Below are 112908 nucleotides of genomic sequence, written 5' to 3' on the forward strand. Positions count from 1 at the left end.
GTGCGCCGTGGGGGTGCTGCCCGGGTTTTTTCCACCCGACCGCCGGGTGTTCCGGGGTCATTCGGCGGGGGGGGCCCGGGGGGGGGGCGCCCGCGCGGGCGGGGCCGGGGCCCCCCCCCCCCGCGCCCGGGCCCGGCCGGGCATGCGTCGGCCCGCCCCCGGCACACGGCCGGGGGCGGGCTCTTCGGGACGCGGGGTCAGCGCTCCCAGCGGTAGAACTCCCGCGCCATCGCGTCCTTGGGCTCCCGCCAGGTGGCCGGGTCGTACGCCTGGACGTAGGCGGTCAGGCGGTCGCTGACGGTCCGGAACTCCGGGTGCCCGACGACCTTGGCGACGGCCGGGCCCGGCGGGCGGTCGGCCTCGATCAGGTGCAGGTAGACGTCGCCGAACTGGAAGAGGCTGCGGCCGGTGACGCCGATCAGGTGGGGCAGTTCGCCCCGGTCGGACTCGGCGAACACCTCGGCGATGTCCGGCGCGGCCTCGGGCTTCATCCGGGCGACGATCAGCGCCCGGTGCGCGCCGGTCACAGCTCCGCCGCCCGCTTCTCGACCTTCTCCCGGATCAGCTGCATCTGGATCTTCGAGTTGCGGTTGATGTGGCCGGTCATGCCCTCGTCGTCGACCGGGGCGGTCGGCTTCATCGCGAAGTCCTGGATCCAGCGCATCTTCGTGCCGGCCGGCACCTCCGCGTACTCCCAGCGGATCTCCATGAACTCGAACGGGCCGGGCTCCACCCGGCGGGCGCGCACCGTGAGCGCGTCCCGGTCGGTCTCCCGCTCGGAGACCCAGCTCCACACCTGGCCGTCGTCGTCCGGGTGCATGGTGAGCCGGAACCGGACGAGGTCGCCCTGCCGGTCCAGCACCTCCACCGAGGCGTACTCGCTGAACAGCTGCGGCCAGTTCTCCAGGTCGTTGGTCATCTCCCAGACCAGGTCGAGCGGAGCGGCGATGACGATCTCGTTGTCGGTGTGTCCGGGCATCTCAGGCACCAGCCTTCGTGGCGAGGGAGGAGTTGACCAGTTCCAGGAACTCGGCGGGGGTCTTGGCCGACTCGGCGCCCGAGGTGACCTTGAGGCTGTGCCGGTTCTCCAGCTCGCCGACCACGCCGAGCAGGCCGAGCGAGTCGATGCCGAACGCGTCGAACTCCGCTCCCGGCCGTGCCAGGTCGCCCGGGTCGACGGTGACCCCGGCCCGGGCCTGGAGCAGCTCGGCGAGTTCCGGATAGCTGAGGGTGTTGCTCACGGGGTGTGTCCCTTCGATGGTGTGACGGAGTGGTTCAGGGCCGCGCGCGCCGGACCACCAGCGCGGAGTTGGAGCCCATCAGTCCGCGGCTGACCACCAGCGCGGTGTTCAGCTCGGCCGGGCGGGCGCGGTCGGTCACCAGGGCGAGGTCGTGGCAGACCTCGGTGACGTTCGGGGTGGGCGGCAGCACGCCGTCCTCCATGGCGAGTACGGCCGCGGTCACGTCGAGCATCGGGGCGCCGCAGTAGGCCCGCCCCGTACCGGACTTGGGCGCGGTGACCGGGACCCGCTCGGCGTACGGGCCGAGCGCGTCGGCCAGCGCCAGGGCCTCCGCCCGGTCGGCGGCCGGCACCCCCAGGGCGTCCGCGAAGACCACGTCGATCTCCTCGGGCGCGATGCGGGCCTCGTCCAGCGCGATCCGGATCGCGGCCGCCATCCCCTCCCGGGACTCCGCCCAGCGGGAGGCTCCGGTGAAGGTGGCGCCGTGGCCGGCCAGCCGCGCCCGGACGCGGGCGCCGCGCAGGCGGGCCGCCTGCTCGTCCTCCAGCAGCAGCATCGCGCCGCCCTCGGCGGGCGAGAAGCCGCAGGCCTGCGCGGTGAACGGCAGGTACGCCCGCTCGGCCTGCGCGGCCAGGCTGAGCTCGGGGTAGCCGAGCTGGCAGACCATCGAGTACGGCGCCAGCGGGGCCTCGGCGGCGCCGACCACCACCGCGTCGGTGCCGCGCTCGATCGTGCGGGCGGCGTGCGCGAGGGCGTCCAGCCCGCCGGCCTCGTCGCTGGCGACCACCCCGCAGGGGCCCTTGTAGCCGCCGCGGATCGAGATCTGGCCGGTGCTGGCCGCGTAGAACCAGGCGATGGACTGGTACGGGCCGACGAACCGCGGCCCCTGGCCCCAGAGTTGCTGGAGTTCGCGCTGGCCGAACTCGCCGCCGCCGGAGCCGGCCGCGGTCACCACGCCGACCGAGTAGGGCTGGTCCGGGTCGGGCTGGAACCCGGCGTCCGCCACCGCCAGGTCGGCGGCGGCCATCGCGTAGTGCGTGAAGCGGTCGGTCTGCACCAGGAAGCGGTTGTCGATCGCCGACTGCGGTTCGAACCCGTTCACCTGGCCCGCGATCCGGAGCGGCAGCCCGGTGCAGCCCTCGCGGGAGATCCGGTCGAGGACGCTCACGCCCTGCCTGGTGGCCTTCCAGAAGGCGTCGGCCCCGACCCCGTTCGGCGCCACCACGCCGAGGCCGGTGACCACCGCCCGGCGGCCCTGCTGACGTGACGTCATGGAACTCACCCCGTTCTGTTGAGCACGACGGCGGACTGGAATCCGCCGAATCCGCTGCCGACCGAGAGGATGTGGCTCAGCGGCAGCTCACGCGCGGTGCGCGGCACGTAGTCGAGGTCGCACTCCGGGTCCGGAGTCTCGTAGTTGGCGGTCGGCGGCACGACGCCGTGGGCGAGTGCCAGGGTGCAGGCGACGACCTCGATGGCGCCGATCGCGCCGAGCGAGTGCCCGACCATCGACTTGATCGAGCTCATCGGCGTCCTGAAGGCGTGCTCGCCCAGCGAGCGCTTGACCGCGGCGGTCTCGTGCCGGTCGTTCTGCTTGGTGCCGGAGCCGTGCGCGTTGACGTAGTCCACCTCGGTGCGGTCCACCCGGGCGTGGTCGAGCGCGTGGTCGATCGCCCGGGACATCTCCAGCCCCTCCTTGGTGAGGCCGGTCATGTGGTAGGCGTTGCCGAAGGTGGCGAAGCCGCCGATCTCGCCGTAGATCCGGGCGCCGCGGCGGCGGGCGTGCTCCAGCTCCTCCAGCACCAGGACGGCGCCGCCCTCGCCGAGCACGAAGCCGTCCCGGTCGGCGTCGAAGGGGCGGGAGGCGTGCGCGGGGTCGTCGTTGCGCTCGCTGGTGGCCTTGATGGCGTCGAAGCAGGCGACGGTGATGGGCGAGATCGGGGAGTCGGAGGCGCCGGCGACGCAGATGTCGGCGCGTCCGTCCTCGACCGCCTGGAAGCCGTAGCCGATCGCGTCCAGGCCGGAGGTGCAGCCGGTGGAGACGGTCTGCACCGGGCCGTGGGCGCCGGTCCGCTCGGCCACCGCGGAGGCCAGCGTGCTGGGCGCGAAGGCCCGGTGCAGCTGCGGCTCCGCCTGCTGGTGGTCCACGTCCCAGCGGGCTCCGCCGGCGCTCACCAGGGCGTAGTCGTGCTCCAGGCGGGTGGTGCCGCCGACGGCGGTGCCGAGCGAGACGGCGATCCGCCACGGGTCCTCGGCGGCCAGGTCCAGCCCGGCGTCGGCGATCGCCTCGTCGGCCGCGACCATCGCGAACTGCACGTAGCGGTCCGCCCGTTGGACGTCCTCCGGGCCCAGCCCGTGGGCCGCCGGGTCGAAGTCGACCTCGGCGGCGATCCGGGAGCGGAACCCGGTGGGGTCGAAGAGCGTGATGCCCCGGGTCGCGGTGCGGCCGGCCGTCAGCAGGTCCCAGAACGCCGGGACGCCGACCCCGCCGGGTGCGACCACACCGATCCCGGTGACGGCGACGCGCCGGGTCACGAGCCCACCTTGGCGTGTTCCGGCGGCCCGGACGCCGCGGTCCCCTCGGTGCTCACGTGCCCGAGGTCGGGGCGCGGGGCGAGCGGGCCGAGGTGGAAGACCATCCGGGCCTCGGTGTCGCCGACGTTGCGGAAGCGGTGGCGCATGTTGATCGGGATCATCAGGCCCTGGTCCGGCTTGAGCGGATGGGGCTTCCCGTCCAGGTCCACCTCCAGGTCGCCGCAGACGACGAACACGAACTCCTCGGAGTACGGGTGGTAGTGCTCGCCGATCCGCTCGCCTGGCTTGACGATCGCCAGGCCCATGAAGCCGCTGGTCGCGCCGCAGCTGGTCGGGGTGAGCATGGTGCGCAGCTCGGCGCCGTGGCGGCGGTTCTCCGGTGCCTCGTGGACGCTGACGATCCGTGGGGACTGCGTGGTCATGGAGATCCTCCCGTGTGGGTGACGGAACGTCAGTTGTTGATCGGGTCGGCGGAGGTGCGGTCGGTGACCGGGTTCATGGCGCGGGCGGCGAGGAAGGCGCCGAGCCCGGCGACGGTGCGCAGGTCGCCCTGCGGGCCGAGGTCGAGCAGCCCGGCGAGCACGGCGGCCTGCCCGTCGTCGGCCACGCCGAGGGCGGCCGCCGGGTCGGCCTCGGCCGGCACCCGCAGGTCCACCAGGCGCACCACCACGTCCTCGCGGTGGAAGACGGTGGCCGCCGCGACCGGCCCGGTCGGGTCGGCGGTGGCCAGGTCGTCGTGCTCGGCCAGCAGTTCGGCCACGGCCTGGCCCCGGCCCGGACGGACCGGGTAGAGCACGGCGTGCCGGTGCAGCCGGGCGGAGGCGGGGGAGCTGGCGACCGCCTGGTGCCGGGCCGGCAGCGCGGCCCTGGCGAAGAACGCCCGGGCGGCCTGCGGGTCGCCCAGCTGGCGGGCCTCCTCCAGGTGGGGGTTGAGCGCCTCCTCGACGGCCCGCACCTCGGGCTGCATCGCCACGTGGCGCAGCGCGTCGCCGAGGTCGCCGATCACCTCGACGGCGCGGACCACCCGGTTGCCGAGCATGAACAGCGAGGTGCGGCGCAGCCTGGTGTGGTCGTCCACCTCGGCCCGGGGGGAGGCGTAGCCGGAGAGGATCCGGGCCACCTCGGGCTCGCTGCCGGGCTTGACGGTGAAGGTCAGCGCGTGGCGGACGACGCCGTCCGGCCCCGGCTCGGCCTTGGGCGGGCCGACGTGCCCGGCGGGCGCGGTGCGCGGCAGTCCGGGCGGCACCTCCATCGGGGCCCGGGTGCCGGTCGAGCCGGCCGCGGAGGTCTCGCGCAGCACGGCGTAGCGCAGCGAGCGGAAGTTGTCGCTGACGCAGCCGTGCATCGGCTTGACCATCTCCCGGTGGGCCGGGCTGTCCACCCACTTGAGGAAGGTCTCCTGGTCCTTCCACTCGCTGGTGATCAGCCACTGGCGCGGGTCGTTGATCGACTGGCACAGCTGGTCGCTGACGTGGCCGGGCACGGAGGCCACCTGGTGGCGCAGCTGCTCGTACACGTCGAGGAAGCGCTGCTGGGCGCCGTCCTGGATCTCCAGCATCAGCACCACCCGCAGCCGGGTGTCGGCCTCGTCGTGCTGCTTCGGCTGGGGTTCGGACAGAGTTGTCATGGTCCACTTTCTGCTCTGGGCCGCACGCTGCGGGCCGTGTCGGCCGTGCCCGGCGGGTGCTCCCCGGCCTGGGAGGGCGGTGCGACGGCGGTTCGGCCGGGCGAGTCGGCGCCAGGCCTGAGGTCGATCGTGGGCGGCGCGGCGGGCGCGGCGCGAGATTTGCGGGCCATCCGGGCGAAGGGGCGGCACGGACGCCCTCCGGCGGGGGATGGAAGAGCGGGGCCCCCGGATGAGCGGGGCCGTCGGGCGGCGCCGGGCCCAGTCGCCGGGCCGCGCAATCCCCTGACAGGGTGGAGCGATTGATGAATCCGAAGGTTGACGACCGGGTGCCGGTCCTGATCGTGGGCGGTTCGCTGGTGGGGCTGTCCGCCTCACTCTTCCTCGGCCGGCTCGGGGTCGGACACCTGCTGGTCGAGAAGCACGCCGACACCTCGCACCATCCGCGAGGCCGCGGCAACAACGTCCGCACGATGGAGCTGTACCGGGTGGCCGGGATCGAGCCGGCGATCCGTGAGGCGGCCTCGATCCTGGCCCCCAACCACGGCATCCTCCAGGCGCCCTCGCTCACCGGCGCCGAGCAGGAGTGGCTGTTCCGGGACATCGACCCGGGCGGCCGGCTGGCCCGGTTCAGCCCCAGCTCCTGGTGCCTGTGCAGCCAGAACGACCTGGAACCGGTGCTGGTGCGGGCGGCCCGCGAGCTGGGCGGCGAGCTGCGGTTCAGCACCGAGCTGGTCTCCTTCGAGCAGGACGCGAACGGCGTCACCTCGGTGCTGCGCAGCCGGGAGAGCGGCGAGGAGCGGGTGGTGCGCTCGGAGTTCCTGATCGCCGCGGACGGCCCGCGCAGCCCGGTCCGGGAGGCGCTGGGCATCGGCCAGACCGGCAAGGGCGAGCTGTTCCACAACGTCAGCATCACCTTCCGGGCCAAGCGGCTGGCCGAGGTGGTCGGCGACCGGCACTTCATCGCCTGCTACCTGACGAACCCGGAGGCGGACGGCGCGCTGCTGCCGGTGGACAACCAGGAGGAGTGGGTTTTCCACGCGCCCTGGCACCCGGAGCACGGCGAGCCGCTGGAGGCCTTCACCGACGAGCGCTGCGAGCGGCACATCCGCACCGCCGTCGGCCTGCCGGACCTGGACGTCGAGATCACCGGCCGGGCGCCGTGGCACGCCGCCGAGCGGGTGGCCGAGCGGTACGGCGCGGGGCGGGTCTTCCTCGCCGGGGACTCCGCCCACGAGATGTCCCCGACCGGCGCGTTCGGTTCCAACACCGGCATCCAGGACGCCCACAACCTGGCCTGGAAGATCGCCGCGGTGCTCTGCGGCTGGGCCGGGCCGCGGCTGCTGGAGACGTACGGGCAGGAGCGCCGTCCGGTCGCCCGGGTGACCGGCGAGCGGGCCTCGGCCCGCTCCGCCGAGCACAGCCACCCCGGGTACGCGGTGGTGCCGGGTGTCGGCCGGCAGGCCGGTGTGCTGGCGGTGGCGCTCGGCTACCGCTACCCGGTCGGCGCCGTGGTCGGCGCGGACCGCGACGGCCCGGTGGTCCCCGAGCAGTTCGAGTCGGCGGGCGAGCCGGGCAGCCGGGCGCCGCACCAGTGGCTGCTGCGGGCGGGGGTGCGGCTGTCCACGCTGGACCTGTACGAGCAGGCGATGGTGCTGCTCGCCGGTCCCGAGGGCGGTGCCTGGCAGGCCGGGGCCCGGCGCGCGGCCGACCGGCTGGCCGTCCCGCTGGACGGCTTCCGGATCGGCGACGGCGCCGAGGACGACCTGGCCCCGGAGCCCGGCGCGGACTTCGCCGCACTGCACGGCATCGGCCCGCAGGGCGCCGTGCTGGTCCGCCCGGACGGCTTCGTCGCCTGGCGCTCGCCCGGCCCGGCGCAGGACGCGGAGGCCGAGATGCTCACGGCGCTGCGGACGGTGCTGAGTCTGTGAGCGCGCGGAAGGGCCCGCCGGTCGCACGGCCGGCGGGCCCTTCCGGGTGTGCGGGGCCGGTCAGTGGCCGCCCGCGTCGACCACCTCGATGTCGGCGACCTCGTGCTCGATCGCCTCGGCGGGCAGCGCGACCCGGATCGCCCAGAAGTAGATGACCAGCGCGAACACCGCCACCAGGGCCATGTCCCACCACATCGGGATCCAGCCGGTGCCGTCACCGAAGCCGCCCTGCCAGGAGATCAGGCCCAGGCCCACCAGGTAGACCGGCAGCCACTGGGCGGACTTCCAGCTCAGCCGCGGCGCGTTCGGCAGGCCCTTGCGGATCGCGTACGCGGCGTAGCTGCCGAGCAGGACGTAGCCGAGCACGATCGCGATGCCCAGGCGGGACAGGGTGTGCCAGCCGGCCCAGTAGATGATCAGGCTGGAGACCACGAACGCGGCCGGGGAGATCACGCCGCCCAGCGGCAGCCGGTAGGAGCGCTCGCGGTCGGGCAGCCGGCGGCGCAGGGCGCCGAAGGCCAGCGGGGCGCCGGCGTACATCAGCACGCTGGCCGAGGTGATGAAGCCGACCAGCTCCTGCCAGCTCGGGAAGGGCAGGAAGCAGACCACGCCGGTGACGAACGACATGGCCAGGCCGAACCACGGCACGCCGTTCTTGTCCAGCTGCTCGAACTTCTGCGGCGCGTAGCCGTTCTTGCTCAGGCCGTAGGAGATGCGCGAGGTGGAGGTGGTGTAGATGAGGCCGGTGCCGCCGGGGGAGACGATGGCGTCGAAGTACAGCACCCAGGCGAGCCAGCCCAGGCCGACCACGGTGGCGAGGCCGGCGAAGGGGCCCTCGATGCCGGGGAAGTCGAGCTTGTCCCAGCCGTTGACGAAGGAGCTGACCGGCAGCGCGCCGATGAAGGCGACCTGCAGCAGGACGTAGATCAGGGTGCCGATGGCGACCGAGCCGAGCACGGCGCGGGGGATGTCGCGCTTGGGGTTGCGGCTCTCACCGGAGATCTGGATGGCCTGCTCGAAGCCGAGCAGCGCGAAGATGATGCCGCTGGAGCTGATCGCGGCGAGCACGCCGTGGGCGCCGAACGGGGCGAAGCCGTGCGAGGTGAAGTTCGAGCCGTGGAAGTTGTTGATCGACAGCGCCAGGATCGTGAGCAGCGGGACGCCGATCTTGAGCCAGGTCGCGACCGAGTTGGTGGCCGCCAGGACCCGGACACCGAGGAAGTTGACCGCGACGAACACGCCCATCAGGAGCACCGCGACGATGAATCCGCTGGTGGTGAGGGTGCCGTTGTCGTTGAGGAAGCTCTTGGCGAACTCCCAGTGGCCCGCGTAGCCGATCATCGCCTCGACCTCGATCGGGGCGACGGTGGCGGCCTGGAGCCAGGAGAACCAGCCGAACGACATGCCGGCCAGGCCGCCGAAGGCGTAGTGCGGGTAGCGCGCGGTGCCGCCGGCGACCGGGAACATCCCGCCGAGCTCGGCGTGCACGAGTGCCAGCAGCACGATCGCCACGGCGCCGATGCCCCAGGAGACGAGGGCGGCCGGTCCGGCGACGACGACGGCGTTCTTCGCGCCGAACAGCCAGCCGGAGCCGATGATCGAGCCGACCGAGGCCCACATGAGGCCGATGAGGCCCACGTGGCGCTTGAGCGACCGGTTGGTCGTCCCGGATTCCGAGCCGGTGCTCTGTCCGGGCGGCGAGATCTGGTTGAGGGATGCCATGAACGATCTCTCTGTGGGTGGGGGCTCCGGGGTGGGCGGAGCGCGGAGAGTTGCCACACAGTAGGGCTATTCAGAGAGGTATGCACAGATCTCATTACTGAATGTTTACCTTCTTTGCCGGATATCCGTGCTGGTAGGAGGCTATCTGTTCAGTTGTCTGTTACGTTACCGGCCGGTAGGTCCAGCATTTGAGCGTGCATTGAGCTTTGCCATTCCGTTCGGCAATATTGTCGGCCGGTGGGGACATAGGAATAGCGGGTCGTGCATGGCCATACCGGACGGCCCGGGTGGGCCGGCCGGATCGCGGTCTGACGCGCCGTCAGTTCGCCAGGTCGGACGGGTCGGTGTTGGCGCCGCAGAGCAGCACGGCCACCCGCTCGCCCTCGGCCTGCCCGAGCGCGGCGAGGGCGGTGGAGGCCGCGTACTCGACGGCGATCCGGCGGTCCTCCCAGAGCTGCCGCCGGGCGCGCACGATGGCCTCGTCGTCGACCAGCACCGAGCGGACGCCCGGGTGCGCGGCGGCGTCCACGGCGAGGGCGGTGGCGCGGCGGGCCCCCAGCGCGTCCTGGGCGACGGAGTCGACCGGGACGTCCACCGGGCGGCCCGCCGCCAGGGCGGCGTTCAGCGCGCGGCTGCCCGTCGGCTCCACGGCCAGCACCCGGATGCCGTGCTCGCGGGCCGCCACCGCCACCCCGGCGAACAGCCCGCCGCCGCCGACCGACACCACCACGGTGTCCAGTCCGGGCACCCCGGCCCGCATCTCCGCCAGGACCGTCCCGGCGCCGGCCGCGATCAGCGGGTGGTCGTACGCGTGCGACGCCAGCGCCCCGCTCCCGGCCGCGAACTCCTCGCAGGCGGCCAGCGCCTCCGCGTACTCCCGGCCGGTCAGCCGTACCTCCGCGCCGTACGAACGCAGCCGCGCCAGCTTCACCGGGGAGGCCGTCTCGGGCAGGAACACCGTTGCCCGGACGCCGAGTTCACGAGCCGCCCAGGCGCAGGCCAGCCCGGCGTTGCCGCCCGAGGCGATGGTCACCCCGGTGTCCGGGAGGGTGCCCGCCTCGGCGTGGGCGAGTAGGAAGTTCTGCGCGCCGCGGGCCTTGAAGCTACCGGTGTGCTGGAGGAACTCCAGCGCCAGCCAGGTCCGTCCGCCGTCGTCCCCCGGTGCCACCGCCACCGGGCGCACCCGCCCGGCGATCCGCTTCCCGGCGGCCTCGACCTCGTCGTACGTCAGCTGATCCATCGTCTTCCGCTCCTTCGTCGAGGGGTGCGTTCCACCGGGAGTCCCGGCCAGGGCGACGGTACGTCCCGGGCGCGGACGGGGGGAAGATCGCGATCACCGGCGCCGGGCGGGGCGTAGGCTGGCCCCGTGCGTCTTGTGATCCTCCCTCCGCCGGCCCGCTAGCGGGCGGCCCACTCCACCCACTCCGGCCCGACGGGACCTGCCCGCAGCCGGGGCGATGACTGCCGCCCGCGTTCCCCGCGGACCTGACCGGCAACTCATCGTGGAGTACCGACGCATGACCTCGTACGCCGCCGTGCCCTTCCGGCGCGGCCTCCTGTCCATCTCCGCCGCCGCCGTCGCCTGGGGCGTGGGCGGCGCGGTGTCCGCGCTGCTGATGCGCACCGGCGGGCTCGGCCCGGCGGGCGTCTCCTGCTGGCGCTTCGGTGTCGCCGCGCTCTGCCTGGCCCTGCTGCCGAGCCGCGAGCCGCGCGCCGAGCGGGGCGCCGCCCGGTGGCGCTCCGCCGTGCTGACCGGGCTCGGACTCGCGGTCAGCCAGTGCGCCTACTTCGGCTCGGTGCGGTACGCGGGCCTCGGCCTGGGCACCCTGATCACCATCGGCGCCGGCCCGGTGTTCACCAGCCTCGGCGCCCACCTGCTGCTCGGCGAGCGGCTGACCCGCCGCGCGGCGGCCGCGGTGGTCCTGGCCCTGGGCGGCCTCGCCCTGCTGGTGGCCGCCCCCGCGGCGGGCCCGCGCCCCGCCCTCGGCGTCGCACTGGCCGTCCTCGCGGGCGCCGGCCAGAGCGGCCTCACCCTCTGGGCCCGGGGCGGCGGCTCGGCCCGGGCCGGCACCGGCGCCTTCACCACCGGCCTGCTCTGCCTGTTCCCGCTCGCCGCCGTCCAGGGCGTCCACGGCCTGCTGCCGACGGGCGGGGACCCGGTGGCGACCGCGGTGGCGCTGCTCTTCCTCGGCACGGTGCCCACGCTCTTCGCCTACCGCTGGTACTTCACCGGCCTGACCACCGTGCCCAGCACGACGGCCGCGGTGCTGGTCCTGCTGGAGCCCGCGACCGCGGCGGTGATCGGCGTGCTGTTCCTCGGCGAACCGCTGACGGCGGGCCTGCTGGCGGGCTCGGCGCTGCTGCTCGCGGCCATCGCGGCGCTGGCGCGCGAATAGCCGGGGGCGGCGGACTCCGGCGGCCACCCGGGCGGGCGTCCTGTGGTCGCCGGGGGTCCGCCGGCATGCTGTGGTGGTCCGCATGAACAGCTCACTCCCGGCCCGGGTGGCCGCCGCGACCGCCTCCCTCCTCCTGCTCACCACCGTCGCCGGGGCCGTGGTCGCCGCCGCCGGACCGGCCGGGGCGACCGGGCGCCGGGACGTCACCGCGGAGCAGTGCCGGGGCGCGGGCGGCCACGTCGAGGGCAGCGGCTACTGCGTCGACGCGGCAGGCGACGACGCCTGGGGCCAGCCCATCGACGGCCAGGCGATCAACCCGGATCCGCGGCCCGGGGAGGAGTGAGCGCGGTACGGGCCCCGCGCCCCGGCCCCGGGTGGGGCGCGGGGCGCGGGGCCCGTGGCGGTTCGGGTCAGGGCACCGGGCGCAGGGTGACCGGGGCCGGGGTGAGGGCGCGCAGGACGAGGTCGATGCGCACCCTGGCGGCGCCCGCGCGGTGCAGGGCGGTGGCGATCGTCCGCAACTCCTCGGGGCCGGTGCAGGCGAGGCGCAGTTCGAGGTCGGCCTCACCGGCCAGGGCCAGGCCGCTCTGGACGGCCGGGAACTCGGCCGCGAGGCGGTCGAAGTCGAGCGGGACCGGGCCGTGGCTGATCCGGGCGATCGCGTGCAGCGCCCGGGCGGGCTGGGCCCGTCCGACCGGAGCGGGACCGGCCGGGACGAGCTGAAGCGGTGCGGTCACCGGTGCTGGAACTGGACGGTCGGGGTCGGGGCGCCGGGCGACGCGGCGGGGGCGGCGCCGGGCGGTGAGGCCGGGGACGGGGTGGCGACGGAGGGAGTGGTGACGGAGGGAGTGGTGACGGACGGGGCGGTGACGGAGGGAGCGGTGGCGGGCGGTGCGGTGGTGGGGGCGGCGGTGACGGACGGGGCGACCAGCCTCGGGTCCACCACCAGGGCGTCGATCCCGAGCGGGGCGAGGAGGGCGCGGAGGGCGGGCTCGCCGAGTTCGGTGTGGGCCTGGTCGGGCCCGAGGAGGGCGGTGAGGGCTTCGAGACTGGAGAATCCGACCGCGCAGCGGCGGCCGTCGCGCAGGCGGAACAGGCGAAGTGCGGTGGTGCTCCCGGTGCCGGAGGCGGTGACCGGAACGTGCCAGACGAGGCGGGCCATGCGGATGCTCCCGAGTGGGGTGGTGGTGCCTGCCGGAACTACTTCCTCGAAGCTAGGGCGACCCGGCCCGGGGGTCGCCGGTCCTGACGCACCGTTGACCGAATGGGGTCGTGCGTTGACGCACTCCTGACGTCCGGCTCACCCGGGTGGAGCAAACCACCGGTCGGGCGTTCCGCTTGCCACCCGTCCCGACCCGGACGACCGTGGAGTTCGCGCCCGCTCACACCTCGTCCCGTCCGGCTGCCACGGCCGCCGGAACGCCCCCGCCACGGGGGCCGCCGCACCCGCCGGCCGGACCGGTACGCGTTCGGAGGCGGGGGGAGGTGGAGCCGGAGGCCCGTGACGAGATATCTTGACGTCAAGACGTTGGAGACGTGAAGCGGAGTACCGATGACTGACTCGACCATCATCTATACGCACACCGACGAGGCTCCGGCCCTGGCGACCTACTCGTTCCTGCCGGTGGTCCAGGCCTACGCCTCGACGGCGGGTGTGCGGGTGGAGACCCGCGACATCTCCCTGGCCGGGCGGATCATCGCGAGCTTCCCGGAGCGTCTGACCGAGGCGCAGCGGATCGGCGACGCCCTGGCCGAGCTGGGTGAGCTGGCCAAGACCCCGGCCGCCAACATCATCAAGCTGCCGAACATCTCGGCCTCGGTGCCGCAGCTCAAGGCCGCCATCGCGGAGCTGCAGGCCCAGGGCTACGCCCTGCCGGACTACCCGGACGACCCGCAGACCGACGAGGACAAGGACGTCCGCGCCCGTTACGACAAGGTCAAGGGCAGCGCCGTCAACCCGGTCCTGCGCGAGGGCAACTCGGACCGCCGGGCCCCGCAGTCGGTCAAGAACTACGCCAAGACCCACCCGCACCGCATGGGCGCCTGGTCGGCCGACTCGAAGACCAACGTCGCCACCATGGGCGAGAACGACTTCCGGTCCACCGAGAAGTCCACCGTAATCGCCGCCGACGGCGCCCTGCGCATCGAGCTGCTCGGCGAGGACGGCACCACCACCGTGCTGCGCGAGAAGGTGCCGGTGCTGGCGGGCGAGGTCGTCGACGCCTCGGTGCTGCGCGCCGCCGCCCTGAACGAGTTCCTGGCCGCGCAGGTCGCCCGGGCCAAGGCCGAGGGCGTGCTGTTCTCGGTGCACCTCAAGGCCACCATGATGAAGGTCTCCGACCCGATCATCTTCGGCCACGTGGTCCGCGCCTTCTTCCCGAAGACCTTCGCCAAGTACGGCGAGGTGCTGGTCGCCGCCGGTCTGAACCCGAACAACGGCCTCGGCGGCATCCTGGCCGGCCTCGACAACGTGCCGCACCTGGGTGCCGAGATCAAGGCCTCCTTCGAGGCCGAGCTGGCCGAGGGCCCGGCCCTGGCCATGGTCGACTCCGACAAGGGCATCACCAACCTGCACGTGCCGAGCGACGTCATCGTCGACGCCTCGATGCCGGCCATGATCCGCACCTCCGGCCACATGTGGGGCCCGGACGGCAAGGAGGCCGACACCCTCGCCGTGCTGCCGGACAGCAGCTACTCCGGCGTGTACCAGGCCGTCATCGACGACTGCCGCGCCCACGGCGCCCTGGACCCGGCGACCATCGGCTCGGTGCCGAACGTCGGCCTGATGGCCCAGAAGGCCGAGGAGTACGGCTCGCACGACAAGACCTTCGAGATCGCCGCCGCGGGCACCGTCCGCCTGGTCGACACCGAGGGCAACGTGGTGCTGGAGCAGGCCGTCCAGCCGGGCGACATCTTCCGCGCCTGCCAGACCAAGGACCTGCCGATCCAGGACTGGGTCAAGCTGGCCGTCACCCGCGCCCGCGCCACCGGCGTCCCGGCGGTGTTCTGGCTGGACGAGGACCGCGCCCACGACGCGGTGCTGATCGGCAAGGTCAAGCAGTACCTGCCGGAGCACGACACCGAGGGCCTGCAGATCGAGATCAAGTCGCCGGTCGAGGCCACCAAGTTCTCGCTGGAGCGCATCCGCCGCGGCGAGGACACCATCTCGGTGACCGGCAACGTGCTGCGCGACTACCTGACCGACCTCTTCCCGATCCTGGAGCTGGGCACCAGCGCCAAGATGCTGTCGGTCGTCCCGCTGATGGCGGGCGGCGGCCTGTTCGAGACCGGCGCCGGCGGCTCCGCCCCGAAGCACGTCCAGCAGCTGGTCAAGGAGAACTACCTGCGCTGGGACAGCCTGGGCGAGTTCTTCGCGCTGGCCGCCAGCTTCGAGCACCTGGCCAGCACCACCGGCAACGCCCGCGCCCAGGTGCTGGCCGACACCCTGGACCGCGCCACCGGCACCTTCCTCAACGAGGACAAGTCGCCGAGCCGCCGCCTCGGTGGCATCGACAACCGCGGCAGCCACTTCTACCTGGCCATGTACTGGGCCCAGGAGCTGGCCGAGCAGACCGCCGACGCCGAGCTGGCCCAGGCCTTCGCCGGCCTGGCCGCGACGCTGACCGAGCAGGAGTCGGCCATCGTCGAGGAGCTGATCGCCGTCCAGGGCGCGCCGGTCGACCTCGGCGGCTACTACCAGCCGGACGCGGCCAAGGCCGCCGCGGTGATGCGCCCGTCCAAGACCTTCAACGAGGCGCTCGCCAACCTGGGCTGAACCAGGCCGGGTCGAAGCTGACGAAGGCCCCGGGTCCGATGCGGACCCGGGGCCTTCCGGCTGCTCTGGCAGCGGCGGGGGCGGGGCTTTTCGGCTGCTCTGGCGCCGGCCCACGGCTCCGCGCGGGCCGTCCGGCCGCCGCCCGGCCCCGGACTTCCGGGTCAGGCGCGGCCGAGCAGGGCGAGGGCGGTGCCGACGGCCTCGCGCAGCAGCAGGTACGGGCCGTGCGCCAGCGGGCCGTCCGCGCCGAGCACGGCGGCGGGGACGCCGGCCCGGCGGGCGGCCAGGGCGGAGCGGACGGTGTGGAAGCCGTTGGTGACCACCGTGCAGCGGTAGCCGGGGCGCTCGGCGGCCATCAGGGCGGCGCTGAAGCGCAGGTTCTCGGCGGTGTTCACGGCCCGCTCCTCGCGCCGGATCCGCTCGGCCGGGACGCCGCGGGCGACCAGGTAGCGGGCCATCGCGGCGGCCTCGGTGCACTCCTCGTGCGGGCCCTTCCCACCGGTCACCAGGACCAGCGGGGCGTACCCGGCCTTCTCCTCGGCGGCGAAGCGTTCCAGCGCGGCGTCCAGCCGGGCCGCCAGCGGGCGCGCGGGCTCGCAGCCCTCCAGCGCGGCGCCCAGCACCACCAGGTAGTCGGAGCCGGCCGACGCGGGCCGACGGCGGTGGTGCAGCGCCAGGCCGAGGAAGCCGAGCAGCCAGAGCAGGACGGACCCGCAGAGCAGGACGGCGACGATCAGCAGGACGTGCATGTCCGTTCGAACGCGTACGGCGGAACGACCGTTCCGGCCTCCGGCGCCACCGTCGTTTCCGGGGCGGGCCGGGGAACGGCGGAACCCCCGTTCCGCGGGTGGAACGGGGGTTCCCGGGAACGGGGGTTCCGCGGCGGGTGTGGGCGGGCTCAGCCGGCCTCGGCCGCCGGGGCGGCGCCGGTGACCGGGGCGACCGGAGCGGCGGGGGCGGCGGGAGTCGCACCGCCTGCGCGCCGGTCGCGCTTGTGCAGCGAGGCCAGGTAGGCGTTGTACGCCTCCAGCTCGGCGTCGCCGGTGCGCTCCTCGGAACGGTCGCGGCGGCGGGCCTGCCGCTGCTCGGACCCCATCCACTGGTAGACCAGCGCGATCAGCACGATCGCGGTCGGGATCTCGCCGAACGCCCAGGTGATCCCGCCGGCCAGTTTCTGGTCCTCCAGCAGGTTCGTCCCCGGTGGTGCGCCCTCCACGGTGAAGGTGGTGACCAGCGGGTGCCCGGCCATCATCACCGCCACGCCGAAGAAGGCGTGGAACGGCATCCCCATGAACAGCTCGATGATCCGCATCACGTGGCCGGGGCGGTGCGGGCCCGGGTCCACGCCCATGATCGGCCAGAAGAAGGCCAGCCCGGTGAACAGGAAGTGCACCATCATGAAGATGTGCCCGAGGCGGTACTGCATCAGGAAGTCGAACAGCGGGGTGAAGTAGACCCCGTACAGGCTCGCGATGAACATCGGGATGGTGAACGCCGGGTGCGAGATGATCCGGACGTACCGGCTGTGCAGCAGCGCCACCAGCAGCTCGCGCGGCCCGCGCGGACGACCCTTGCCGGTCGGGCGCAGCGCGCGCAGCGCCAGCGTGATCGGGGCGCCCAGCAGCAGCAGGATCGGCGTCAGCATGGAGAGCACCATGTGCTGGATCATGTGCGCGCTGAACAGCACCATGCCGTAGTCGTTCAGGCCGGTGCAGGTGACCAGCAGCATGCTGGCGACACCCGCCGCCCAGCCGACCATCCGGCCGACCGGCCAGCGGTCGCCGCGCCGGTACAGCCGCACCACGCCCGCCGCGTACAGTCCCAGGACGACCAGGCCGCCGAGCAGGAACACCCAGTCGGGGGACCAGGTCCAGGCGTTCGACAAGCTGAACGGGCCTAGTCGGGTCATCCCGCCGTGGTGGTGCATTCCTGACATTCCGTCGCCCATCGGCGGGTCCTGCTTTCCGTCCTCGTGGTCCCTGGTGAGGGTCCGGTTCGCCCGTTTTGCTTGACCTACAGCCTAGGTGGGCCTTACCTCGGGCCACCCGCCGCCCCCTCCGTACGGGTGTCCCCGCCGGGCCGCCCGCTGGCTAGACTGACCGGCCGGTCGGCAGGAAGGTTCGGAGATGGCGACGGAGGACGGACCCGCGGCGCACCCCACGGTCGCGCTGACCGGGGCCACCGGTTTCATCGGATCCGCCGTGCTGGCGGCCCTCGCGGCGCGCGGCGTCCGGGTGCGGGCGCTGGCCCGCAGACCGCCGCAGGAGGCCGCGCCCGGCACCGCCTGGGTGCCGGGCGACCTCGCCGACCCGGCGGCGCTCACGGAGCTCTGCACGGGCGCCGGGGCGCTGGTGCACCTCGCCTCCCGGGTCGACGGCGGCACCGAGGAGTGCGAGGCGGTGAACGACCGGGGCACCGCCGCCCTGATGGCGGCCGCCACCCGCGCCGGGGTGCGGCGGATCGTCCACCTCTCCACGGCGGCGGTCTACGGCGAGGGCCCGCACGCGGGCGTCGACGTGGACGAGGTGCCGCCCGCGCCGGTCTCCGAGGCCAGCCGCACCCGGCTGCTCGGCGAGCGCCACGCGCTGGCGGCCGGCGGGCACGTGCTGCGCCCCGGGCTGGTGACCGGGACCGGCGACCGCTGGGTGGTGCCCGCCCTGGCCGAGCTGGTCCGCCGGGTGCCGGTCCGCTGGGAGGGCGGCAGCAGCCGGCTCTCGATGGTGGACCGCGCCGACCTGGCCCGGCTGATCACCGTGCTCGCCCTGGACGGGCACGCCGCCCCGCCGGGCGTCCACCACGCCTCGCACCCCGAGCCGGTCCGCGGCGGCGACCTCCTCGCCGCCCTGGCCGCCCTCGGCCTGCTGCCCGCCCCGGACGGCCCGGCCGTGCCCTGGGAGGAGTGCCGCCGGCTGCTGGCCGCCGCGCCCGGCCGGGTCTCGGAGCGCCAGTTCGGCCTGATCGCCCGCGACCACTGGTACCGCAGCGAGCGGATCTGGCGCCTCGCCTCCTGCCCGCCCGGCCCCGGCCCGCTGGCCCGCCTCCCGCAGGCCGCCGCCTGGTACCGCGAGGTGCTCGGCGGGGGGACGGCCCGGCCGGCGGGGGTGTCCTGACCGGCCGAGCGGCCCGCCGGTCGCCGTGCCGGGCACGGGCGTGGGCGGCGCGCCGGCGTCCGGGGCCCGCTCAGCTCCTCGGGACGAGGGTGTTCTCGTTGGTGCGGCCGGCGGCGAAGTCGTCGATGTTGCGGGCGGTGGCGTCGATGATCTGGCCGACGGCGGTGCCGGTGAAGTAGGCCTGGTGGCTGGTGACCAGGACCTGGGGGAAGGTGACGAGGCGGGCGAGGACGTCGTCGGTGATGCCGTGGATGGAGCGGTCGGTGAAGAAGACGCCGGTCTCCTCCTCGTAGACGTCGAGGCCGACGCCGGAGAGGCGTCCGGCGCGCAGGGTCTCGACCAGGGCGGCGCTGTCGACGAGGCCGCCGCGGCTGGAGTTGATGAGGATGGCGTCGTCCTTCATGCGGGCGAGGGCGGCGGCGTCGATGAGGTGGTGGGTGGCCGGGAGGAGGGGGACGTGGAGGCTCACCAGGTCGGCGCGGCCGAGGAGTTCGGGCAGCTCGGTGTAGGCCATGCCGAGGTCGAGGCAGGCCGGGTTCCGGGCGATGTCCCAGCCGAGGAGGGTGGTGCCGAAGCCGGCGGCGATGCGGGCGAAGCACTCGCCGATCTTGCCGGTTCCGATGACGCCGACGGTCATGCCGTGGATGTCGCGGCCGAGGAGGCCGTCGAGGCGGAAGTCGAACTCGCGGGTGCGGTTGGCGGCGCGGGTGAGCCGGCGGTTGACCGCCAGCGCGAGCGTCCAGGCGTGTTCGGCGACCGAGTACGGGCTGTACTGGGAGACCCGGGCGACGGTGAGGCCGAGTTCGGCGGCGGCGTCGAGGTCGATGTTGTTGAAGCCGGTGGAGCGCTGGGCGACCAGCTCGGTGCCGCCCGCGGCCAGGACGGCGAGGGTCTCGGCGTCGAGGACGGCGTTCACGCTGCTGCTGACGGCCGGGTAGCCGGCGGCGAGCGGGGCGGTGTCGCGGTTGAGGAACACGTCCAGGCAGCGCAGTGCGTGGCGGCCCGCGAACGCCTGCTCCAGCAGCGGCCGTTCGTCGGCCTGCACCCCGTACGCGAGGATCTCCATGCCCGGTCCCTCCAGTCGGCTCCTGCGGTCACGCTAGCGGCCCGGGTCGGGCGCCGCCCGCCGGGTGCGGGGAGCACGAGGCCCCCGGCCACCGCGCGGTGCGGGGGCCGGGGGCCGGTGGAAGGGCGGTGGGCGGTCAGATGACCGTCTCGGCCTCCAGGTAGCGGTCCTGCGGCACTGTCTTCAGCTCGGCGACCGCCTCGGCCAGCGGCACCAGGTTGATGTTGGTGCCCTGCAGCGCGGTGATGTGCCCGAAGGCGCCCTTGTGGACGGCCTCGACGGCGTGCCAGCCGAAGCGGGTGGCGAGCACCCGGTCGTAGGCGGTCGGGGTGCCGCCGCGCTGGGTGTGGCCGAGGATCACCGGGCGGGCCTCCTTGCCGAGGCGGTGCTCCAGCTCGCGGGAGAGCTGGGTGGCGATGCCGGTGAACCGCTCGTGGCCGTAGATGTCCTTGGTGCCCTCCTCCCAGTGCATGGTGCCGGGCTCGGGCTTGGCGCCCTCGGCGCAGACCACGATGGCGAACTTCTTCTGGCGGTCGAAGCGCTCGCGGACCACGTCGGTGAGCTTGTCGATGTGGAACGGGCGCTCCGGCACGACGATGGCGTGCGCGCCGGCCGCCATGCCCGCGTTCAGCGCGATCCAGCCGGTGTGCCGGCCCATGACCTCGACGACCATGACCCGCTGGTGGGACTCGGCGGTGGTCTTCAGCCGGTCCAGCGCCTCGGTGGCCACCGAGACGGCGGTGTCGAAGCCGAAGGTCACGTCCGTGGCGGCGATGTCGTTGTCGATGGTCTTCGGCACGCCGACGATCGGCAGGCCCGCGTCGCTCATCAGCTTGGCGGCCTTCAGGGTGCCCTCGCCGCCGATCGGGATGACCGCGTCCAGACCGAGGTCGGAGCAGTACTTCCTGGCCCGCTCGACGCCGTCCCGCAGGTGGCTCGGCTGGACCCGGGAGGAACCGAGGATGGTGCCGCCCTGGGCCAGGATGCCGCTCACCGAGTCCAGGGTCAGGGGGCGGTGGTGGCCCTCCAGGAATCCGCGCCACCCGTCCTCGAACCCGATGATCTCGTCGCCGTGGTCGACCACCCCCCGGTGGACCACGGAACGGATCACCGCGTTCAGGCCGGGGCAGTCACCGCCGCTGGTCAGCACTCCGATACGCATTAGCTTTGCAACTCCCGAGCAGAACCGAGGAACGGCCGGACTACAGGCTGGGACGACGAGCCGTCACCGTGACGGGGCGCTCCCGCGCCGTGGTGGCGGGGAGGTGGCCGTGGGGTGAAGGACCGGCCGATCCGGACGAAACGCCCGAAAACGGCCGCGAAGTCGAGCATACGGCCCCTGGTCCGGCCGGGCAGGAGCCGACGCGGGAGCGGCGCCGTCGGCGCCCCCGCGCGGAATTGCAGCCTGCTGCCGAGGAGGGTGTGCAGTAGGCAGCCCCATTGTGGTACGTCCGGGGCCGCCCGCGGACCGGGTGACCGCATGGCGGGCACCCGGCCGGGGCGTACGGATGTACTACTGGGGGCGCGTCGCGGCCGCGATGCGCTCGGCGCGCAGCGCGTCGTACCAGGTGGTGTCGGCCGGCGGCAGGGCGCTGACGTCCAGCGCCAGCTTCAGCAGCATGTCGGCCACGGCGGGGTTGCGGGCCAGCACCGGGCCGTGCAGGTAGGTGCCGAACACGGTGTCCCGCCAGGCGCCCTCGGTGCCGTCACCGGTGCCGTTGCCCCGGCCGACGCTGACGGTGGCGAAGGGCTGCACGCCCTGGCCGAGGTGGGTGACGCCCTGGTGGTTCTCGAAGCCCGTCAGCTGCGGCAGGCCGAGCCGGGGGTCGACGTCGGCGAGCACGTCGCCGACGCAGCGGGCGCCCTCGCCGCGGGTGGTCCAGACGTCGAGCAGGCCCAGGCCCGGCTCGCGCTCGCCGAGGTCGTTGATGAACTCGTGGCCCATGATCTGGAAGCCGGCGCAGACGCCGAAGATGATCGCGCCGTTCTCGGCGGCCCGCACCAGGCCGCTGTCGGCGCGCAGCCGCTCGGCGGCCAGGCGCTGCGGGCGGTCCTCGCCGCCGCCGATCAGGTAGATGTCGCCACTGGTGGGGATCGCCTGGTCGGAGCGGACGTCGATCCGGGTCACGTTGAGGTGGCGCTGGCGGGCCCGGCGCTCCACGACCAGGGCGTTGCCCCGGTCGCCGTAGGTGCTGAGCAGGTCCGGGTAGACCCAGACCACGCGCAGGCTGCTCTCACTCATCCTCGAAGGCCTTCCGTCACGTAAAGACTGGTGTGCGGGCGCGGCATCAGCCGGCCACGACCTTCCGCAGCTGCTGGAAGGCGGTGTAGTTGGCGATGGCCTCGATCCGGCCGGGCGGGGCCATCCGGACGGCCTGCTCCAGGGTGTCCACCACGTGGAACTGGAGCCCGGCGACCTCCAGGCGGACGGCCAGGTCCAGCTTGCGCTGGCCCATCACGAAGACCGGGTGCCCGGCGAGGCGCTCGTAGTCGACGTCCCACAGCCAGGAGGTGTCGGTGCCGTCGGCGTCGAGGGCGTTGACGGAGAGGATCACCGGGGCGGGCGGGCCGTCGATCAGCGAGAAGGTCTCCAGCCAGCCGGCCGGGTTCTTGGCGAGCAGCAGGCGGATGTCCCGGCCCTGGTACTGGACCACGTCGTAGCGGCCGGCCACGGCGGCCACCGAGCGCATCCGCTCCAGGGCGACCTGCGGGGCGACGCCGAACACGGCGGCGACGGCGGCCGAGCTGGTGGCGTTGGCCAGGTTGGCCCGGCCGGGCAGCTGGAGCTGGATCGGCCAGGCGCCGCGCTGCGGGTCGATCACGTGGGTGCCCTGGAGCGCCCAGTGCGGGTTGGGCCGGCGGAAGCCGCAGTCCTGGCAGAACCAGTCCTCGCCGGGGCGCTGCATCACGCCGCCGCAGGCGGGGCAGGACCAGGCGTCCTCCTTCCAGGCCTGGCCGGCGGCCACCCAGACCACCTTCTTGCAGGAGGAGGCGGCCCAGGTCACCAGCGGGTCGTCGGCGTTGGCGATGACCACGGCCTCGGTGTTCTGGAGGCCCTCGCGCCACTTCTCGGCCATCATCCGGGTCTCGGCGGCGCGGTCGAGCTGGTCGCGGGAGAGGTTGAGCAGGGCGATCGCCTTGGGACGGGTGTCGCGGGCGACCATCGCCAGGTACTTCTCGTCGACCTCGATCACGCCGAAGCGGGCGTCCGTGCCGCCGGCCAGGGCGGAGGTGATGCCGGCGGGCATGTTGGCGCCCAGGGCGTTGGAGACCACCGGTCCGGCGGCGCGCAGCGCCTCGGCGATCAGGCGGGTGGTCGTGGTCTTGCCGTTGGTCGCGCTGACCAGGACGACGTCGAGGTGGTCGGCGAGGGTGGCGAGCAGGTCGGGGTCGAGCTTGAGGGCGACCTTGCCGCCGATCACCGAGCCGCTTCCGCGCCCGGCCTTGCGCGACACGGCGGCGGCGACCCGGCCGGCGGTGACCGCGATCTTGGCGCGTGCCGGCAGCGAGGCGTCGCGTGCGCCTGTGGGCTCCGATTCGGTGCCTGCCATGCTCAGTGGTTCCTCCTTGCTGCGGCACCACCCGTGGCCGGATAACGGGCCGTCGGGCGGCGGGGACGGGGGTCAGCCTACCGACTCCGTCGCCCGACCGGACGAACCGGACCCCACGCCGCCTGCTGCGACGCGCTCGCGGGTACTGCTGAGGGCCCGTCAAGGAGGGCGGTGTACGGAGCGACCCCTTACGGCTTGACGACGCTCCGCGGGCACCGCCGGGTTCCCGGGGCGCCCGGGTAAGGATCTGGTGAAGAAATGATCAGCGGCCCGGACGGTGGACGCGACCGGCCGGATCCCCGGCGGCCGGCGTGGCGGTGATCACCAGGGTGCCGTCCTCGGACTGGAAGTCCAGTGGCGTGCCCAGCCGTCGCATCGCGGCGATCAGGCCGGTGTTGCCGCCCTGGGTCACCGCGTACACCGTCCGGACGCCGGCCGCCCGGGCCGCCGCCGACAGCCGCCGCAGCAGCGCCAGGCCGAGCCCGCGCCGCTGCCAGGCGTCCTCGACCAGGACGGCCAGCTCGGCCTCGTCGTCGTCCCACATCAGGTGCCCGAGCGCGACGACCCGCCCGTCCGGGGCGGTCACCGCGTAGCTGCGGCCGTGCCGGGGGTCCAGCAGGTGGTCCAGGTAGCGGCCGGCGTCGCGGACCGGCCCGTGGTAGCGCTGGCGCAGCGCGGCGGGCGAGCAGCGGTCGTGCATCGCCAGCGCCGCCGCCCGGTCGGCCGGCCCGGCCGGGCGCAGCAGCAGCTCCGTCCCGTCCGGCCCGGACAGCCGGGACGGGGCCTCCGGCGCCCGGCCGGCGGGACGGGCCGCGGGTGGGTGCGGCTGCGGCTGCGGCCGGACGGTCCGGTACGGGCCGCCGGTGAGCGCGGGCAGCCGGGTGGCCTGGCCCTCGGGCGCCGCGCACCTGCGGTCGGACCTGCGGAAGGGCCGGTGCCAGAGCCGTTCGGGGCGAGTGCGTGATGCCGTCATGCCGCCGACGCTACCGACGGTGCGCTTCCGCTCGGTTACGTGATCGTGAACGTCCGAATGCCCCCGCGGCCCGACCGGGCGGTGGGACCCCGGGCCGGGCGGCGGCGGGACCGGCCGGGACGGCGTCGGCGCAGGTCCCGACCGGTGCCTCATGCGGCCGGGACGGCGGGCGGCCGACGGTGGATGACGTTCCCGGCGCCCCGGCGCTCCTGGTGAGCGGGAGGCCGGGCCCCGTACGTCCACGCACCGAAGGCCGTTTCCATGCGCGACACCCCGTCCGTCCGCACCACCGACACCTCCACCCGCACCGGCATCTCCGCCGGCACCTCCACCCGCACCGAGAGCGGTACCGAAACCGCCACCCCCGCCGTCCCGCACGCCCGCCGCGCTCCGGTCGGCACCGCGCTCACCGGGCTGCTCGACCGGCAGGCGCGCACCCGGCCCGGCTCGCCGGCCGTCCTCGGCGAGGGCGGCGGCCTCACCTTCCGGGAGCTGTCCGCGACCGCCCGTCGGCTGGCCGAGCGGCTGCGCCACCTGGGCGCCGGCCCGGACGGCCGCGTCGGCCTGTACGTCGAGCCGTCCGTCGAGCTGGTCGCCGGGGCCTGGGGCGTGCTGTACTCCGGCGCCGGCTACCTGCCGCTGGCGCCCGAGTACCCCGAGGAGCGGCTCCGCTACATGATCGAGGACAGCGGCACCCGGATCGTGCTGACCCAGGCGCACCTGCGCGAGCGGCTGGCCGCGCTGGTCCCGGCCGGGACGGCGGTGGTCACCTTCGAGGACGCGCCGCCGGTGCCGGACGCCCCGCCGGTGCGAAACGCTGCGCCGGTGCCGGACACGGCTCCGCTGCCGGACACGGCGCAGGAGGAGGCCGTCGAACCGGAGTCGCTGGCCTACGTGATCTACACCTCGGGCAGCACCGGCCGGCCCAAGGGCGTGATGATCGAGCACCGCTCGGTGGTCTCCCAGCTGCGCTGGATGCACTCCGCCGGGTACCTCGGCCCCGAGGTCACCGTGCTGCAGAAGACCCCGATGAGCTTCGACGCGGCGCAGTGGGAGATCCTCGCCCCGGCCGTCGGCGCCCGGGTGGTGGCCGGCACGCCCGGCCTCCACCGGGACCCGGAGGCGCTGGTCGCCGCCGTCCGGCGGCACCGGGTGACCGCGCTGCAGTGCGTGCCCACCCTGCTCCGGGCGCTGCTGGACACCGAGGGCTTCACCGGCTGCACCGGCCTGACCCGGCTGTTCTCCGGCGGCGAGGCGCTCTCCCGGCGGCTCGCCCGCGAGCTGGGGCAGGCCCTGCCCCAGGCCGCCCTGGTCAACCTGTACGGCCCGACCGAGTGCACCATCAACGCCACCTCGCACCTGGTCGACCCGGCCGATCCGGCCGACGGCGCCGGCTCGGTGCCGATCGGCCGTCCGGTGGCCGACACCCGCTGCTACGTGCTCGACGAGGAGCTGGTGCCGGTGGCCGCCGACGGCGTCGGCGAGCTGTACATCGGCGGCGTCCAGGTGGCCCGCGGCTACCTGAACCGCCCGGAGCTGACCGCGGAGCGGTTCGTCCGCTCCCCGTTCGCCGCCGACGAGCGGCTGTACCGCACGGGCGACCTCGTGCGGTGGAACCCGGACGGCACCCTGCAGTTCGCCGGCCGGGTGGACAACCAGGTCAAGCTGCGCGGCTACCGGGTCGAGCTGGACGAGATCGCCCGCGCGATCGAGGAGCACACCTGGGTGCGCCGCTCGGCCGCGGTCGTCACCGGGAACGACCGCACCGGCCACCCGAACCTGGTCGCCTGCGTGGAGCTCAATCCGCGCGAGGCGGCCCTGATGGACCAGGGCAGCCACGGCGGCCACCACCAGTCCAAGGCCAGCAAGCTCCAGGTCAGGGCCCAGCTGTCGGACCCGGGCCTGCGCGAGCCGGGCCGGCTGGCGGGCCGCGAGCGGGTCGCACTGCCCGGCCGGAAGGAGACCGAGGCGCAGCGCCGCGAGACCTTCGCCCGCAAGACCTACCGCTTCTACGACGGCGGCGCGGTCACCCGGGACGACCTCACCGCCCTGCTCGCCCCGCGCCCGGCCGGCGCCTTCGGCCGCGACCTGGCACTGCTGAGCCTGCCCGAACTCGGCCGCGTCCTGCGGTGGTTCGGCCAGTTCCACAGCGAGGAGCGGCTGCTGCCGAAGTACGCCTACGCCTCGCCCGGCGCGCTGTACGCGACCCAGCTGTACCTGGAGACCGGCGGCCTGGACGGGCTCGCGGCCGGGCTGTACTACTACCACCCGGTCGAGCACGTCCTGGTCCGGATCGGCCCCGCCGAGCCCCGGGCCGAGGCGTACCTGACGCTGCACTTCTCCGGGAAGCACGGCGCCATCGAGCCGGTCTACCGGAACAACATCAGGGAGGTGCTGGAGTTCGAGACCGGCCACATGCTGGGCGTCCTGGAGGAGGTGCTGCCCGAGTACGGGCTGGACGTGCGCCCGCTCGGCCTCGACCCGGCGGTCCGGGACCGGCTGGACGTCGCCGAGGAGGACCACTACCTGGGCGGCTTCGCGGTCGTCCGGGCCGACGGCGCGGTGCGGGCCGAGGGCGCCACCGAGCTGTACGTCCAGGCCCACGAGGGCCGGGTGGACGGCCTGCCGGGCGGTCTCTACCGGTACGCCGACGGCGAGTTGACGCACGTCTCGGACGCGGTGGTGGAGTCCCGGCACGTGATCGCGATCAACCAGGCCGTGTACGCCCGGGCCGCGTTCGGCATCACCGCCGTCAGCCGCGCCGAGGAGGAGTGGCTGGAGTACATCGCGCTCGGCTCGGTGCTGCACCGCCTCCAGCGCAACGGCCTGCGCCTGGGCTTCATGTCCTCCGGATACAGCTCCAGGTCCGGCCACCCGCTGCCCGCCTCGCGCCGCATCGACGAGATCCTGGCCGGCCGCGGCATCACCCCCGGGCCGTCGTACTTCTTCCTCGGCGGAAAGGTGAGCGAGGAGCAGATTCGCAGTGAGGGCATGCACGAGGACACCGTCCACATGAAGGGCCCGGCCGAGATCATCAAGGACGAACTGGCCAACCTGCTGCCCGACTACATGCTGCCCAACCGGGTGCTGGTGATGGACGCCCTGCCGCTCACCGCGAACGGCAAGGTGGACCTCAGGGCGCTGGCCGCCTCCGAGGCCGTCCGCACGGCCGACGTCCGCGGCGAGTACGTCGCCCCGGCCACCGACCACGAGCGGTGGCTGGCCGAGGCCTGGGGCAGGGCGCTGAAGTACGAGGACGTGTCGGTGACGGACGAGTTCTTCGCCGTCGGCGGGAACTCGCTGATCGCCGTCGCCCTGGTCAACCGGATCAACCGCGAGTTCGGCGTCACGCTGCCGCTCCAGGTGCTGTTCGAGTGTCCTCGGCTGGGCGACCTGGCCGCGCGCATCGAGCGGGCCCGCGGCGCGGCCGGGCCCGAGGCGACCGGTTCCCGGCTGATCCCGCTGCACCCGGGGAAGGCCGGCCGGCCGGTGTTCTGCTGGCCCGGGCTGGGCGGCTACCCCATGAACCTGCGGCTGCTCGGCCGGGAGGCCGGTGCGGGCCGGGCGTTCTACGGGATCCAGGCGCACGGCATCAACCCGGGCGAGACGCCGTACCCCACCATCCGGGAGACGGCCGCCGCCGACGTCGCCGAGCTGCGCCGGGTGCAGCCGGAGGGCCCGTACACGCTGTGGGGCTTCTCCTTCGGCGCCCGGGTCGCCTTCGAGGCGGCCTGGCAGCTGGAGCAGGCCGGGCAGCGGGTCGAGCGACTGCTGCTGATCTGCCCCGGCAACCCGAAGGTGCGCCAGCACGGCGGCCGGCAGTGGGGCCGCGAGGCCTCGTACGCCAACCCGGCGTACCTGACCATCCTGTTCGGGGTGTTCACCGGCCGGATCAGCGGTCCGGAGCTGGAGCGCTGCCTGGCCGGCACGGCCGACGAGCCGGCCTTCGTCGCGGCCGTGCACCGGATGCTGCCGGAGCTGGACGAGGAGCTGATCCGGCGGATCACCGGGATCGTCGGGGAGACCTACGAGTTCGAGTACAGCTTCCGCGAGCTCGCCGAGCGGCGGCTGGACGCGCCGGTGACCGTCTTCAAGGCCGCGGGCGACGACTACTCCTTCATCGAGGGCAGCACCGGCTACTCGGCCGCCCCGCCCACCGTGGTCGACCTGGCCGCCGACCACTACGGGGTGCTGCGGGAGCACGGGGTGGCCGAGCTGGCCGCCGCGATCAGGGAGGTGGAGCGGACGGTGCCCGGCGATCTCCCGGGCCGCTGATCGGATGATCAGGACACGCTCACGGATGGCCCATGATCCGTGAGCGGGGGCGCCCCTTCGGATAGGGATGGCTCGGCTTTCCGCCGATCCCGTCCCGATCCGAAGGGGTTCCTGTGTTCCAGAAGTCCGTACGGGCCGTCGCCTGTTGCGTGTTGCTCCTCGTCGCCCCGGTCGCGCTCGCCCAGCCCGCCGCCGCCGTCCCCTCCTCCACCGTCACCTCGTCCTCCGACGGCAACGGCCCCAGGACCCCGGAGGAGGCCGCCGCCTGCAAGGCCGTCACCAGCGCCCTGCTCGGCGGCTTCGGCTCGATGCTGGGCAACGCGGTGTGCGTCGTGAAGCCGGCCGACGAGGGCTGAGCCGCGCACGACCCGTCAGCGCACGGACTTCCCCGGAGAGGGGGCGTCCGTGCGCTGACGTGGCATCCGGCGCCCGGTCCGCCGCACCGACCGTCGCGCAGCTCGCCGCCGCCGGTCAGGCGACCCGGGTGGGGGCGTCCTGGACGGTGTGGCCGGTGGTGGTGAGGAGGGCGGCGAGGTCCGCCGGGGTGACGGAGTGGGGGGTGCGGAGGAAGAGCTCCTCGGGGTGGAGGGAGAGCAGGGTGATCCGGTGGTCGGCGAGGGCCGCGGGGGTGTGGGCGAGCGCCGTGGTGCGGACCCGCCACACGGTCGTCGGTGGCGGCGCGTGGGGTGACCACCAGACGTGGAACAGGGCGGTGGCGAGCAGGGCGAGGGCGGAGGCGACCAGGACGAACGGGCCGTCCGGGCCGTCCACGACGAGCTTGGCGACGAGGTCGGCGGCGGTGACGGAGAGGAAGACGGCGGCGAGTTCGACCGTGTCGCGGCGCCAGTGGTGGGCGCGGCGCACGGCGGGCTTCGAGGGTTCCATGGCCACCACCCTGCCCGATCGGTGTTTCCCGGCCACGAACCGGCCGTGACCTGGCGGTTACGGTCCGCGCCGGCCCGTTACGGGGGGCGTTGCGGGAGGAGGCCGGGCCGGTCAGGCGAGCAGGTCGCGGGCCGCGGACCTCACCTCGGCGAGCAGCAGGCGGAGGTCCTCCTCCGTCGTCGTGGCGTTGAGGAGGCAGGCGCGGAGCATCTCGTGCCCGCCGAGCCGGGCGCCGGTGACGAAGACCCGGCCGCGCCGCTGGACGGCGACGGGGAGGTCGCGGTTGAGGGCGTCGCGGGCGGCCGCGTCCAGGCCCGGGGCGCGGTGGCGGAACGCCACGATCGAGGTCTGCACCTCGGCGAGCAGCTCCAGCTCCTCGTCCGCCTCGACGAGTTCACCGAGCCGGCGGGCCAGCGCGGTGCACCGGGCGACGTCCCGGGCGAGGCCGGTGCGGCCCTTGTGGGCGATGGTGGCCCAGACCTTGAGGGCCCGGAACGGGCGGGTCTGCTCGGTGCCGTACTCGGAGAACCAGCCGAGCGAGCCGGCCGCCTCGTCGCGCAGGTAGGACGGGACGAGGCTGAAGGTGCCGCGCAGCTCCTCGGTGTCGCGGACCAGCGCGCAGCCGCAGTCGACCGGGACGCCGAGCCACTTGTGCGGGTCGAGGGCCAGCGAGTCGGCGCGCTCCAGGCCGGCGTAGCGGTGGGCGATGGCCGGGTCGAGCCGGCCGAAGGCGCCGTACGCGCCGTCCACGTGCAGCCAGAGGCCCTGCTCCTGGCAGAGGTCGGCGATCGGGCCGAACGCGTCCACCGCGCCGGCGCCGACGGTGCCGGCCGAGGCGACCACCAGGAAGGGCAGCAGGCCGGCCGCGCGGTCGCGCTCGACGGCCGAGCGCAGGTCGGCGAGGTCCAGCCGGCCGTCGGGACCGGTGGCCACGGTGCGCAGGTGCCTGCTGCCGAGGCCGAGGAGCTCGGCGGCCTTGCGGACGCAGGAGTGGGTCTCGCCGGTGACGTAGCCGACCAGCGGCGGCAGGCCGGCCAGGCCCTCCTCGCGGACGTCCCGGCCGGCCCGCCGGGCGGCGCGGTTGCGGGCGGCGGCGAGGCAGACGATGGTCGCCATCGAGGTGCCGGAGGTGAGCAGGCCGCCGCCGGCCGGGTGCGGGAAGCCGACCAGCTCGGCGATCCAGCGGACCACGGCGCGCTCCAGGTGCACGTCGGCGTGGTCGCCGCCGGCCGAGCTGGGGTTCATCGCGGAGGCGGCGAGGGTGGCGAGCACCCCGGCGGGGGCAGGGGCGGAGTTGACCCAGCCGAAGAAGCGGGGGTTGCCGTTGCCCATCGGGTGGGGCAGGACGTCCCGGCCGATGGCGGCGATCAGCTCGTCGAGCGGGCGGCCCTCGGCGGGCAGCGGGGCGTCGAGCAGGGCCCGGCGGGCGGTCTCGTCCATGGGCTGCCAGACCGGGCGCCCGGGCAGCTCGGCGAGGTAGTCGGAGACCAGGTCGGCGGTGGCGTGGGCGGCCCGGCGGAAGTCGGTGCCGGGGACCTGGGCGCCGGGGACGTCGGCGCCGGGAAGGTCGGTGCCGGGGGAGCCGGTGCGGGGGACGTCGGTGCCGGGGAAGTCCTCGGTGGTCATGGCGTGCTCCAGGGAGGCCGGGGGACGGGCGGGGCGAGGCGCGGCGTCCTTGGCGCACCCTGATCAGGCGATGATCGGGCGATCCTACGCAAACGGGCCCGCGCCGTGCGGCGCGGGCCCTCATGGTGAGACCGGAACGTCGGTCCGGGCACTGGGGAGCGGGTGGTCCCCGGCGGGGTCAGTCCAGCGAGCTGGACAGGCCGCTCGCCGAGCGGCAGTAGCCCTGCATCTCCTTGTTGGTGATCTTGGCGCAGAGCCGGCCGGCCGCGCCCCCGTCGGTGTAGTTGACCGTGTAGTAGCTGACCAGGCCCTCGGCGCAGGCCTTGCGCTGCCAGCCGTCGGCGGCGGTGGCGCACTGCTCGGCCGCCCAGTCCTCGCGGTCCAGGTTGTACTTCATGGTGCGCGAGCCGACGCCGCGGCTGCAGTCCACCGCCCCGCCGCTGGCCTTGCCGTTGAGGCACCACTTGAGGGCCTCGGCGTAGACCTCGGGGTGGTTCGGGTAGTCGTGCGAGGAGAGGAAGAAGGTCGGGGCGTAGAAGAAGCAGGCGGACTGGAACAGCGCCGGCTGGTCCTTGCACGGGTAGAGCGGGTCCTGGGCGAGCTTGTCGGCGGGCAGGTTGGCCTTGGCCTGCTCGTCCTCCTCGTCCGGGCCGAAGAGTTGCATGAACAGGCCCTCGGAGCAGCGGATCCTGTTCTGGTCGGAGGGGAACTTGTTGCACAGGTCGCGCGCCTTGGCGACGTCCTGCTTGACCACGAACATGGTGCCGTGGCCGACGCCGTGGATGCAGGGCCCGGAGTTCTTGGGCGCGCAGAGCTTGAGCAGGTCCGTCTCGGGCTGGGGGGAGGCGTTGAGCATCTCCTCGACCGCGCCGTGCAGGTAGCCGGCCGCGCAGGTCTCGTGCGGGAAGGAGATGACCTTCTGGAAGTCGGCGTTGAAGCGCTTGACCGCCGCGTGGCCGAGCTCGTGCGCGATCGGGTGGCAGAAGCGCACGGTGTACGGCTTCTCCTTGCTGATCTTGTCGAGGTCGGCCAGGGCGACGCCGGGGTCGGTGGCGTCCATCTCGGCCATCAGCTTGTTGCGCAGGGTGGAGCGGGTCCACACCGCCGGGTCGCCGGTCGGGGTGGCGCTCGCGGGGCCGGCCGCGGCCGGCTGGGCGCCGGTGGCGGAGGCCCCGGGGGCGGCGGCGGGCCGGCTCGCGGTGGCCGCCGCGGGCGACCAGTCGGTGACGGCCACCGACCCCAGGCCCAGGACGCCCAGGAGCAGGGCGGTGAGAATCGCGAAGACTCGCGGCTGCATGACGGGATCCCCCGGCGGATCGAGGTGAACGTTTCGCTCCCATACTGACGGCACGTGAGCGGGTGGTCCGCGAATTCGTCCGCCGTTCGGGAGGTGTCGGCGACGCTACCGCACCGTAGGACCGCCGGGACCGGCGGGATGGTTCCGCACAATCACCCGGACGGAGTATGGGGGCGCGGGAGCCGCCGACTGCGCCGTCCGAGTGGCGGCGGCCGCCCTGAGCTCACCAGGCCGGTGGTCACAGCTCCAGCGTCACCCGGTAGTCCGTCAGCCAGGCGTCGAAGTCCAGGGCGAGGTCGACGGCGAGCCGGACGGACTGCGGGTCGGTGTCCGGGGCGAGCGCGTCGGCCAGGCGCCGCCGGTCGAGCAGGTCCAGGGCCGGGGAGGTGCCCTCGGCGGCGAGCCGGGCGAGTTCGGCGCGCAGCTTCGCCGGGTAGTGCGGGTCGGTGGTGACCGGGTACGGGCTCTTCGGCCGCTCGGCGACGGCGGCCGGCAGCACGTCCCGGACGGCCGCGCGCAGCAGGCTCTTCTCCCGTCCGTCGAAGGACTTCATCGCCCACGGGGCGTTGAAGACGTACTGCACCAGTCGGTGGTCGCAGAACGGCACCCGGACCTCCAGGCCGTTGGCCATGCTCATCCGGTCCTTGCGGTCCAGCAGGATGCAGACGAAGCGGGTCAGGTTGAGGTACGAGATCTCGCGCATCCGCCGTTCCAGCGGATCGGCCGCCGGCAGGTGCGGGACCTCGGCGATCGCCTCGCGGTAGCGCGCCCTGCGGTAGCCGTCCAGGTCGAGCTTGCGGAGCAGTTCGGCGTCCAGGAGGTGTTCGCGCGGGGTGGCTCCGCCGCCGGCGATGTCGGTCAGGCCGAGGGCCCACGGGAAGTCCTCGACGGCGACGGTCCGCGGGTCGTGGAACCAGCGGTAGCCGCCGAACAGCTCGTCAGCGGACTCGCCGGACAGCGCGACGGTGGAGTGCCGGCGCACGCCGCGGAAGAGCAGCAGCAGCGAGGTGTCCATGTCGCCGACGCCGTTCGGCAGGTCGCGGGCGCGCAGCACGACGGAGCGCCGGGACGGGTCGGTCAGGTCGGCCGCGTCCAGTTCGACGACGCTGTGGTCGGCGCCGACGTGGTCGGCGAGCAGCCGGGCGAACGGGCCGTCCTGGGTCTGCCGGACGTCGCTGGCGTGGAAGGTCTCGCTCTGCCCGGCGAAGCCGACGGAGAAGGAGCGGACCGGGCCGGCCCCGGCGGCGCCCAGCGTCCGGGCGGCGAGGGCGGTGACGGCGCTGGAGTCCAGGCCGCCGGAGAGCAGCGAGCAGAGCGGGACGTCCGCCTCCAGCTGGCGGTGCACGATGTCGTCCAGCAGGGCGCGGACGGTGGCGACGGTGGCCTCCAGGCCGTCGCGGTGCTCGCGGGCCTCCAGCGCCCAGTAGCGGCGGACCGACAGGCCCTCGCGGCGCACCCGTACGACGTGCCCGGGCCGGACCTCGTGGATGTCCCGGTACGGGGTGAGGCCGGGGGTGCGGGTGTAGCCGAGCAGTTCGCGCAGCCCGTCCAGGTCCACCACCGGGCGGACGGCGGGGTGGGCGAGCAGGGCCTTGACCTCGGAGCCGAAGACCACGCCGTCCGGGGTGCGGTGGTAGTACAGCGGTTTGACGCCCATCCGGTCGCGGACCAGCAGCAGCTCCTCCTGCCGGAGGTCCCAGACCGCGAAGGCGAACATGCCGTTGAGCCGCTCGGCCAGGTGCTCGCCCCACTCCAGGTAGGCGCGCAGCACGACCTCGGTGTCGCTGCGGGTGCGGAAGCGGTGCCCGGCCGCCTCCAGTTCCGCGCGCAGTTCGCGGTGGTTGTAGACCTCGCCGCTGTAGGTGAGCACGGCCAGCGTCCGGCCGTCGTGCTCCACCGTCATCGGCTGGACGCCGCCCGCGATGTCGATCACCGCGAGCCGCCGGTGGCCGAGCGCGGCGTGCCGTTCCAGGTGCACGCCGCCGGCGTCCGGGCCGCGCCGGAGCTGGGTGGCCGTCATGGCGTCGAGGACACCCCGCTCGGCGGTGAGGTCGCGCTCGAACGCGACCCATCCGGTGATCCCGCACATCCGCAAGCCTCCGGTCTTCCGCTTCGTGTTCAGGGGGTCACGCTACGTGCGGAGTTGGCGCCGCTTCAAGGGGCTTTCGGGAACGGGGGCGAACGGGTGGTCGTTCGACGGTCGAATGTGAAGGAATCGTGGACGTGGACTGAAAGTCGTAATGTCTGCCCGATTTCGGGCAGGAACTTTGGCTTCGGCGGGCCGCCCGACCTAGGCTCCTCACTCGTGCCGAGCTCACCCCACCCTCACGAAGACCTCCTCGTCCACCTCACCCGGACCAGTCCGCTCGGGCCCCGGGAGGCGGCGCGGGTCGTGGCGGAGGTGCTGGCGTACTTCTCCGAGAGCACCGAGGAGTACGTGCGCCGCCGCCACACCGAGCTCCAGGCACGCGGTCTGACCAACGAGCGGATCTTCGCCCGGCTCGCCGAGGAGCTGCCGCAGCGCCGGGTCTCGGCGCCGGAGCTCTCGGCCCGCCAGCTGCGGCGGATCGTCTACGGCTGAGCCGCCGCCCCCGACCTTCCGAAGACTTCGAAGAGGAGACCACGCATGTGCGGAATCGTGGCCTACATCGGCCCCAAGGACGCGACCCCCTTCCTGCTGGAGGGGCTGGCGCGGCTGGAGTACCGCGGCTACGACTCGGCCGGCGTCGCCGTCACCGGACGCAGCGGCGGGATCAAGCTGCGCAAGGTGAAGGGCCGGGTCGCGGACCTGGCCGCCGCCGTGCCGGCCCGGTTCAAGGGCACCACCGGCATCGGCCACACCCGCTGGGCCACCCACGGCGTGCCCAGCGACGCCAACGCGCACCCGCACCTGGACAACGCCGAGCGGATCGCCGTCGTCCACAACGGCATCATCGAGAACGCCGACGAGCTGCGCGCCAAGCTCGCGGCCGACGGCGCGGTGTTCCGCTCCGAGACCGACACCGAGGTGCTCGCGCACCTGATCGCCGCGAACGTCGCCGAGGGCGTCGAGCTGGAGGACGCCGTGCGCGCCGCGCTCGGCCGGGTGGTCGGCACCTACGGCATCGCGGTGCTCGACGCCGAGCAGCCGGACCGGATCGTCGTGGCCCGCAACGGCAGCCCGATCGTGCTGGGGATCGGCGAGAAGGAGATGTTCGCCGCCTCGGACGTCTCCGCGCTGGTCCGGTACACCCGCCAGGTCGTCCACCTGGAGGACGGCGAGCTGGCCACCGTCCGGGCCGACGGCTTCCGGACCTTCACCGAGGACGCCCGCACCACCCACCGTCAGCCGTCCACCGTGGACTGGGAGGTCGACTCCTACGACACCGCCGGCTTCGAGCACTTCCTGCTCAAGGAGATCCACGAGCAGCCCGGCTCGGTCGAGCGCACCCTGAGCGGCCGGCTGGACGAGCGCTTCGCCACCGCGCACCTCGGCGGCCTCAACCTGGACGCCCGGGAGCTGCGCGAGATCCGCCGGGTGAAGATCCTCGGCTGCGGATCGGCCTACTACGCGGGCGAGATGGGCGCGCAGCTGATCGAGGAGCTGGCCCGCATCCCCGCCCACAGCGAGCCCGCCTCGGAGTTCCGCTACCGCAACCCGGTGATCGAGGCGGACACCCTGTACGTCGCGGTCAGCCAGTCCGGCGAGACCTACGACACGCTGGCCGCCGTCCAGGAGGTCAAGCGCAAGGGCGGCCGGGTGCTCGGCGTCGTCAACACGGTGGGCAGCGCTATCGCCCGAGAGTGTGATGGCGGCATCTACCTGCACGCCGGTCCGGAGGTCTCCGTCGCCTCCACCAAGGCGTTCACCTCCACCGTGGTCGCCTTCGCGCTGCTCGCCCTGCACTTCGGGCGCATCCACGACCTGTCGCCCGCCGACGGGCGCCGGATCGTCTCGGCGCTCCAGGCGCTGCCGGACCAGATCCGCGAGGTGCTGGAGCAGAGCGAGGCCATCGCCGCGCTCGCCGCCGAGTACGCCGACTCCACGGGCATGATGTTCATCGGCCGGGTGCGCGGGTACCCGGTCGCCCGCGAGGGCGCGCAGAAGCTCAAGGAGATCTCCTACGTGCACGCCGAGGCCTACCCGGCGAGCGAGCTCAAGCACGGCCCGCTGGCGCTGATCAGCCCCGAACTGCCCACGGTGGCACTGGTTCCGGACGACGAGCTGCTGGACAAGAACCTGACCACGCTGGGCGAGATCAAGGCCCGCTCCGGGCGGGTCATCGCCGTCGCCCACCGGCGGCCGGAGGAGAAGCTCGCGGACCACTGCATCCTGGTGCCCAAGAGCGAGCCCGAGCTGGACCCGCTGCTGCTCAACATCCCGCTCCAGCTGCTGGCCTACCACGCCGCCGTCGCCCTCGGCCGCGACGTGGACAAGCCGCGCAACCTGGCGAAGAGCGTGACGGTGGAGTAGGCCCTCGGGGCGGGCGCCCGCGGGGTCGTCTCGCGGAGTCGGTGCCCGCAATGGACCCGCGGGTCCCGGTCGTTGTGCGGACGGCCGGGGCCTGCGGGTCCGTCGCGGGCTTTACGGGTTTCGTGGGCTCTGCGGGTTCTGTGGCAGCGCCGGGCGGTGCCGCGGCGGAACGGCTCGCGGCCCTCAGAACACCGAGCACCCGGAGAGGGTGGTCAGGGTGTCCAGGGCGGCGACCGCGGCGACGGAGTTGCCGGCCTGGTCCAGGCGCGGGCCCCAGGCGCAGACGGCGGCGCGGCCCGGGAGTATGGCGAGGATGCCGCCGCCGACGCCGCTCTTGCCCGGCAGGCCCACGCGGAAGGCGAACTCGCCGGCGGCGTCGTAGGTGCCGCAGGTGAGCAGGACGGCGTTGATCCGCTTGGTCTCGCTGCGGGACATCAGCCGGGTGCCGTCGGCGCGCACCCCGTAGCGGGCGAGGAAGGAGCCGGCCAGCACCAGGTCGCGGCAGCTGGTGGCGATGGCGCAGTGGGCGTAGTAGTGCTCCAGGACGGTCTCGACCGGGTTCTCCAGGTTGCCGTGGCTGGCGATGAAGTGGGCCAGCGCGGCGTTGCGGTGGCCGTGTTCGGCCTCCGAGGCGGCGACCACCGGGTCGGTGTCGAGCAGCGGGTTGCCGGACTCGCGGCGCAGGAACTCCCGTACCGCGCCCGAGGCGTCGCCGGTCATCGTCTGGAGGCGGTCGGTGACCACCAGGGCACCCGCGTTGATGAACGGGTTGCGTGGGATGCCGTGCTCGGTCTCCAACTGCACCAGGGAGTTGAACGGGTTGCCGGACGGCTCGCGGCCGACGCCCTGCCAGAGGGCGTCGCCGCCGTAGGCCACCGCGAGGGCGAGCGAGAACAGCTTGGAGACGCTCTGGACGGAGAACGGCCGCTCCCAGTCCCCGACCCCGTGCAGTTCCCCGTCGACGGTGGCGACGGCCATGCCGAAGGCCTCCGGGTCGGCGGTGGCGAGGGCCGGGATGTAGTCGGCGACCCGGCCCCGGCCCGTGGTCGCCCGGGCGGCCGCCTCGGCGGCCTCCAGCAGGACCGGCCAGTCCAGGATCTCCCCACCGGGCACACCGTTCAACGCTTCTCCTCCACCGGCACCGACTGGGGACACGACCGGGACCGGACGCGCGGTGCGGGTGCGTCCGGTCCGACCAGGATTATCCGTGTTTCGGGCGGCGGCCTCGGAAGGGGGTGGGTGGTCGGGCTCGTCCGGTGTCGTGCGGCGTCGTGTCGCGTCGCGTCGGTGGCGTCGCGTCGGCGGTGTCGCTCCGCCGGTGTCGGCGGTGCGGCGGCCGGTGCCGGGCGGGCGTTCTACGGCGCGTTGGTGGGGGCCTGGACGGGCGGGCCGGTGAGCAGGGTGCCGGAGTCGGAGTACGGCCAGCCGTTGGGGACGCAGCCGTGCAGCCCCTTGATCTGCTGCATCATCACCGGCGCCGGGGCGCCCGGGGCGGGGCAGTCGACGTGGCCGTTGCCGAGGATGTGGCCGACCTCGTGGTTGACGGCGAGCGCGTGGTACAGCTCGGGCCGCCCCTGGTAGAACTCGGACAGCTCGGTCCAGCGCTTGAGGTTGACGACCACCTGGTGGGTGACGCCGCAGTTCACCCAGCCGCCGGTGTCCAGCCCGTACTGGCCGCAGATCCGGTCGGTGGACTTCGGAGTGGCCAGGTAGACGGTGAAGTCCACCGGGTCGGCGGGCATCCGCTGGAACGCGACCGTACCGCCGGCCGCCCAGCCGTGGGTGACGTTGCCCAGGATCGCGTCCACCTCGGCGGCGAACTGCGCCGGGCTCTCCGCGATCCCGTCCTCCACCCGGACCTTGTAGCGGTACAGGTGCTCGCCGGTGCCGAAGCGGGCGGAGCCGCCGGGGGCGGTGGTGAACGCCAGCCGGTCCCCGTCCCCGCCGCTCCACGGCTGCCACCAGAGCAGGCCGGCAGTCAGCGCCGCGACCAGTGCGAGGGCGAACCCGCCGTGCCAGGGCTTCCAGCGGCGCAGCCGCGCCAGGGCCCTCAACGGCCCGCTCCCGTCGCGTCCAGATGGCCGTACGACCGCACGACCCCGGCGGCCCGGGACCGCACGGCGGGCGGGACGCGCCACCTCCTGGCCTCGTCGAAGCGCTCCCAGGCGGACAGCGGCAGGAGGGTGCGGATCGGGTCCAGGCAGAGCTCCTCCTGCGCGTCCAGGTACCCGCGGACGGCTTCGGCCAACTGCGCCAGGGGCCGGGCCAGCCGCTCCAGGGGGCCGGTGAGGCCGACCCGGACGCGGGCGGCCGGCACCGCCAGGCCCGCGCGCTGCGCCGCCAGCGCGGCGAGCCCGGGCCGGAGGTGGGGCGCGGCCCCGGAGAGCATGGGCAGCAGCACGTCCTCCTCGGCCTCCTGGTGGTGGTACAGGAGGTCCAGCATCAGCGCGACATGGGCGGCGATCCCGGCCCGCAGCGCCTCCGCGCCGGGGGCGCGGCAGGCCTCGGAGAGGCGGGCGAACTCGCCGCGCAGGGCGGCGTGGGCCATCAGCAGGCCGGTGGTGTCCGGTCGGGCATGGGCCGGGGCCAGGGTGGACATGGTGGAAGTGCTCCAGGACGGGATCGGCGGCGGGGCGGCCGATCGTCGGCCGGGCGGTCGCCCGGTCGTTCGAAACAGTGGTACCTGGAGGAACGGTACGGGGTGCGGCGATGGTTCAGGACGTGGCGTGCGCCACGGCGCCTGCGGCCGTCGGACGGGAGGCCCGGACGGTTCCCGGAACCGCTCGATGGTGTCATCCGGGCGGCGTGTCCCTGGGCGGCGCCGTCGGATTCGGGTGTCGTAGGGCTGGTCGATCCCCGTCCGGGTCGACCTGTCCCATCCGGCCAGTCATCGGAGGCGCCGTCATGTCCACCACCGCTGTATTCACCGTCGACGGCATGAGCTGCGGCCACTGCGAGAGGACGGTCAGCGCCGGACTCGCCGAGCTGCCGGGCGTCACCGACGTGAGCGCCGACGCGCCGAGCGGCCGGGTCACCGTGGCCTCCGCGCAGCCGCTGGACGACGCCCTGGTCCGCGGTGTGGTCGACGGGGCCGGGTTCACCTTCGTCGGGAGGGCCTGAGTACGGCCGGGGCCCGTCCGGTCGTCGGACGGGCCCTGCGGTCGGGCTGCGCGAGTGGGCTGCGCCGTCGGGCTACGCGAGCGGGCCGTGGGTTCGGGTCAGCCCATGCTCTTCGCGCCGTCCAGGGACTCGCGGATGATGTCGGCGTGACCGGCGTGCTGGGCGGTCTCGTTGGCGATGTGCAGCAGCACCCGGCGGGCCGACCACTCGGTGCCCGCCTCGAACCAGGGGGCCTTCGGCAGCGGCTGGGTGGCGTCCAGATCGGGGAGGGTCGCCACCAGCTCGTCGGTGTGCCGGGCCACCTCGGCGTAGTCCGCGAGGACGCCGGCCAGCGTCTCGCCGGGCAGCATGCGGAACTCGTCCGCGCGGCGGGCGAGGTCCTCCTCGGTCCAGGTGGTGAAGTCGGGCATCGCGGACGGGCCCTTCACGATGAACTCCGCCCAGAGCCGCTCGACGTTGGTCACGTGCTTGATCAGGCCGCCCAGGCACAGCTCGCTCGCACAGGTCCGCAGGCCGGCCTGCTCGTCGGTGAGGTCACGGGTGGTGAAGCGCAGGAAGTGCCGCTGCTTCTCCAGGGACACCAGGAGGTCGGCGCGCTCGCCGGTGAGGTTCTGGGGGGTGGTGGTCGGGGTCATCGTCATGGCCTTTCGGTCGGTTCCTGCTCCCTCGGACAAGAACAACGTTACGGACCATTGCGGTCACTTCCTGTCCTGAATCGCGGGGAGAATCGACGGCATGGCGAACACCAGCACCCGCACGCTGCGACTGCTCTCCCTGCTCCAGACCCACCGGTACTGGCCGGGCGAGGAACTGGCCGACCGGCTCGGCGTCTCCGTCCGCACCCTGCGCCGCGACGTCGACCGGCTGCGCGAACTCGGCTACCCCGTCGAGGCACAGCGCGGCGTCGACGGCGGCTACCAGCTGGCCGCGGGCGCCGCGCTGCCGCCGCTGGTGATCGACGACGAGGAGGCGGTGGCCCTCGCGGTGGGCCTGCAGGCGGCGGCCGAGAGCCCGGTGGAGGGCGTCGCCGAGGCCTCGGTGCGGGTGCTGGCGAAGGTCGTCCAGGTGATGCCGGCCCGGCTGCGCCGACGGGTCGAGGCGCTGCGCGCGATGACCGTCCCGGTGGACTGGGGCGCCCAGGCGGGCGCCGGCGTCGACCCGGACGTCCTGACGGTGGTGGCGCTCGCCTGCCGGGACGGCGAACGGGCGCGGTTCTCGTACACGGCCGCCGACGGGCGCGGGACGGAGCGGCACGTCGAACCGCACCGGCTGGTCTGCCTGAACCGCCGCTGGTACCTGGTCGCGTACGACCTCGACCGGGCGGACTGGCGCAGCTTCCGCCTCGACCGCCTCACCGCCCCGTCCGGCAGTGGCGCCCGCTTCGCGCCGCGCACCCTCCCGGCCGCCGACGCGGCGGAGTTCGTCCGCGCGGGCCTCCACGGCGTCCCCCGGCCGCACCAGGTGGAGGCCCTCATCGAGGCCCCGGCGGACCACGTCCGGGCCCGCGTCGGCCGCTGGGCCACCGTGGAACCCGTCACCCCGCACCGCTGCCGCCTGCGGATGACCGCCGACTCGCTGGACTGGCCCGCGATGGCCCTGGGCTCGATCGGCGCCGAGTTCCGCGTAGTCGCCCCGGACGCCCTCCGGACCCTGCTCACGGACTGGAGCGCCCGCTTCGGTCGGGCCGCGGGGGAGTAGGAAGTCGGGCCGGCCGACTTCTGGTGTTGCGCCCCCTATTCGCTTCGCGTGCGCTCGGTGTGGCCGGATGGGGTGGTGGAGTGGGAGGCCGGCCCGGTGGGAGAAGGCCGGGGGTGCGTGGCGGTCTTGGTTGGGGGCGCGCCGGAAGTCGGGTCCGCTGACTTTTGGCGCGGGGTTTGGTGGGTGTGGTCCGGGGCGGGTGGGTTGTCGGCAGGGTGGGCCGGGTGTTGGTGGTTGTGCCGCCGTGGAGGAGGAGGTGTCGGTGGGGGCCGGGGGCGGGGGATTCCGCGTCGGAAGTCGAGCGTGCCGACTTCCGGCGCGGGGTGGGGTGGGTCAGGGGGCGATGGCTTCGAGGGTGGTGCGGAGGTGGGTGAGGACGGTGGGGAGGGTGGGGAGTGGGGGTGCGGCGAGGGCGAGGCGGAGGGCGTTGGGGTGGTGGGGGGTGGTGGCGAAGGCGTCGGCGGTGGAGATCAGGATGCCCTCGGCGGCCAGGGCGGCGGCCGCGTGGTCGGGGCGTTGGTGGGGTTCGAGGGTGAGCCAGAGGACGTAGGAGGTGGGGTGGGCGGTGGTGGTCAGGCCCGCCAGGGCGGTGCGGGCGATCGACTGGCGGGCGGCGGCGTCCGTGCGGCGTTCCTGTTCCAGGCGGGCGACCGTGCCGTCGGTGAGCCAGCCGGTGGCGAGGGCCGTGACCAGGCCGGGGGCGCCCCAGGCGGCGGTGCGCAGGCTGGTGGTGGCGGCCCGGAGCAGGTGGTCGGGCAGGACGGCGAAGCCGAACCGCAGGCCCGGTGCGACGCTCTTGGACAGGCCGGCCAGGTAGCAGGTGCGCTCGGGGGCGAGGGTCCGTAGGGGCGGGGGAGGTGCGGCCTCCAGGAAGGCGTAGGTGCCGTCCTCGATCAGGGTGAAGCCGTGGTCGGCGGCGAGCTGGACCAGGCGCTCGCGCCGTGCCGTGGAGAGCACCCAGCCGAGCGGGTTGTGGACGGTCGGCTGGGTGTACACCGCCCGCACCGGCCGGGTGCGGCAGAGCCGGTCGAGCGCGTCGAGGTCCGGGCCCGCGGCGGTGACCGGGACGGGGGCCAGGTCCAGCCCGTGGGCGGTGGCCAGCAGCTTGATGCCCGGGTAGCCGAGCGCGTCCACGGCGAGGACGTCCCCGGGGCGGGTGAGCGTGCGCAGGACGCAGTCCAGGGCCTGCTGCGCCCCGCTGGTGAGCAGGACGTTCTCGGGCGCGGTGTCGATTCCGCGGTCCAGCAGGTGGGTGGCCACCGCGGCGCGGTCGTGCCGGTGGCCGCCCGGCGGGTGCTGGCGCAGCAGGGCCTCGGCGTCGCCGGAGGAGGCGAGCGCGCGCAGTGCCCGTCGCAGCTGGTCGCCCTGCCCGGGGGAGAGCGGCTGGTTGAAGGAGAGATCGGCGACCCGGGGCACCGGGAGGGCGCGGGACGGTTCGAGGCCGTCATAGCCGGTGCGCAGCCGGACGAAGGTGCCGCGGCCCTGCTCGCCCACCACCAGTCCGGCGGCGGCCAGTTCGGCGTAGACCCGGGTGGCGGTGGCGAGGGCGATCCGCCGTTCGCGGGCGAGGGCGCGGTGGGTCGGCAGGCGGGTGCCGGCCGGGAGCGCGCCGGAGCGGATGGCGGCCGCGTACTCGTCGACGACGGCTTTGTAGGCGGGCGGTCGCACGGGCACCTGCCGTTCCTTGGACGTGGGGCCGCGCTCCGGGGTGCGCGGGGTGTACGGACGGTGTACCGGAGTGTATCCAGGACAATAAGTGGATTGTCCTGGAAGGGAGTTCCTAGCCTCGTCACATCCAGCAGCGAGGCCAGGAACGGAGCACGCCCCCATGACCATCCGCAGCGAGCGGGACCGGCACGTCGTCACCCTCACCATCGACCGGGAGGAGAAGCTCAACGCCCTCGACTACCCGACGATCGACGCGCTGCTCGCCGAACTCGACCGGATCGACGCCGACGACACCGTCCGCGCCGTGATCCTCACCGGCGCCGGCGGACGGGCGTTCAGCGCGGGCGCCGACATCCCGTCGCTGGCGGCCAGCCTCGCGGGCGGGCCCGAGCGGGCGCTGCGCGAGTTCGTCCGGCGCGGGCACACCCTCACCCGGCGGATCGAGGAGTTCCCCAAGCCGGTGATCGCGGCCGTCAACGGGCTCGCGTACGGCGGCGGTTGCGAGATCGCCGAGGCCGCCCCGCTGGCCGTCGCGGCCGAGCACGCGACCTTCGCCAAGCCCGAGATCTCGCTCGGCTTCCCGCCGCCCTTCGGCGGCTCGCAGCGGTTGCCGCGGCACGTCGGGCGCAAGCGAGGCCTGGAGCTGATCCTCACCGGCGACCCGGTCCCGGCCGCCCGCGCCGCCGAGATCGGCCTGGTCAACTCGGTCGTGCCGGCGGCCGAACTGCCGGACGCGGCCCGGAGCTTGGCGGAGCGGATCATCCGGCACGCGCCGACCGCGGTGGCCGCCTGCCTGCGGGCGGTGACCCGGGGCGTCAACCTGCCGATCGGCGAGGCGCTCGCGGTGGAGGCGGCGGCCTTCGCGGTGACCGTGCCGACCGACGGGGTGCGAGACGGGATCCGGCGGTTCCTGGACCGCCCGTCCGCCGGTTCGACGCCGGGCTCGTCCTCTTGAAGCGCTGAAACCCTGAGGCCGCTGAGGCTGCTGAGGCCGCTCGATTCGCCGGGGCCGTACGGGAAAAGCCGTTGCCCGCGGGGGTCGGGGGAGTGACGATGGCGGAATGTCGGATCTGCTTGCGCGCGTGACCGCCTTCCGCGCCGCCTTCGCCCGCCGCCAGGCGGCCGAGCTCATCGAACAGCCCGAGTTCCCCGGGGTGTTCGCCGTCCGGGACGCCGAGTTCGCCCTATCCGAGGAGCACAACCAGCTGATCGTGGACGGTCCGGGCACCGACCCGGCGGCGCTGCCCGAGCTGGCCGCCCGGTGGCTGGGGCGTCGCCGCCGGTACTCCGTCACCGTGCTGGACCCGGAGGTCGGCGAGCGCGTCACCCCGGTGCTGGCGGCGGCCGGGTGGGAGCGGGAGGGAATCGTGATCCTGGCCCGGCCGACGGACGGCTGCCAGCGGCCCGAACCGGCCGCACTCCCGGTGGAGTTGGCCGGGATGCGGGAGGCGGTGCTGCGCCAGCAGCGGGAGTGGAGCGAGGACGAGGAGGTCGCCCGGCAGCTCACCGACCGCCGCACCGCCCGGCTGCGCGGTGCCGAGCGGGTGCGCTTCCTGGCGGCGCGGACCCCGACCGGCGAGGTCGCGGCCTGGAGCGACCTCTACCTCGAACCGGCCGTCGGACTCGCCCAGATGGAGGACGGGGTGACCGGTTCGCAGCATCGCGGCGCGGGGCACGGTGACACCCTGCTGGCGACGGGGCTGGCGCTGGCGGCCGAGGCCGGCATCCCGCAGCTGTTCCTGCTCGCGGACGCGGCGGACTGGCCGCGCGAGTGGTACGGCCGACGGGGCTTCGTGGAGATCGGGCGCAACCCGTCCTTCAGGAGCCGGTGACGGCCGGCGGCAGCCGGTGACGGCCGGGGCGGACGGCGTCGGCCCGGCCCGGTCAGGCCCGGGAGGCGACGGGGCGTGGCGCCCGGGCCGAGCGAGCTCAGACGGCCTCCGGGCCGACGGCCGGCGGGGCCTCACGGCCGCAGTGGGCGGCGACGGTGTCGGCGAAGGCGCGGGCGAGCGGGCCCAGGTTCTCCCAGTCCCGGACGGCCCAGCCGGCGGTGAGAGCGGGCAGATCGGGCAGCGGGAGCAGCCGCAGGCCGGGGTGGCCGGGGCCCTGCCACTGGGGGAGCGCGGGGACGACGGCGTGGCCGAGGCCGAGTTCGGCGAGCAGGATCGCGGTGTCCCAGTCCGCGACGCTGGTCTCGAAGACCGGCCGGACGCCCGACTTCCCGAGCCAGGCCTCGACCTGGGAACGGGAGACGGAGTTCTGCGGCAGCCCGATCAGCCGGGCGTCCTGGAGGTCGGCGGGCGAGATCCGGGCCCGGGTGGCGAGCGGGTCGCCCGCCGCGACCGCGAGTACCCAGGGCAGGTCGACCACCGGCCGCTGGTCGATGCCCCGGGCCGGGACGCCGAGGGTGATCCAGGCGAGGTCGACCCGGCCGGCGTTGAGCGACTCCAGACAGCTGCGGCTGGAGACCTCGGTCTGGAACTCCAGGCTGACCCGGGGGAATCGCCGCCGGAAGTCCACCACGGCCGCGGACATGAAGTGCCGGATGCTGGTGGCCCCGGTGGTGATCCGGACGGACCCGCCCTCGCCACGGGTGAGTTCGGCGATCCGGTGCAGCGCGTGGTCGATCCCGCCGAGGCCGGCGGCGATCGCCGTGCGCAGCAGGCTCCCCGCCCTGGTGGGGACGACGCCGCGCGGGTGGCGCTCGATCAGGGCGAGCCCGACCTCCCGTTCGAGCCGCTTCACGTGCTGGCTGACGGCGGACTGGCTGCAGTTCAGGTCCCGGGCGACGGCGCTGAGCGAGCCGGCCCGGCAGACCGCGGCGAAGACGCGGAGGTCGTCAAGGGTCACGGCGACCCAAGGTATCGCTTGGGGGTGCCCCAGTAAATCGGCGGATTGACTTGGGTGTTCCGGGGGATCGATCATCGATCCAGGGCCCAGGGCGGCAACCCGCCCGCTGCCCTCGTCGGCGTTCCGGACGCTGTGGCGGGGGTGCGGGCGGGTGTCGACCCGCATCGATGCGCGAGCGCGACGAGCGCGCGCGACGAGCAAGAACGATGACGTGCGGAAGAGGGGGAACGGGCATGCGGTACGCCGATGGTCCGGGTACGCAGTGCGAGGTGTTCGTCGGGGCGCCGGTGGAACGGGTGTGGGAGCTGGTGACGGACATCGGTCTGCCCACCCGGCTCAGCCCGGAGCTCCAGCGGGTCGCCTGGTTGGACGGCGCGGACGGCCCCGCGGTGGGCGCCCGCTTCGAGGGGCACAACAGCCGCGCGGACATGCCCGACTGGCGGACGGTCTCCGAGATCATCGAGCTGACCGGGACGGTGGGACAGGCCGGATCGGACGCCCCGGCCGGGCGGAGGGTCTTCGCCTGGGGCGTGATGGACGCCGACGGCCGCTACGGCGAGCCGGTGTCCGACCTCGCCGGGGCACTGGCCCGGTGGCGCTTCGAGCTGACCCCGGAGGACGGCGGCACCCGGCTGCGCCAGTCGGTGGTGATCGGCCCGGGCCGCAGTGGCGCCAGCCTGGTCATCGACGCCAAGCCGGAGCTGGAGGAGAAGATCGTCGACTTCCGGCTGAACGAGCTGCGCACCGGTATGACGGCCACCCTCGAAGGCATCAAGTCGCTGGCGGAGCAGGCCTCCTGACGCGTCCGAGCCCGGTCGGGTTCCTTTCCCTTCCGTGCGCGGCGTACACCTCGTACGCGGTGCGCGGGTCGTACGGCGAGGAGCCCGACCGGGTGGCCCCGGTCAGCCGGTCAGCCGGTCAGCCGGTCGGCCGGTCGGCCGGTCGGCCGGCCGGCCGGGCGCCGGGGCGGCGCAGCGCCGAGCGGGCCGGCAGCACGCCGGCCGGCAGGGCCAGTAGCAGGCAGACGCCGACGGTCAGCGCCGTGGTCGACCAGGGCAGGGCGAGGTCGACTCGGCGGCGACCATCCGCAGCACCTGGCGGCGGGTCGCGCCGGACAGCCGCAGCACGGCGAAGTCCGCGGTCCGCTGGGCGGTGGCCATCAGCGGGGTGTCGGCGACGGCCAGGCAGGTGTAGCCGAGCGACATGCCGATCAGGATGACCAGGAAGATCCGGACCAGGGCGTCGTCCTCCGAGTCGGTGCGGGCGGCGTACTGGGCGCTGCTCAACTCCTGGGCACCGAGCGGGGCGAGGGCGGCCGGCGGGACGGAGCCGGTGGTGTGGACGACCGAGGTGAGCGCCGAGGGGTCGTGGGCCCGGACGGTGCGGGTGGCCAGCAGCACGCTCGCCGTCGCGGATCCGTCGGTGATCTCGGCGACGACGGTGACGTCCACGGTGTCGCCGTCCTCGAAGGTGAGCGGCACGCGGCGGCCGGTGGTCCAGCCCAGCCAGGCGGCCGTACCGGCCTTGACCACCATGGTGTTCTCGCCGGCCAAGCCGTCCAGGGAGCCGGAGGTGGCGGTCATCCGGGCGCGGGCCCTGCGGAACGCGTCCTCGCTCATCCCCACCGCGCCGACGTGGTCTTCACCAAGCTCGACCTGCCGCCGGCCCCGGACGACCACCGCCGGGTGCTGGCGGTGCTGACCTACCTGGGGTCCTGAGGCCGCGCCCGGGCCGGGTGGGCGGGCGGTCCCCGCCGGGCTGGTCGGGTCGGATCAGCGGCCTCCGCCGGTGGCGGGGTTGCGGGCCTCCGCCGCGCGCAGCGCCTCGGCGATGGTGTGGAAGCCGCGGCGCTCGGCGTGGGCGCGGGCGGTGACGCCGTCGGCGTCGGCGAGGTGCGGGTCGGCTCCGTGGGCGAGCAGGACGTCGACGATCTCGCGGTGGGCAGGGCCGCCGTCGCCGAGCAGGACGGCCTCGAGCAGGGCCGTCCAGCCGAGGTCGTTGACGTGGTCGACGTCGATGGCGGTCTCGGTGAGGACCGCGCGGACGTAGGCGACGTGGCCGCGCTCGGCGGCGGGGATGACCGACACCCCGCCGTAGCGGTTGCGGCGGGTGAGGTCCGGGCCGCCGGGGAGCAGGGCGCGCAGCATCGGGACGCTGCCGGTGATGCCGGTGACCAGCCAGGGGCTGTTCAGCCGCGCGTCCTGGGCGTTGACGTCCGCACCGGCCTCGACCAGCAGCCGGGCGACGGCGACCCGGTCGGCGAAGGCGGCCCGCAGCAGCGGGGTACGGCCCTCGGCGTCGCGGGCCTCGACGGTCGCGCCCGCCGTCAGGGCCGCGCGGGCGGCGTCGAGGTCGCCGCGGTCGGCGGCGTCCAGCAGGGCGTGGTCGGCGGGGGAGAGCGGGCGGGCGGCCATGGCGGGGACTCCTCGGCGGGGGTGTGGTCGGACGGCGCGGTTCCTCGGCGGGCGGTCGGCCGCGTGATGGTCCCAGCCTGCCGTCGGGGCCGGCAGGACGGTGTCGGCGGGGCGGTCGTCCTTGTCCCGCGCAACGGACGACGGCCAGGTCATCCGATCGGATGACCCGGCCGTGGGCGTTCGGCGGGAGAGTGGAGAGCCCGGTGACCAGGGCGTTCCCGGCGGCCGGCCACGGTGCGGTCGGCCGCTGCGGCGCGGCTGGTCGTTACGGCGCGGCTGGTCGTTACGGCGCGGCTGGTCGCTGCGGCGCGGCCGTCACCAGGACACCGGGTAGCGGACCGGGTGCCCGCCGATCCGGCCGGGCAGCAGGCCGATGACGACCAGCAAACCGGTGGCCAGGGCGAGCAGCGGGAGGAAGGGAACGGGGTGCGGCCCCTCCAGGACGACGATCACGGCGGTGGCCGCGGCCGGGGAGTGCGAGAGGTGGGTGAGCATCATCGCGCCCAGCGCGAGCCCGGCGGCGACGGCCGCGCCCCAGGTGGTGCTGCCGGTGACGGCCAGGGTGGCGTAGCCGATCAGGGCCGACATCAGCTGACCGCCGACCAGGTTGCGCGGCTGCGAGATCGGCAGGCCGGGCGCGCCGTGCACCAGGGCGGCGCTGGCGGCCAGCGGCGGGATCAGCAGCGGTTGGTCGAGCAGGACGCCCACCCCGACCAGCAGGAGCAGGGTGCCTATGGCGAAGACGGTGGCCCGCAGGGCGTGCAGCGGGCGCGGGCCGGGCGTGGCGGTGGGCGGTGGTGTGGACATGCGTGAGCGGCTCCGGGCGGGGGACGGGGACCCGGAGATGATAAACAGACTGTTGAATGAAAGGTAGGATGTTTTGCCTGTCGGACAAATTCCGTCCACGGAACCGGAGCACCCCATGACCACGCCTTTCGGCACCACGGGCCCGGCTGCCACGGGTGCCGCCGCCACGGGCCCGGCTGCCGCGGCTGCCGTCACCCCGCCGTCCGTCACGGTCTTCCGGGACGTCCGGCCGTACGGCACCGACCGGGCCGTCGACCTGATCGCCGTGGACGGTCTGCTGGCCGAGCGGGTGCCGGACGGGGTGGTGCCGGAGGTGGTCGAGGGCGGCGGCCGGATCGCGCTGCCCACCCTGGTCGACGCCCACATCCACCCCGACAAGACCGCATGGGGCGAACCCTGGTACAGCCGCCGCCCGGCCGGCTCGCTGCCGGAGTACGTCCAGGGCGACGTCGACCTCCACCGGCACCAGCGTACCTCGGTCGCCGACCGCGCCCACCGGCTGCTGAGCCACGCCGTGACGCGCGGCACCCGGGCCGTGCGGGCCCACGTGGACGTGGCGCCCGCGTTCGGACTGGCCGGGGTGACCGGGCTCGCCGAGGTGCGGGAGCGGCTGGCCGGCGTGCTGGACGTCCAACTGGTGGCCTTCCCGCAGCACGGGGTCCGGCGGATGCCCGGCGCGGGCGCGCTGCTCGCGCGGGCGGCGGCGAGCGGGCTGGTCGACGCCATCGGCGGCATCGACCCGGCGGGCTTCGACGGCGTCCCGGCCGAGGGTACGGACGGCGAGGGGCCCGCCCAGCTGGAGCTGCTGTTCGGCCTGGCCGAACAGCACGGGCTGCGCCTCGACATCCACCTGCACGACAGGGGTGAGCGCGGACTCGGCCCGCTGCGCGACATCGCCGCGCGGACCAGGGCGGCCGGACTGGCCGGGCGGGTGGTCGTCAGCCACGCCTTCTGCGTCCCGGAACTGACCGGCGCCCCGCTCGCCGACCTCGCCGCCGAGCTGGCCGAGTCCGGCGTCGGCCTCACCACCGTGGCGCCCTCGGCCCACCAGGTGCTGCCGTTCCGCACGCTGCGGGCGCACGGGGTGCGGGTCGGGCTCGGCTCGGACGGCGTGCGCGACTCGTGGAGCCCGTACGGCAACGCCGACCTGCTGCACCGTGCCCACCTGCTCGGCTGGACCACCGACGCCCGCACCGACGAGCAGCTCGCCGACTGCTTCGCCCTGGCGGCCGACGGCGGCGCCGAACTGCTGGACCTGCCGGCCGCCACCCTGGAGCCGGGCTCGCCGGCCGACTTCATGCTGGTGACGGGCGAGTGCCTGCCGCAGGTGGTGGTCGACCTGCCGACGCGCGAACTGGTGGTCCGCGCAGGCCGGGTGGTGGCGCGGGACGGCCGGTTCACGGGCTGACGGGCGCGGCCGGGAGACTGCCCGGGCCCGCGTGCTGCCCCTGCCGACGTGCGGAAGGGGACCTCGACGTTTTTGAGGGGGCAGTTCAGTTGCGGCGGCCGAGGGCGCCCTCGGCCGCCGGCACCGACAGGGCTCAGAGCACGCGGGCCTCGGTGGTCCGGTGGAGGTGGACCAGGACGTCGTAGGCCGGGCCGATGGCCAGAGTGGGTAGCGGGTCCCGCTGGAACGCCGATCCGGCGTCGTAGGTCGGGCGGGCGCTGGCGAGCCAGGCGCGGGTGGCCGGCGGGGCGGCGCGCAGGTCCAGGAAGTAGTCGCGGTGGCGGACCCGGTCGAGGGTGTGCTCGTTCATGTCGGGGGTGGCCGGGGGAACGGTGACCTTCTTCCAGGCGGGGGAGAACGGGTCGTCCTTGGTGAGGAAGGACCCGCGGTCGAAGGTGAAGCCGACGGCGACGTAGTCCGCGCCGAGGGCGTCGCGCAGGTAGGTGCCCTGGGTCCTGGGGTAGAGCTCGGGGTGGGTGGTCCCGTACCCGACGTGGCCGTTGTGCGCGGAGAGCAGCACCTTCCCGCCGGTGCGGCGCTGCCACCAGAGGACGTTGTCGGCCATCGCCCGGTCGCGGAGGTTCTGCATCGCGGCGACGTCGGCGGCGTCCTCGAGGTCCATACCGGCGAAGGTGAAGGTCCGGGCGATGCTCCGGGCGTTCTGCACCGCCCACTCGTACGCCTCGCCGCCGCCGGGCCGGCCGTCCTCGCCCGTGGCCGCGGTGACCAGCTGCAGCGCCTGCTCGGCCGCGGCGGCGTTCTGCCGCCGTTCGGCGAGCGGGCGCGTGGTCATGTAGCCGATCACGTCGTCGACCCGGCGCAGTCCGGCGTACAGCCGCTCCAGGTGCGGCAGCGACCCGGGGGCGGCCTCGCGCAGGTAGGAGGCCACTCCGTCGAAGAGCCGACCGTCGACGGCGGGGAAGTCCAGGTCGTCGCCGAGGAAGTGGACCGGGCGCTGCGGGTGTTCGCGGTTGTGGTCGCGCATCCAGCCGATCAGGTCGGCGAACTCCCGGCGCTCCCAAGGGGTCCCGCCCAGCACCTCCTTGACCAGCTGCCGGGCGTCGCCGCCGGTGCGGCCCTGGACGTAGTCGTCGATCCGCAGACCGGCGGACCAACCCGTCTCCAGGGCAATGGTGGTGAAGCCCTTCTCCTCGACCAGGTGGCGCAGGACCCGGTGCTTCATGGCGAAGAACTCGTGGGCGCCGTGCGAGGCCTCGCCGAGCCCCACCACCGTCGCGTCGCCCACCATCGCGCCCAGCGGCCGCAGGTCGGTGGTCCGGCCCTCGGGCTCGGTGGACCGCAACGGGTGGGCCAGGGCGTTCAGTTCGCGGACCACGGTGGACGTCGGGCGGTCGGTCGCCGCCGCCGAGTCGTCGGGCTGGTCCGCGCGGGCGGCCGGGGCGAGCAGGGCGGTGGTCGCGACGGCCGCCGTGGCGGCCAGCAGGGCACGTCGGCCGATGGGCTTGCCGTGCTCCTCGCTGCGTACGGTCATTCCGGGGGTGCTCCTCAGGTTGTCACTTCGTCGAGCCGTCAAGGGGCTCGGCCGCCGGGACGGTTCGGGCGGCCTGCGGCGGTGCGGGCGGCCGGATCGTCCGACGGTACGAACGGTTCGCCGGCGAACGCCGGTCCACGAATCGTCGATCACCGGGGAGCGTCGACGCACTGAGGGCCGCCGCCGGAACGGCCGGGGGGATAACCCCCGGGCGGCCCCGCGTCCCGGGCTGGGCGGGTGGAGGTGAGGTCGGCCGGGCGGGTCGGGCCGGGATGCGGGACCGTCGTACGGAATCGGCGGGTGCGCGGGACCAGGCGACGGCTGCGTCCCCGTTCAGGAGTAGCCAGGCGGGCCCGCCGGGCGTCCAGGCGATCCGGCCGGGACAGGAGGTGGTTCCGGGCGAGGCGGCGCGGTGGGTGGGGCGGCGGTTGGCGGGCGCCTGCCGTGACCCCCGGGGGCGGGTGGGGGCCGATCGGCCAGTCCGAGTCGAGGACGCCGGTGTGCGCTCGCGTCCCGGAGCCCCCGGCGGGCGGGGGTGCGCCGGGCGTCGGCCGGGCCGGATTACTACGGTCCGGCCGGTTCGGGGGAGCGGGTGGGACCGGATGGCCAATGAAAGGGGCAAGAGGAACGAATCCTCCTGCCACTATCAAGCTATAGCGTGACCCGGGGCTTGCGGCAAGCCCCCCGTCATGCCGCAGAATCCCGGCCGTAAGGCCATGACCTGCGGAAACGGGAGACGTGAAATGCGCGTGTTGATGACGTCGTGGGGATCGCGCGGGGATGTCGAGCCGCTGGCGGGGCTGGCGGCGGCACTGCGGGGGCTCGGTGCGGACGTGCGGGTGTGTGCGCCGCCGGACGAGGAGTTCGTGGCGCTGCTGGCGCGGGTCGGGGTGCCGCTGGTGCCGCTCGGGCCGTCGGTGCAGTCGGTGGTCGCCGGTCCGAAGCCGCCGACGATGGAGGACGCCTTCCGGCTCGCCCGCGAACTGGTCGCCGCGCGGTTCGAGGCGCTGACCGCGGCGGCCGAGGGCTGCGACGTGCTGCTCGCGACCGGTCTGATGCCGGCCGGGGCGCGGGATGTCGCCGAGAAGTTCGGCCTCCACTACGTGTTGGCCTGCTTCCACATCTTCGGACTGCCCTCGCGGCACCACCGGCCCGGACGGCGGCCGGGCACGCCGTCCCCGGAGGACGAGACCGACTACGAGAAGCTCTGGGAGCAGGACGCCCAGCGCGTGAACGGCCTCTACGGGGAGGCGCTCAACAGCCACCGGGCGGCGATCGGCCTGCCGCCGGTGGAGAACGTCCGCGACCACGTCTTCACCGAGCGGCCATGGCTGGCGGCGGACCCGACGCTGTGCCCGTCCGAGGGCATGACGGAGCTCGACGTGGTGCCGACCGGGGCGTGGATCCTGCCCGACGACCGCCCGCTCCCGGCCGACCTGGAAGCGTTCCTGGACGCCGGTGAACCGCCCGTGTACGTCGGCTTCGGCAGCATGGCCGCGTACGCCCCGGAGGACATCGCGCGGGTGGCCGTCGAAGCGGGCCGTGCGGTCGGCCGCCGGGTGCTCCTGGCCCGCGGCTGGGCCGGGCTCGCCCCGATCGACGACCGCGAGGACTGCCACGTCGTCGGTGAGGTGAACCAGCAGGCCCTGTTCCGCCGGGTGGCCGCCGTCGTCCACCACGGCGGCGCGGGCACCACCACGACCGCGGCCGTGGCGGGCGTGCCCCAGGTGGTCGTCCCCCGGATCGCGGACCAGCCGTACTGGGCCGGCCGGGTGGCCGAGTTGGGCATCGGCGTGGCCCACCTCGACCTCACGCCGACCGTCGAGTCGCTCTCCGCGGCGTTCACCACGGCCCTGGCGCCCGAGACCCGGGCCCGGGCGGAGGCCGTGGCGGGCGGCATCCGCACCGACGGGGCGACGGTGGCCGCGAAGCTGCTGTTCGAAGCCGTGGGCCAGGAGGTGCCGGCGGTGGTCGGGTGAGGGTCCGGGTGAGTGCCCGGTGAGTCGTGCGGCGCCGGTGCCGGTGCTGGCGCTGGCGGCGGCGGTTCCGGTGCCGGTGGCGGTTCCGGGTGAACAGCGGCGTGGGCCGGGTGAGTTCGGCTTCGGATAGGCCTCCTTCCGATCGGTCAGGGGTGGTTGTCGGCCCGCGCGCGCCCGGTTCCGGCACCGATCAGGTGACCGGCAGTCGGGTGTCTGCCGGGTCGGTTAGGGTGCCCACCGGCGCGCCGGTCACCGCAGGCCAGGCGCGAGGGGAGGGCGGCATGACCGACGGCACGCACGGGGGATCGGGACAGGACGGCGACGGCATCCAGTGGTTCGCGGAGATCGGCCGGCCGGGTGCCGGTCGATCGCCAAGGGGCGGCCCCGACCCGGACGGTGAGCCCGGCGGCGTCGTCTTCGCCCGGGGGATCACGCCCGAGGAACTCGCCCGCCGGATGGGCGCCGACCCGGCCACCGCGACCGAACCGATCAGCGACGCCGAGATCCGGGGCCTGGACATCGAGGTCTACCGCCCCGGCGACGACGGCGACGGCGTGATCCGGGTCGGCACGTGCGCCGGCTGGTCGTTCGCGATCGAGTACGGGGACTCCACCGGCGGTGAACTGCTCACCGAGATAGCGCGCGACGGAGCCGAGGTGGTGCACTTCCGCCCGATGCCGGAGCAGCGGCCGGCGCTGCTCGACTACGCCCGCGACGGCGCTGTGCTGTGCGGCTTCGGCCTCGGTGAGGAGCGCTGGCGCTGGGGCCAGGAGCCGGACCTGCTGGTGCCGGACCTCGTTGCCGCCGGAGTCCTGGAGGCCGACGGCGTGACCTCCTGCGCCTCCGGCCGGGAGGCTGACGGCGCCGCTCGACGCCGCTCCCTCGGCGCCGTCGAGCGGCGCTTCGGGCTGAGCCTGCCCCGGGCCGCCCTCGGCGGGGGGCTGCGCCTGCCGGCGTACGCGGTGCGGGGAACCCCGGGCATGGTGCTGCGCTGAGGGGGCGCGCCGGCGGTCCGTGACGAACAGGCAGAGGACCGACAGGGACAGGAACGGCAGGCGCAGGAACGACAGGGACAGGAACGACCGGCAAGGGGTGGTCACGGCATCTCCTTCCGGGCCCCATCGGCGGGGCCCTGATGGCTGTCATCCTTGCGTCCTGCCAGCCCGTCGCACATGTGCCGATCGGGAGGTTCCCGCGGCGCGATCCCGGTTTCCACCCTGCTGATCGGCAGGGTGGAAACCGGGCGAGGGCGGGAGAGAGACCGAGGTCGGGCCGCGCGGATCGGCCCGCACCCGTTCGGCCGGTGGCAGCCGGTTCGGCGCACGCCCCCCGTCCGGAGGTCTCCGTACGGCACCGGAGGGCTCCGGCCCCTAGGGTCTGAGGGCGTCGGCGAACCGAGCGCCGGGCGCAGGCGCAGCCCCTGTCGCACGCCTGGGGTGCCCGGCCGACCGAGAGGTGGACCCACCCCATGCACACCGTCGTCCGCGGCGCCGGAGCGCTCGGCCTGACCGTCCTGCTGCTCACCGCCGCCACCGGCTGCCAGGGCGACGGCTCCTCCGCCGCCGAGCCCGCGCCGACCTCCCCGGCCACCGGCACCGGCACAGGGGCCGGCACCGCAGCCACCGGACTGGCCGCCCAACAACTGGACTGGCACGCCTGCGCCGCCCCCATCAGCGCCCAGGGCAACGGCACCGCGCCCGCCGCCGACTGGCAGTGCGCCACCCTCAAGGCCCCGCTGGACCACGGCAAGCCGGACGGCACGACGATCGACCTCGCGCTGATCCGCAGCCGGGCCAAGGACGAACAGCACCGGATCGGCTCGCTGCTGTTCAACTTCGGCGGCCCCGGCGCCTCCGGCGTGGCCACCCTGCCCGCCTTCGCCGCGACCTACGCGTCCCTCAACTCCCGCTACGACCTGGTGGGTTTCGACCCGCGCGGGGTCGGTGCCAGCGCCGGGGTGAGATGCCTGGACGACCGGGCGATGGACGCCGCCACCGCCGCCGAGAGCACCCCCGAGACCCCCGACGAGGTGAAGGCGCTGGACGACGGCAACGCCCGCTTCGCCGCCGCCTGCGAGCGCAACTCCGGTGCGGTGCTGCCGTACGTGGACACCGAGAGCGCCGCGCGCGACCTGGACCTGATGCGGCAGGTGCTGGGCGACCGGAAGCTGGCCTACTTCGGCATCAGCTACGGCACCCAGCTCGGCGGCGTCTACGCGCACCTGTTCCCGCAGCAGGTCGGCCGGGTGGTGCTGGACTCGGTGGTCGACCCGACGAAGGACCCGCAGCAGTCCGCGCTCGGCCAGGCCCAGGGGTTCCAACTCGCCCTCGGCGACTTCATGAAAGCCTGCGCCGCCCAGGCCGGGACCGCCTGCCCGACCGGCGCGGGCGGCGACGCGGGCACCGCGAAGGTCGCGGAACTGGTGCAGAAGCTGGAGCGGTCGCCGCTGCCCACCAAGCAGGGACGGCAGCTCACCGAGAGCCTGGCGGTCACCGGCATCGCGGGCGCCCTGTACAGCCAGGAGACCTGGCCCGCGCTGGCCGCCGGGCTCAGCGAGGCGATGGAGCAGGGAACCGGCGACACGCTGCTCCGGCTCGCCGACGGGCTGAACGGGCGCGACCCGCAGGGGCACTACACCAACCTGAACGCCGCGAACCGGGCGATCAGCTGCGTGGACGCCCAGCAGCGCTACTCCGACCAGGACGTGCAGCAGCAGTTGCCGCGGTTCCGCGCCGCCTCCCCGGTGTTCGGGGCCCTCACCGCCTGGGGCCTGACCGGCTGCACCGGCTGGCCCGTTCCCGGCAAGGCCGCCCACCCGGAGGTGGCCGCGCCGGGCGCCGCCCCGATCCTGGTGGTCGGCACCACCGGTGACCCGGCGACCCCGGTCGAGGGCGCCCGCACGATGGCGCAGCAGCTCGGCGCGGGCGTCGGCGTGACCGTCACCCTGCAGGGCGAGGGGCACGGCGGCTACAACACCGGCAACCCGTGCCTGAAGCAGACCGTGGACGCCTACCTGCTGGACGGCACGGTGCCGGCGGACGGGACGACCTGCGGCTGAGCGGCCGACCAGTGGACGCGGTGGATCCGGTGGGCCCGGTGGGCCGCGGGGCAGCTCGGGCGGACAGCCGACAGCCGGACAGCCGGGCAGCCGGACAACCGGGAAGACAGCCGAGCCGGATGGAGAAGTGGCCCACTGGGTCAGCCATCGATTGGCACTGGAGAGTGGGCCACTCGCCCACTAGCCTCTCCGGTGTGACGAACGAAGCGACGAACAGCGCGCCCACCCAGCACCTCGACCGGCACCCCGCCCAGCTCCGCGACGGCGGCCACGAGCCCGCCACCGACACCGTCAAGGTCGACTTCTACTTCGACCCCGTCTGCCCGTTCGCCTGGATAACCTCCCGGTGGATCCTGGAGGTCGAGCGCCACCGCGAACTCGACCTGAACTTCCGGGTGATGAGCCTGTCCGTCCTCAACGAGGGCCGCACCGACCTGCCCGAGCGCTACCAGCGCCTGATGACCACCGGCTGGGGCCCGGTGCGGGTCTGCATCGCCGCCGCCGAGCAGTACGGCCCGCAGGTGCTGCGCGGGCTGTACACCGAGCTCGGCACCCGGCTGCACGACCAGGACCGGGCCGCCGACGACACCGTCATCCGGGAGGCGTTGGTGGCGGCGGGCCTGCCGGAGGAGCTGGCCGAGGCGGCGAACAGCACCGAGTACGACGAGGCCCTGCGCAAGAGCCACCACGAGGGCATGGACCCGGTCGGCGAGGAGGTCGGCACGCCGACCATCCACGTGGACGGCGTCGCGTTCTTCGGCCCGGTACTCAGCGCCATTCCGCGCGGTGAGGACGCCGTACGGGTCTTCGACGGTGTGCGGCTGCTGGCCGGGTACCCGAACTTCTTCGAGCTCAAGCGGACCCGGACGGGCGGGCTCGACTTCTCCTGACCGCCCTCCACGGGACCTCGACCCGCCCGCCGACCCGCCCCGCCGGTCCGTGCCGCCGGTCCGTGCCGCCGACCGGCGCCGAGCGGGCGATTCTCGCCCGGGTGGACCGTTCCCACCCTCCTCGGACTCCCGTCCGGGCGCGGAGCGTCCGACCATGGAGAGGCGGAGGCTGTCCGGCCCCCCGAGAGGCGGTGAGCGTGGATGATCGTACGAATCCGGCTGCGCGCTTCCGATCACCCCGCGACCCCGCCCGGTCCCGGCTCCAGCTCCAGCCCCGGTTCCAGCTCCAGCCCCGGTTCCGGCCCTGGCCCCAGGCCGGGCTGGGGCCAGCCGCGGGGCCCGGGCCGGGGCCGCAACCAGGGCCCGGGACCAGGCCCCGGCGGCCCGGGCAAGCCCCCGCCGCCCTCCTGGCGCCGCTGGCTGCTGCCCGTCGCCGTGCTGGTCACGCTGCTCCTGCTGGTGCTCTTCTCCAACCCCGGCAAGCCCGGCAACCGCTACGGCTACACCGACTTCCTGAACCGGGTCAACGCCGGCCAGGTGCAGACCGTGGACGTCAGCGACACCGGCGGGGTGAGCGGCACGCTCAAGGACGGCACCCACTTCACCAGCCAGATCCCGACCGCCCTGGACACCTCACAGCTCAGCAGCGCGCTCTCCGACCACCACGTGACCGTCACCGGCAGCCGGACCAGCGGCGGCGGCTCGATCTGGTCCACCCTGCTGCTGTTCCTGCCGCTGCTGATCTTCGGCGCGCTCTTCCTCTGGTCCGGCCGGATGGCCGCCCGCTCGCTGGGCGGCGGCCTGAGCGCCATCGGACGGTCCCGGGCCAAGATCATCGAGGCCGAGCGGCCGAACACCGGGTTCGCCGACGTGGCCGGGTACGAGGGGGTGAAGCAGGAGGTCAGCGAGGTGGTCGACTTCCTGCGCAGCCCGGAGCGGTACGCCGCCGCGGGGGCCAAGGGGCCACGCGGGGTGATCATGGTCGGGCCGCCCGGCACCGGAAAGACCCTGCTCGCCCGGGCGGTCGCGGGCGAGGCCTCGGTGCCGTTCCTCTCGGTGACCGGCTCCGGCTTCGTCGAGATGTTCGTCGGCGTCGGCGCCTCCCGGGTCCGCGACCTCTTCGAGGACGCCCGCAAACGCGCGCCGTCGATCATCTTCATCGACGAGATCGACGCCGTCGGCGGCCGCCGCGCGGGCGGCACCCGGATCGGCGGCAACGACGAGCGCGAGCAGACCCTCAACCAGCTGCTCAGCGAGATGGACGGCTTCGACCAGAGCACCGGCATCGTCGTCATCGCCGCCACCAACCGCCCGGACGCCCTCGATCCGGCCCTGCTGCGCCCCGGCCGCTTCGACCGGCAGGTCACCGTCCCGCTGCCCAACCAGGCCGAGCGGGCCGCCATCCTCGCCGTGCACGCCCGCGGCAAGACCCTGGGCCCGGACGTCGACCTCGGACGGCTCGCCCGCGGCACCCCCGGATTCTCCGGCGCCGACCTCGCCAACCTGGTCAACGAGGCCGCCATCAACGCCGTGCGCGCCGACCGGGCCACCCTCACCGCCGACGACCTCGACGCCGCCCGCGACCGGGTGCTGCTCGGCCGCCGGGAGTCCTCCAACGCGCTGCTCCCCGAGGAGCGGCACGCCGTGGCGGTGCACGAGTCCGGACACGCGCTGATGGCCGCGCTGTGCGAGCACGCCGACCCGGTCGCCAAGGTGACGATCCTCCCGGCCGGCGTCGCCCTCGGCGCCACCGAGCAGCTGCCCGAGGCCGAACGGCACCTGTACAGCGAGGGCTACCTGACCGACCTGCTCACCGTCCAGCTCGGCGGCCGGGCGGCGGAGCTGGTGGTCTTCGGCGAGGGCTCCACGGGCGCCGCCAACGACCTCGCCAACGCCACCTCGGTCGCCACCCGGATGGTCCGCGAGTTCGGCCTCTCCCCGGAACTCGGCCCGGTCGGCTACTCCAGCGGCACCCCGCACTACCTCGGCGACAACCCCGAGGACCTGCTGCGCCGCCCGTACTCCGAGCAGACCCAGCGCGCCGTGGACGAGGCGGTCGCCCGGCTGCTGCGCCGGGCCGAACGGCGGGCCCTCGACCTGCTCACCGAGCACCGGCACCACCTGGACGAGCTGGCGGCGCTGCTGGTCGCCCAGGAGACGGTGGACGGCCGGGTGGTGCTCGACATCCTGACGCACCTGGCGCCGGGGCCGCAGCCGCCGGTCTCGCTGCGCAAACCGGACGGGCCGGGAGAGCCGGACAGGACGGGAGAGCCGGACGCGGCGGGGGAACCGGACGAGCCGGCGAAACCCGGATAGCTCGCGAAAGCCGCGGCCCCGGCGGCCCCGGCGGCCCCCGCGGAGCCCCGCGAGGCCCCCGCCCGTGACGGCCGCGTCGGCGGTGGTCGTATCCTCGTGACCGCGTCACGTACCCACCGTCCCGAGGAGTCGGAATGACCGAGCCCCTGCCCGCCGACGTCCAGCGGGAGATCGCCCGTGCCCTCGGCGTCGCCCCCGTGCCGGACCCCGCGGCGGAGGCCGAGCGCCGGGTGGAGTTCCTGGCCGAGCAGGTCCGGACCACCGGCGCGCGCAGCCTGGTGCTGGGCATCAGCGGCGGTGTCGACTCCACCACCACCGGGCGGCTCTGCCAGCTCGCCGTCGAGCGGCTGCGGGCCGAGGGCCGCCAGGTGACCTTCACCGCGATGCGGCTGCCGTACGGCGTCCAGGCGGACGAGGCGGACGCCCAGCTCGCGCTCCGCTTCATCCGCGCCGACGAGGTGCTGACCGTCGACGTCAAGCCCGCCACCGACGGCGCGCTCGCCGCCCTGAAGGCCGCCGGCCTGACCTACGACGACCACGGCCACGAGGACTTCGTCGGCGGCAACGTCAAGGCCCGCCAGCGGATGGTCGTCCAGTACGCGGCGGCGGGCGCCAAGGGCGGGCTGGTCGTCGGCACCGACCACGCCGCCGAGGCCGCCGTCGGCTTCTTCACCAAGTTCGGCGACGGCGCGGCCGACGTGATGCCGCTGTCCGGCCTGACCAAGCGCCAGGTGCGGGCGATCGCCGAGGCGCTGGGCGCGCCGGCCGAGCTGGTCAAGAAGACCCCGACCGCCGACCTGGAGAACCTCGCCCCCGGCCGCCCCGACGAGGACGCCCTCGGCGTCAGCTACGACGAGCTGGACGACTTCCTGGAGGGACTGCCGGTCACCGAGGACGTCTTCCGCACCGTCCTCGGCCACTACCGCCGCACCGAGCACAAGCGCAACCTCCCGGTCACCCCGCCCGTGGCATGACCGGCCCGGACGAGCGCGCCGCCGGGGCCGTCCTCGGAGCCGCCGTGGGCGACGCCCTCGGCGCCCCCTACGAGTTCGGCCCGGCCGGCGCCTTCTCCGCCCGCTTCCCGGACACCCCCGGTGACCTGGTGGCGGGCGGCGGCTGGGCCCTCGGCGAGGCCACCGACGACACCCAGATGGCCGTCCTGGTCGCCGAGTCGCTGGTCGAGCGGGGCGGTCTGGACCTCCCCGACATCTTCGACCGGTTCCTCCGGTGGGCCGCCGCCGAGCCGCACGACATCGGCGTCCAGACCGAAGCCGTCCTCACCAGCGGCCTGCCCTGGGACCTCGCCGCCGCCATCCACTTCAACACCACGCTGCGCGCCGCCGGCAACGGCGCCCTGATGCGCGCCTCGACCTCCGCCGTCGCCTTCGCCCGCGCCGGCCGGCAGGCCACCATGGACGCCGGCCGGCGCATCGCGGCACTGACCCACGGCGACCGGGCCGCCTGGGAGGGCACGGCGATCTTCCACGAGCTCGTCCGGCTCGCCCTCGACGGCGCCGACCCGCTGGCCGAACTCCCCGCCGTCCTGACCCACGTCGACCCGGGCCACCGGGAGCGCTACGCCACCGTCCTCGCCCCCGACTGGCACCCGGAGCGCGCCACCGAGGCCAACGGCGCGGTCTGGCCGTGCCTGGGCTCGGCGGTGTGGGCGCTGCGCACCACCGACGGCTTCGAGCAGGCGCTGCGTGCGGCGATCGACCTCGGTGGGGACACCGACACCGTGGCCGCCGTCACCGGCGGCCTGGCCGGGGCCCGGTACGGGGCGGCGGCGATCCCGGAGCGCTGGACCGAGCCGCTGCACGTCGCGCTGCCGGGCTTCGGCGGGCGGGTGCTGCGGGCGGCCGAACTACTCGACCTCACAGCCAGGCTGACGATCGGTCGGAAATGAGGGTGGCGGCGGGGCCGGCCGACCGCCCGCGACGGTCGACGGCCCGGCGGCTCTGGTGCGGCCTACCAGAGGAGGGCGGCGAGGATCCCCGGCGGGTCGACCAGGAGGCGGGCGATCAGGGCTCCCAGCGCCGCCAGATGGGCGAGGAGTGCGCCGAGCGTCGCCCAGCGCCAGCGGCGGTGCGGGGTCGACCTCCGGCCGGCGACGGCCGCGCCCAGCAGGGCCGTGAGGACGCTGAAACCGAGCAGGGCCGCCGTGACCTGCGGCAGATCGTGCCGGGGCGGGGCGGGGCGTCCTGCCAGAGGTGCATCAGCAGCCACCCGTCGGTCACCGCCGTCAGGCCGCCGGTCACCACGGCGAACACCGTGTCGGGGACCTCCTCGCCTGTGCCCCTGACGCCCCTGACTCCTTTGACGCGCTTGACGCTCCTGGTACCCGTCCGTGCCACTGTGCCCGTCCCCCGGTGCCGGCCCGCCCACGTGGCTGGCTACGGTAGCGGGGAGAAGGGCCGGACCCGTAGGGGTGGGCGGCGCACGCGGCCGGAGGCGTGACGGAGCGGTGGCGCCGAGGGCGGGCCAAGGTGGCCGGTGTGCGGCCGGCTGACGGACGAGGGGGCGGAGTGATGACGGTGGATCGGCTCGCGGTGGTGTCGGGGGGCGGTACGGGCATCGGCCGGGCGATCGCGGCGCGGCTGGCCGGGGACGGGCACCGGGTGGTGATCCTGGGCCGCAGGGCGGCCGTGCTGGAGGAGGCCCGGGAGGAGATCGAGCGGGCTGCCGGGCCGGGGCGGGTCGTGCCGGTGGCGGCCGATCTGACCGATCCGGCGGCGGTCGGGGCGGCGGCGGCCCGGATCACCGGACTCGGGCCGGTGGACGTGCTGGTGAACAACGCGGGTGCGATCGTCACACCGCCCGCCGACGGCAGTCTGGCCGCGCTGGCGGCGTCCTGGCGGCGGGACCTGGACGGCAACCTGCTCACCGCCGTGCTGCTGACCACCGCGCTCCAGGACGGGCTGCGCCGCCCCGGCGGCCGACTGGTGGTGATCAGCTCGGCGGCGGCCCAGCGCGGCGGTGCCGGCCCGCACTCGGCGGGCTCGTACGCCGCCGCCAAGGCCGCGCTGCACGGCTGGGCGTTCGGCCTGGCACGGCAGTTGGGCCCCGACGGGATCACGGTGAACGTGCTGGCGCCCGGCTACATCGAGGAGACCGAGATCTTCGGGGCGGGCTGGAGCGAGGAGTTCCACGCCCGGAAGGTCGCGGACACCCTGGTCGGCCGGGCGGGCACCCCGGCCGACGTGGCCGAGGCGGTCGGCTACCTGGCCTCGCCGGCTGCCGGGTACCTGACCGGTCAGGTGATCGGTCTCAACGGCGGTGCGGTGCTGGGCCGTTGAGCCGTGCCACCGGGGCCAGCCGGCGCGGCCCGTCACTCCCCGCCGGCCCGGTCGGTCACTCCCCGCCGGCCCGGTCGGTCACTCCCCGCCGGCGTCGGCGTCGGCGTCTGTTTCCGGGCTCTGGGCGGCGCCGGAGCCGGTGCGGACGGCGAGCCTCGCCTCGGCGGTCGTCCAGTCGGTGGCGATCGCCTGCTGGGCGGCGGCCAGGGTGACCTGGCCCTTGCAGATCGCGGTGTGCAGGTGGGTCTCCACCGTGTCCTTGGGGTTGTTCGGGCCCCTGCCGGGGACGTGGCCGGGGGAGGGCGGCTGGACCCACAGGTTGCGCGGGTCGTTGGGGTCGCCGCCGAGCTGGAGGCTGATCAGGTGGTCGTACTCGGCGTCGCCCATCGGGCCGGTGTAGCCGTAGGACTTGGCGTTCTCGGCCTTCTCCCGGCCGGTGATGTTCGACGGCGGGCGGATGGTCGAGGTGTAGCCGCCCTGCTTGCAGATGGTGTCCTTGAGGTTGTCCTGGGTGACCGCCGGACTGATCGCGCCCGGCGTGCAGCCGAGGTCGGGCAGCGGCTGCTTCTCCGCGGTGTAGCGGTAGTGGCAGCTGCCCGGCGCGGGCTGCGGCTGGACGTCGTAACTGCTCTGCGGGCCGGGGCCGGTGGCGATCGCGGCGGCCGCGGGCGGGGCGGCCGCCGCGGCGTCGCCCGCGGCGGCCGGGGCGGAGCCGACACCCTCGGCGGCGTGGTCGCCTCCGGACGAGCAGCCCGCGGCCGCGGCGGCGAGCAGGACGGCCGCGGCCATGGCCAGGGCGCGGCGGACGGGAGCCGGCACGGTTCCTCCATCGGGGTGTGCGGGAGCGGCGGTCGCCGGGTGTGCCCCGGCCCCGCCGGCGGACACTACCGTGCCCCCACGGCCCGTGGGTGACGCCATGTCCGGGCGCGGGAAGCCTTCACCGGGCGCGCGGAACCGTTTCCGCAACGGCACGGGCCCGGGTCGCGCCGCCCGCGCCCCCGACGGCCCCTCGCGCGTCAGACGCCTAGCTAGTGCTCCAGGATCCAGTCCGTCACCAGCTCCTCCAGCACCGCCAGCGGCAGGCTGCCGTGCCCGATCAGCTGGTGGTGGAACTCCCGGACGTCGAACCGGGCGCCGAGCACGGCCTGGGCCCGCTCGCGGTGCCGCACGATCTCCCGGCGGCCGATCAGGTAGGCGGTGGCCTGGCCCGGCCAGGCGATGTAACGGTCGATCTCGTTGCGGACGTTGGCCTCGGTGGTGGCGGTGTTGGCCCGCAGGTAGGCCTTCGCCCGCTCCCGGGACCAGCCGTAGTGGTGCATCCCGGTGTCCACCACCAGCCGGACCGCCCGCAGCGCGTCCAGCGACAGCATGCCGAACCGGGACAGCTCGGAGCCGTACAGCCCCATCTCGTCCGCGAGCCGCTCGGTGTACAGGCCCCAGCCCTCGACGTGGGCGGTCAGCTGGCCGCTCGGGTTCCGCCGGAACCGCGGCAGGTGGTGCAGGGTCTGGGCGACGGCGAGCTGGAGGTGGTGGCCGGGCACGCTCTCGTGGAAGGCGATCGCCTCGTACTCGTAGCTGAACCGGGTCTCCGGGCGCAGCGTGTTGATCCAGTGGGTGCCGGGCAGCCCGCCCGGGCCCGGCGGCTGGTAGTAGGCCAGCGGCGCGGTCTCCGCCTCGATCGGGTCGATCTCCCTGGTCACGCAGTCGGCGATGGGGTACGGGCGGAACCAGTCGGCGGAGGCCCGGCGGGCCCGCTCCAGCGCGCCGTCCACCAGGGCGACGATCTCGGCCGCGCTCCCGAAGCGCAGCGCCGGGTCCTCGCGCAGGGCGGTCAGGACGGCCGCGGGGTCGGTGACGCCCAGCACCTTGCCGCCGAGTTCGGCGAACTCCTCGCGCAGCGCCTCCACGGCCTCCAGACCGGTCCGGTGCACCTCCTCGGGGGTGAGGCCGGGCCGGGTGAAGCGGGCGACGGCGTCCGCGTAGCCCTCGGTGCCGCCGGGCACGTGGCAGACCCCGGCCTTGTCGTCCGGCCGGGCGCCCGGCGCCAGCCGCTCGGCCAGCCCGGCCCGGAAGCGGGCCACCGCCGGGCGGACGGCGTCCCGCACCAGGGCGTGGGCGCGCTCGAACTCCGGGCGGCCGGCCAGCGGCCGCAGCAGCTTGTCCTCGGCCGGGGCGGTGGCCAGGTGGGCGTCCAGCTGGGCGACGGCGGCGTCCACCCCGCTGCGCAGCGGGTGGCGGCCCTCGGCGGCGGCGTCCAGGGTGCGGCGCAGGACGGCGTCGAAGTAGCCGGGCAGGGCGGCGAGCCGTTCCACGAAGGCGTCGGCGCCCTCCTGGTCGACGGAGGTCATGGTGAGCGCGGTGAAGGCCTCGTTCTGCGGGGCGACGATGGTCGCCGAGACGCCGAACTCGGCCAGCCCGTGGGTGATCCCGCCGATGCCGTTGTCGATCAGCCGGGCGAGCACCCGGTGGGTGATCCGGTCCTCTCCGGCCAGCGCGTCCAGGGGGATCGCGGCCAGCCGGCCGGCGAAGCCCCGCAGCGCCTCGCGGTGCCGGTGCGCGGCCGCGCGGGACGGGTCGGGCACCAGGTGGCCGTAGCCCTCGACCCCGCTGAGGGTCGCCTCGAACGGGTTGTGGGTGTTCTCGGCGGCGAAGAACTCGTCCGCGAGTGCGGCGAGTCCGGCGTGCTGAGGCTGCTCGATCACTGGTCCCCCTGGTCCGGTGCGGTCGGTGCGGCACGGGAGGCCGGTGGGGCGCCCCGATCCCGCCGATTATTCGGAGCGACCGGCGGCGCGGTCAATACGCGGCGGGGGGAGGGGAGTTCCAGCCGGGGCCGGTGCCGGCCGCGCCGTCGACGGGGGCCGGGACCGAGCCGTACGGCCTCGTCCGGCGGGCCCGCACACGACGGTGCCGACGCCCGTCGGAACGGACGCCGGCACCATCGTCGTGCAGCGGCCCGGCCACCGGCGCCGGAGCGCCGCCGTGCCGGGCGGTGGAGAACGGGTCAGCGGGCCTGGGCGGCCTTGCCCTCCTTGGCGGCCTTGGTGGCGGCCTCCTTCTCGTGCTTCTCCTTGATCCGGGCGGTCTCCTTGCGGACGTCCACCTGGTTGGCGCGCTCGTGCTGGAGCCAGAGCGGGTTCTCGGCCTTGATCGCCTCGATCTGCTCGGTGGTGAGCGCCTCCGTCACGCCGCCGCGGGCGAGGCCGGAGATCGAGATGCCGAGCTTGGCGGCGACCACCGGGCGCGGGTGCGGGCCGTTCTGGCGCAGGTCCCGGAGCCACTGCGGCGGCTCGGACTGCAGCGCGTTGAGCTCCTCGCGGGAGACCACGCCCTCCTGGAAGTCGGTCGGCGCCGCGTCGAGGTAGATCCCCAGCTTCTTGGCCGCCGTGGCCGGCTTCATGGTCTGGCTGGTCTTCTGCTTGAGCGATGTCATGGAGACAAGGGTAAGGGAGTGCGCGGGCGCTTCCGGTCACGGTCGGTAGCCTTGCCCTGTGACAGACATGCAGGTGAACCCCTCCTTCCGGCTCGTGTACGTCCCGGGTGTGACCCCCGGCAAATGGGTCCGGGTCTGGAGCGAGCGGCTCCCGGACGTTCCGCTGGAGCTCCTCGCGGTGCCGTTCGGCGACGGCGAGCGCACCCTGCGCGAGGGCGGCGCGGACGCCGGACTCGTCCGGCTGCCCGTCGACAAGGACGTGCTGAGCGCGATCCCGCTCTACACCGAGACCACCGTCGTGGTCTTCCCCAAGGACCACTGGCTCGCCGCCGCCGAGGAGGTCCCGCTGGACGACCTGGCCGACGAGGTGGTCTTCCACCCGCTCGACGACACCCTCGGCTTCACCGCCGACACCCTCCCCGGGCGCCCCGCCATCGCCCGTCCGGACCGGACCGAGGACGCGATCGAGCTGGTCGCGGCGAACGTCGGCGTGCTCCTGGTGCCGCAGTCGCTGGCCCGGCTGCACCACCGCAAGGACCTCACCTACCGGCCGGTGGTGGAGGCGCCGCAGTCCCAGGTGGCGCTGGCCTGGCCGCAGGAGCGGACGACGGACCTGGTGGAGGAGTTCATCGGGATCGTCCGCGGCCGCACGGTCAACAGCTCGCGCGGGCGCGGGGCCGGGCAGGCGGCGCCCGAGGCGCAACCGAAGAAGGCGGCGGCCGGCCGGGGCAAGCCGCAGCAGAAGGCCGGCGGGCAGCGCAGCGGTGCGCAGAAGTCGGGCGGGCAGAAGGCCGGCGGGCAGCGGGCGGGGTCCCAGAAGGCCGGCGGAGCCAAGGCCGGCGGGCGGGGCGCGGCGGCCCGGCGCGGCAGGCCGAAGCGGTGACCGTGGCGTAGCGTCGGCCCCGTTCCCAGCGGCCGAGGCGGGAGGAGCGGGGCAGTGTGGCACGACCTGATGGCCGTCCAGATTCCGATCGCGGAGAAGGTGCTCCGCACGATCGCCGTCTACGCGCTGATCCTGGTGCTGTTCCGGCTCGTTGGGAAGCGCGGGCTGGCGGGGATGAACACCTTCGACATGGTGGTCGTCCTCCTGCTCTCCAACGTGGTGCAGAACGCCGTCATCGGCAATGACGACAGCCTGCTCGGCGGCGTGGTCGGCGCGGTCACCCTGATCGCGGTGAACTCCGCCGTCACCCGCTGGCTCGCCCGCGACCCGAAGGCCGCCCGACTGCTGGAGGGCACCGCCACCACCGTGGTGGAGGACGGCCGGCTGGTGCCCGGGGCGCTGCGCAGCCTGGCGCTGCGCCCGTCCGAGCTGGAGCACGCGATCCGGATCCAGAACGGCGACGGCCTCGGCGAGGTGGCCCGGGCCCGGCTGGAGCCGGACGGGCAGTTGCTGGTCGCCCTCAAGCCGGACGAGCAGGGCGCCACCCGGGGCGACGTCGAGGACCTGCGGCGCCGGCTGGCGGAGATCGAGCGGCTGCTCACCGCCATCGCGGCCGACCGCCGGCCGCCGCGCTGACACGGCGCCGGCGGGCGGCGGTGAGCGCGACGCCGGCGGCCAGGGCGAAGCCGAGGGCGGCGGCGAGGAGGTGGCCCACGGTGGTGAAGTCCGGCAGGGGTCCGGGCCATTCGCCGTCACCGGACAGCGGCCAGGCCACGACGAAGGCGGCCCAGGGCAGCCGGGCCCAGCGGGGCACGGCGAGGGTGGCGAGGGCGAGGACGGTCTGGGCGCCGTAGCTGATGCCGTAGTCCGAGGCCTGGCGCACGCTCTCCGGGTACCAGCCCTGCCGCAGGGCGAGCAGGATCACCGCGGCGGTGACCAGGGTGGCGGCGATGTGCCCGCCGAGGAAGACGGCGGCGGCGCGCGGGCCGCCGAAGCGCCGTTCGGTCCAGGCGAGGCAGCAGCAGACGCCGAGGCCGAGGGTGATCAGGGTGCCGCCGAAGCCGGTGGTGAGGATCTCGGTGAGAGTGCCGTCGAAGAGCAGCGCGCTGCCGAACAGGGCGGTGACCGGGTGGTCGTGCAGGTTGTCGAGGTTGGTGCTGATGTGGTCGCGGAGCGCGTCCGCCCGGTCCGGCGTGAGCAGGTTCTCGACCCAGACGTGCCCGAGCAGGAGCAGGAGGACGTAGCCGAAGGTCAGCGGCGAGCGGCGCGGATACGTCCGGACGGCGCGGAGCAGCCCGGTCAGGAGGCCCCGTGGGGTGCGAGCGTTCATGGTCTGGTGGTGTCCCGGTCGAGCGGCCTGGTTCCGGCCGGCGCCCGTGCGGCCGGCCACGCCGGGACAGTACCGAAGCCCGGTCACCGGCCTCCGGTCGGCTCCCGGGGCGGGGACGCCGGGCAACCCGGGTCGGTGACGCTCGGGCTTCCGGGTCGGTGAAGCCTTGGACCCCGGGCCCCGGCCCGGTCAGCGGACCCGGCGGGTCAGCGTCGCGGTGAAGGGCCGGGGGGCGAGGGAGGGGCCGCGGGTGGGGCGGACGGGTCGGCCGGGGGTGGGGGCGATGGTCCAGTGGGCGGCGATGGTGGCGATGGCGAGGACGGCCGTGGCGGTGCCGAAGGCGTCGCCGGCGCTGCGGTGGGCGCCGAGGCCGAAGGGCGTGCGGGCGCCGGGGGCGGGCCGGGCGGTGGTGAGCCAGCGGTCGGGGTCGAAGCGGTCGGGGCGGGGGAACAGGTCGGCCCGGCGGTGCAGCAGGTAGGGGCTGTACAGCAGGGTGGCGCCGGCCGGGACGGGGTGGCCGCCGAGCTCGGTGTCGGTGGTGGCGGTGCGGCTGAGGATCCACGGCGGCGGGTAGAGCCGAAGGGTCTCGCTCACGATCCGGGCGGTGAGCGGGAGCGCGGGCAGGTCCTCGAGACGGGCGGGGCGGCCGTCCAGGACGGTGTCGAGTTCGGTGTGCAGCCGCATCCGGACGGCCGGGTTGGCGGCGAGCAGCGTCCAGGCCCAGGAGAGGGTGGCGGCGGTGCTCTCCGGGCCGGCCGGCAGGAAGGCGGCGAGCCGCTCGTGGACCTCGGCGCCGGACGGGGGCCGGCCGTCCTCGTCCGGCGCGGCGAGCGGCGTGGAGGGCAGGTCGTGCCGGTCGGTGCCGGCGGCGCGGTGGTCGGCGGTCAGTCGCCGGGTGAACTCCCGCAGGTCCTGCCGGGCACGGCGGAGGCGGTTGCCGGGGCTGGTGAGGCGGTCGGCGCCGGGCGGCGGCGAGCCGGCCCGCTCGTGCGCGGCGGTCAGGCAGCGGGCGGTGACGGCGGTGGAGAGGCGGCACATCGCGGCGGGGACGTCGATCACGTCGCCGTCGCGCCAGCGGGCGGTGGCGTCGGCGATCCCCTCGGCCATCGGCGCGGCGTGGTCGGGCAGCCGGCCGTGGTGGAGGGCGGGTGGCGGCGGCCGGTGCCGGTGGGCGGTGGCGGGGAAGGCGGCGAGGCCGTCACCGAAGGCCTCCCGGGCCCTGTCCGGGAGGGGCCCGCCCGGGCGGAAGGTGCGGTCGTCGGCGAGCAGCCGGCGGACCAGCTCGGGGTGGCAGACCACGTACGCGCGCAGCGGGCCGAGTCGCAGCCGGACGAGGTCGCCGTGGGCGGGCAGGCCGGCGACGAACTCGTGCGGGCGGTGCAGGAGGGCGGCGGCGTGGCCGAGCAGCGGGAGGCCGCCGGGGGCGCTGGCCGCGGCGAACCGGGTGGTCGGGGAGAAGGGGGTCGGCACGGGGCGGCACCTTGGTTCGGGTGGGAGGACCGGGACGAATCGTGAACGTGATCTTTCCCGGCGGTGTACGGCGAAACGGTCCCGGACCGGCGGACGGGGTGAACGCGGGGGCGCGGGCCGAACGGTCGTGCGCCCTCGAAGATTTGATGAGTCGTTTACCCGTCGAAGGCGTCCCCGGCCCGGCGGCCGCGGCCGGCCGCGCCTACACTCGGAGCCCTGTGAGATTACCGGTCAGTAGAACCGGGCAGGAACGATCGGCCGGTGCGATCGTCGGGCGGCGTGACGTCCGGCAGGGAGTGGGGAGTTCGGATGACCGACGAGCGGGTCCACGCGTTCGCCGACGACGCCCTGGGCGCCTACGACGCGGTGGCCCTCGCCGCGCTGGTGCGGTCCGGCGCGGTCAACCCGAGGGAACTGGTCGGCGCGGCCGTCGACCGGGCCGGCCGGGTGGACGGCACGCTGCTGCCCGTCGCCCACGCGTCGTACGACAGGCCGCAGATCAGCCGGGAGGGCATCGGCGGTCCGCTGTGGGGCGTGCCGACCTACCTCAAGGACAACGTGGACCTGCGCGGCCTGCCGACCGCGATGGGCAGCGAGGCCTACCGCGCCCGCCCGGCCCGCCGCAACGCGCGCTTCACCGACCAGTTCCTCGCCACCGGCCTGGCCGTCCTCGGCAAGACCAGGCTGCCCGAGTTCGGCCTCAACGCCTCCACCGAGTTCGCCACCGCCCGACCGGTGCGCAACCCGTGGAAGCCCTCGCACTCGGCCGGCGCCTCCTCGGGCGGTGCGGCGGCCCTGGTGGCCTCCGGCGTGGTGCCGATCGCGCACGCCAACGACGGCGGCGGCTCGATCCGCATCCCGGCGGCCTGCTGCGGACTGGTCGGGCTCAAGCCCACCCGGGGCCGGCTGGTCACCAACGCCCAGGGCGGGAAGCTCCCGATCGACCTGGTCACCGACGGGGTGCTGACCCGCTCGGTGCGCGACACCGCCGCCTTCTTCGCCGCCGCCGAGCGGCACCGCGTCAACCCCGGGCTGCCCCCGCTCGGCCTGGTCGAGGGGCCGGGCACACGGCGGCTGCGGATCGGCCTGGTGGTGGACTCGCCGATCGCCAAGACCGACGAGCCGACCCGGCAGGTGGTCGAGGAGACCGCCGCCCGGCTGGAGGCGATGGGCCACCTGGTCGAGCCCACCGAGCTGCCCTTCGGCGAGGAGTTCTCCCGCGACTTCGTCAGCTACTGGGGCTACATCGCCTGGGCCATCGCGGCCACCGGCCGGCTGCTGATCGACCCGAGCTTCCGGGCCAACAGGCTGGACGGCCTGACCACCGGGCTGCGCCGCCGCTTCCAGGCGGAGTTCCCGCAGACCCCCGGCGTGCTGCGGCGGCTGCGCCGGGCCGAGGGCGTGTACGCGCGGATCTTCCGGCACCACGACGTGATCCTGTCCCCGGTGCTCGCCCACACCGCCCCGCCGATCGGGCACCTGAGCCCGAACGTGGACTTCGACGAGCTGATCGAGCGGCTGCTGCGCTACGTCGCCTTCACCCCGGTCAACAACGTGACCGGCGGGCCGGGCATGGCCCTGCCGGCCGGCTCGGCGCCCAGCGGGCTGCCGGTCGGGGTGCACCTGTCGGCGGCGCACGGGCAGGAGCGGCTGCTGCTGGAGCTGGCCTTCGCGCTGGAGGCGGAGCGGCCCTGGCGACGGATCCAGGACTGACGCCGGACGCCGCCGACCGGGGGTCGTGCCGGCGCTCGACGGCACCGCCGGCCGGGCGTCGGGGCTCGACGGCACCGCTGGTCAGGGCGTCGGGGCTCGACGGCGCGGGTGCCCGGAACGTCGGCGCTCGCGGGGGCGCGGCTGCTCGGGGCGTCGGCCGCCCGGCCCGGCCCGCGGGCGCTCAGGGCGCAGGCGCCGCCACCGACCGGGCCGCGTGCACCTCCCGGTGCAGCCGGGCCAGCGCGCAGCCCGGCGCCAGCGCGTCCGGCTCCGCCTCCGGCAGCGGCTCGCCGGTGCGCAGCGCCTCGGCCAACTCGGCCAGCTCCCGGGAGACGGTGGCGACCTCGGCGGCGGTCGGCACCGGCGCGCCGTGCTCGACCCGCACCCGGGTCGCGGTGGTGGCGTCCACGATCCGCTCGACCGCGATCACCACCGGCCACCACGCCTCCGCCCGGGCCCCGACCGGCGGCGGCTCGGTGAGCGCCCGCTGGAACTCGCTGCGCACGGTGGACAGGTCCCGGTAGAGCCGCCGCCGGTAGCGGGCGCGGGCCGGCTCGTCCCGTCCGGGCGCGGTGGTGAAGGCCAGTGACACGTACGAGGCGGTGTCCTGGACGGCGTCGGCGAGGCGGTCGCCGATCCGGGTGTGCCAGGACTCCGGCCACAGCAGGTAGCCGGCCAGCAGGGCGATGCCGCAGCCGATCAGCGAGTCGTACAGCCGGGGCAGCACCAGCTGGAAGCCCCGGTGGTTGAGCAGGTCGGAGAGCAGCAGGATGACCGGGGTGATCGCCGCGGTCTGGAAGGCGTACCCCTTGGCGGACAGCGCCGGGATCAGCGTCGCCAGCCCCGCCATCACCGGGACGTCCCACCAGCCGTGCGGCACCTCGGCGAGCACCGGCATGGCGATCAGCAGCCCGGCGGCGGTGCCGAGCGCGCGCAGCACCGCGCGGGAGAACACCGAGCCGAAGTCGGGCTTCAGCACGAAGGTCACGGTCAGCGTCACCCAGTACGAGCGGGGCACCGCGATCACCGAGACCAGCACCTGCGCCAGCCCGATGCACAGCGCCAGCCGCAGCCCGTACCGCCAGGACGCGCCGGACAGCAGCAGCGCCCTGGTGGCCCGCCGGGCCCGGACCGCGAGCCGGGCGGGCCGGCCGATCCGGTCGTCGAAGGCGTACGGGTCGGGCGAGGCCTCGTACGCGACGGTGGCGGCGTGTCCGATCGCCTCGACCAGCGCGCGGGTGGACGGGCCGGCGGGGGCGGGCAGGTCGAGCGGCGGGGCCGGGCCGGTGCGGTTCTGCTCGACGGCGTCGGCCAGCGCGCGGACGGCGGCCGGGTAGCCGACGGGCAGCGGGCCGAGACCGGACGGGCGCAGCTGGGCCGCCGGGGCCGCCTCGACCATCGGGATCACCGCGTTGAGCTGGGCGAGCAGCCGGGCCAGGGTGGGCGAGCGGCCGTGCCGGCGGGCCCGGCGGGCGAGCAGCAGGTCGTAGGACTGGTTGAGCGACCGGGTGAGCTCGTGGCGGCGGCCGTCGTACTCCGGTGTGCCGGTGGCCTCCAGCAGGTCGGCGACCGCCCGGTAGGTGCCGGCCACCACCGACCGCTCCGGGACGCCCAGCCGCAGCGGCCAGGCGAGCAGGGTCAGCGCGAGCACCACCAGGCCGCCGAGCAGCAGCAGGGCGGGCGGCAGCCACCAGGGGGAGGGCAGCGGCAGGCCGGCCCCGACCACCGCGTTGAGCAGCAGGAGCAGTCCGGAGACGGAGGCGACCGCGCCGATCGAGGAGATCATGCCGGAAACCAGCGCGACGACGGTGACCGTCGCGACGGCCGTCCAGCCGGTGCCGAACACCAGGGTGCCGACCAGCAGCCCGAGGGCGCCGAACAGCTGGGGCACGGCGATGTTGAACACCCGCATCCGGTACGCGTCGGCGGTGTCCCCGATGACCCCGGACAGGGCGCCCATCGACACCAGCGCGCCGTAGCCGGGCCGTCCGGTGGCGGTGCCCACCGCGAGCGGAGCGGCGAGCGCGACGGAGGCGCGGGCGACCGCCGCCCAGGGGATCGGAGCGGCCCGGGGCCGCAGGCTCTCGGTCAGCCACGGGGGAGCCGTCAGCGCGCGTGCCATAGGGCCAACGTACGGCCGACTCGGGCGGTTCACCGTTTCACGGTTATGTCAATTCCGGAAACATACCCGCTCTTATGTCCGCCTCCGAAACATAAAGCGAACCCCGAGAGGCGCGGTGAGCTGCGCTGATTTCCCAATCGGTAACCCGGGGGAAAGGGTTGACACCATTAGTTGGTCTAGTCCAACGTATGAGGGGTGCGGTCCGGTAGGGGCTGATGTGAAGTGAGGGGCCTTGCCGGGCGGGTGAGTTGGCCCCCCGACGTGGCGCTGCTCCGTGCCCGTGGGGCCGGAGGCGGGAAGGGTCGTGCGCGGACGGCCCTTCGGCCCGCGCTCGAATTCCTGTCGCGGCCGGTGAGCGGCCGCCGACCCGCCGTGCCCGCACCGAGCGCCGAGGAAGCGCCGCGCCGACTACGAACCATGGAGTGACTGCCCGTGCCGAGCCCTGCCGAACACCCCGACGGAACCGCCGGCGAATACCTGTACCGCGCCGCCTCGGAGCGCCCCTACTTCAGCGCCGACACGGAGAGCTACCTCGCCCGGACCGCGCTGCGCGAGGTCCGCAAGAAGCACCCGCTGCGGGTGCTCTCCGAGGAGGACTTCGCGTTCTGGCAGACCTACGGCTACGTGGTGGTGAAGCAGGCGATCCCGGCCGAGGCGGCGCGCCGACTGCTCGACTTCGCCTGGGAGTTCCAGGGCCTGTCGCCGGACCGCCCCGAGGAGTGGTACCGCGAGCGCGAGTACCGCGACGAACTCGACCGGCACCTGCACATCTACGGTTTCGTCGAGGCCTACCACCACCAACTCCTCTGGGACAGCCGCCAGTCGCAGCGCGTCTACGACGCCTTCGTGGACGTGTGGGACTGCGAGGAGCTCTGGGTCACCCTCGACCGGCTCAACCTCAACCCGCCGAACGTCCGCAACCGCGACCGCGCGCTGATCGAACCCACCGACCGCGGCTTCGACATCGAGCTGCACTGGGACGTCGACACCACCCAGGGCATGCTGCCGCAGCGCGTCCAGGGCATCATCGCGCTCAACGACACCGCCCCCGACCACGGCGGCTTCCAGTGCGACCCGGAGCTGTTCCGCCGCTTCAACGAGTGGCAGGCCGCCCAGCCGGCCGACCGCGACCCGATCCGGCCGGACGTCGACCGCACGGAGTTCCCCGTGGTGCGGCCCGAGTTGGAGGCCGGCGACCTGCTGATCTGGAACGGCCTGCTGGCCCACGGCGTCGCGCGCAACACCTCCGAGAACGGCGTGCGGGCGGTGCAGTACCTGTCGATGATGCCCGCGCTGGAGGAGGCCGAGAAGCTGCGCCGCTCCCGGGTGGAGTCCTGGCGCACGCTCGCCACCCCGGACTGGAACCGCACCCTGGTCGGCGACGCCGACCGGCCCGAGGCGCAGCGCTACGCGACCGCCGAACTCACCGAGCTGGGGGAGAAGCTGCTCGGCCTGCGGTCCTGGAGCGGCAAGCCCTTCGATGACCACGAGCCGTCCGCGGGGCACGAGCCGTTCGAGCATGAGCCCTTCGAGGGGCACGAGCCGTTCGCGGGGCGCGGGGAAGGCCGGCGGGACGCCGAGGGGGAGCGGGAATGCGCGACGTCTGCCTGACCCTGCCCACCAACCGCGAGTGCGCGGACACCATCACCGCCGTCGGCGCCGAAGCCGCCCACGCCGTAGGGCGGTTCGACGTCCGGGTGCACCTGCTGGTGCTGGACTCCGCCGACCCGGCCGCCCGCGCCCGGCACGCCGGGGCGCTCGCCGCCCTGCCGGCCGTCGAGGGCGTGGTCGTCCACCACCTGGACGAGGACGCCCAGCGCGCCTTCCTGCGCGAGGTGGTCGACCGGTCCGGCGCGGCCGCCCCGGACCGGCTGCTCGACCTGATGCTGCCCGACGCCGTCTCCTACGGCGCCTGCACCAACCGGGCGTTCCTGCTGGCCGCCGCCCTCGGCTGCGCGTCGGTGCACCGCCGCGACTCCGACAGCCGCTACCAACTGCTCGACGGCGAACCGGTGTTCCCGATCGATCACGAGCTGGCCACACTGGGCCTCAAGGCCGCCGACGCGGCCGCCGCCGTCACCCGGAACAGCCTCGACGCGGCGCACGCGGACAAGCCGGTCGCGCTGGTCGGCGCCTCCTTCGTCGGCGAACTCTCCGTCGACATCGGCGAGATCCGTGAGCTCGACCCCGAGGTGTACCACGACGTGGTCGCGCTCTGGGCGCCCACCGGCGCGAGCGAGAAGGAGAAGCGCGAACTCGTCGCCGACTCCTTCACCGGCGGCGGCACCGAACCGTTCACCGTCGACCGCGCCGTGCTCGACCTGCCCGACATCTGGCGCATCGACATGTGCAACATCGGCCTCCACCACGAGGTGTACGAACGGGTGCCGCTGCCGCCCGCCACCGACACCATCGGCAGCGACTACTTCCTGCACCACCTGGTGCGGGACGCGACCCTGCCGGGCGTCACCCACAACCGCCACATCGTCAACTACTACACCCCGGAACGGCGCACCGGCCCCGGCTTCACCGCCTACCAGCTGCGCTACGCCAAGTTCCTGCTCTCCATGCTCTACCTCCACCCGGTCTACCGCGAGATGGAGGCCGCCGGCGGCGCCCTGCTGGACGAACGGCACCGCGTCCGCCCCGAGCCGATCGCCGACTCCGCCCGCCGCAGCGCCGCGACGGACCGCGCGGAGAACCACCGCAGGCTCGCCGAACTCGACCGCTGCTACCGGCGGCTCGGCGGGAAGTACGCCGAGTTCGCGGACCACCTGGCGCCGCTAGGGCCGCGTCTGCTCGACGAGGCGCAGACGGACATCGAGGACTTCGCCGCACTGATCGACGCGTGGGGCCCGCTGGTGCGGGCGAGCAAGGCCACCCCCGCCGACCGGCTGCCGCGCCAGTCGGACGGGACCACCACGTGACACGCCAGACCACCAGCCATGCCACCGGCCACCCCGGCGGCCATGCCACCGGGCACGCCGGTAGCCACGCCACCGGCCACGCCGACAGCCACCCGCCCACCCACCGCGCCCCGGCCGTCGCCGTGGTGCACACCGACGCACCCCGCCCCGACGGGCACGACGGCGGCGCGCTGCGCGCCGCGCTCGCCGCCGCCACCGACGACCGGATCTTCTACGACCTCGACGGCATCGGCCGCCAGTACGCCGCACTCCTCGCCGAACTGCCCGGCGTGGCCGTCCGGTTCGCGATGAAGGCCTGCCCGGTGGACGAGGTGCTGGACCACCTCGCCGCGCTCGGCTCCGGCTTCGACGCGGCCGGCCCGCAGGAGATCGCCCAGGCGCTGCGCACCGGCGTGCCGCCCGAGCTGATCCACTACGGCAACACGATCAAGTCCGACCGCAACATCGCCGAGGCCCACCGGCTGGGCGTGCGGGACTTCGCCACCGACAGCCTGGAGGACGTCGCGGCGATCGCCCGACACGCGCCCGGAGCACGGGTGTTCTGCCGGATCGCGACCACCGGCGAGGGCGCGCTGTGGGGCCTCAGCCACAAGTTCGGCTGCTCACCCGAGGACGCGCTGCGGGTGCTCGGCGAAGCCCGTACGGCCGGGCTGGTGCCGTCCGGCCTGTCCGTGCACGTCGGCTCGCAGCAGATGACCGCCGAGGCCTGGAGCGCGGCCGTGGAGTCGCTGGCCGCCGTGCTGGAGGCGCTCAACTGGCGCGGCATCACCCCGACCCGGATCAACCTCGGCGGCGGGCTGCCCGCCCTCGGCGTCCTCGACCGCGGCGGGCGCCCGCTCGACCCGCCGCTGGACAAGATGTTCGCGGTGATCCGCGAGGGCATGGAACGGCTGAACGCCGTCAACGGCGCACCGCTGGAGTTCCTGCTGGAGCCCGGGCGCCACCTGGTCGCCGACCACGGCGCGATCCGCGCCCACGTCGCCCGGCTCACCTCCCGCCACCGCCTCGACGGCGCCCGGGAGGACTGGCTCTACCTCAGCTGCGGCAAGTTCAACGGCCTGTACGAGATGGACCAGCTCCAGTACCGGCTGGAGTTCCCCACCCACCCCGGCGGCCAGTTCGTCAACGCCGTGGTGGCCGGCCCGACCTGCGACAGCGACGACGCCTACGCGCAGGAGGGCGGCCCGGTGCGCGTCCCGCGCGCGGTCGGCTCCGGCGACCCGGTCTGGATCCACTCCTGCGGAGCGTACGCCACCGCCTACGCCACCCGCGGGTTCAACGGCTTCGCGCCGCTGCCGTACAGCTGCATCGGCGGGCGCCGCAACGGAGGAAGCGCATGAGCGAGTACCGCATCCGGCTGCTCCGCGAGGAGGACTGGGACGCCGTGGTCGCGCTGGAGGAGCGCGCCTACGCCGCCAGCGGCCTGTCCGAGGGCCGCGAGGCGCTCCGGTCCCGGCACCGCGTCTCGCCGGACACCTGCTTCGTGCTGGAGCACCCGGGCGGCCTCGGCGGCTACCTGCTCGCCCTGCCGTACCCGCTGTTCCACTGCCCGGACCTCAGCCGCAGCGAGGACGCGGACGGGCACGCGGGCGGGCGCAGGGCCGGGGGTGGGGCCGGGGGCGGCGCGGACGGCAGGCCGACCAACATGCACGCGCACGACCTGGTGATCTCCGAGGAACTGCGCGGCCGGGGCCTGTCCCTGCGGATGCTGCGGCACCTGGAGGAGACCGCCCGGGCGGCCGGCTACCGGACCGCCTCGCTGGTCGCCGTCCGCGGTTCGCACGTGCTGTGGACCCCGCTGGGCTACCGCGCCCGGCCCGAGATCGACCTGCCCGAGAGCTACGGCACCCGGGCGGTCTACATGGCGATGCCGCTGGACCCCGTCCCGGCCCGGCCGCTGCCGCACTCCACCGTGCCGGTCCCCGGGCCGCACCCCAGAGCCGAAGTGGGCTGATACCGATGTCCCCCGTTCGCGACGACTTCCGCCGGTCCCAAGTGGCCATCGGCGCCCTGTTCTTCGTCCTCGGATTCCAGTACGCGACCTGGGTCTCCCGGGTGCCCGCGCTGAAGGCCAGGCTCGACCTGGGCGAGGCCCAGATCGGTCTGCTGCTGATGACCTGCGGAGTCGGCGCGGCGGTGTCCTTCCCCCTGGTCGCGGTGCTGACGCGGCGGCTCGGCTCCCGTTCGCTCTCGGTGCTGTCCGCACTCGCCCTCGGGGTGATCCTGCTCGCGCTGTCGGTGGTGCCGAACTACCCGGTGACCCTGCTGGTGCTGTTCCTCGACGGCGTCGCGGTCGGCTGCCTGAACGTCGCGATGAACGCCCAGGGCGCCGCGCTGGAGGCCCGCTTCGAGCGGACCACGATGTCCCGGCTGCACGCGACCTTCAGCGCCGGCTCGCTGCTGGCCGCACTGCTGGCCTCGGGCGTCACCTCCCTCACCGACACCCTGGCGGTGCACTTCGGGCTGGCCGCCGCGCTGCTCGCGGTGCTGGTCGTGGCCGCCCGGCCCGGGCTGCTGGCGGACGGCCCGGCCGAAGCCGCCGGACCGGCGGAGCGCAAGCGCCGCCGCGGCTTCGTGCTGCCGACCGCCGTGACCCTCTGGATGGGCCTGGCGATGGTGTTCGGCACCGTCACCGAGGGCGCGATGAACGACTGGTCGGCGCTCTACCTCAAGGACTACGTGCACGCCGGAGCCGGGCTCGCCCCGCTGGGCATCGCGGTGGTCTCGGTGATGATGGTCTGCGCCCGGATCTTCGCGGACGGCTGGCGCACCCGCTTCGGCGACAGCCTGATCGTACGCACCGGCAGCCTGCTGGCCGGCCTCGGACTCGCCCTCGCCCTGGCGGTCGGCGGCGTGGTCCCGACCCTGCTCGGCTTCGCCTGCGTCGGCCTCGGCGTGGCCGCGGTGACCCCGTGCGTCTACGTCGCCGCCGCCCGCCAGGGCGCCGACGCCCTCTCCCTGGTCGCCGCGATGGGCACCACCGGCCTGCTGGCCGGCCCCGCCGTGATCGGCTTCATCGCCGGCGCCACCAGCCTGCTCTGGGGCATGGCCGCCGTCGCCGCCTCGGCGGCCGTCGTCTCGCTCTGCGCCACCCGGATCCGCTGGCCCGGCCAGGAGGCCCCCGGCGCCCCCGCCGAGGCACCGCTCGCCGCCGACCCGGCCTGACCGCCCCCGGTACGCTCGCCCGGGACCTCGCGCACCCCCGTGGCGGAGGTCCCGGGCGCGTTCGACGGGGAACGCGGGCCCCTCAGCCCCCGGCCGGGATCTCCGTCCCACCGGTCGCGACGTGGTGGAGGAGCTTGGCGCGCAGCTCGGTGAGCCGGGCGATCTCGGCGTCCAGCGCGGCCAGCCGGGCGTGGACCACGGGCGCGAAGGTGTCGGGCCCGGGGATTCGGAGCAGCGGTGCGGCGGGTCCTCGCCGAGCAGGTCGAGGCGGTGGGCGCGGCTGGCCAGGTCGTCCACCGTCAGCCCCACGGCCAGGAGTCGGCGGATCACCCGGACCCGGGCGACCTCGGCCGGGCCGTACTCGCGCTGACCGGAGGCGGAGCGGGCGGGCGGGTGCAGGAGCCCGCGCTGCTCGTAGAAGCGCAGTGCCCTGGGCGTGGTGCCCGCCGCCGCTGCCGCGTCCCCGATCCTCATGCCCGCTCCTCGGTCGTCAGAGTTCCAGTTCCACGACGGTGGTTCCGAAGGTGTCCCCGGTGAACAGTTCCGTCAACGCCGCGGGGGCCCGGTCGATGCCCGGAACCGACGTCCGGGGAAGGGTGATCTCCCCGGCGCGCAGCCAGCCGGCGAAGCGCTCGCGCCACTCGGCCTCCAGGTCCGGGTGGTCGAATCCGGAGAAGCCGCCCAGGGTCATGCCGTGGGTGATGACCCGGAAAGCGTCGATCACGGCCGGGGCGTCGCCGCCCGGGCGCTCCGGATCGAGTTGGCCGGCCAGCGCGCCGACCAGGGCGAACCGGGCGCCGTGCCGGGCCGCGTCCACGGCGGCGGTCAGTTGCTCGCCGCCGACCAGGTCCAGCACGACGTCGAGCCCGCCCGGCGCGGCCTCGGCGAGCTGCTCGGCGAACGGCCGCCCATCGGGCACCAGCACGGCGTCGTAGCCGAGTTCGGCGATCAGCCGCTTCGCCTTGGCGGACGAGCGGGTGGTCCCGATCACCCGGGAGGCGCCGAGCAGTCGGGCGACCTGCCCGGCCACCGTGCCGACCGAGGCCGACGCGCCCGTCACCAGCACCACGTCGCCCGGGCGCACCCCGGCGGTGCGGGTCAGCGCGCCGTAGGCGGAGGACGCGGAGGAGACCAGCGCGACCGGATCGGGGAAGTCCGCCGGGACGGTGGTGAACCGCGCGGCCTCGGCGACCGCGTGGTCCCGCCAGCCGGCGAGGTGGGTGACCAGGTCGCCGGGGCGCAGTGGTCCGTCCGCGGGGGCGGCCAGCACCTCGCCGAGGGCCGGCCCGAACATCGCGTCCCCCGGCCGGATGTGCGGCAGCGGCAGGTCGGCGGCCCCACCGCCGATCAGGGTGCGCAGCGCGGCGAAGACCAGGAACGCCCGGTTGCGGACGAGCACCTCCCCGGGGCCGGGCGCCGGCAGCGGCTCCTCGGCCACGGTGAAGTCCCCGGGGGCGGGCAGCCCGGACGGTGCGGCGGTCAGCCGGACGACGCGGGCGGTGGTGGGCAGGGCCATGGCTGCGCTCCTCGGCGGGAAGGGGGCGGCGGCCGGTGCGGCCGCGCGGTGCCCGGACGCTAACCCCTGACCCTTGCGTCAGGGGCAAGCCCCCCGCGTGCGACGGTGTCTGACGGGGCGTGTGGGAAGCCGGTCTTCTAGAGTCACGGGTGGTACGAACGTGCGAGTGCGGTGCGTCCGTACGACCGTGAGCCGCAGTGAGTCGCCGTGAGAGGAAACGAGCAGGATGACCGAGCAGACCCCCGAGCCCTTCGAGCCCGTCGACGAGGACTGGCAGACCGCGGTGGCGATCGTCGCCCACCCCGACGACATGGAGTACGGCGGGGCCGCGGCCGTCGCCCGCTGGACCTCACAGGGCAAGAAGGTCGTCTACGTGATGGTCACCAGCGGCGAGGCCGGCATCGACTCGCTGGACCCGGCCGAGTGCGGGCCGCTGCGCGAGGCCGAGCAGCTCGCCTCGGCGCGGGTGGTCGGCGTCGACACCGTCGAGTTCCTCGGCCACCCGGACGGCGTGGTGGAGTACGGGCTGCCGCTGCGCCGGGACATCGCCCGGGTGGTGCGCAGGCACCGGCCGGACATCGTGATCACCAGCAACTTCCGGGAGACCTACGGCGGGGTCTTCCTCAACCAGGCCGACCACATCGCGGTCGGCCGGGCCACCCTGGACGGGGTCCGGGACGCCGGGAACCGCTGGGTGTTCCGCGAGCTGCTGGCCGAGGGCCACGAGCCGTGGAACGGCGTGCGGCAGATCTGGGCGGCGGCCTCCCCGGACGCGAAGCACGCGGTGGACACCACCGAGCACTTCGACCGGGGCGTAGCCTCGTTGGAGGAGCACAAGGCGTACCTGGCCGGGCTGGGCGGGGCGATGGCGCAGCCGCGGGAGTTCCTGGAGGGCTTCGGCCGGGGCGCGGGCAGCCGGCTGGGGACGCGTTTCGCGGTGCCGTTCGAGGTGTTCCCGTTGAGCTGAGCCGCGGCTACCCGGGTCCGGTGTCGCCGCCGGCATCGTCGTCGGGTCCGGTGTCGGTGTCGGCGTCGGCGTCGGTTCCGGGCCCGGCGTCGCCGTCCGCGCGGCGCCGGCGCCGGTAGCGCAGCACCTGGCGGAGCAGGAAGGCGCCGACCAGAAAGCCCAACCCGACCGCGAACCAGACCTGGTAGCGCAGCGCCGTGTGGTAGACGGTGCCGATGTTCGCGCCGGCGAGGTAGCCGAAGGCGCCCCAGACCGCCGTCCACAGCGCCGCGCCGAGCAGGTTGTACGGCTGGAAGCGGCGCCAGGGCATCTCCGTGGTGCCGGCGATGATCCCGTTGTACTGGCGCAGCCCGTCCACGAACCGGGCGACGGTGACCACCTTGCCGCCGTGCCGGGCGAAGAAGCCGTCCGCGCGCTCCATCCGCGCCGGGGTGAGCAGCACGTAGCGGCCCCAGCGGTGGATGAAGGCGCGCCCGCCGGTGCGGCCGACCAGGTAGCCGAGGGTGTTGCCGAGCGCGGCGGCGCCGGCCGCGATCAGCAGCACCGAGGCGAAGTCGAGGTGCCCGGTGCCGGCGTACACCGAGGCCAGCACCAGGACGGTCTGCCCAGGCACCGGGATGCCGCAGTTGTCCAGCAGGACGAGCAGCGCCACCGCGAGGTGCCCGTAGTGGTCCAGCAGTGGCGCGAGCCCGGCGAGTGCCCCGGGCAGCGGGGTCGCGGGGGCGGACACCGCTCCTCACCACCTCGCGCGGGGGGCGCGCGGGGCGGCGGGGGTGTGGGTCAGCGCCCCGCCTGGCGCTGTTCGATGTTGCAGTCGGGGCCGGGGTAGATCAGGCCCTCGTGGCCGTCCTCGAAGCGGACCACGTACGGCGGTTCGCCGTCCGTGCCGCGCACTTCGACGATCTCGCCCTTCCGGTCCACCATGCCCACGGACCTGCTGTGGATATGGAGCTGGTCACCTACCGCTGCGTGCATGGTCTGCTCCTCCGGTCGTGCGCGGCGACCGCCTCCGCGGCCGTTCGCTATCCACTGTGCTGCGGGTGCGGCGGGCTCGCAACGCCTCGGGCCGGGGGGACGTCCGGGACCGCGGTGCCGGGCGTCAGCGGGCGGAGGGCTGTTGCGCGAGGTAGCCGCGGACCAACCGCTTGCACTCGGCGATCAGGGCCGGATCGCCCTCCGGGGCCTCCCGGAAGGCCAGTTTGAGCACCGCGTCGGCGGCCTCCAGCGCCACCCGCAGGGTCAGGGTGGCCGTCGGGTCGCCGGGCCGGAACAGCTCGCCGCCGAGCGCCTGGAGCCGCAGCGCGACGGCGGTGTTGTTGTCCACCCCGGCGTCCAGCAGGTGCCGGTCGTCCCGGACGCCGGAGGGGACGGCCGGTCCGGCCAGGCCGAAGTCCAGCTGGCCGAAGCCCGGCACCGCGCGCTTCATCGCGACGAACTCCTCCACCGCGAGGTCGGTGAAGACGGCGGGGCCGACCGGTGCGGCGGTGGCCAGCCGGGCGTCCAGGCGCTGGAGGTACTGGTCCAGGTTGCGGGTGGCGAGCGCGGCCAGCAGGTCCTCCTTGCCGGCGAAGAACTGGTAGAGGGTGCCGATCGGCACCCGGGCGCGCTGGGCGACCTCCTTGGTGGTGAGCGCGGTCGCCCCGACCTCGTCGAGCAGCCCGGCGCAGGCGTCCAGGATGCGGCCGTACCGCTCCAGGCTGCGCTGCTGGACCGGGCGGCGCCTGACCGGTCCGGCCGTCTGCTGAGTCCTGGCTCCCGCGTTCATGACCTCACTGTGCCGCATCCGCTGTTGCGGCGGCGAATCACCGGGGCGCGAACGGCCCGGCGTTCCCCGTGGGGCCGCTGTCGCGCGGCGGCCGGAGCCGAACGGCACGGTGGCGGGAAGGCGTCCACGCGTCGGCACCGGCCTTGTCGTGGACGCGAGGACGGGTTCATACTCCTGGGGCGGACTACCTCGCGTGATCGACGTGTGCCTCTTCGTGGTGATCGCGGTTCAGCCGTGGCGGCCGGGGCGCCCGTGCCCCACCGGAACCGTCGTCTGAGGAGCACTGCCGTGGAGATCGTCACCGCCGTCGCCTATTCCGAGGTCCGCGACGCCTACCTGCGGGACCACCCGGTGGAGCGGTCCCACGAGGCGAACAGCAACTGGTACGCGGCGGAGAACCTCGAACGCGCCGACCGGATCCCCGGCGGCTGGTGGCGGATCCGGCTGTCCCGGGCGGACGTCCTGGGCATCGTGCTGCCCTGGCACCTCAGCGAGGGCGGGAAGCTCGAACTGGTGCCGCGCTCCGGGGCGACGGTGGCCGAGGCGGCCGAACGGATCCGGGCCGGCGGGGCCGCCTGGAGCGCCGCCAACCCGGTCTGCGCGGCGAAGCTGCGGCTGCTGCGGTGGGCCCCGTTCACGCCCCTGTTCCTCAGTACGGACCCGGTCGACCACCCCGACTACGGGGGTCTGGAGGTCCGGTCGGGCCTGATCCACCTCGACGGCCTGCACCGCATGCTGGCCTGGGAGTTGGCCGGACGGCTGCCCGGCCGGGCGCAGCTGGACGGCTACCTGGTGGGCGATCCGCGGGTGGCCGGCGGGCCCGCCCGGGCGGGGTGGGCGGATCGGGCGGGTGTGGCCGGGGACGAGCCGGCGTGACCTCCGCGGCGCGGCACCGCCGGCCGGCCTCCTGCGGCCCCCCGGTTGTGGGTGCCGGCCGCCGCGGGCGGCGGTCGGCAGGGAGGAGAGGGTGTGGACGCGGTGACCGAAATCGGTTGGAGCGGCCTGGAGTTGGACGCCCGGCGGGAGCTCTGGTCGGTCCCGGTGGGGGAGCGGGAACGGCGGCTGCTCCGGGCCGGCGCGCGGGCCGGCCGGTGGGATGAGGGCGAGGAAGTGCGCTCCCGGCTCGGGGAGTTCGCCCGGAACGCCACCGACTCGGTCGGCCTCGCCCAGGTGCGCGGCCTGGTGGACCCGGCCCGCCCGGAGCGGGAGACCACGGAGGTGCTCTCCTTCCTGCTGGGGGACTTCGGCCGGATCGTCCCGCAGAACGGGCGCGGCGACCTCGTCTCGGTGCTGCGCGACCGGGGCGGCGACGGCGCCTCCGAACTCGGCCTCCACTGCGACACCTGCGACCTGCTGGTGCTGCTCTGCCTGCGGCCCGCCTTCGACGGCGGCGGGCTGACCAGACTGGCGAGCGCCCGGCACGTCCACGACCTGATCCAGCGGGAGCGCCCGGACGCGCTGGCGACGCTCCGCGAGGACTGGACCTTCGACCGCAGCGGCCGGGCGGGCCCGCAGCTGGTGGTGACCCCGATCCTGTACGACCGCAAGGACGGGACGATCGGCTGCTACTACCAGACCCGCACCGTCCGCTCGTCCCCCGACCGCGGCGGGCCCGAGCTGACGGACCGCCAGTGGGAGGCGCTCGGGGTGCTGGACGAGGTGCTCTACCGGCCGGAGACCGTCTTCGGGCTGCCGATGGCCGCGGGGGACCTGCTGATCGTCCGCAACAGCCGGGTGCTGCACGGGCGTTCGCCGTTCGTCGACGAGCCCGGTCGGTACTCCCGGCGGATGCTGCGGGTCTGGCTGAACGAGGGGGAGGAGTGGGCGCGGTGACACGGCTGCGGGCACGGGCTGCTGGCACGGGCCGGCCGGCGGGACCCGGGCGGGCGCGGCGGCGCCGCCGCGCCCGCCCCGGTGGCGGTCAGTTGACGAAGACCGCCGGGCTGCCCGTCTGGCTGGTGTCGGCGACCGGACCGTACGTCGCGGAGAAGTAGCCGTCGGCCGGGCACAGCGTCGAGCCGGCGCTCTTGGCGAAGTGCTCGGTGCGGAAGGCCAGGCTGTGCGCGGCGTTGTCGGCGCTGCCGGTGAACGCGCCGCTCAGCTGGTACGAACAGGTGATGGTGCCGAACCAGGTGTCCAGCACGGCGGTGGCCTGGATCGTCCCGGCGGACCCGCCGGTGAGGGTGACCGGCAGGCCGGGGGCGTCGGAGACGGTGAGGCCGTACGGCAGGTTGCCGACCGTCAGGCTGCGCACCGAGGTGACCCCGGTGACGTTGGCGGTGCACGAGCCGAAGGTCAGCCCGGTCAGCGACGCGGTGGCGCTGCCCGGCGCCGCCGGGTTGCTCAGCACCGAGGCCGAGAGCTTCGACGTGGCGCAGGTGACACCGGTGGTGCTGGTCGCGGTCGAGTAGAAGGTGGCCTTGGTGCCGGTGGCGAGCGGCGCGGTGAGCGCGTCGCCCACGGCGACGGCCGTGCCGCCCGCACTGCCGGTGCTGAGCACCGGGCCGGCGGCGAGCGCCTCCGGCGACGCGGCGGCGGGTACGGTGGCCAGCGCGCCGGCGGCGCAGAGGGCGGCGGCGGTGACGGCGAGGTGGCGGCTGGAGCGCATGGGAAACCTCTTCCTCGGTGAGGGGCGAGAAGACGTCCTCTCGCGGCTCCCGGGCGGTGGGGACCGGGGAGCGCGCGGCGTATCCGGGCTCCATAGGGTCCAGCGGTGACCGTGCGCCGTCAAGGTGATGGGCCGAACTTGCTGACTTTTCGTCAGCAAGGAGGAGCAGAGCGGCCGGTCCCGGTCGCGGTCTTCCCTTCGCCCGCCGGGAGCAGCACTGTGGTGGGCGCGGACCTGTCGGACGGGGTGGGTGGATTGGGCGACCAGGACGAGACGCACAAGCACGAGACGCACAAGCACGAGGCGGGCAGGCACGAGGCGGGCAGGCACGAGACGCACAACCGGATCAACCAGAGCACCATCCACGGCAACGTGTTCATGGGCGGCGTCCTCTCGCTGATGGGCGGCCGCAGACCGCGACTGCGCCTGCTGGTCGCCGTGTTCTGCGCGCTGGCGCTGCTGGGTGCCGGCACGACGTACTGGGCGCTGACCGCGACGGACGGCGGCAGGGCGCCGGAACTCGGCGCCCGCTACGATCCCGGGCACGGTGACGCCGACGCGACCACGGTCGTCCCCGAGGTGGTGAAACCGGCCGAGCTCCCCGCCGTCACCGGCTGCGGCGCCGCCCGGACGTGGTCGCACGCGCAGGGCGGCACGGACGTGGGCGCGTCGCCGCTCTCGGTCTCGATGGTCGGCAACGGCCACACCGTGGCGATCGAGCAGGTGCGGGCGACGATCGTGGGCGAGCCCCGCGAGCCGCTGCCCGGCACGGTCGTGAACTGCACCGGACAGGGGGAGGGCAGGAAGATCGACATGGGCGTCGACCTGGACTCGCCGAACCCGGTCGCGCTGGTCGGCGCCGCCGGACCGGTCTCGTTCGCGCCGTACTTCACCGACAAGTACCTCTACCTGGAGAACCAGAAGCCCGAGGTCGTCAGCCTCACCGTGCTCGCGACCCGGCACAGCTACGACTACGTGCTCACGGTCGAGGGCACGCTCGACGGCAAGCGCCACACCTGGACGCTGAAGGACGGCGACCGCCCGTTCCGCATCTCCGGGGTGCGAACCGCCCGGGGTGCCGAGCTGTCGACCCACGGCAGGGGCTGGGAGACCGGCTACGGCCGGGGCTCCGGTGAGCGCGTCCGGTGCAACCCCTGCTACGACCAGGACGAGAAGGAGATCCCGGGCACCGCGGTCGCCGCCGCCCCGGCCGGCTACACCTTCGCCTCCGCCCCGGACGCCGATCCGACGCAGCCGCCGCCCCCGCCGAGGGACCGGCCGACCGGGCCGACGCCGCCGCTGACCGTCGACGCGCACGACGCGGAGTCCGTCGCGATCGCCTGGGCCGTCACCTCGGGCAGCTTCGACACCTCCCGGGGCGACACCGGGCCGGCCGCCGTCCTGAGCCGGGTCCGCGGGTATCTGACTCCGCAACTTGCCTCCTCCGGCGGCGGGTTGAACGCCTGCGCGGTGGACGGCTCGGTCTGGCCCGCCGAGCTGGTGACCCGCCGGGGCTGGTCGGTGGTCACCGGGGCCGCCGCGCGCCCCGTGGCGGGCCGCTTCGACCCGCACGACCTCACCGGCGACGTGGTCGAACTGGAGGTCCCCGTCGACTGCGCCTACGTCGCGGACGGCGGCTGGTCCCAGCGGCCCCAGGGGCTCATCGCGCGCCTGCGGCTCCAGCGCCAGCCCGACGGCGGCTACCTGATCTCCGACATCGGCAAGGTGACGTACGACTTCCCGGCGCCCACCGACCCCGTCCCGGAGCCCTGAGAACCGCGCCACCCCGGCCGGCCTGCCCGGTTGCTCCGCCGGCTGTCCTGCCTGGCCGCTCCGCCCGGCCGCTCCGCCGCCTGCGAGAATCCCGGCATGGCTGAGCACGACAGCGACCGCGGCTACCTCCTGGACAACCGCCGGCCGGAGGCGGGCGTCCGGTTCGCCGCCCTCGCCGAGCTGTTCGACCCGGTGACCTTCCGGCACGTCGACGCCCTCGGGATCGGCCCCGGCATGCGCTGCTGGGAGGTCGGCGCGGGCGGCCCCTCGGTGCCGCTCGGGCTCGCCGAGCGGGTCGGCCCGACCGGCGCGGTGGTCGCCACCGACATCGACGTCTCCTGGACCGCTCCCGCCGCCGGCGGCGTGATCGAGGTGCTGCGCCACGACGTCGCCGCCGACCCGCCGCCGCCCGGCGGCTTCGACCTGGTGCACGCCCGGCTGGTGCTGGTGCACGTCGCCGAGCGCGCCGAGGCCCTGCGCCGGATGGTGCGGGCGCTGCGCCCCGGCGGCCGGCTGCTCCTGGAGGACGCCGACCCGAGCCTGCAACCGCTGCTCTGCCCGGACGAGTCCGGCCCCGACGAGCGCCTCGCCAACCGGCTGCGGACCGGCTTCCGCACCCTGATGGCCGGGCGCGGCGCCGACCTCGCGTACGGGCGGACGCTGCCCAGGGCGTTGCGCGAGGCGGGCCTGGTCGACGTCCGGGCCGACGCGTACTTCCCGATCACCTCGCCGGCCTGCGCGGTCCTGGAGGACGCGACGGTCCGGCAGATCCGCCGACCGCTGGTGCGGGAGGGGCTCGCGACGGACGAGGAGATCGACCGCCACCTGGCCAACGTCGCCGCCGGGCGGCTGGACCTGGCCACCGCGCCGATGATCTCCGCCTGGGGGCGCCGCCCGTGACGCGTCGTGCCGTGACCCCGTCCGTGACGTCGCCCGCAACCCCGTCCGTGTCGGCTTCCGCAGGCGTCGACGGGGCCGAGGTCGTCGCACTGCTCGCCGAGGTGCGCGCCTCCGCCGGGCGGCTCCTCGCCACCGCCGGCGCCCTGACCGACCGGCAGGCCCGCGAGCCCTCGCCGCTGCCCGGCTGGAGCCGTGGCCACGTCCTCACCCACCTCGCCCGCAGCGCCGACGCGTACCGGTGGCTGCTGGCCGTGGCCCGGACCGGCACCGCGCCGGGGCCGCGCGCCGATGCCGCCGCGCTGGACCGGGCGCTGCACGAGGGCGCCGGGCGGCGAGCCGTGGAGCTGGTCGCCGACCTGCGCGGGAGCCTGGACGGGATGCTCACCGAGGCGGACAGCATGCCCGCCGAGCGGTGGCCCGTCCTGGTGTCCGCGCTCGCGGGCTGGCGGCACCCGGCCTGGTTCACCCTGCACCGGGCGTGGCGGGAGCTCGAAACCCACCACCTCGACCTCGGTCTCGGCCGCTCGACCGCCGACTGGCCCACCGGGTACGTCGCCCGGACGCTCGACGGGACGGCGGCCGCGCTGGCCGCACGCGGATTCCCGGTCGCCCGGCTGACGGCCACCGACCTCGGCCGCGACTGGCCGCTGGCCCCGGTCGGCCCCACCGTCCGTGGCCCCGGCCACGCCCTGCTCGGCTGGCTGTCGGGGCGCGGGCCGGCGGCGGGTCTGCGGGCGGACGGGCCGCTGCCGGTACCGCCGGCGTGGCCGCTGCCGCCGGTGCCGGGCTGGGGATGACGGTGCCGGGCCGGGTTTCGACGGTGGCGGGCGGCGGCCGTTCTCGCGCAGACTCACCAGGCGTGACGCCACCCCCGACCGCGGACCGCCGCTCGGCCGCGCACCCGCTCCCAACGGAACTCCGCCGCCCGACCGCGGACCGACGCCCGCGGCTGCTCGTCGTGAGCGGCCCGCCCGGCGCGGGCAAGACCACGCTGGCGCACGCCCTGGCCGACGCGCTCGGCCGGCCGGCGGTCTGCCGGGACGAGATCAAGGAGCGGATGGCCGCCGCCCGGAAGGCGCCGGTCGAGGACCTGGACCGGCGGGCCCTCACCGAGTTCTTCCGCACCATCGAGGGGCACCTGCGCGCGGGAACGGACCTGGTGGCGGAGGCGGCCTACCAGGACCGGCTGTGGCGGCCCGGCCTGGCGCCGCTCGTCGGCCTCGCCGAGCTGCGCGTCGTGCGCTGCGCCGTCCACCCCGACGCCGCCCGCGAGCGGATCGTCCGCAGGGCCGCCGAGGCGCCCGCTCGCGCCGTCCACGCGGACGGCGAACTGCTGCGCCGGATCGCGCGCGGCGAGCGGCCGATCGAGTCCTGGGTGCCGATCACCCTGGACGCCCCCTGCCTGCTGGTGGACACCACCCGGGGCTGGGACCCGCCGCTGGAACGGATCACGGCCTTCGCCACCGGCGCGGCCGAGGAGCCGCCCCACCGGAACGGGACGCCCGGGCCGTCGGTCTAACCTCGACGGTATGGACGCGTTCGAACACCCGGGCGGGCCGGCCGCCCCGCCGGGGGAGGAGCTGGAAGCGCTGGTACGGCTGCTGGACCGGCGCGGCGCCGTGGTGCTCAGCGGGGCGGGCCTGTCCACCGAGTCCGGCATCCCCGACTACCGCGGCGCCACCGGCCGCCGCCGCAGCGGCACCCCGATGACGTACCAGGAGTTCACCGGCAGCGCGGACGCCCGGCGCCGCTACTGGGCCCGCAGCCACACCGGCTGGCCCGCGATCGCCGGTGCCCGGCCCAACGCCGGGCACCACGCGGTGGAACGGCTGCGCCGGGCCGGGCACGTCGCGGCGGTCATCACCCAGAACGTCGACGGCCTCCACCACGCGGCCGGCACCCGGGAGGCCGTCGAACTGCACGGCGGCCTGCGCCGGGTGGTCTGCCTCGGCTGCCGCCGCACCAGCACCCGGGCCGAACTGGACCGGCGGCTGGAGGAGCTCAACCGGGGCTTCCGCCGGCCAGGGGCGCAGCTGCGCCCGGACGGCGACGCGCAGCTGCCGCAGTCGCTGGTGGACGGCTTCCGGGTCGCCGCCTGCACGGACTGCGGTGGCGTGCTCAAGCCCGACGTGGTCTTCTTCGGCGAGAACGTCCCGCCGTCCAGGGTCGACCACTGCTACGAACTTGTCGACGCGGCAAGATCGTTGGTGGTGCTCGGGTCCTCCCTGGCGGTCCTGTCCGGGCTGCGCTTCGTGCGCCGCGCCGCCCGGTCGCGGCTGCCGGTCGCGATCGTCAACCAGGGGCCGACGCGCGGTGACGAGCTCGCCGGGCTCCGGCTCGACCTGCCGCTGGGGCGGGCCATGACGGAGGTCGCCCGGCTGCTCGACGAGGCCTGACCGGCCCGACGAGCAGCCCCATCACGCGGCCCGTCCGCGCAGCCCGCCCCTCCGCGCAGCCCGCCCGCTCAGCCCGGCTGCTGGGCGGGCCGGCCCGGCACCCAGAGCGGCACCCGGCCGCCGCGCGGCATGGAGCGCGCCGCGTCCTGCTCCAGCCAGCCGGCCACCCGCTGCGGATCGTCCTCGCACAGGTCCACCAGCGCGGACGCGGCGATCCGGGTGCAGCACAGCACCAGCGCCAGGGTGTCCTGGCGGCGGTGCCGCTCCCGTACGTACGCCTCGCCGCGCTCCTCGATGCGGCGGGCGTGGCCCGGCCCGTCCTCGGCGGTCAGCGCCTGGACCCCGTGCCACACCAGGGTCAGCGCACAGGGTTCGGCCGGGTGCGAGGCGCCCTCCCGCTGCGCCCGCTCGCGGGCCTCCGCCGAGCGCTGCCCCAGCCATTCCAGCGCCGCCGGCCCGTCCTCCCGGCAGGAGCGCAGCACCAGCTCCGCCGCTCGGGCCACCACGGCCCGCAGTACCGCCGGCGCGGGCACCCGCAGCCCGGACGCGGGCCCGTCGCCGAACGCCAGCCAGGCGTCGGCGAAGGCGGCGGCCCGCAGTCCGCCCACCCAGCCGGGCGCCCCGTCCTCCGTGCCCAACCGGTCCTGCGCCCCCAGCCGGACGAGCCCCACGGCCGTCAGGCACGCCGCGTCCCCGTCCAGCTCCCGCAGCCATCCACTCCGCACCAGCACACACCCCCGTCAGCGGTTCATCCCCGTGGGGCTCATCCCACCACACCAGGACGGGAACGAACTAGACAGGGTCACGTCACAATCTGGAAGCGGGTCGTCCGGTAGCCCTCCGACGTGGGCGGCTGCGAGCCGAGCCGAGCCGAGCCGAGCCGACCCGGACCGAGCAGAGCCGACCCGACCTGGGCCGGCTCGGGCCGGGCCGAGCCGACCCGAGCGGGGCAAGCGGGGGCGGTCGGTCGGCCGGCTTGTCGTGGGGCGGCCGCGGCGGGTTTCGGCTCCCGGGGTGTGAGCGTCGGGTGAGTTGGGCAGGGGCACGTCAGACCCGGGCGGCTGTGCGGACGCCCGGTGCGTCGGGACGTGGCCGGAGCGGGCCCGTCATCAGTGTGTCGCGAGCCCGTCGACCGGGGCGAGGGCGGACCCCGCCGGGTCGATCACCGGGTAGCGGACGCCACAGGCGGTGCGGGCGGCCCCCGGCGCGAAGGCGGGCCCCTGAACCGGTCGGTGCCCGCGGCCCGTAAGCCGGGCAGGCGCGGTGCCGCGGCCAGTTGGACGTCGGCGTCGCAGAGCGGCCGGGAAGGGGCTGCGGGCGTGCCCGGCGAACGCGGCCGACCGGTACGGGGGTTGGGGGCCGCTGCCGTGGACCCCGCGCCGCGGGTCGGTCGACTCGCCGGGGGCGGAGGTGAGTTGCGGCTCCCGCGACCGGCAGCCGGCCTGGGGATCGCGCAGCGGGAATCCGCCGTTCCGCCGTGCCGCCTGAGCGCGGCCGGCGGATCGGCGGGCGGGGGATCGACGGGTCGGGGACGGGTCGGGAACCGGGGGTCGGGGCTGGGTGGACGGGTTGCGACGGAAGGGGTGGGACCGAGGGTGGACACGACGACGCGAACGGCGGCGGTGGAGGTCCGCGGAGTGGAGTTCGAGCCACAACTCGGCGCTCCGGCAGGGGTGTTCTGGCGATTCTGGGCCGGATCGCTGGTGAGCCGGTTGGGGGACCAGGTGACCGGCGTCGCCCTGCCGCTGATCGCCGTGCTCACGTTGCACGCGACGGCCTGGCAGGTCGGCCTGGTCACCGGCGCCGGCTACCTGGCCTGGCTGCTGGTCGGACTCCCGGCCGGCGTCCTGGTCCACCGGCTCCCGCTGCGCGGCGCGCAGGTGGCGGCGGACCTGGTGCGCGGTCTCGCCGTCGCCTCGGTGCCGGTGGCGGCCGCCCTGGGGGTGCTCGGCCTGCCGCAGCTGGTGGCGGTCGCCCTGCTGAACGGGCTGGCGAGCGTGGTCTTCGACGTCGGCAACTCCACCTTCCTGCCCTCGATCGTTCCCAAGGAGGAGCTGACCGCCCGCAACAGCCTGCTCTCCGGCACCAGCGCCGCGACCGAGCTGGCCGGCCCCTCGCTCGGCGGGGTACTGGTCCAACTCGTCGGCGGCGCGGCCGCGATGGTGCTGGACACGGTCAGCTACCTGGCCTCGGCGGCCCTGCTGCGAAGCCTGCCGCGCCCGGAGCGCCCCGCCGGTCGGCCGGCCGGCGCGGGGATGCGCCAGCAGATCCGCGAGGGCTGGCACTTCGTCACCCGGCACCCGGTGATCGGGCCGTGCACCGCCGACGCCACCGCGGTCAACCTCGTCGGCGGCGGGCTGATGACGCTCACCCCGGTGTTCCTGGTCGACACCCTCGACGCGACGGCCGCCACCGTCGGCGCCCTGATGGCCGCCGGCGGCCTCGGCAGTCTGATCGGTGCGGCCCTCACCCCCCGGATGGTCTCCCGGGTCGGCAGCGGCGGCGCCCTGCGGCGGGCGGCGCTGACCTCCGCGCTCTTCACCTTCCTGCTCCCGGCGGCCGGCTCCGGCTGGGCGGCGCTGGTCTACGCCGTCGGCAACGCGGGCTTCTCGGCGGGCGTCGTGGTGACCACCGTCGTCGCCCGCACCCACCGGCAGGCCCACACCCCGCCGGTGCTGCTCCCCAGGGTGATGGCCACCGTCCGGTTCGTCTCCTGGGGCGCCATCCCGGTCGGCGCGCTCCTGGCCGGCGCCGCCTCCACCGCGTGGGGGCCGCGTACGGCGCTGCTCGTGCTGGCGGTGTGCAGCCTGGCCGGCCCGGTGATCCTGGCGGCGAGCCCGATCCGCCGCCTGCGCGACCTCGCCTGACCGGCCCGGCAGCCGGGCATACCCGACAGGGGCAGCCCGGGGCAGCCGCGCGCCTCCTGCCACGGCCCTGGTCGGGCCGGTGCCGGGGGCGCTCGTGGGTGCTCTCCCCATGCCCGTTCCCGGTGGGGGGACAAACCCCCGCCGGGCCGTTCCACGAGTTTCGGTCGCACATCTTGTGCGATGTCATGGCCCGGTTCACACTTCCGATTTACGAACACGCGTGTCCTTCCGCGTGAACGTCTTTCACCCCTTCATGTGTCGGGTGGCCTCCTCCGGCCGGGTCCGGACGGCGGCCGCCGCCACCACCGGGCGCCGCCGGCCGCCCACCCCGCTCGGCCACGACGACAACCGGACGGGCGACGTCACCCCCCACGAGATCCACGGCGTCGCGCCGTCCTGATCCGCACCCACCCACCGGGGCGGATCGCCGTGCCCTCCGGCCGCGGTCCGCCCCTCGTCGTCCGCACTCCCACCCCCACGCAAAGGAGCTTCGGATGAGGCACCCGCGCACCCCTGCCTCCTGGCGGCGGCCGTTCGCCGCCGTCGCGGCGGCCGCCCTCGCCCTGGCCGGCGCCGCCTGGAACGCCGGCGCGGCCGGCGCGTCCCCGTACGCCGGCCCGGCCGTCACCACCCGGGCCGGCCACCACGACGCCGGGATCACCGGCTCCACTCCGGACGACTTCGCCCTCGCCGGCAGCCCCGCCGCGGCGATGGTGCGAGCGGGCTCGTCCGTGACCTCCACCGTCACGTCGGCCGTCACGGCCGGCGAGGCGCAGACCGTCTCGCTGTCGGCGAGCGGCCTGCCGCCGGGCACCACCGCCGTCTTCAGCCCGTCCGCCGTGCGGGCGGGCGTGCCCGCCGGGCTCACCGTCTTCACCACGGCGAGCACCCCGTCCGGCACGTACCCGATCACCGTGACCGGTTCCGGAACCTCCGCCACCCGCACGGCCACCTTCAGCCTGACCGTCCACGGCCGCGGACCGAACCTGGTCCAGGTGAGCACCGACCCGTTCGCCGACACCGGCGGCCAGCACGCCACCGAGGTGGAGCCCGACACCTTCGACTACGGCGGCACGATCGTCGCCGCCGCCCAGGTCGGTCGGTTCACCAACGGCGGCGCGGCGGACCTCGGTTGGAGCACCTCCCGCGACGGCGGCCTCAGCTGGCAGCACGGCATGCTGCCCGGCCTCACCACCCACCAGGGCGGCGGCCGCTGGGCCCGCGCCTCCGACCCGGTGGTCGCCTACGACGCCAGGCACGGCACCTGGATGATCGCCGGCCTGGTCATCGACTCGGTGCTCAACGGTGCCGGGGTGACCGTCAGCCGCTCCGCGGACGGACTGAACTGGCAGGCCCCGGTGCAGGCGGTCGGCTTCGACGGGCAGAGCTACGACAAGGAGTGGATCGTCTGCGACAACACTCCCACCAGCCGGTACTTCGGCAACTGCTACATCGAGGTCGACCTCCCCTCCTCCGACAACAAGGTGATCATGTCGACCTCCCGGGACGGCGGCACCACCTGGTCGGCCCCGGCGGGCCCGTCCGGCATCGACCTCGGCCTCGGCGGGCAGCCGCTGGTGCAGCCCAACGGCACGGTCGTGGTCCCGTTCTCGACCGACACCACCTCGATCCGCTCCTTCAACTCCACCGACGGGGGCGCGTCCTGGAGCTCCACGGTGCTGGTCGCCGACGTCCTCGCGCACGGCGTCGCGGGCGGCCTGCGCGACGGCGAGGGCCTGCCCTCGGCCGAGATCGACGCCGACGGCAGGGTCTACGTGGCCTGGCAGGACTGCCGATTCCGCTCCGGCTGCCAGGCCAATGACATCGTCTTCGCGACCTCGACCGACGGCACCACCTGGTCCGCCGTGACCCGGGTGCCGATCGATCCCACCACCAGCGGCGTCGACCACTTCATCCCCGGCATCGGCGTCGACCACGCCACCGCCGGCCCCGGCGCGAGGATCGGGCTGTACTACTACTTCTACCCGAACGCCGACTGCACCGCCGCCACCTGCGAGTTGGCGGTCGGCTTCATCTCCTCCGCCAACGGCGGCGCCACCTGGAGCGCGCCGCAGACCGTCGCCGGCCCGATGCCGCTGTCCCGGATCGCCGCCACGTCGGGGGGCCGCATGGTCGGCGACTACCTCTCCACCTCCGTGGTCAACGGCAGGGCGGTGGCGGTCTTCGCCGTCGGCAGGACCCCGCCCGCCGGCCAGGCCTTCGACGAGGCCATGTACGCCGTCGCCGGTGGCCTCCCGGTCCGCGCCGGGACCACCCCCTCCAGCACCGGGCCGGTCGTCTCGACCGCACCCGCCCGGGAACGGTACCTCCCGCCGGTGATCCGCTACTGACCCCTCCGGCCCGTCCTCCCGCCCCGGCGGGAGGACGGGTCCTGCCGCGCCCCGCACCGGGACCGGTGGCCGGGCCCGATCCCCGTCGCCGGGGCGGCAGTTGCCGACGCGGGCCTCTGGTGTTCCGGCACCACGCCAGTAACATGAGTCCTCCTCACGTTCACGTCAGGAGGCTGTCATGCCGGACCGCTTCGACCTGCCGGCGGACTTCCGCTGGGGTGCCGCCACCGCCGCCTACCAGATCGAGGGGGCGGTGACCGAGGACGGTCGCGGCCCGTCGATCTGGGACACCTTCACCGCCCGCCCCGGCGCCGTTCGCGACGGCCACACCGGCGCGGTGGCCTGCGACCACTACCACCGGTACCCCGAGGACATCGAGCTGATGAAGCGCCTCGGCCTCGACGGCTACCGCTTCTCCGTCGCCTGGCCCCGCGTCCTGCCCACCGGCGCCGGCACCGTCAACCCGGCCGGACTCGCCTTCTACGACCGCCTGGTGGACGCCCTGTTGGAAGCGGGCATCACCCCGCTCCCCACGCTCTTCCACTGGGACCTCCCGCAGGGCCTGGAGGACGGCGGAGGCTGGCTCGACCGCGACACCGCCCACCGCTTCGCCGAGTACGCGGGGATCGTCACCGACCGCCTCGGCGACCGCGTCCCCGCCTGGATCACCCTCAACGAGCCCTTCGTGCACACGGTGTTCGGCTACGCGCTGGGCACCCACGCCCCCGGCCGCACCCTGATGTTCGAGGCCCTCCCGGCCGCCCACCACCAGCTCCTCGCCCACGGCCTGGCCGCCTCGGTCCTCCACGACCGCGGCCTGGAGGCGATGCTCTCCAACAACCTCACCCCGGTCCACCCGGCCACCGCCTCCGCCGAGGACGCGGCCGCCGCCGAGGCCTACGACGCCCTCCACAACCGGCTGTTCACCGACCCCGTGCTCCTCGGCCGCTACCCCGACCTGTCCGCCCTCGGTGTCCCCGACGACCTCTTCGGCGCCGTCCACCCCGGCGACCTCGACCTCATCCACACCCCCGGCCTGGACGGCCTCGGCCTCAACTTCTACAACCCCACCCGCGTCGCCGCCCCCACCGAACCGGGCCTGCCCTTCGACCTCGTCGACATCCCCGACGTCCCCCACACCGCCTTCGGCTGGCCCGTCGTCCCCGACGCCCTGCGCCAACTCCTCCTGAAACTCCGCGAGTCGTACGGCAAGGCCCTCCCGCCCATCACCATCACCGAGAACGGCTGCTCGGTCACCGAGGAGACCGTCCCCGACCGGCCCCGCATCGACTTCATGGCCGCCCACCTCGACGCCCTCGCCCGGGCCGCCGCCGAGGGCGTCGACATCCGCGGCTACTACACCTGGTCCCTCCTCGACAACTTCGAATGGGCGGAAGGGCTGTTCAGCCAGCGCTTCGGCCTCGTCCACGTCGACTTCGAGACCCAGCGCCGCACGCCGAAGGCCTCGTACGCCTGGTACCGCGAGCTGATCGCCGCCCACCGGGCGCGGAACCCGAGGTAGGTCCCCCCGGCTCCGGCCGGGCGGCCGTCGCGGACGTCCCCGCTCGACGACGCACCGCACGGCTCCCGGGTCGGAGCCGTGCGGTGCTTCCCGGTCGGTGAGGGCCGCCCTCCGCCGCCCGGGCGGGCGCTTCGGCCCGCGCGAGGCCTGGTGGCGGCGCCGGCGTCAGCTCAGGGTGCGGAGGGCGGCGGCGTCGTAGGGGCGGAGGTCGGTGAAGCGGCCGGCCAGGACCTTGGCGGCCCACTGCGGGTCCTGGAGGAGGGCGCGGCCGACGGCGACCAGGTCGAACTCGTCGCGCTCCAGCCGGTCGAGCAGGTTGTCGATGCCCTGGATCGCCGCGCCCTCGCCCATGAACGCGCGGACGAAGTCGCCGTCCAGGCCGACCGAGCCGACGGTGATGGCGGGGCGGCCGGTGAGCTTCCTGGTCCAGCCGGCCAGGTTGAGGTCCGAGCCGTCGAACTCGGGGACCCAGTAGCGGCGGGTCGAGGCGTGGAAGGCGTCGACGCCGGCGTCGGCGAGCGGGGCGAGGATCGCCTCCAGCTCCTGCGGGGTCCCGGCGAGGCGGGCCTCGTAGTTCTCCGCCTTCCACTGGGAGTAGCGGAAGATCACCGGGAATGCCGGGGAGACGGCCTCGCGCACCGCGGCGACGAGCTCGGCCGTGAACTTCGTCCGGGCGACCGGGTCGCCGCCGTAGGCGTCGGTGCGGCGGTTGGTGCCCGCCCAGAGGAACTGGTCGAGCAGGTAGCCGTGGGCGCCGTGCAGCTCGACGCCGTCGAAGCCGATCCGCTCGGCGGCCGCGGCGGCCTCGGCGAACGCGCCGATGACGGCGTCCAGGTCGGCCCGGGTCATCGCCCGGCCCGTTCCCTCGGTGCCGTCCAGCCGGACGCCGGACGGGCCGATGGCGGGAGCGCCGGCGAACGGCGGGTCCTCCTGCTTGCGGACCATGCCGATGTGCCAGAGCTGCGGCACGATGGTGCCGCCCGCCGCGTGGACGTCCTCGGCGACCCGGGCCCACCCGGCCAGCTGCTCCTCGCCGTGGAAGCGCGGGATGTCGTCGCTCTGACCGGCGGACTCGTGGCCGACGTACGTTCCCTCGGTGACGATCAGGCCCACACCGGCGGCGGCGCGGCGGGCGTAGTACGAGCGCACGTCCTCGCCGGGCACGCCGCCGGGGGAGAACCTGCGCGTCATCGGCGCCATCACGATGCGGTTGGGCACGGTCAGCCCGTTGATCGAGACGGGCCGGGACAGGATCTCGGCGGCGCGGGAGGTGGCGGGCTCGGTGACGGTCATGGGGATTCCTCGCGGATAGCGGTGGCGTGCGCCGGGACGGAGACGGTTGCCGGTGCCAACCGCCTCGGCGGCCGTCGCATTTCGCCGGCCGCGGGAAACCCGCTGTGATCCACGTCACCGCAGGCCGGCGCGCGGGGCGTCCGGCCGACCGGCCACCGGGCCGGCGACTTCGGCACCCGTCGCGCGGCCGGGCCGGGCAACGGGTGCGAGGGGAACGGACGCCGGCGCGGGCCGGGCCGCGCTCAGGGCAGGGTGTCGTAGCCGTAGACCGCCGACACGTCCAGGACGGAACGCGGGGTCGCGGCGCGGCCGAGCGGGGAGGCGATCGGGTCGTCGATCCGCTCGCCCTGGTAGACGTTCGCCGGGGCGGTCATGTCGGGGGCGTAGAGCGGCCCGTAGCGGTTCAGCCAGCCCGCCCAGATGCGGTCGACGTTGCAGTGGTGCAGGTAGAACAGCGGGTCGTTGGGCGAGGTGGAGGGGCCCATGTCGCCCCCGGTCCAGACGTGGACCTGGTTGTGCAGGTGGACCGGCCGGGCCGGGTCCTTGGGGATCCAGCCTTCGAGCAGGTTGCGGAAGCCCTGGGAGGAGGCGTTGAAGTCGAGGGTGTCGTAGCGGTCGGCGGGATCGGGGTCGGCCGGGGTGAACGCGAGGGCGGCCTCGACCTCGGCGCCGGTCGGGAGGGTGCGCCAGCCGAACGGCGGCTCCTGGGCGAAGGAGCGGCGCAGGCCGCGGCTGGTCTGGGCCAGCTTCATGCCGTCCGGGCCGGCGGCTTCGATGCGGACGGTGAAGGTGGCGGGATCGGCCGGGTGGTAGGCGAACGGACCGTCGGCCACCGGGTCGCCGTCGCCGCCCAGGCAGGCGGGGGAGAAGATCTCGGCGTCGGTCGGCGAGCTGGCGTCGCCGTCGGCCGCCCAGTCCCAGTACGGGAGGGCGAAGTCCGGTTTCCTGAGCACCCGTTGGAGGTTCTTCTCGAGGAATCCGAGCATCACCCGGTGCCAGGGCAGGAAGATCGGCCCGCGGTGGGCGGCGTTGCGCACCCGGGGGCTCCCGTCGGGCGGGATCGCGGTCGCCATCGTCCGGCCGTGCCAGACGACGAACAGGTCGTACGTGCGGACCGGGACGACCGGGCCGGGGACACCCAACTGCTGGGTGGTGAACCGGCTGTCCTCCTGCTTGAGCAGGCCGATGCCGCGGACGTAGTCGTCGCGGGCGGCCGTGTCCTCGAGGATGTTCCTGCGGACGACGGGCATCTCAGTCGCCGCCCCGGAACGAGTCGGGATAGGTGTGGATCAGCACCTTGACGGCGTCCACCGCGGAGACGAACTGGTAGGCGGGCAGGCCGTGGCAGGACAGCATGCCGCTGTCGTCCACGTCGAGCCCGGCCGTCAGCGGCCGGCCGTCCACCGTGATCTCGTAGGTCGTGGTGACGCTGATCCGGTGCCCCTCGTACTCCGCGGTGCGGACGGACTTCGCCGGGCCGTGCCCGTGGTCCATCGGCGGGTGCGGCAGGGCCGCCAGGTAGCCCCCGAAGGCTGCCGGCGCGGCGGCGGCCCCGAGCTGGTTCGGATCGATGGTCGGGTCCATGGCGACTCCCTGCCGGTAGCGGTCCCGGCCTGGCGGAGCCGGGCGTTCCCCTCCACCATCGCGCCGCACCCGTCCGTCCGCACCCCCCGGGCCGTCCACCCGCCGGGCGGGACCGGCGGAGCACCGCGCCGGGGGCGGGGGCGGGGCCGGGACGGCACCGGCCGGTGTGACGTGGATCACGGTGCTCGGGAAAACCGCGGCGCCGGGCACCGCGTAAGACCAGGACGTGAAACGTTCACCGGCCTCGATGACCGAAGCCCAACTGGTCCGGCGGATCGCCCGCGGGGACGCGACCGCCTTCGACGAGCTGTACCGGCGCAGCGCCCCCTGGCTGACCGCACGGCTGCGCCGACGCTGCGCGGACGACGAGATCGTCGCCGAAGTCCTGCAGGAGACGTACCTGGCGGTGTGGCGGGCGGCCGGGTCGTTCGCCGACAGCATGCGCGGGGAGGAGGCCGGCGGGTGGCTGTGGACGATCGCGGCCCGGCGGCTGGTGGACGCCTTCCGGGCGCGCGGGCGGCACGGCGCGCTGCCCCCGCTGTCCGTCGCCCCGGCGCCGGCGCCGTCGGCCGAGCACGAGGTGCTGGAAGCCGCGGTCGGCGGCGACGTCGGCGCGGCCCTGGACCGGCTCGCACCCGAACTGCACCAGGTGCTCACCGCGATGGTGCTCGACGGCCTGACCGTCCGGGAGACCGCGGCGCTGCTGAAGATCCCCGAGGGAACGGTCAAGACCCGTGCCCGCCGTGCCCGCCTCGACCTGCGAAAGGCCCTGTCATGACTGCCCACGTCCCGCACCGGCTGCTGGTGAGCTACGTCCTGGGCGGTGCTGCCCCGGGCACCGCCCCCACCACCGGCGAGCTGTGGGCGGTGGAGGCGCACCTGGAGCGCTGCGCCCCGTGCCGGGCCGAGCTGGGGAGGGTGTCCCTCGCCCACAGCCCGGCCGACACCGCGCTGGTGGCGCAGGTGCGCGAGCGCCTCTCGGAGGTGGTGCCGCTGACGCCGGTGCGCCGCCGGCGGTGGCGGCGGGCACGGGCGGGGCTGGCCCGGTGGGCGGCCCCGGCTTTCGGGCCGTGGGTCGCGGCGCTCGTGCTCGTCGTGCTCGGCGCCCTGCTGCTGTCCTCGGCCGCCGACCCCGGCTCCCCGGTCCTGGTGCTGCTGGCCCCGGCGATGCCACTGCTGGGCGTGGCCCTGAGCTGGGGGCCGCACTCCGACCCGGTCCACGAGCTGGTCGCCGCGACCCCGCGGGCGGGGCTCGGGCTGCTCCTGCGCCGGACCGTGGCCGTACTGGCCCTGGTGATCCCGGCGCTGGCGGTCGGCGGCTGGATCACCGGCACCGCGCCGGCGCTGGTCCTGCTGCCGGCCCTCGCCCTGACCTGCGCCGCCCTGGCGCTCGGCAGCCTGCTGGGCGTCCAGCGCGCGGCGGCGGGACTCGGCGCGGGGTGGGCCGCGATCGTGGTCGTCCCCGCCATGGACGGCGGCGGCACCGTGCCGTCGTACCTGCGGGACTCGGCCGCCCCGGGGTGGGCGGTCGCGGCCGCCGTCCTGGCCGCCGCCGTCGTCCTGTGCCGCACCGGCTACCTGCACCCCCGCGAGGCCCGCGCCCGCCGAGGCTGACCGCCCGCCGAGGCTGACCGCCCGCCGAGGCTGACCGCCCGCCGAGGCTGACCGCCCGCCGCGGCTGACCGCCCGGCCCCGCCGGCCGCCCGGCCCCGCCGGCCGCCCGGCCGCTGCCGCCCGCTCGGCCGCGGCCCGTCCGACACGCGCAACACCCGTCCCGCCCTTCACCCGCACCGCGAGGAGAACCGCCCATGCCCGTCACCGGCATCGCCGCCGAGATCGCCCCCGCCCGCTACGCCCACCACATCCGGGCCCGCGCACTGACCGTCCGGCACGGCCGCCGCCTCGCGGTCGCCGGGATCGACCTGGACCTCGGCACCGGCGTGCACGGTCTGCTCGGCCCCAACGGCGCGGGCAAGACCACCCTGATCCGCACCCTCGCCACCGTCCTGACCCCGCACGGCGGCGAGCTGGAACTCCTGGGCGCCCCCCGGCGCAGTCGGGGCGAACTGCGGGAGGTGCGCCGCCGGCTGGGCTACCTGCCGCAGGCCTTCGGCCACTACCGGCGGTTCACCGTACGGGAGTTCGTCGAATACATGGCCTGGCTCAAGGAGGTGCCGCGGCGCCGGACGGCCGACGCCGTGCAGCACGCCATCGACCGGGTCGACCTGACCGGCCGGGCCGACGACCGGATGGGCTCGCTCTCCGGCGGCATGCTGCGCCGGGCGGGCATCGCCCAGGCGATCGTCAACGACCCCGACATCCTGCTGCTCGACGAGCCCACGGTCGGTCTGGACCCCGCCCAGCGCCTGGAGTTCCGTGCCCTGCTGCGCGACATCGGCGAACAGTCCTGCGTGCTGGTCTCCACCCACCTGGTCGAGGACGTCGCCGCGGCCTGCACCAGCGTCGTGCTGATCGACGAGGGCGGCACGGTCTTCGCGGGCCACGTCGACGGGATCCGCGCCGCGGGCACCGACGCGGACCCGGGCGACAGCGACATCGAGCGAGGCTACTCCGCCATCCTGCGCCGGCACCGCGAGGCGAAGGCCCGCGCGCCGAAGTAGACCGGCGCCCCTGAAGTACGGTCGGCGCCCCCGAAGTAGGTCGGCGCCCCCGAAGCAGGGCCCCGCACCGGTGGCGCCCTGCACCTCCCCGACCCCTAGAACACTGGAGACGACGTATGTTCCGCATGACGCGCCTGGAGGCGAAGCGCTCGGTCGCACCGGCGCTGCTCCTGGTGCTGGCCGTCCTGGCCCGGATCTTCCTCTGGATGGACGTCCAGCAGTGGGCGGCCAGTTGGACCTCGCTGGTCTACTCGCTGCGGTCGACCGCCTGGATCTGCCTGCCGGTGGTGCTGGCCGCCGCGATCTGGCACGGCGGGCGGGAGCGGCGCAGCGCGGTGTCCGAACTGTTCGCCGCCACACCGCGGCCGGGCCCGGTGCGGCTGCTGCCGGCCCTCGTGGTGGTGGCCGGAGCGGCGGTCGTCGCGGTGGCGGCGGTGATCGGGTGGTCCGTGGTGATCGTCTCCGGGAACGCGACGTTCAGCGACGGCGGGTGGCCGCTGGGCCTCGCGGTGGGGCTGCTCGCCGTCGTCGCCGTGGCCCTGCTCGGACTGGGCATCGGCCGGGTGGCCCCGGCGCCGGTGGCGGCGCCGCTGGGAGCGGTGCTGCTGTTCCTGGTCCTGGCGGTCGCCCAGATCCGGGACGGCCGACCGGCGAACCGGCTGGTGGACACGGTGCTGCCGATGCTGCCGGTGACGGACGACTTCCACCGGGTGCTGCCCTCGCTGTCCGCCGGCCAGGCCGTCTGGTTGACCGCCCTCGGGGTGACCGGCGTGCTGCTGGCCGTCGCCGGGACCACCCGGGCCCGGGTGCTGGCCGCGGCACCGGCCGTGGTGGGGCTGGCGCTCGGTTCGCTGGTGGCGCCCTCGGGCGCGATCGTCCCGGAGTCGCGGGCCACCGAGCTGGTCTGCGCACCGGAGGACGGCCGGGTCTGCGTCACCAGGGTGCACCGCGCCGCGCTGCCCGACCTCCTGCCGCCCGCCCGCAAGGTGCTCGACGCCTTCGCCGCGGTGCCCGGCGGTCCGACCCGGGTGCAGGAGGACCCGGTGAGCTGGATGCTGGACGACGGCAGGGCGGCGGGCGGAGCAGTGGACACCGGAACGGTACGGATCGAGCTGCCGTACCGGACCCAGCAGGGCGGCATCCGCTGGGAGCCGGACACGGTGGTCGACCTGGTGGCCCAGCACGCCGTCGTCGACCTCGGCTGCTTCTCCGACGAGCGGGGGTGGACGCGGGCGTCCGACGCCTCCCGGGCGGTCTCCGCGGTGCTCCTGGGCACGCCCGCCGACCGGCTGGGCCCCGTCGCCCGGGCGGCCCACGACACCCTGCGCGCGCTGCCCGACGGGGAGCGGTACCGGCGGATCGGGGAGGCCCGGAAGGCCGGGCTGGCCTGCCAGGACCCACTGGCGGCCGTGACGGGTGACGTCGCGACGGGCGAGGGGGCCGGCCGGTGACCCAGCGACTGCGCGGCCTGGTGCTGCACCTGCGCAGCCGGGCGATCCCGGCGACCCTCCTGGTCTTCCTGGCCGCCGCCGCCCTCACCTGGGCCGGGCACCGGCTGGACGATCCGGGGACCGCGCGCGCGGTCGGGCTGATCGCCGTGGTGCTGGGCGTCGCCGCCGTCGCCCGTACCCTGGCCGGCCCGGACGAGGAGCTGGAACGCGGCACCCCGGTCCGCTGGCGGCTGGTCAGGGCACTGCACGTGCTGCTGCTCGGCGGGGTCCTGTTCGGCCTGCTCGCCGCCGCCCGGGCGGCCGCCGACCGGCCGACCCACGCGGTGCCCTTCGGCAGCCTCGCCCTGGCGGTGTCGGCGCTCACCGCGCTGACGGCCCTCGCGGCGGCGCTGTTCGGAGCGCATGCTGCCTGGGCGCCGCCCGTCGGCTGGGCGCTGCTGATGGTGGCGATCGGGCCCCGGCCGACCCGGTTCGAGCAGGCGCTCACCTGGCTCGTCCAGGAGCCCCGCACCGACACCTCGACGACGGTGGCCGTGGGCCTCACGGTGCTGGGCGCCGTCGCCTACACCCTGCGCGGCAGCCGCCGCTGACCCCGCCCGGAGCCCGGCGGGCGCCGCTGATCAGGCCCGGAGCCCGGCGGACGCCGGGGACGGCTACCGCTCACGGGCGCCGCGTCGGGACCGGGGACGGGTGCCCGGTGATCCGGCGCACCGCCGGCGGTGCGACCGAGGTGGAGCAGCCCCGGATGGCGTGGACGATCCGGACGGCCCAGTCGGCGGGCCGCTCCCGGCCGAGGAGTTCGGAGAGCCGCTCCAGACGGGCCCGGCGTTCGGCGGGGGAGAGGTCGAGGGCGCGGGCCAGCACGGCGGCGAGGTCCTCGGGCGAGTGCGGGTCGGTGAGCAGGGCGGCCTCGCCGAGTTCGGCGGCGGCGCCGGCGCGGCGGGAGAGCACCAGGGCCCCGGGCACCGCGTCACCGGGCAGGAGGGCGGCCCGGGCGGCGACGTACTCCTTGGCGGTCAGGTTCATCCCGTCCTGGAGGGAGGTCACCCAGAGCACGTCCGCCGCCAGGTAAGCGTCGACGACCCCGGTGGCGGAGAGGCTGTGCGGACGGTAGTCGACCGGTTGCCAAGTACCTTGCTTCCAGTGGGAGTTCACCTCGGCGACGCGCCGTTCGAGGTGGCGGCGGGTGGCGTCGTACGCGGTGATGCCGGGCTCGGGCGGCGCGCAGACCAGCCGGAGGAGGAACCGGCCGCGCAGCCCGGGCCGGCGGGAGAGCAGCAGGTCGACGGCCTCGACCTTCTGGACCGGGGCCTTGGCGTAGTCGAGGCGTTCGACCGAGAGCACCACCGGGCCGGCGGCCGGAGTGCGGTGCGGTGCGCGGAGACGGGTGAGCCGCTCGACGGCCGACCGGTCGATCCCGAGCGGGTGGACACCGGTGCGCGGCGGGTCGGGCAGCCCGGCCAGGGCCCTGCGGAAGTGACCGGCGAACTCCTCGGTGTGGAAGCCCGCCCAGTCGAGGCGAGCCAGGGAGCGGCGCAGTTCGGCGGCGACCGGGAGGGCGGCGAAGACGTCGAGGGCCGGGAAGGGGGTGTGGTGGAAGATCCCGGTCCTGACGTCGGGCCGGAGGCGGCGCAGCAGGCCGGGGACCAGCCAGAGGTTGTAGTCGTGCAGCCAGACGGTGGCGCCCGGGGCCGCCTGGGCGGCGATGTGCCGGGCGAACCGCGCGTTGACCGTGCGGTAGTCGGCCCAGGCCCTTTCGTCGAAGGTCGACCTGCCCGGTTCGGACATCAGGACCGGCCAGAGGGTCTCCTTGCAGGCGCCGTGGAAGTAGCCGCGCCAGGTGGCCGTGTCCAGCGGCACGGGGGACAGCGGCAGCGAGGTGGGCGGGGGGAGCGCCGCCGTCCGGTCGCGGCCGGTCAGGGCGGTGACCCAGACGCCCGGCAGGCCGTCGGCGAAGGCGCTGGTCAGGGTCGGCAGGATGCCGTTGGGGCTGGCGGGCGGCTGCCAGCTCCCGCCGTCCCAGTGCAGCGGCGGGCGGTGGTAGGCCACCACGAGGGAGTGCCGGTGCGCGGGGGCTGGGGAGTCGGTGGGGTCCGGGCCGCCGGAGTCGGAGCGCACCGAGGCGGAGCGTGCGGAGACGGAGCATCCGGAGTCGGGCTCGGGGGAGATCCAGCCGAGGTCCAGGAGCGCCGTGTGGATCCCGGCCGCGCCGGCCCGGTCCGGGCGGTGGACGCGCGAGTCCTCGGCCAGGGCGGTGAGCAGCGCGGGCTCGGCCCCGGCGACGACCACGGCGTGCGCGCCGAACCGGAACAGCGAGAGGTCGTTGAGGGAGTCCCCGGCGACCAGGATCCCTTCGGGCCGCCAGCCCAGTCTCCCGGCCAGGGCCCGTAGGGCGTTGCCCTTGGAGGCTCCCGGTGGCAGGACGTCGAAGTAGCAGTCCGCCGAGTACACCCAGGCGCAGCCGAGGGCCTCGACGGCCGCCGTGAGTCCGTCGGTGAGCAGGTCGGGGTCGAGGTGGTAGGAACAGCGGCCGTTCTGGACGACGCCGCGCTGGTAGGTGAGCCCGGGGAAGCCGCGCAGCGCGGCGCGCACCCGCTCCGGTCCGGGCCAGCCCGCCCGCAGGTGGTCCTGCACCGGGCCGACGGGCGTGAAGTCGGTGCCGTCGACGACGGTGGCGCCGACGTCGGCGATGATCCACCGGGGCCGGGGGACGAGCGGATCGCGCAGGACCTCCCGGACGGAGGCCGGCGAGCGCCCGGTGGCGAAGACCGTGGTCACCTCGGGGTGGCGGACCAGGGCGTCCCGTAACCGGCGCCGGTCGTCCCCGGTGCCGCCGAGTAAGGTGCCGTCCAGATCGGTGACCAGAATCCTCGACATCCGTGGGACGCTAACACGAGCGCGTCCCGTGGTGAAGTGTTCACCTTGCGCCGCCCGTTCGGCCGCCCCACGGGGCGGGGAGCGGCCCGGGCCGCATCTCGGGTGCCCCTGACGAGTGCTCAACTACCTTTCGTCCGAACGGTTGTGGTCGCGCGCCGCAGTTCGGCTTCTGTCCCCGATCCGGCACGGCGGCCCGCCGACCGGTCGCCCCGGCCGACGAGCCGCCGCGCGGCCCGCCCGGGTCCTAACCGAGGTAGGCGCGGTAGGCGCTGACCCAGGCGCCGATGCTGCTGTAGCCGGAGGCGTCGATGGTGATCGAGCCCCCGGTGCAGTCGTAGTTGTCCCACAGTTCGACCCGGTCACCGCCCTCGGTGCGGGCGGAGCGGATCCGGTCGTTCCAGTTGTCGCCGACGTACGTGCACGCCCCCTGGTTGCCGTAGAACCAGCGGTCCGCGCCCGAGAAGCCGGTGCCGGTGAAGGCGTGGAAGCTGGGCTGGCGGGCGAGCGGGGAGGTGCCGGCGGTGTGGGAGGCCGAGGGGGCGAGGGGCTGGGCGGAGGAGGTGGGCGCGACGACCACGGTCGCGGTGAGGACCGCGGCCGTGAGCAGCACCCTGCGGACGACGGGCATGTGACGTCTCCTTCGGTCGAGCGCGTCCGGGTGAACGGGGCCGCGGAAGGACGGAGCGCACACGGCCGCTCCGATCCCGTCGGCGCATTCACTCGGCGGGCAGCTCAGAATTACCCGCGGCGGCGGCGAATAGTTACGTATGCGAAGAAATGGCGGAAACCGGTGCGGGTTCCGCTGTCGGCGGCGATTCCCGGCGGTGCCGCGCCCCTTACCGACTTCGGGCAGGGATTCGAACCACCGGCCCCGGGCGGAACGGGTGGTTCCCGTGGGGCGGCTGGGCCCGCGCGGAGCGACCGCCTGTTCGAGGGCGGACACCCGTCACCCCGGGCCCGGCGGCCGCGACGGCGGCCACCACCCGCCGGATCCGGCCGCACCCGAACGGACGGGGACGGGCGCGGGCCTCGTTCAGCGCTCATTCACCGTACGTCGGCGCACAGTTGGTGATATCGATTGTCTGACCGCAGACAAGTCGGAACACGGACGACACCGGAACGCCAGCGAGAAGGAGCACCCGCTTGAGGACTCACCACGGACCCGGCGCACGCGTGCGGATACTGCCCGCCCTGACGGCGGCACTGTGCGGGATCATCGGCACCACCACGCTCGGCGCCGCGCCCGCGGAAGCCGCCGACCAGCGCCACCCGATCTACGCCATCGCGCACCGGGTCGACACCCTGGACGGCGTCGACGCCGCGATCAACCACGGCGCCAACGCCATCGAGATCGACGTCTGCGCCTGGTGGAACCCGAACGAGTGGCGCGCCTACCACGACTGCTCCTCGGCCGGCGAGAACCGGCTCGGCCCCAGCTTCGACAGCATGCTCGACCGCATCGTCTCCAACGCCAACGCGGGCCGCCGGCTGTCGCTGGTCTGGCTGGACATCAAGGACCCCAACTACTGCGGCGAGGAGCCGAACCGCACCTGCAGCGTCGCCGGACTGCGCGACAAGGCCCAGCGCCTGACGGCGGCCGGCATCCAGGTGCTCTACGGCTTCTACGAGTACCACGGCGGCAGCACCCCCGACGTCGGCGGCCGCGGCTGGAAGAGCCTGGAGGGCAAACTCGGCCCGCTGGAGGGCATCACCACGACCGGCACCCGCGACCAGGTGCGCAGCGCCTTCGACCGGTCCGGTGCCGGCTTCCCGGCCGGCCGCCGGGCGATGGACTACGGCGACAGCGACATCACCAAGGGCTTCGGCAACTGCACGGAGCCCACCTACAACACCTGCGCGGAACTCAGGAAGGGAGCCGCGGACCGGGCCGCCGGACGGCTTGCCGCCACCCTGTCCTGGACGACCACCTACAACGACCCGTGGTACGTCGACAAGCTGCTCGGCGACGCACAGGTGGACGGCATCATCGCGGGCTACGGCGCCTTCACCGGCGTGCGCGAGTACGACGACAGCTGGCAGTGCGCCAACGCCGTCAACCTCGTCCGGGACTGGGTGAACCGCCACAGCGGGACCCACCGCATGGCCACCGGCGGGGACCACCTGTTCAAGTAGGCGGCCGCTCCCCGACGTCGCGGACCCCTCCCTTACCAGGCCCCGGTGCCCTCGGCCGACGGCACCGGGGCCTGATCCCGAAGTCGTAGAACCGTGGGCGCAGTTCGGCGAAGGCGGCCGATACCCGCGGCGGATGCGACCGGCCGGCCGGCCCCCTAGCGTCACCTCCGACGGCCTGCCGACCACCCGAGGGAACCGCCGTGATCCGTACCGCCGAGCCGGCCGCCGCAGTGGCGGCGCTGGCCCTGACCGTCCTCACCGCGCTGTCCGCCCCGGCGGCGGGCGGTGCCGCCACCACTGCCACCGGCGGGACAGCCACCGCCGCGACCGCCACCGCCCCCGCCGCCGACCCGCTCGCCGAGCTGCGCCGCCGACAGCCCGCCTGGCACGCCTGCCGGACCGGCCCGGAGGACACCGCCGGCGCCGAACTCGACGCCGCCGGAGCCCGCTGCACCGAGGTCACCGTGCCGCTCGACTACCAGCACCCGGACGGCCGGACCCTGGACGTCGCCCTCTCCCGGCTGCCCGCCACCGACCCCGCCCACCGCCTGGGCACCCTCTTCTACAACCCCGGCGGCCCCGGCGTCCCCGCCCGCCACCTCGCCCTCGCCCTCGGCCGGGCCGCGCCCGCCCTCGCCGCCCGCTACGACGTCGTCGGCATGGATCCGCGCTTCGTCGGCGCCAGCACTCCGCTCGACTGCGGCTGGCCCACCAGCGGCCCCGGCTCGGCCGGGCCCACCCGCGCCACCTTCGACCGGTCCGCCGAACTCGCCAAGGACCTGGCCGCCCGCTGCGCGCCGTACCGCGCCGTGCTGCCGCACGTCTCCACCCGCAACACCGCCCGGGACATGGACCTGGTGCGCGCCGTCCTCGGCGAGCCGACGATCGCCTACCTCGGCTCCTCCTACGGCAGCTACCTCGGCGAGGTGTACCTCCAGCTGTTCCCCGAGCACGTCGGACGCGCGGTGCTCGACGCCGCCCTGGACCCGGACCGCTTCGGGCCCGACCTGACCGCCACCCAGGGCTCCGCGATCGACGCCGCGCTCACCGCCTGGGCGCAGTGGACGGCCCGCCACGAGGACCGCCACCACCTGGGCACCAGCACTGCCGAGGTGCTCGCCGCGGTCGAACGGATCCGCCTGGCCGCCGGCCGCGCCCCGCTGACGGTGGGCACCCACCGGGTCGACGCCCGCGCCCTGCCGCAGGTGCTCTGGGCGGTGTCGGCCGGCGACGACACCGCCGCCTACACGGAGTTCGCCGCCGTCGTGCGCGTCCTGCTCGACGCCGCCGAAGGCCGTACGGCCGTCGAGCCGACCGCACTGCTGGAGGCCGTGCTGACCGGCCTGGAAGCACCCGACACAGGCGGAGCCGCCGCCGTGCAGACCGCGATCATGTGCGCGGACCGTGCCGCCTCGCGCGACCCGCTCGCCTACTACCGCGACGTCCAGGCCCACCGCGCCGACGAGCCGCTGTTCGGCCCGCTGACCCGCAACCTCACACCCTGCACCTACTGGCCCGCACAGCCCGCCGAACCGCCCACCAGGGTGCGCAACGCCGTCCCCGTCCTGCTGGTCGGCGCCGACGGCGACCCGGCCGCCACCCGCGCCGGCCAGCTCTCCGCCCACCACGCCCTGGCCGGCTCCCGCCTGGTGACCCTGCGCGGCGCCTACCGCCACACCGTCTACGCGGGCCTGTTCGCACCGCGTGACGCCTGCGTGGACGCCGTCGTGGACCGCTACCTCCTGGCCG

At 74.9% G+C, this 112908-nt stretch carries 100 protein-coding genes and 1 pseudogene (1 of these 101 only partly in view); 50 read left to right on the forward strand and 51 right to left on the reverse strand.

The window, feature by feature from the left end:
• Positions 1 to 197: 197 nt before the first annotated feature.
• Genes ACFY0X_RS29710 through ACFY0X_RS29740 form a run of 7 tightly spaced genes read right to left on the reverse strand, consistent with a single transcriptional unit; the run spans position 198 to position 5403 of the window.
• Complete coding sequence (locus tag ACFY0X_RS29710; protein ID WP_387759141.1) at positions 198 to 527, reverse strand: TcmI family type II polyketide cyclase; 330 nt, start codon at positions 525 to 527, stop codon at positions 198 to 200.
• On the reverse strand, positions 524 to 979 hold the full coding sequence (locus ACFY0X_RS29715; protein WP_387759143.1) for an SRPBCC family protein: 456 nt from the start codon (positions 977 to 979) through the stop codon (positions 524 to 526). The genes ACFY0X_RS29710 and ACFY0X_RS29715 overlap by 4 nt, the downstream gene beginning before the upstream one ends.
• 1 nt (position 980) lies before the next feature.
• The gene (locus ACFY0X_RS29720) at positions 981 to 1241 is read right to left on the reverse strand and encodes an acyl carrier protein (protein ID WP_387759145.1); all 261 of its coding nucleotides are present in this window, start codon (positions 1239 to 1241) and stop codon (positions 981 to 983) included.
• A gap of 34 nt (positions 1242 to 1275) precedes the next feature.
• Positions 1276 to 2514 carry a beta-ketoacyl synthase N-terminal-like domain-containing protein gene (locus tag ACFY0X_RS29725; protein ID WP_387759147.1) on the reverse strand — a complete coding sequence of 413 codons (1239 nt, stop codon included), beginning with the start codon at positions 2512 to 2514 and terminating at the stop codon, positions 1276 to 1278.
• A gap of 5 nt (positions 2515 to 2519) precedes the next feature.
• A complete protein-coding gene (locus ACFY0X_RS29730) occupies positions 2520 to 3776 on the reverse strand; it encodes a beta-ketoacyl-[acyl-carrier-protein] synthase family protein (RefSeq protein WP_387759149.1) in 1257 nt (418 codons plus the stop codon).
• Positions 3773 to 4198 carry a cupin domain-containing protein gene (locus ACFY0X_RS29735; protein WP_387759150.1) on the reverse strand — a complete coding sequence of 142 codons (426 nt, stop codon included), beginning with the start codon at positions 4196 to 4198 and terminating at the stop codon, positions 3773 to 3775. The genes ACFY0X_RS29730 and ACFY0X_RS29735 overlap by 4 nt, the downstream gene beginning before the upstream one ends.
• 29 nt (positions 4199 to 4227) lie before the next feature.
• A complete protein-coding gene (locus ACFY0X_RS29740) occupies positions 4228 to 5403 on the reverse strand; it encodes a SchA/CurD-like domain-containing protein (RefSeq protein ID WP_387759152.1) in 1176 nt (391 codons plus the stop codon).
• 302 nt (positions 5404 to 5705) lie between these two features.
• On the opposite strand from ACFY0X_RS29740, the gene ACFY0X_RS29745 reads away from it, so the two are divergent.
• Positions 5706 to 7331 carry an FAD-dependent monooxygenase gene (locus ACFY0X_RS29745; RefSeq protein ID WP_387759154.1) on the forward strand — a complete coding sequence of 542 codons (1626 nt, stop codon included), beginning with the start codon at positions 5706 to 5708 and terminating at the stop codon, positions 7329 to 7331.
• A gap of 60 nt (positions 7332 to 7391) precedes the next feature.
• Here ACFY0X_RS29745 and ACFY0X_RS29750 read toward each other — a convergent pair whose 3' ends face one another.
• Positions 7392 to 9053: an APC family permease gene (locus ACFY0X_RS29750; RefSeq protein WP_387759156.1), complete on the reverse strand. Its 1662-nt coding sequence runs from the start codon at positions 9051 to 9053 to the stop codon at positions 7392 to 7394.
• 319 nt (positions 9054 to 9372) lie between these two features.
• Complete coding sequence (locus ACFY0X_RS29755; protein ID WP_387759158.1) at positions 9373 to 10293, reverse strand: serine/threonine dehydratase; 921 nt, start codon at positions 10291 to 10293, stop codon at positions 9373 to 9375.
• A 277-nt stretch (positions 10294 to 10570) separates the two neighbouring features.
• Here ACFY0X_RS29755 and ACFY0X_RS29760 point away from each other — a divergent pair, with 277 nt between their 5' ends.
• Positions 10571 to 11449: a DMT family transporter gene (locus ACFY0X_RS29760; RefSeq protein WP_387759159.1), complete on the forward strand. Its 879-nt coding sequence runs from the start codon at positions 10571 to 10573 to the stop codon at positions 11447 to 11449.
• A gap of 82 nt (positions 11450 to 11531) precedes the next feature.
• Positions 11532 to 11792, forward strand: coding sequence for a hypothetical protein (locus tag ACFY0X_RS29765; RefSeq protein WP_387759161.1), 261 nt, complete (start codon positions 11532 to 11534; stop codon positions 11790 to 11792).
• A 67-nt stretch (positions 11793 to 11859) separates the two neighbouring features.
• Here the strand turns inward: ACFY0X_RS29765 and ACFY0X_RS29770 are convergent, their stop codons facing one another.
• Positions 11860 to 12186: a hypothetical protein gene (locus ACFY0X_RS29770; RefSeq protein ID WP_387759163.1), complete on the reverse strand. Its 327-nt coding sequence runs from the start codon at positions 12184 to 12186 to the stop codon at positions 11860 to 11862.
• Positions 12183 to 12611, reverse strand: a complete 429-nt coding sequence (locus tag ACFY0X_RS29775) for an SAV_915 family protein (protein WP_387759165.1) — start codon at positions 12609 to 12611, stop codon at positions 12183 to 12185. The genes ACFY0X_RS29770 and ACFY0X_RS29775 overlap by 4 nt, the downstream gene beginning before the upstream one ends.
• A gap of 390 nt (positions 12612 to 13001) precedes the next feature.
• Between ACFY0X_RS29775 and ACFY0X_RS29780 the strand changes: the two genes are divergently transcribed.
• Positions 13002 to 15224 (forward strand): NADP-dependent isocitrate dehydrogenase, encoded by a 2223-nt coding sequence (locus ACFY0X_RS29780; protein ID WP_387759167.1) that lies wholly within the window; start codon positions 13002 to 13004, stop codon positions 15222 to 15224.
• 161 nt (positions 15225 to 15385) lie between these two features.
• Here ACFY0X_RS29780 and ACFY0X_RS29785 read toward each other — a convergent pair whose 3' ends face one another.
• Together ACFY0X_RS29785 and ACFY0X_RS29790 are read right to left on the reverse strand one after the other, a co-directional pair.
• Positions 15386 to 15973, reverse strand: coding sequence for a YdcF family protein (locus ACFY0X_RS29785; protein ID WP_387759169.1), 588 nt, complete (start codon positions 15971 to 15973; stop codon positions 15386 to 15388).
• A 149-nt stretch (positions 15974 to 16122) separates the two neighbouring features.
• The gene (locus ACFY0X_RS29790; protein WP_387759170.1) at positions 16123 to 17151 is read right to left on the reverse strand and encodes a cytochrome c oxidase assembly protein; all 1029 of its coding nucleotides are present in this window, start codon (positions 17149 to 17151) and stop codon (positions 16123 to 16125) included.
• Positions 17152 to 17350: 199 nt separating this feature from the next.
• Here ACFY0X_RS29790 and ACFY0X_RS29795 point away from each other — a divergent pair, with 199 nt between their 5' ends.
• Positions 17351 to 18334 (forward strand): NAD-dependent epimerase/dehydratase family protein, encoded by a 984-nt coding sequence (locus ACFY0X_RS29795; RefSeq protein ID WP_387759172.1) that lies wholly within the window; start codon positions 17351 to 17353, stop codon positions 18332 to 18334.
• A gap of 70 nt (positions 18335 to 18404) precedes the next feature.
• Here the strand turns inward: ACFY0X_RS29795 and ACFY0X_RS29800 are convergent, their stop codons facing one another.
• The 5 genes from ACFY0X_RS29800 to ACFY0X_RS29820 form a co-directional block, all read right to left on the reverse strand.
• On the reverse strand, positions 18405 to 19400 hold the full coding sequence (locus ACFY0X_RS29800; protein WP_387759174.1) for a 2-hydroxyacid dehydrogenase: 996 nt from the start codon (positions 19398 to 19400) through the stop codon (positions 18405 to 18407).
• A 136-nt stretch (positions 19401 to 19536) separates the two neighbouring features.
• Positions 19537 to 20562, reverse strand: coding sequence for a 6-phosphofructokinase (locus ACFY0X_RS29805; RefSeq protein ID WP_387759175.1), 1026 nt, complete (start codon positions 20560 to 20562; stop codon positions 19537 to 19539).
• Positions 20563 to 20913: 351 nt separating this feature from the next.
• On the reverse strand, positions 20914 to 21642 hold the full coding sequence (locus ACFY0X_RS29810) for a type 1 glutamine amidotransferase (protein ID WP_387759176.1): 729 nt from the start codon (positions 21640 to 21642) through the stop codon (positions 20914 to 20916).
• A gap of 46 nt (positions 21643 to 21688) precedes the next feature.
• Positions 21689 to 22951, reverse strand: a complete 1263-nt coding sequence (locus tag ACFY0X_RS29815) for a MurT ligase domain-containing protein (protein WP_387759178.1) — start codon at positions 22949 to 22951, stop codon at positions 21689 to 21691.
• A gap of 262 nt (positions 22952 to 23213) precedes the next feature.
• Positions 23214 to 23924 carry a GNAT family N-acetyltransferase gene (locus ACFY0X_RS29820; RefSeq protein ID WP_387759180.1) on the reverse strand — a complete coding sequence of 237 codons (711 nt, stop codon included), beginning with the start codon at positions 23922 to 23924 and terminating at the stop codon, positions 23214 to 23216.
• A gap of 261 nt (positions 23925 to 24185) precedes the next feature.
• Between ACFY0X_RS29820 and ACFY0X_RS29825 the strand changes: the two genes are divergently transcribed.
• The gene (locus ACFY0X_RS29825; RefSeq protein WP_387759181.1) at positions 24186 to 28199 is read left to right on the forward strand and encodes an amino acid adenylation domain-containing protein; all 4014 of its coding nucleotides are present in this window, start codon (positions 24186 to 24188) and stop codon (positions 28197 to 28199) included.
• Positions 28200 to 28312: 113 nt separating this feature from the next.
• Positions 28313 to 28555 (forward strand): hypothetical protein, encoded by a 243-nt coding sequence (locus ACFY0X_RS29830; protein WP_387759182.1) that lies wholly within the window; start codon positions 28313 to 28315, stop codon positions 28553 to 28555.
• Positions 28556 to 28670: 115 nt separating this feature from the next.
• Here ACFY0X_RS29830 and ACFY0X_RS29835 read toward each other — a convergent pair whose 3' ends face one another.
• The 4 genes from ACFY0X_RS29835 to asnB all read right to left on the reverse strand — a co-directional run bounded on the left by ACFY0X_RS29835 (position 28671) and on the right by asnB (position 34096).
• Complete coding sequence (locus tag ACFY0X_RS29835; protein WP_387759183.1) at positions 28671 to 29084, reverse strand: hypothetical protein; 414 nt, start codon at positions 29082 to 29084, stop codon at positions 28671 to 28673.
• Between the two features lie 111 nt (positions 29085 to 29195).
• Complete coding sequence (locus ACFY0X_RS29840; protein WP_387759184.1) at positions 29196 to 30710, reverse strand: pyridoxal phosphate-dependent decarboxylase family protein; 1515 nt, start codon at positions 30708 to 30710, stop codon at positions 29196 to 29198.
• 178 nt (positions 30711 to 30888) lie between these two features.
• Positions 30889 to 32007, reverse strand: a complete 1119-nt coding sequence (locus ACFY0X_RS29845) for a hypothetical protein (protein WP_387759186.1) — start codon at positions 32005 to 32007, stop codon at positions 30889 to 30891.
• A gap of 238 nt (positions 32008 to 32245) precedes the next feature.
• Positions 32246 to 34096: an asparagine synthase (glutamine-hydrolyzing) gene (gene asnB, locus ACFY0X_RS29850; RefSeq protein WP_387759187.1), complete on the reverse strand. Its 1851-nt coding sequence runs from the start codon at positions 34094 to 34096 to the stop codon at positions 32246 to 32248.
• A 216-nt stretch (positions 34097 to 34312) separates the two neighbouring features.
• Between asnB and ACFY0X_RS29855 the strand changes: the two genes are divergently transcribed.
• Positions 34313 to 34588 carry a hypothetical protein gene (locus ACFY0X_RS29855; protein ID WP_387759188.1) on the forward strand — a complete coding sequence of 92 codons (276 nt, stop codon included), beginning with the start codon at positions 34313 to 34315 and terminating at the stop codon, positions 34586 to 34588.
• A 45-nt stretch (positions 34589 to 34633) separates the two neighbouring features.
• A complete protein-coding gene (gene glmS, locus ACFY0X_RS29860) occupies positions 34634 to 36460 on the forward strand; it encodes a glutamine--fructose-6-phosphate transaminase (isomerizing) (protein WP_387759190.1) in 1827 nt (608 codons plus the stop codon).
• Positions 36461 to 36643: 183 nt separating this feature from the next.
• On the opposite strand, the gene ACFY0X_RS29865 is transcribed toward glmS, so the two are convergent.
• The 3 genes from ACFY0X_RS29865 to ACFY0X_RS29875 form a co-directional block, all read right to left on the reverse strand.
• Positions 36644 to 37555 (reverse strand): glutaminase, encoded by a 912-nt coding sequence (locus ACFY0X_RS29865; RefSeq protein ID WP_387759297.1) that lies wholly within the window; start codon positions 37553 to 37555, stop codon positions 36644 to 36646.
• A 260-nt stretch (positions 37556 to 37815) separates the two neighbouring features.
• The gene (locus tag ACFY0X_RS29870) at positions 37816 to 38514 is read right to left on the reverse strand and encodes a DUF3152 domain-containing protein (RefSeq protein ID WP_387759192.1); all 699 of its coding nucleotides are present in this window, start codon (positions 38512 to 38514) and stop codon (positions 37816 to 37818) included.
• Positions 38511 to 39059: a hemerythrin domain-containing protein gene (locus tag ACFY0X_RS29875; protein WP_387759194.1), complete on the reverse strand. Its 549-nt coding sequence runs from the start codon at positions 39057 to 39059 to the stop codon at positions 38511 to 38513. The genes ACFY0X_RS29870 and ACFY0X_RS29875 overlap by 4 nt, the downstream gene beginning before the upstream one ends.
• A 305-nt stretch (positions 39060 to 39364) precedes the next feature.
• On the opposite strand from ACFY0X_RS29875, the gene ACFY0X_RS29880 reads away from it, so the two are divergent.
• A complete protein-coding gene (locus tag ACFY0X_RS29880; RefSeq protein WP_387759196.1) occupies positions 39365 to 39580 on the forward strand; it encodes a heavy-metal-associated domain-containing protein in 216 nt (71 codons plus the stop codon).
• A gap of 98 nt (positions 39581 to 39678) precedes the next feature.
• On the opposite strand, the gene ACFY0X_RS29885 is transcribed toward ACFY0X_RS29880, so the two are convergent.
• Positions 39679 to 40221: a DinB family protein gene (locus ACFY0X_RS29885; protein ID WP_387759197.1), complete on the reverse strand. Its 543-nt coding sequence runs from the start codon at positions 40219 to 40221 to the stop codon at positions 39679 to 39681.
• A 94-nt stretch (positions 40222 to 40315) separates the two neighbouring features.
• Between ACFY0X_RS29885 and ACFY0X_RS29890 the strand changes: the two genes are divergently transcribed.
• The gene (locus ACFY0X_RS29890) at positions 40316 to 41278 is read left to right on the forward strand and encodes a helix-turn-helix transcriptional regulator (protein ID WP_387759199.1); all 963 of its coding nucleotides are present in this window, start codon (positions 40316 to 40318) and stop codon (positions 41276 to 41278) included.
• Between the two features lie 333 nt (positions 41279 to 41611).
• On the opposite strand, the gene ACFY0X_RS29895 is transcribed toward ACFY0X_RS29890, so the two are convergent.
• Positions 41612 to 42952, reverse strand: a complete 1341-nt coding sequence (locus ACFY0X_RS29895; protein ID WP_387759201.1) for a PLP-dependent aminotransferase family protein — start codon at positions 42950 to 42952, stop codon at positions 41612 to 41614.
• Between the two features lie 154 nt (positions 42953 to 43106).
• Here ACFY0X_RS29895 and ACFY0X_RS29900 point away from each other — a divergent pair, with 154 nt between their 5' ends.
• The gene (locus ACFY0X_RS29900) at positions 43107 to 43901 is read left to right on the forward strand and encodes a crotonase/enoyl-CoA hydratase family protein (RefSeq protein WP_387759202.1); all 795 of its coding nucleotides are present in this window, start codon (positions 43107 to 43109) and stop codon (positions 43899 to 43901) included.
• A gap of 106 nt (positions 43902 to 44007) precedes the next feature.
• Positions 44008 to 44778 carry an N-acetyltransferase gene (locus tag ACFY0X_RS29905; protein ID WP_387759204.1) on the forward strand — a complete coding sequence of 257 codons (771 nt, stop codon included), beginning with the start codon at positions 44008 to 44010 and terminating at the stop codon, positions 44776 to 44778.
• A gap of 97 nt (positions 44779 to 44875) precedes the next feature.
• Here the strand turns inward: ACFY0X_RS29905 and ACFY0X_RS29910 are convergent, their stop codons facing one another.
• Positions 44876 to 45796, reverse strand: coding sequence for a LysR family transcriptional regulator (locus tag ACFY0X_RS29910; RefSeq protein ID WP_387759206.1), 921 nt, complete (start codon positions 45794 to 45796; stop codon positions 44876 to 44878).
• A 233-nt stretch (positions 45797 to 46029) separates the two neighbouring features.
• Between ACFY0X_RS29910 and ACFY0X_RS29915 the strand changes: the two genes are divergently transcribed.
• Positions 46030 to 46596, forward strand: coding sequence for an SRPBCC family protein (locus tag ACFY0X_RS29915; protein ID WP_387759207.1), 567 nt, complete (start codon positions 46030 to 46032; stop codon positions 46594 to 46596).
• A gap of 234 nt (positions 46597 to 46830) precedes the next feature.
• Here ACFY0X_RS29915 and ACFY0X_RS29920 read toward each other — a convergent pair whose 3' ends face one another.
• From ACFY0X_RS29920 to ACFY0X_RS29930, 3 genes are all read right to left on the reverse strand, one after another.
• Positions 46831 to 47415 carry a hypothetical protein gene (locus ACFY0X_RS29920; RefSeq protein ID WP_387759209.1) on the reverse strand — a complete coding sequence of 195 codons (585 nt, stop codon included), beginning with the start codon at positions 47413 to 47415 and terminating at the stop codon, positions 46831 to 46833.
• A 153-nt stretch (positions 47416 to 47568) separates the two neighbouring features.
• Positions 47569 to 48210: an ankyrin repeat domain-containing protein gene (locus tag ACFY0X_RS29925; RefSeq protein ID WP_387759211.1), complete on the reverse strand. Its 642-nt coding sequence runs from the start codon at positions 48208 to 48210 to the stop codon at positions 47569 to 47571.
• Positions 48211 to 48525: 315 nt separating this feature from the next.
• A complete protein-coding gene (locus tag ACFY0X_RS29930; RefSeq protein ID WP_387759213.1) occupies positions 48526 to 49017 on the reverse strand; it encodes an HPP family protein in 492 nt (163 codons plus the stop codon).
• Between the two features lie 115 nt (positions 49018 to 49132).
• On the opposite strand from ACFY0X_RS29930, the gene ACFY0X_RS29935 reads away from it, so the two are divergent.
• Entirely contained in the window at positions 49133 to 50425 is a 1293-nt protein-coding gene (locus tag ACFY0X_RS29935; protein WP_387759215.1) for an amidohydrolase, read from the forward strand.
• 133 nt (positions 50426 to 50558) lie between these two features.
• Here ACFY0X_RS29935 and ACFY0X_RS29940 read toward each other — a convergent pair whose 3' ends face one another.
• Positions 50559 to 51956, reverse strand: coding sequence for an erythromycin esterase family protein (locus tag ACFY0X_RS29940; RefSeq protein WP_387759216.1), 1398 nt, complete (start codon positions 51954 to 51956; stop codon positions 50559 to 50561).
• Between the two features lie 743 nt (positions 51957 to 52699).
• Here ACFY0X_RS29940 and ACFY0X_RS29945 point away from each other — a divergent pair.
• The 7 genes from ACFY0X_RS29945 (at position 52700) to ACFY0X_RS29975 (ending at position 62105) form a co-directional block, all read left to right on the forward strand.
• The gene (locus ACFY0X_RS29945) at positions 52700 to 53935 is read left to right on the forward strand and encodes a glycosyltransferase (protein ID WP_387759218.1); all 1236 of its coding nucleotides are present in this window, start codon (positions 52700 to 52702) and stop codon (positions 53933 to 53935) included.
• A 281-nt stretch (positions 53936 to 54216) separates the two neighbouring features.
• Positions 54217 to 54930, forward strand: a complete 714-nt coding sequence (locus tag ACFY0X_RS29950) for a DUF6461 domain-containing protein (protein WP_387759220.1) — start codon at positions 54217 to 54219, stop codon at positions 54928 to 54930.
• Positions 54931 to 55403: 473 nt separating this feature from the next.
• On the forward strand, positions 55404 to 56993 hold the full coding sequence (locus ACFY0X_RS29955) for an alpha/beta hydrolase (RefSeq protein ID WP_387759221.1): 1590 nt from the start codon (positions 55404 to 55406) through the stop codon (positions 56991 to 56993).
• Positions 56994 to 57328: 335 nt separating this feature from the next.
• Complete coding sequence (locus ACFY0X_RS29960) at positions 57329 to 57883, forward strand: DsbA family protein (protein ID WP_387759298.1); 555 nt, start codon at positions 57329 to 57331, stop codon at positions 57881 to 57883.
• Positions 57884 to 58084: 201 nt separating this feature from the next.
• Positions 58085 to 60199 carry an ATP-dependent zinc metalloprotease FtsH gene (gene ftsH / locus ACFY0X_RS29965; protein WP_387759223.1) on the forward strand — a complete coding sequence of 705 codons (2115 nt, stop codon included), beginning with the start codon at positions 58085 to 58087 and terminating at the stop codon, positions 60197 to 60199.
• A gap of 134 nt (positions 60200 to 60333) precedes the next feature.
• Positions 60334 to 61173 (forward strand): ammonia-dependent NAD(+) synthetase, encoded by an 840-nt coding sequence (gene nadE / locus ACFY0X_RS29970; RefSeq protein ID WP_387759225.1) that lies wholly within the window; start codon positions 60334 to 60336, stop codon positions 61171 to 61173.
• A complete protein-coding gene (locus tag ACFY0X_RS29975; protein WP_387759227.1) occupies positions 61170 to 62105 on the forward strand; it encodes an ADP-ribosylglycohydrolase family protein in 936 nt (311 codons plus the stop codon). The genes nadE and ACFY0X_RS29975 overlap by 4 nt, the downstream gene beginning before the upstream one ends.
• Before the next feature lie 62 nt (positions 62106 to 62167).
• On the opposite strand, the gene ACFY0X_RS29980 is transcribed toward ACFY0X_RS29975, so the two are convergent.
• Positions 62168 to 62425 carry a hypothetical protein gene (locus tag ACFY0X_RS29980; protein WP_387759229.1) on the reverse strand — a complete coding sequence of 86 codons (258 nt, stop codon included), beginning with the start codon at positions 62423 to 62425 and terminating at the stop codon, positions 62168 to 62170.
• 302 nt (positions 62426 to 62727) lie between these two features.
• On the opposite strand from ACFY0X_RS29980, the gene ACFY0X_RS29985 reads away from it, so the two are divergent.
• Positions 62728 to 63495, forward strand: a complete 768-nt coding sequence (locus ACFY0X_RS29985; protein ID WP_387759231.1) for an SDR family NAD(P)-dependent oxidoreductase — start codon at positions 62728 to 62730, stop codon at positions 63493 to 63495.
• Positions 63496 to 63573: 78 nt separating this feature from the next.
• Here the strand turns inward: ACFY0X_RS29985 and ACFY0X_RS29990 are convergent, their stop codons facing one another.
• The 3 genes from ACFY0X_RS29990 to ACFY0X_RS30000 all read right to left on the reverse strand — a co-directional run bounded on the left by ACFY0X_RS29990 (position 63574) and on the right by ACFY0X_RS30000 (position 66925).
• Positions 63574 to 64284 (reverse strand): hypothetical protein, encoded by a 711-nt coding sequence (locus ACFY0X_RS29990; protein WP_387759299.1) that lies wholly within the window; start codon positions 64282 to 64284, stop codon positions 63574 to 63576.
• 239 nt (positions 64285 to 64523) lie between these two features.
• Positions 64524 to 66197, reverse strand: coding sequence for a DUF885 domain-containing protein (locus ACFY0X_RS29995; protein ID WP_387759232.1), 1674 nt, complete (start codon positions 66195 to 66197; stop codon positions 64524 to 64526).
• Positions 66198 to 66496: 299 nt separating this feature from the next.
• Positions 66497 to 66925: a DUF5997 family protein gene (locus tag ACFY0X_RS30000; protein ID WP_387759234.1), complete on the reverse strand. Its 429-nt coding sequence runs from the start codon at positions 66923 to 66925 to the stop codon at positions 66497 to 66499.
• 58 nt (positions 66926 to 66983) lie between these two features.
• Here ACFY0X_RS30000 and ACFY0X_RS30005 point away from each other — a divergent pair, with 58 nt between their 5' ends.
• Positions 66984 to 67808, forward strand: a complete 825-nt coding sequence (locus ACFY0X_RS30005; protein ID WP_387759235.1) for a LysR family substrate-binding domain-containing protein — start codon at positions 66984 to 66986, stop codon at positions 67806 to 67808.
• A gap of 54 nt (positions 67809 to 67862) precedes the next feature.
• A complete protein-coding gene (locus ACFY0X_RS30010) occupies positions 67863 to 68444 on the forward strand; it encodes a DUF421 domain-containing protein (RefSeq protein ID WP_387759237.1) in 582 nt (193 codons plus the stop codon).
• Here ACFY0X_RS30010 and ACFY0X_RS30015 read toward each other — a convergent pair.
• Together ACFY0X_RS30015 and ACFY0X_RS30020 are read right to left on the reverse strand one after the other, a co-directional pair.
• Entirely contained in the window at positions 68407 to 69138 is a 732-nt protein-coding gene (locus ACFY0X_RS30015) for a rhomboid-like protein (protein WP_387759239.1), read from the reverse strand. The two genes, ACFY0X_RS30010 and ACFY0X_RS30015, sit on opposite strands and share 38 nt — an antisense overlap.
• A gap of 189 nt (positions 69139 to 69327) precedes the next feature.
• Positions 69328 to 70608 carry a cytochrome P450 gene (locus ACFY0X_RS30020; RefSeq protein ID WP_387759241.1) on the reverse strand — a complete coding sequence of 427 codons (1281 nt, stop codon included), beginning with the start codon at positions 70606 to 70608 and terminating at the stop codon, positions 69328 to 69330.
• Between the two features lie 309 nt (positions 70609 to 70917).
• On the opposite strand from ACFY0X_RS30020, the gene ACFY0X_RS30025 reads away from it, so the two are divergent.
• A complete protein-coding gene (locus tag ACFY0X_RS30025) occupies positions 70918 to 72321 on the forward strand; it encodes an amidase (protein WP_387759243.1) in 1404 nt (467 codons plus the stop codon).
• A 181-nt stretch (positions 72322 to 72502) separates the two neighbouring features.
• On the opposite strand, the gene ACFY0X_RS30030 is transcribed toward ACFY0X_RS30025, so the two are convergent.
• Positions 72503 to 74443 carry an FUSC family protein gene (locus tag ACFY0X_RS30030; RefSeq protein WP_387759244.1) on the reverse strand — a complete coding sequence of 647 codons (1941 nt, stop codon included), beginning with the start codon at positions 74441 to 74443 and terminating at the stop codon, positions 72503 to 72505.
• 432 nt (positions 74444 to 74875) lie between these two features.
• On the opposite strand from ACFY0X_RS30030, the gene ACFY0X_RS30035 reads away from it, so the two are divergent.
• From ACFY0X_RS30035 to ACFY0X_RS30055, 5 genes are all read left to right on the forward strand, one after another.
• Positions 74876 to 76054, forward strand: a complete 1179-nt coding sequence (locus tag ACFY0X_RS30035) for a phytanoyl-CoA dioxygenase family protein (protein ID WP_387759246.1) — start codon at positions 74876 to 74878, stop codon at positions 76052 to 76054.
• The gene (locus ACFY0X_RS30040; protein WP_387759247.1) at positions 76036 to 77370 is read left to right on the forward strand and encodes a DUF6271 family protein; all 1335 of its coding nucleotides are present in this window, start codon (positions 76036 to 76038) and stop codon (positions 77368 to 77370) included. The genes ACFY0X_RS30035 and ACFY0X_RS30040 overlap by 19 nt, the downstream gene beginning before the upstream one ends.
• A gap of 125 nt (positions 77371 to 77495) precedes the next feature.
• Positions 77496 to 78710 (forward strand): type III PLP-dependent enzyme, encoded by a 1215-nt coding sequence (locus ACFY0X_RS30045; protein WP_387759300.1) that lies wholly within the window; start codon positions 77496 to 77498, stop codon positions 78708 to 78710.
• Positions 78707 to 79324 (forward strand): GNAT family N-acetyltransferase, encoded by a 618-nt coding sequence (locus ACFY0X_RS30050; RefSeq protein WP_387759249.1) that lies wholly within the window; start codon positions 78707 to 78709, stop codon positions 79322 to 79324. Before ACFY0X_RS30045 ends, ACFY0X_RS30050 begins: the two co-directional genes overlap by 4 nt.
• 5 nt (positions 79325 to 79329) lie before the next feature.
• On the forward strand, positions 79330 to 80535 hold the full coding sequence (locus tag ACFY0X_RS30055; protein ID WP_387759251.1) for an MFS transporter: 1206 nt from the start codon (positions 79330 to 79332) through the stop codon (positions 80533 to 80535).
• A gap of 345 nt (positions 80536 to 80880) precedes the next feature.
• On the opposite strand, the pseudogene ACFY0X_RS30060 reads toward ACFY0X_RS30055, so the two are convergent.
• Positions 80881 to 81009, reverse strand: a pseudogene (locus ACFY0X_RS30060) (MerR family DNA-binding transcriptional regulator); the annotation flags it as partial.
• Positions 81010 to 81025: 16 nt separating this feature from the next.
• Positions 81026 to 82051: an MDR family NADP-dependent oxidoreductase gene (locus ACFY0X_RS30065; RefSeq protein ID WP_387759252.1), complete on the reverse strand. Its 1026-nt coding sequence runs from the start codon at positions 82049 to 82051 to the stop codon at positions 81026 to 81028.
• Between the two features lie 226 nt (positions 82052 to 82277).
• Between ACFY0X_RS30065 and ACFY0X_RS30070 the strand changes: the two genes are divergently transcribed.
• Entirely contained in the window at positions 82278 to 83018 is a 741-nt protein-coding gene (locus ACFY0X_RS30070) for a PIG-L deacetylase family protein (protein WP_387759253.1), read from the forward strand.
• 7 nt (positions 83019 to 83025) lie between these two features.
• On the opposite strand, the gene ACFY0X_RS30075 is transcribed toward ACFY0X_RS30070, so the two are convergent.
• The 3 genes from ACFY0X_RS30075 to ACFY0X_RS30085 all read right to left on the reverse strand — a co-directional run bounded on the left by ACFY0X_RS30075 (position 83026) and on the right by ACFY0X_RS30085 (position 84783).
• Positions 83026 to 83748, reverse strand: coding sequence for a DedA family protein (locus ACFY0X_RS30075; protein WP_387759254.1), 723 nt, complete (start codon positions 83746 to 83748; stop codon positions 83026 to 83028).
• 50 nt (positions 83749 to 83798) lie between these two features.
• Positions 83799 to 83993 (reverse strand): DUF1918 domain-containing protein, encoded by a 195-nt coding sequence (locus tag ACFY0X_RS30080; RefSeq protein WP_387759256.1) that lies wholly within the window; start codon positions 83991 to 83993, stop codon positions 83799 to 83801.
• A gap of 124 nt (positions 83994 to 84117) precedes the next feature.
• Complete coding sequence (locus ACFY0X_RS30085) at positions 84118 to 84783, reverse strand: TetR/AcrR family transcriptional regulator (RefSeq protein WP_387759257.1); 666 nt, start codon at positions 84781 to 84783, stop codon at positions 84118 to 84120.
• A 288-nt stretch (positions 84784 to 85071) separates the two neighbouring features.
• Here ACFY0X_RS30085 and ACFY0X_RS30090 point away from each other — a divergent pair, with 288 nt between their 5' ends.
• Positions 85072 to 85659, forward strand: coding sequence for a DUF6309 family protein (locus ACFY0X_RS30090; RefSeq protein ID WP_387759259.1), 588 nt, complete (start codon positions 85072 to 85074; stop codon positions 85657 to 85659).
• 102 nt (positions 85660 to 85761) lie between these two features.
• Entirely contained in the window at positions 85762 to 86616 is an 855-nt protein-coding gene (locus ACFY0X_RS30095) for a TauD/TfdA family dioxygenase (protein ID WP_387759260.1), read from the forward strand.
• Between the two features lie 88 nt (positions 86617 to 86704).
• Here ACFY0X_RS30095 and ACFY0X_RS30100 read toward each other — a convergent pair whose 3' ends face one another.
• Positions 86705 to 87391 carry a Tat pathway signal sequence domain protein gene (locus ACFY0X_RS30100; RefSeq protein ID WP_387759261.1) on the reverse strand — a complete coding sequence of 229 codons (687 nt, stop codon included), beginning with the start codon at positions 87389 to 87391 and terminating at the stop codon, positions 86705 to 86707.
• A 255-nt stretch (positions 87392 to 87646) separates the two neighbouring features.
• Here ACFY0X_RS30100 and ACFY0X_RS30105 point away from each other — a divergent pair, with 255 nt between their 5' ends.
• From ACFY0X_RS30105 to ACFY0X_RS30125, 5 genes are all read left to right on the forward strand, one after another.
• The gene (locus tag ACFY0X_RS30105) at positions 87647 to 89164 is read left to right on the forward strand and encodes a hypothetical protein (protein ID WP_387759263.1); all 1518 of its coding nucleotides are present in this window, start codon (positions 87647 to 87649) and stop codon (positions 89162 to 89164) included.
• 96 nt (positions 89165 to 89260) lie between these two features.
• A complete protein-coding gene (locus tag ACFY0X_RS30110) occupies positions 89261 to 90064 on the forward strand; it encodes a methyltransferase domain-containing protein (RefSeq protein ID WP_387759265.1) in 804 nt (267 codons plus the stop codon).
• A 47-nt stretch (positions 90065 to 90111) separates the two neighbouring features.
• Positions 90112 to 90861 carry a maleylpyruvate isomerase family mycothiol-dependent enzyme gene (locus ACFY0X_RS30115; RefSeq protein ID WP_387759266.1) on the forward strand — a complete coding sequence of 250 codons (750 nt, stop codon included), beginning with the start codon at positions 90112 to 90114 and terminating at the stop codon, positions 90859 to 90861.
• The gene (locus ACFY0X_RS30120; RefSeq protein WP_387759301.1) at positions 90858 to 91583 is read left to right on the forward strand and encodes an AAA family ATPase; all 726 of its coding nucleotides are present in this window, start codon (positions 90858 to 90860) and stop codon (positions 91581 to 91583) included. Before ACFY0X_RS30115 ends, ACFY0X_RS30120 begins: the two co-directional genes overlap by 4 nt.
• A gap of 10 nt (positions 91584 to 91593) precedes the next feature.
• Positions 91594 to 92460 carry an NAD-dependent protein deacetylase gene (locus ACFY0X_RS30125; RefSeq protein WP_387759268.1) on the forward strand — a complete coding sequence of 289 codons (867 nt, stop codon included), beginning with the start codon at positions 91594 to 91596 and terminating at the stop codon, positions 92458 to 92460.
• Between the two features lie 68 nt (positions 92461 to 92528).
• On the opposite strand, the gene ACFY0X_RS30130 is transcribed toward ACFY0X_RS30125, so the two are convergent.
• Entirely contained in the window at positions 92529 to 93185 is a 657-nt protein-coding gene (locus ACFY0X_RS30130) for a hypothetical protein (RefSeq protein ID WP_387759270.1), read from the reverse strand.
• Positions 93186 to 94097: 912 nt separating this feature from the next.
• Between ACFY0X_RS30130 and ACFY0X_RS30135 the strand changes: the two genes are divergently transcribed.
• From ACFY0X_RS30135 to ACFY0X_RS30150, 4 genes are all read left to right on the forward strand, one after another.
• Positions 94098 to 95327: an MFS transporter gene (locus tag ACFY0X_RS30135; protein WP_387759272.1), complete on the forward strand. Its 1230-nt coding sequence runs from the start codon at positions 94098 to 94100 to the stop codon at positions 95325 to 95327.
• Between the two features lie 262 nt (positions 95328 to 95589).
• Positions 95590 to 95727, forward strand: a complete 138-nt coding sequence (locus ACFY0X_RS30140) for a hypothetical protein (protein WP_387759273.1) — start codon at positions 95590 to 95592, stop codon at positions 95725 to 95727.
• A gap of 94 nt (positions 95728 to 95821) precedes the next feature.
• Positions 95822 to 97678, forward strand: coding sequence for an exo-alpha-sialidase (locus tag ACFY0X_RS30145; RefSeq protein WP_387759275.1), 1857 nt, complete (start codon positions 95822 to 95824; stop codon positions 97676 to 97678).
• 178 nt (positions 97679 to 97856) lie between these two features.
• Complete coding sequence (locus ACFY0X_RS30150) at positions 97857 to 99200, forward strand: GH1 family beta-glucosidase (RefSeq protein WP_387759277.1); 1344 nt, start codon at positions 97857 to 97859, stop codon at positions 99198 to 99200.
• A 165-nt stretch (positions 99201 to 99365) separates the two neighbouring features.
• Here ACFY0X_RS30150 and ACFY0X_RS30155 read toward each other — a convergent pair whose 3' ends face one another.
• The 3 genes from ACFY0X_RS30155 to ACFY0X_RS30165 form a co-directional block, all read right to left on the reverse strand.
• A complete protein-coding gene (locus tag ACFY0X_RS30155) occupies positions 99366 to 100493 on the reverse strand; it encodes an NADH:flavin oxidoreductase (RefSeq protein ID WP_387759278.1) in 1128 nt (375 codons plus the stop codon).
• Positions 100494 to 100735: 242 nt separating this feature from the next.
• Complete coding sequence (locus tag ACFY0X_RS30160; protein ID WP_387759280.1) at positions 100736 to 101743, reverse strand: tyrosinase family protein; 1008 nt, start codon at positions 101741 to 101743, stop codon at positions 100736 to 100738.
• Position 101744: 1 nt separating this feature from the next.
• Positions 101745 to 102077 carry a hypothetical protein gene (locus ACFY0X_RS30165; RefSeq protein WP_387759281.1) on the reverse strand — a complete coding sequence of 111 codons (333 nt, stop codon included), beginning with the start codon at positions 102075 to 102077 and terminating at the stop codon, positions 101745 to 101747.
• A gap of 247 nt (positions 102078 to 102324) precedes the next feature.
• Between ACFY0X_RS30165 and ACFY0X_RS30170 the strand changes: the two genes are divergently transcribed.
• The 5 genes from ACFY0X_RS30170 (at position 102325) to ACFY0X_RS30190 (ending at position 106739) form a co-directional block, all read left to right on the forward strand.
• Complete coding sequence (locus ACFY0X_RS30170) at positions 102325 to 102855, forward strand: RNA polymerase sigma factor (protein ID WP_387759283.1); 531 nt, start codon at positions 102325 to 102327, stop codon at positions 102853 to 102855.
• Positions 102852 to 103691, forward strand: coding sequence for a zf-HC2 domain-containing protein (locus tag ACFY0X_RS30175; protein WP_387759284.1), 840 nt, complete (start codon positions 102852 to 102854; stop codon positions 103689 to 103691). The genes ACFY0X_RS30170 and ACFY0X_RS30175 overlap by 4 nt, the downstream gene beginning before the upstream one ends.
• A 194-nt stretch (positions 103692 to 103885) precedes the next feature.
• The gene (locus ACFY0X_RS30180; protein WP_387759286.1) at positions 103886 to 104698 is read left to right on the forward strand and encodes an ATP-binding cassette domain-containing protein; all 813 of its coding nucleotides are present in this window, start codon (positions 103886 to 103888) and stop codon (positions 104696 to 104698) included.
• 116 nt (positions 104699 to 104814) lie between these two features.
• On the forward strand, positions 104815 to 106149 hold the full coding sequence (locus ACFY0X_RS30185; protein ID WP_387759288.1) for a hypothetical protein: 1335 nt from the start codon (positions 104815 to 104817) through the stop codon (positions 106147 to 106149).
• Positions 106146 to 106739 carry a hypothetical protein gene (locus ACFY0X_RS30190; RefSeq protein WP_387759290.1) on the forward strand — a complete coding sequence of 198 codons (594 nt, stop codon included), beginning with the start codon at positions 106146 to 106148 and terminating at the stop codon, positions 106737 to 106739. Before ACFY0X_RS30185 ends, ACFY0X_RS30190 begins: the two co-directional genes overlap by 4 nt.
• 70 nt (positions 106740 to 106809) lie before the next feature.
• Here ACFY0X_RS30190 and ACFY0X_RS30195 read toward each other — a convergent pair whose 3' ends face one another.
• A complete protein-coding gene (locus ACFY0X_RS30195) occupies positions 106810 to 109026 on the reverse strand; it encodes a trehalose-6-phosphate synthase (RefSeq protein WP_387759291.1) in 2217 nt (738 codons plus the stop codon).
• 244 nt (positions 109027 to 109270) lie between these two features.
• Entirely contained in the window at positions 109271 to 109654 is a 384-nt protein-coding gene (locus tag ACFY0X_RS30200) for a peptidase inhibitor family I36 protein (protein ID WP_387759292.1), read from the reverse strand.
• 515 nt (positions 109655 to 110169) lie between these two features.
• On the opposite strand from ACFY0X_RS30200, the gene ACFY0X_RS30205 reads away from it, so the two are divergent.
• Together ACFY0X_RS30205 and ACFY0X_RS30210 are read left to right on the forward strand one after the other, a co-directional pair.
• Positions 110170 to 111159: a phospholipase gene (locus ACFY0X_RS30205; protein WP_387759293.1), complete on the forward strand. Its 990-nt coding sequence runs from the start codon at positions 110170 to 110172 to the stop codon at positions 111157 to 111159.
• A 200-nt stretch (positions 111160 to 111359) separates the two neighbouring features.
• On the forward strand, positions 111360 to 112908 hold the 5' portion of the coding sequence (locus ACFY0X_RS30210) for an alpha/beta fold hydrolase (protein WP_387759295.1). Its footprint extends 47 nt past the window's final position; the window shows 1549 of its 1596 coding nt (coding positions 1-1549); its start codon is at positions 111360 to 111362; its stop codon lies off the right edge, out of view.

This window comes from Kitasatospora sp. NPDC001547, assembly GCF_042894165.1.
GTDB lineage: Bacteria > Actinomycetota > Actinomycetes > Streptomycetales > Streptomycetaceae > Kitasatospora.

Coding starts and splice junctions, on each gene's coding strand:
- ACFY0X_RS29800 (WP_387759174.1), bottom strand. CDS start 19,400: ATGGAGATCCTCGCGTACGGGGTGCAGGCCGACGAACGGCCGCTGCTG.
- ftsH (WP_387759223.1), top strand. CDS start 58,085: ATGATCGTACGAATCCGGCTGCGCGCTTCCGATCACCCCGCGACCCCG.
- ACFY0X_RS29735 (WP_387759150.1), bottom strand. CDS start 4,198: ATGACCACGCAGTCCCCACGGATCGTCAGCGTCCACGAGGCACCGGAG.
- ACFY0X_RS29945 (WP_387759218.1), top strand. CDS start 52,700: ATGCGCGTGTTGATGACGTCGTGGGGATCGCGCGGGGATGTCGAGCCG.
- ACFY0X_RS29885 (WP_387759197.1), bottom strand. CDS start 40,221: ATGACGATGACCCCGACCACCACCCCCCAGAACCTCACCGGCGAGCGC.
- nadE (WP_387759225.1), top strand. CDS start 60,334: ATGACCGAGCCCCTGCCCGCCGACGTCCAGCGGGAGATCGCCCGTGCC.
- ACFY0X_RS29915 (WP_387759207.1), top strand. CDS start 46,030: ATGCGGTACGCCGATGGTCCGGGTACGCAGTGCGAGGTGTTCGTCGGG.
- ACFY0X_RS29845 (WP_387759186.1), bottom strand. CDS start 32,007: ATGCAGCCGCGAGTCTTCGCGATTCTCACCGCCCTGCTCCTGGGCGTC.
- asnB (WP_387759187.1), bottom strand. CDS start 34,096: ATGTGCGGGATCACCGGATGGGTCGCGTTCGAGCGCGACCTCACCGCC.
- ACFY0X_RS29815 (WP_387759178.1), bottom strand. CDS start 22,951: ATGGCAGGCACCGAATCGGAGCCCACAGGCGCACGCGACGCCTCGCTG.
- ACFY0X_RS30080 (WP_387759256.1), bottom strand. CDS start 83,993: ATGCACGCAGCGGTAGGTGACCAGCTCCATATCCACAGCAGGTCCGTG.
- ACFY0X_RS29990 (WP_387759299.1), bottom strand. CDS start 64,284: ATGGCCGCGGCCGTCCTGCTCGCCGCCGCGGCCGCGGGCTGCTCGTCC.
- ACFY0X_RS29785 (WP_387759169.1), bottom strand. CDS start 15,973: ATGCACGTCCTGCTGATCGTCGCCGTCCTGCTCTGCGGGTCCGTCCTG.
- ACFY0X_RS29750 (WP_387759156.1), bottom strand. CDS start 9,053: ATGGCATCCCTCAACCAGATCTCGCCGCCCGGACAGAGCACCGGCTCG.
- ACFY0X_RS30050 (WP_387759249.1), top strand. CDS start 78,707: ATGAGCGAGTACCGCATCCGGCTGCTCCGCGAGGAGGACTGGGACGCC.
- ACFY0X_RS30155 (WP_387759278.1), bottom strand. CDS start 100,493: ATGACCGTCACCGAGCCCGCCACCTCCCGCGCCGCCGAGATCCTGTCC.
- ACFY0X_RS29940 (WP_387759216.1), bottom strand. CDS start 51,956: ATGACCGTACGCAGCGAGGAGCACGGCAAGCCCATCGGCCGACGTGCC.
- ACFY0X_RS29985 (WP_387759231.1), top strand. CDS start 62,728: ATGACGGTGGATCGGCTCGCGGTGGTGTCGGGGGGCGGTACGGGCATC.
- ACFY0X_RS29745 (WP_387759154.1), top strand. CDS start 5,706: ATGAATCCGAAGGTTGACGACCGGGTGCCGGTCCTGATCGTGGGCGGT.
- ACFY0X_RS30030 (WP_387759244.1), bottom strand. CDS start 74,443: ATGGCACGCGCGCTGACGGCTCCCCCGTGGCTGACCGAGAGCCTGCGG.
- ACFY0X_RS29875 (WP_387759194.1), bottom strand. CDS start 39,059: ATGTCCACCCTGGCCCCGGCCCATGCCCGACCGGACACCACCGGCCTG.
- ACFY0X_RS29835 (WP_387759183.1), bottom strand. CDS start 29,084: ATGGAACCCTCGAAGCCCGCCGTGCGCCGCGCCCACCACTGGCGCCGC.
- ACFY0X_RS29790 (WP_387759170.1), bottom strand. CDS start 17,151: ATGCACCACCACGGCGGGATGACCCGACTAGGCCCGTTCAGCTTGTCG.
- ACFY0X_RS30100 (WP_387759261.1), bottom strand. CDS start 87,391: ATGCGCTCCAGCCGCCACCTCGCCGTCACCGCCGCCGCCCTCTGCGCC.
- ACFY0X_RS29880 (WP_387759196.1), top strand. CDS start 39,365: ATGTCCACCACCGCTGTATTCACCGTCGACGGCATGAGCTGCGGCCAC.
- glmS (WP_387759190.1), top strand. CDS start 34,634: ATGTGCGGAATCGTGGCCTACATCGGCCCCAAGGACGCGACCCCCTTC.
- ACFY0X_RS30015 (WP_387759239.1), bottom strand. CDS start 69,138: ATGAACGCTCGCACCCCACGGGGCCTCCTGACCGGGCTGCTCCGCGCC.
- ACFY0X_RS29810 (WP_387759176.1), bottom strand. CDS start 21,642: ATGAGTGAGAGCAGCCTGCGCGTGGTCTGGGTCTACCCGGACCTGCTC.
- ACFY0X_RS29930 (WP_387759213.1), bottom strand. CDS start 49,017: ATGTCCACACCACCGCCCACCGCCACGCCCGGCCCGCGCCCGCTGCAC.
- ACFY0X_RS29825 (WP_387759181.1), top strand. CDS start 24,186: ATGCGCGACACCCCGTCCGTCCGCACCACCGACACCTCCACCCGCACC.
- ACFY0X_RS30085 (WP_387759257.1), bottom strand. CDS start 84,783: ATGAACGCGGGAGCCAGGACTCAGCAGACGGCCGGACCGGTCAGGCGC.
- ACFY0X_RS29725 (WP_387759147.1), bottom strand. CDS start 2,514: ATGACGTCACGTCAGCAGGGCCGCCGGGCGGTGGTCACCGGCCTCGGC.
- ACFY0X_RS29780 (WP_387759167.1), top strand. CDS start 13,002: ATGACTGACTCGACCATCATCTATACGCACACCGACGAGGCTCCGGCC.
- ACFY0X_RS29805 (WP_387759175.1), bottom strand. CDS start 20,562: ATGCGTATCGGAGTGCTGACCAGCGGCGGTGACTGCCCCGGCCTGAAC.
- ACFY0X_RS29935 (WP_387759215.1), top strand. CDS start 49,133: ATGACCACGCCTTTCGGCACCACGGGCCCGGCTGCCACGGGTGCCGCC.
- ACFY0X_RS30025 (WP_387759243.1), top strand. CDS start 70,918: ATGACCGACGAGCGGGTCCACGCGTTCGCCGACGACGCCCTGGGCGCC.
- ACFY0X_RS30185 (WP_387759288.1), top strand. CDS start 104,815: ATGTTCCGCATGACGCGCCTGGAGGCGAAGCGCTCGGTCGCACCGGCG.
- ACFY0X_RS30000 (WP_387759234.1), bottom strand. CDS start 66,925: ATGACATCGCTCAAGCAGAAGACCAGCCAGACCATGAAGCCGGCCACG.
- ACFY0X_RS30150 (WP_387759277.1), top strand. CDS start 97,857: ATGCCGGACCGCTTCGACCTGCCGGCGGACTTCCGCTGGGGTGCCGCC.
- ACFY0X_RS30200 (WP_387759292.1), bottom strand. CDS start 109,654: ATGCCCGTCGTCCGCAGGGTGCTGCTCACGGCCGCGGTCCTCACCGCG.
- ACFY0X_RS29955 (WP_387759221.1), top strand. CDS start 55,404: ATGCACACCGTCGTCCGCGGCGCCGGAGCGCTCGGCCTGACCGTCCTG.
- ACFY0X_RS30160 (WP_387759280.1), bottom strand. CDS start 101,743: ATGCCCGTCGTCCGCAGGAACATCCTCGAGGACACGGCCGCCCGCGAC.
- ACFY0X_RS30110 (WP_387759265.1), top strand. CDS start 89,261: ATGGCTGAGCACGACAGCGACCGCGGCTACCTCCTGGACAACCGCCGG.
- ACFY0X_RS29950 (WP_387759220.1), top strand. CDS start 54,217: ATGACCGACGGCACGCACGGGGGATCGGGACAGGACGGCGACGGCATC.
- ACFY0X_RS30120 (WP_387759301.1), top strand. CDS start 90,858: ATGACGGTGCCGGGCCGGGTTTCGACGGTGGCGGGCGGCGGCCGTTCT.
- ACFY0X_RS29920 (WP_387759209.1), bottom strand. CDS start 47,415: ATGAGCGAGGACGCGTTCCGCAGGGCCCGCGCCCGGATGACCGCCACC.
- ACFY0X_RS29775 (WP_387759165.1), bottom strand. CDS start 12,611: ATGGCCCGCCTCGTCTGGCACGTTCCGGTCACCGCCTCCGGCACCGGG.
- ACFY0X_RS29900 (WP_387759202.1), top strand. CDS start 43,107: ATGACCATCCGCAGCGAGCGGGACCGGCACGTCGTCACCCTCACCATC.
- ACFY0X_RS29740 (WP_387759152.1), bottom strand. CDS start 5,403: ATGACAACTCTGTCCGAACCCCAGCCGAAGCAGCACGACGAGGCCGAC.
- ACFY0X_RS30055 (WP_387759251.1), top strand. CDS start 79,330: ATGTCCCCCGTTCGCGACGACTTCCGCCGGTCCCAAGTGGCCATCGGC.
- ACFY0X_RS29905 (WP_387759204.1), top strand. CDS start 44,008: ATGTCGGATCTGCTTGCGCGCGTGACCGCCTTCCGCGCCGCCTTCGCC.
- ACFY0X_RS30040 (WP_387759247.1), top strand. CDS start 76,036: ATGCGCGACGTCTGCCTGACCCTGCCCACCAACCGCGAGTGCGCGGAC.
- ACFY0X_RS30170 (WP_387759283.1), top strand. CDS start 102,325: ATGACCGAAGCCCAACTGGTCCGGCGGATCGCCCGCGGGGACGCGACC.
- ACFY0X_RS29795 (WP_387759172.1), top strand. CDS start 17,351: ATGGCGACGGAGGACGGACCCGCGGCGCACCCCACGGTCGCGCTGACC.
- ACFY0X_RS29820 (WP_387759180.1), bottom strand. CDS start 23,924: ATGACGGCATCACGCACTCGCCCCGAACGGCTCTGGCACCGGCCCTTC.
- ACFY0X_RS30125 (WP_387759268.1), top strand. CDS start 91,594: ATGGACGCGTTCGAACACCCGGGCGGGCCGGCCGCCCCGCCGGGGGAG.
- ACFY0X_RS29765 (WP_387759161.1), top strand. CDS start 11,532: ATGAACAGCTCACTCCCGGCCCGGGTGGCCGCCGCGACCGCCTCCCTC.
- ACFY0X_RS29925 (WP_387759211.1), bottom strand. CDS start 48,210: ATGGCCGCCCGCCCGCTCTCCCCCGCCGACCACGCCCTGCTGGACGCC.
- ACFY0X_RS30195 (WP_387759291.1), bottom strand. CDS start 109,026: ATGTCGAGGATTCTGGTCACCGATCTGGACGGCACCTTACTCGGCGGC.
- ACFY0X_RS30070 (WP_387759253.1), top strand. CDS start 82,278: ATGACCGAGCAGACCCCCGAGCCCTTCGAGCCCGTCGACGAGGACTGG.
- ACFY0X_RS30180 (WP_387759286.1), top strand. CDS start 103,886: ATGCCCGTCACCGGCATCGCCGCCGAGATCGCCCCCGCCCGCTACGCC.
- ACFY0X_RS30175 (WP_387759284.1), top strand. CDS start 102,852: ATGACTGCCCACGTCCCGCACCGGCTGCTGGTGAGCTACGTCCTGGGC.
- ACFY0X_RS30165 (WP_387759281.1), bottom strand. CDS start 102,077: ATGGACCCGACCATCGATCCGAACCAGCTCGGGGCCGCCGCCGCGCCG.
- ACFY0X_RS30145 (WP_387759275.1), top strand. CDS start 95,822: ATGAGGCACCCGCGCACCCCTGCCTCCTGGCGGCGGCCGTTCGCCGCC.
- ACFY0X_RS29755 (WP_387759158.1), bottom strand. CDS start 10,293: ATGGATCAGCTGACGTACGACGAGGTCGAGGCCGCCGGGAAGCGGATC.
- ACFY0X_RS29975 (WP_387759227.1), top strand. CDS start 61,170: ATGACCGGCCCGGACGAGCGCGCCGCCGGGGCCGTCCTCGGAGCCGCC.
- ACFY0X_RS29715 (WP_387759143.1), bottom strand. CDS start 979: ATGCCCGGACACACCGACAACGAGATCGTCATCGCCGCTCCGCTCGAC.
- ACFY0X_RS29840 (WP_387759184.1), bottom strand. CDS start 30,710: ATGACCACCGAGGACTTCCCCGGCACCGACGTCCCCCGCACCGGCTCC.
- ACFY0X_RS29760 (WP_387759159.1), top strand. CDS start 10,571: ATGACCTCGTACGCCGCCGTGCCCTTCCGGCGCGGCCTCCTGTCCATC.
- ACFY0X_RS29890 (WP_387759199.1), top strand. CDS start 40,316: ATGGCGAACACCAGCACCCGCACGCTGCGACTGCTCTCCCTGCTCCAG.
- ACFY0X_RS30065 (WP_387759252.1), bottom strand. CDS start 82,051: ATGGCCCTGCCCACCACCGCCCGCGTCGTCCGGCTGACCGCCGCACCG.